Origin of the sequence: Anaeromicrobium sediminis (genome assembly GCF_002270055.1) — a bacterium.
Taxonomy (GTDB): Bacteria; Bacillota; Clostridia; order Peptostreptococcales; family Thermotaleaceae; genus Anaeromicrobium; species Anaeromicrobium sediminis.
In genome coordinates this window covers 1-112,017 of the sequence record NZ_NIBG01000013.1, presented here as the reverse complement: position 1 = coordinate 112,017, position 112,017 = coordinate 1, and the positions used below count along the sequence as shown (strand labels likewise).

The 112,017-nt window shown below is 30.9% G+C and carries 91 protein-coding genes, 1 tRNA gene, 1 rRNA gene, 1 pseudogene and 2 riboswitches; of the genes and pseudogenes, 66 read left to right on the top strand and 28 right to left on the bottom strand.

Annotated features, from left to right (window positions below):
* The first annotated feature begins 98 nt into the window (after positions 1-98).
* A 5S ribosomal RNA gene (rrf, locus tag CCE28_RS14455) occupies positions 99-215 on the top strand.
* A 113-nt stretch (positions 216-328) separates the two neighbouring features.
* On the opposite strand, the gene CCE28_RS14450 is transcribed toward rrf, so the two are convergent.
* On the bottom strand, positions 329-1,081 hold the full coding sequence (locus tag CCE28_RS14450; protein WP_095134438.1) for a hypothetical protein: 753 nt from the start codon (positions 1,079-1,081) through the stop codon (positions 329-331).
* Between the two features lie 407 nt (positions 1,082-1,488).
* Positions 1,489-1,650 (bottom strand): rubredoxin, encoded by a 162-nt coding sequence (gene rd / locus CCE28_RS14445; RefSeq protein ID WP_095134437.1) that lies wholly within the window; start codon positions 1,648-1,650, stop codon positions 1,489-1,491.
* 298 nt (positions 1,651-1,948) lie between these two features.
* Between rd and CCE28_RS14440 the strand changes: the two genes are divergently transcribed.
* The 4 genes from CCE28_RS14440 (at position 1,949) to CCE28_RS14425 (ending at position 6,221) form a co-directional block, all read left to right on the top strand.
* Positions 1,949-2,503 (top strand): chromate transporter, encoded by a 555-nt coding sequence (locus CCE28_RS14440; protein WP_095134436.1) that lies wholly within the window; start codon positions 1,949-1,951, stop codon positions 2,501-2,503.
* Entirely contained in the window at positions 2,484-3,008 is a 525-nt protein-coding gene (locus tag CCE28_RS14435) for a chromate transporter (RefSeq protein WP_242972989.1), read from the top strand. Before CCE28_RS14440 ends, CCE28_RS14435 begins: the two co-directional genes overlap by 20 nt.
* Before the next feature lie 12 nt (positions 3,009-3,020).
* Positions 3,021-4,433, top strand: a complete 1,413-nt coding sequence (locus tag CCE28_RS14430) for a glycosyl hydrolase family 18 protein (protein WP_095134434.1) — start codon at positions 3,021-3,023, stop codon at positions 4,431-4,433.
* Positions 4,434-4,562: 129 nt separating this feature from the next.
* A complete protein-coding gene (locus tag CCE28_RS14425; RefSeq protein ID WP_095134433.1) occupies positions 4,563-6,221 on the top strand; it encodes a M20/M25/M40 family metallo-hydrolase in 1,659 nt (552 codons plus the stop codon).
* A gap of 39 nt (positions 6,222-6,260) precedes the next feature.
* On the opposite strand, the gene CCE28_RS14420 is transcribed toward CCE28_RS14425, so the two are convergent.
* Positions 6,261-7,286 (bottom strand): ABC transporter ATP-binding protein, encoded by a 1,026-nt coding sequence (locus CCE28_RS14420; RefSeq protein ID WP_095134432.1) that lies wholly within the window; start codon positions 7,284-7,286, stop codon positions 6,261-6,263.
* Between the two features lie 153 nt (positions 7,287-7,439).
* Here CCE28_RS14420 and CCE28_RS14415 point away from each other — a divergent pair, with 153 nt between their 5' ends.
* The 10 genes from CCE28_RS14415 (at position 7,440) to CCE28_RS14370 (ending at position 21,382) form a co-directional block, all read left to right on the top strand.
* A complete protein-coding gene (locus tag CCE28_RS14415) occupies positions 7,440-8,051 on the top strand; it encodes a TetR/AcrR family transcriptional regulator (protein WP_176461840.1) in 612 nt (203 codons plus the stop codon).
* Between the two features lie 84 nt (positions 8,052-8,135).
* Positions 8,136-8,795: an ABC transporter ATP-binding protein gene (locus CCE28_RS14410; protein ID WP_095134445.1), complete on the top strand. Its 660-nt coding sequence runs from the start codon at positions 8,136-8,138 to the stop codon at positions 8,793-8,795.
* Positions 8,795-11,140: an ABC transporter permease gene (locus CCE28_RS14405; RefSeq protein WP_141228373.1), complete on the top strand. Its 2,346-nt coding sequence runs from the start codon at positions 8,795-8,797 to the stop codon at positions 11,138-11,140. Before CCE28_RS14410 ends, CCE28_RS14405 begins: the two co-directional genes overlap by 1 nt.
* A 10-nt stretch (positions 11,141-11,150) precedes the next feature.
* Positions 11,151-12,347, top strand: coding sequence for an efflux RND transporter periplasmic adaptor subunit (locus CCE28_RS14400; protein WP_095134429.1), 1,197 nt, complete (start codon positions 11,151-11,153; stop codon positions 12,345-12,347).
* Positions 12,348-12,528: 181 nt separating this feature from the next.
* Positions 12,529-13,770 (top strand): DUF2087 domain-containing protein, encoded by a 1,242-nt coding sequence (locus tag CCE28_RS22590; RefSeq protein WP_242972988.1) that lies wholly within the window; start codon positions 12,529-12,531, stop codon positions 13,768-13,770.
* Positions 13,771-13,880: 110 nt separating this feature from the next.
* A complete protein-coding gene (locus tag CCE28_RS14390; RefSeq protein WP_095134428.1) occupies positions 13,881-14,180 on the top strand; it encodes a hypothetical protein in 300 nt (99 codons plus the stop codon).
* Between the two features lie 602 nt (positions 14,181-14,782).
* The gene (gene treP / locus CCE28_RS14385; protein WP_095134427.1) at positions 14,783-16,201 is read left to right on the top strand and encodes a PTS system trehalose-specific EIIBC component; all 1,419 of its coding nucleotides are present in this window, start codon (positions 14,783-14,785) and stop codon (positions 16,199-16,201) included.
* A 98-nt stretch (positions 16,202-16,299) separates the two neighbouring features.
* Positions 16,300-17,964 (top strand): alpha,alpha-phosphotrehalase, encoded by a 1,665-nt coding sequence (gene treC, locus CCE28_RS14380; protein WP_095134426.1) that lies wholly within the window; start codon positions 16,300-16,302, stop codon positions 17,962-17,964.
* 34 nt (positions 17,965-17,998) lie between these two features.
* A complete protein-coding gene (gene treR, locus CCE28_RS14375; protein WP_176461839.1) occupies positions 17,999-18,709 on the top strand; it encodes a trehalose operon repressor in 711 nt (236 codons plus the stop codon).
* Between the two features lie 369 nt (positions 18,710-19,078).
* The gene (locus CCE28_RS14370; RefSeq protein WP_095134425.1) at positions 19,079-21,382 is read left to right on the top strand and encodes a DNA topoisomerase; all 2,304 of its coding nucleotides are present in this window, start codon (positions 19,079-19,081) and stop codon (positions 21,380-21,382) included.
* A 64-nt stretch (positions 21,383-21,446) separates the two neighbouring features.
* Positions 21,447-21,626, top strand: a riboswitch (cobalamin riboswitch).
* Positions 21,627-21,830: 204 nt separating this feature from the next.
* Here CCE28_RS14370 and CCE28_RS14365 read toward each other — a convergent pair.
* Positions 21,831-22,541 carry a CAP domain-containing protein gene (locus CCE28_RS14365; RefSeq protein WP_095134424.1) on the bottom strand — a complete coding sequence of 237 codons (711 nt, stop codon included), beginning with the start codon at positions 22,539-22,541 and terminating at the stop codon, positions 21,831-21,833.
* Between the two features lie 549 nt (positions 22,542-23,090).
* Between CCE28_RS14365 and CCE28_RS14360 the strand changes: the two genes are divergently transcribed.
* Both CCE28_RS14360 and CCE28_RS14355 read left to right on the top strand, forming a co-directional pair.
* Complete coding sequence (locus tag CCE28_RS14360) at positions 23,091-23,681, top strand: hypothetical protein (RefSeq protein WP_095134423.1); 591 nt, start codon at positions 23,091-23,093, stop codon at positions 23,679-23,681.
* A 3-nt stretch (positions 23,682-23,684) separates the two neighbouring features.
* Positions 23,685-24,614, top strand: a complete 930-nt coding sequence (locus CCE28_RS14355) for a hypothetical protein (protein ID WP_095134422.1) — start codon at positions 23,685-23,687, stop codon at positions 24,612-24,614.
* Positions 24,615-24,661: 47 nt separating this feature from the next.
* Here CCE28_RS14355 and feoB read toward each other — a convergent pair whose 3' ends face one another.
* Complete coding sequence (gene feoB / locus CCE28_RS14350) at positions 24,662-26,521, bottom strand: ferrous iron transport protein B (RefSeq protein ID WP_095134421.1); 1,860 nt, start codon at positions 26,519-26,521, stop codon at positions 24,662-24,664.
* A gap of 55 nt (positions 26,522-26,576) precedes the next feature.
* Positions 26,577-26,798 carry a FeoA family protein gene (locus CCE28_RS14345; RefSeq protein WP_095134420.1) on the bottom strand — a complete coding sequence of 74 codons (222 nt, stop codon included), beginning with the start codon at positions 26,796-26,798 and terminating at the stop codon, positions 26,577-26,579.
* Positions 26,799-27,405: 607 nt separating this feature from the next.
* Between CCE28_RS14345 and CCE28_RS14340 the strand changes: the two genes are divergently transcribed.
* Positions 27,406-29,478 carry a sigma 54-interacting transcriptional regulator gene (locus tag CCE28_RS14340; protein WP_242972987.1) on the top strand — a complete coding sequence of 691 codons (2,073 nt, stop codon included), beginning with the start codon at positions 27,406-27,408 and terminating at the stop codon, positions 29,476-29,478.
* A gap of 166 nt (positions 29,479-29,644) precedes the next feature.
* On the opposite strand, the gene CCE28_RS14335 is transcribed toward CCE28_RS14340, so the two are convergent.
* Positions 29,645-30,370 carry an HAD family hydrolase gene (locus CCE28_RS14335; protein WP_095134419.1) on the bottom strand — a complete coding sequence of 242 codons (726 nt, stop codon included), beginning with the start codon at positions 30,368-30,370 and terminating at the stop codon, positions 29,645-29,647.
* A 347-nt stretch (positions 30,371-30,717) separates the two neighbouring features.
* Between CCE28_RS14335 and CCE28_RS14330 the strand changes: the two genes are divergently transcribed.
* Complete coding sequence (locus CCE28_RS14330) at positions 30,718-32,796, top strand: ATP-binding protein (protein WP_095134418.1); 2,079 nt, start codon at positions 30,718-30,720, stop codon at positions 32,794-32,796.
* A 34-nt stretch (positions 32,797-32,830) separates the two neighbouring features.
* Here CCE28_RS14330 and CCE28_RS14325 read toward each other — a convergent pair whose 3' ends face one another.
* Positions 32,831-33,439 carry an NUDIX hydrolase gene (locus tag CCE28_RS14325; RefSeq protein ID WP_095134417.1) on the bottom strand — a complete coding sequence of 203 codons (609 nt, stop codon included), beginning with the start codon at positions 33,437-33,439 and terminating at the stop codon, positions 32,831-32,833.
* A 78-nt stretch (positions 33,440-33,517) separates the two neighbouring features.
* On the opposite strand from CCE28_RS14325, the gene CCE28_RS14320 reads away from it, so the two are divergent.
* Positions 33,518-33,760, top strand: a complete 243-nt coding sequence (locus CCE28_RS14320; RefSeq protein ID WP_095134416.1) for a hypothetical protein — start codon at positions 33,518-33,520, stop codon at positions 33,758-33,760.
* Positions 33,761-33,825: 65 nt separating this feature from the next.
* Here CCE28_RS14320 and CCE28_RS14315 read toward each other — a convergent pair whose 3' ends face one another.
* The 4 genes from CCE28_RS14315 to CCE28_RS14300 all read right to left on the bottom strand — a co-directional run bounded on the left by CCE28_RS14315 (position 33,826) and on the right by CCE28_RS14300 (position 38,419).
* Positions 33,826-34,953, bottom strand: coding sequence for a glycoside hydrolase family 3 N-terminal domain-containing protein (locus tag CCE28_RS14315; protein ID WP_095134415.1), 1,128 nt, complete (start codon positions 34,951-34,953; stop codon positions 33,826-33,828).
* A gap of 122 nt (positions 34,954-35,075) precedes the next feature.
* On the bottom strand, positions 35,076-35,435 hold the full coding sequence (locus CCE28_RS14310) for a hypothetical protein (RefSeq protein WP_095134414.1): 360 nt from the start codon (positions 35,433-35,435) through the stop codon (positions 35,076-35,078).
* A 16-nt stretch (positions 35,436-35,451) separates the two neighbouring features.
* Positions 35,452-36,624 carry a cation:proton antiporter gene (locus CCE28_RS14305; RefSeq protein WP_095134413.1) on the bottom strand — a complete coding sequence of 391 codons (1,173 nt, stop codon included), beginning with the start codon at positions 36,622-36,624 and terminating at the stop codon, positions 35,452-35,454.
* Positions 36,625-36,943: 319 nt separating this feature from the next.
* Positions 36,944-38,419, bottom strand: a complete 1,476-nt coding sequence (locus CCE28_RS14300; protein ID WP_095134412.1) for a Na+/H+ antiporter NhaC family protein — start codon at positions 38,417-38,419, stop codon at positions 36,944-36,946.
* Positions 38,420-38,815: 396 nt separating this feature from the next.
* Between CCE28_RS14300 and CCE28_RS14295 the strand changes: the two genes are divergently transcribed.
* On the top strand, positions 38,816-39,277 hold the full coding sequence (locus CCE28_RS14295; RefSeq protein ID WP_095134411.1) for a metal-dependent transcriptional regulator: 462 nt from the start codon (positions 38,816-38,818) through the stop codon (positions 39,275-39,277).
* 56 nt (positions 39,278-39,333) lie between these two features.
* On the opposite strand, the gene CCE28_RS22870 is transcribed toward CCE28_RS14295, so the two are convergent.
* The 4 genes from CCE28_RS22870 to CCE28_RS14275 form a co-directional block, all read right to left on the bottom strand.
* Positions 39,334-40,737, bottom strand: coding sequence for a nucleoside recognition domain-containing protein (locus CCE28_RS22870; protein ID WP_330396860.1), 1,404 nt, complete (start codon positions 40,735-40,737; stop codon positions 39,334-39,336).
* Complete coding sequence (locus CCE28_RS22865; protein WP_095134410.1) at positions 40,730-41,512, bottom strand: FeoB small GTPase domain-containing protein; 783 nt, start codon at positions 41,510-41,512, stop codon at positions 40,730-40,732. The genes CCE28_RS22870 and CCE28_RS22865 overlap by 8 nt, the downstream gene beginning before the upstream one ends.
* 16 nt (positions 41,513-41,528) lie before the next feature.
* The gene (locus CCE28_RS14280) at positions 41,529-41,768 is read right to left on the bottom strand and encodes a FeoA family protein (RefSeq protein WP_095134409.1); all 240 of its coding nucleotides are present in this window, start codon (positions 41,766-41,768) and stop codon (positions 41,529-41,531) included.
* Between the two features lie 166 nt (positions 41,769-41,934).
* Positions 41,935-42,906, bottom strand: coding sequence for a mechanosensitive ion channel family protein (locus tag CCE28_RS14275; protein WP_141228372.1), 972 nt, complete (start codon positions 42,904-42,906; stop codon positions 41,935-41,937).
* A gap of 235 nt (positions 42,907-43,141) precedes the next feature.
* Between CCE28_RS14275 and CCE28_RS14270 the strand changes: the two genes are divergently transcribed.
* Entirely contained in the window at positions 43,142-44,326 is a 1,185-nt protein-coding gene (locus tag CCE28_RS14270; RefSeq protein WP_095134407.1) for an ABC transporter substrate-binding protein, read from the top strand.
* 53 nt (positions 44,327-44,379) lie between these two features.
* Here the strand turns inward: CCE28_RS14270 and CCE28_RS14265 are convergent, their stop codons facing one another.
* Positions 44,380-46,305 carry a type I glutamate--ammonia ligase gene (locus CCE28_RS14265; RefSeq protein WP_095134406.1) on the bottom strand — a complete coding sequence of 642 codons (1,926 nt, stop codon included), beginning with the start codon at positions 46,303-46,305 and terminating at the stop codon, positions 44,380-44,382.
* A gap of 514 nt (positions 46,306-46,819) precedes the next feature.
* On the opposite strand from CCE28_RS14265, the gene gltB reads away from it, so the two are divergent.
* The gene (gene gltB / locus CCE28_RS14260) at positions 46,820-51,298 is read left to right on the top strand and encodes a glutamate synthase large subunit (protein ID WP_095134405.1); all 4,479 of its coding nucleotides are present in this window, start codon (positions 46,820-46,822) and stop codon (positions 51,296-51,298) included.
* A 20-nt stretch (positions 51,299-51,318) separates the two neighbouring features.
* Here the strand turns inward: gltB and ytvI are convergent, their stop codons facing one another.
* Positions 51,319-52,371: a sporulation integral membrane protein YtvI gene (ytvI, locus tag CCE28_RS14255; RefSeq protein WP_095134404.1), complete on the bottom strand. Its 1,053-nt coding sequence runs from the start codon at positions 52,369-52,371 to the stop codon at positions 51,319-51,321.
* A gap of 188 nt (positions 52,372-52,559) precedes the next feature.
* On the opposite strand from ytvI, the gene CCE28_RS14250 reads away from it, so the two are divergent.
* The 3 genes from CCE28_RS14250 to CCE28_RS14240 all read left to right on the top strand — a co-directional run bounded on the left by CCE28_RS14250 (position 52,560) and on the right by CCE28_RS14240 (position 57,157).
* A complete protein-coding gene (locus CCE28_RS14250) occupies positions 52,560-54,131 on the top strand; it encodes a Na+/H+ antiporter NhaC family protein (RefSeq protein WP_095134403.1) in 1,572 nt (523 codons plus the stop codon).
* A 251-nt stretch (positions 54,132-54,382) separates the two neighbouring features.
* Positions 54,383-54,919, top strand: coding sequence for a TDE2712 family protein (locus tag CCE28_RS14245; RefSeq protein ID WP_095134402.1), 537 nt, complete (start codon positions 54,383-54,385; stop codon positions 54,917-54,919).
* A 762-nt stretch (positions 54,920-55,681) separates the two neighbouring features.
* A complete protein-coding gene (locus CCE28_RS14240; protein WP_176461838.1) occupies positions 55,682-57,157 on the top strand; it encodes a sulfatase-like hydrolase/transferase in 1,476 nt (491 codons plus the stop codon).
* A gap of 40 nt (positions 57,158-57,197) precedes the next feature.
* Here CCE28_RS14240 and murI read toward each other — a convergent pair whose 3' ends face one another.
* Positions 57,198-58,022: a glutamate racemase gene (gene murI / locus CCE28_RS14235; RefSeq protein ID WP_095134400.1), complete on the bottom strand. Its 825-nt coding sequence runs from the start codon at positions 58,020-58,022 to the stop codon at positions 57,198-57,200.
* Between the two features lie 148 nt (positions 58,023-58,170).
* Complete coding sequence (locus CCE28_RS14230) at positions 58,171-59,493, bottom strand: [Fe-Fe] hydrogenase large subunit C-terminal domain-containing protein (protein WP_095134399.1); 1,323 nt, start codon at positions 59,491-59,493, stop codon at positions 58,171-58,173.
* A gap of 340 nt (positions 59,494-59,833) precedes the next feature.
* Between CCE28_RS14230 and pepF the strand changes: the two genes are divergently transcribed.
* Together pepF and CCE28_RS14220 are read left to right on the top strand one after the other, a co-directional pair.
* Complete coding sequence (gene pepF / locus CCE28_RS14225; RefSeq protein WP_095134398.1) at positions 59,834-61,642, top strand: oligoendopeptidase F; 1,809 nt, start codon at positions 59,834-59,836, stop codon at positions 61,640-61,642.
* 114 nt (positions 61,643-61,756) lie between these two features.
* Positions 61,757-62,434, top strand: a complete 678-nt coding sequence (locus CCE28_RS14220; RefSeq protein ID WP_141228371.1) for a YczE/YyaS/YitT family protein — start codon at positions 61,757-61,759, stop codon at positions 62,432-62,434.
* Positions 62,435-62,636: 202 nt separating this feature from the next.
* Here the strand turns inward: CCE28_RS14220 and CCE28_RS14215 are convergent, their stop codons facing one another.
* Together CCE28_RS14215 and CCE28_RS14210 are read right to left on the bottom strand one after the other, a co-directional pair.
* The gene (locus tag CCE28_RS14215; RefSeq protein ID WP_095134396.1) at positions 62,637-64,139 is read right to left on the bottom strand and encodes an acetyl-CoA hydrolase/transferase family protein; all 1,503 of its coding nucleotides are present in this window, start codon (positions 64,137-64,139) and stop codon (positions 62,637-62,639) included.
* 62 nt (positions 64,140-64,201) lie between these two features.
* Positions 64,202-65,434, bottom strand: a complete 1,233-nt coding sequence (locus tag CCE28_RS14210; RefSeq protein ID WP_095134395.1) for an aspartate-alanine antiporter-like transporter — start codon at positions 65,432-65,434, stop codon at positions 64,202-64,204.
* A 142-nt stretch (positions 65,435-65,576) separates the two neighbouring features.
* A riboswitch (cobalamin riboswitch) is annotated at positions 65,577-65,779 on the bottom strand.
* A 291-nt stretch (positions 65,780-66,070) separates the two neighbouring features.
* Here CCE28_RS14210 and CCE28_RS14205 point away from each other — a divergent pair.
* The 11 genes from CCE28_RS14205 (at position 66,071) to CCE28_RS14155 (ending at position 80,158) form a co-directional block, all read left to right on the top strand.
* Positions 66,071-66,502 (top strand): hypothetical protein, encoded by a 432-nt coding sequence (locus tag CCE28_RS14205; protein ID WP_095134394.1) that lies wholly within the window; start codon positions 66,071-66,073, stop codon positions 66,500-66,502.
* A gap of 98 nt (positions 66,503-66,600) precedes the next feature.
* A complete protein-coding gene (gene pepV, locus CCE28_RS14200; protein WP_095134393.1) occupies positions 66,601-67,965 on the top strand; it encodes a dipeptidase PepV in 1,365 nt (454 codons plus the stop codon).
* A 191-nt stretch (positions 67,966-68,156) separates the two neighbouring features.
* Positions 68,157-68,714, top strand: coding sequence for a TetR/AcrR family transcriptional regulator (locus CCE28_RS14195; RefSeq protein ID WP_095134392.1), 558 nt, complete (start codon positions 68,157-68,159; stop codon positions 68,712-68,714).
* A 328-nt stretch (positions 68,715-69,042) separates the two neighbouring features.
* A complete protein-coding gene (locus CCE28_RS14190; RefSeq protein ID WP_095134391.1) occupies positions 69,043-70,143 on the top strand; it encodes an efflux RND transporter periplasmic adaptor subunit in 1,101 nt (366 codons plus the stop codon).
* A gap of 12 nt (positions 70,144-70,155) precedes the next feature.
* The gene (locus CCE28_RS14185) at positions 70,156-73,227 is read left to right on the top strand and encodes an efflux RND transporter permease subunit (protein ID WP_176461837.1); all 3,072 of its coding nucleotides are present in this window, start codon (positions 70,156-70,158) and stop codon (positions 73,225-73,227) included.
* A 30-nt stretch (positions 73,228-73,257) separates the two neighbouring features.
* The gene (locus CCE28_RS14180) at positions 73,258-73,605 is read left to right on the top strand and encodes a hypothetical protein (protein WP_095134389.1); all 348 of its coding nucleotides are present in this window, start codon (positions 73,258-73,260) and stop codon (positions 73,603-73,605) included.
* Between the two features lie 267 nt (positions 73,606-73,872).
* Positions 73,873-74,568: a response regulator transcription factor gene (locus tag CCE28_RS14175; protein ID WP_095134388.1), complete on the top strand. Its 696-nt coding sequence runs from the start codon at positions 73,873-73,875 to the stop codon at positions 74,566-74,568.
* A gap of 18 nt (positions 74,569-74,586) precedes the next feature.
* Complete coding sequence (locus CCE28_RS14170; protein WP_095134387.1) at positions 74,587-76,431, top strand: sensor histidine kinase; 1,845 nt, start codon at positions 74,587-74,589, stop codon at positions 76,429-76,431.
* 75 nt (positions 76,432-76,506) lie between these two features.
* Complete coding sequence (locus CCE28_RS14165; RefSeq protein WP_095134386.1) at positions 76,507-77,913, top strand: YfcC family protein; 1,407 nt, start codon at positions 76,507-76,509, stop codon at positions 77,911-77,913.
* Between the two features lie 315 nt (positions 77,914-78,228).
* Positions 78,229-79,266 carry an MBL fold metallo-hydrolase gene (locus CCE28_RS14160; protein WP_242972986.1) on the top strand — a complete coding sequence of 346 codons (1,038 nt, stop codon included), beginning with the start codon at positions 78,229-78,231 and terminating at the stop codon, positions 79,264-79,266.
* 139 nt (positions 79,267-79,405) lie between these two features.
* Positions 79,406-80,158 carry an EFR1 family ferrodoxin gene (locus tag CCE28_RS14155; RefSeq protein ID WP_095134385.1) on the top strand — a complete coding sequence of 251 codons (753 nt, stop codon included), beginning with the start codon at positions 79,406-79,408 and terminating at the stop codon, positions 80,156-80,158.
* A 95-nt stretch (positions 80,159-80,253) separates the two neighbouring features.
* Here CCE28_RS14155 and CCE28_RS14150 read toward each other — a convergent pair whose 3' ends face one another.
* From CCE28_RS14150 to CCE28_RS14140, 3 genes are all read right to left on the bottom strand, one after another.
* A complete protein-coding gene (locus CCE28_RS14150) occupies positions 80,254-81,759 on the bottom strand; it encodes a glycoside hydrolase family 26 protein (protein WP_095134384.1) in 1,506 nt (501 codons plus the stop codon).
* A gap of 128 nt (positions 81,760-81,887) precedes the next feature.
* Positions 81,888-83,270 (bottom strand): glycosyl hydrolase family 18 protein, encoded by a 1,383-nt coding sequence (locus CCE28_RS14145; protein WP_095134383.1) that lies wholly within the window; start codon positions 83,268-83,270, stop codon positions 81,888-81,890.
* A gap of 224 nt (positions 83,271-83,494) precedes the next feature.
* Complete coding sequence (locus tag CCE28_RS14140) at positions 83,495-83,842, bottom strand: DUF2680 domain-containing protein (RefSeq protein ID WP_095134382.1); 348 nt, start codon at positions 83,840-83,842, stop codon at positions 83,495-83,497.
* 169 nt (positions 83,843-84,011) lie between these two features.
* Between CCE28_RS14140 and lgt the strand changes: the two genes are divergently transcribed.
* The 7 genes from lgt (at position 84,012) to CCE28_RS14105 (ending at position 89,954) form a co-directional block, all read left to right on the top strand.
* The gene (gene lgt, locus CCE28_RS14135) at positions 84,012-84,842 is read left to right on the top strand and encodes a prolipoprotein diacylglyceryl transferase (protein WP_242972985.1); all 831 of its coding nucleotides are present in this window, start codon (positions 84,012-84,014) and stop codon (positions 84,840-84,842) included.
* Positions 84,843-84,860: 18 nt separating this feature from the next.
* Positions 84,861-85,247 (top strand): NusG domain II-containing protein, encoded by a 387-nt coding sequence (locus CCE28_RS14130; protein ID WP_095134380.1) that lies wholly within the window; start codon positions 84,861-84,863, stop codon positions 85,245-85,247.
* Between the two features lie 11 nt (positions 85,248-85,258).
* Positions 85,259-85,522 (top strand): DUF2933 domain-containing protein, encoded by a 264-nt coding sequence (locus CCE28_RS14125; protein WP_242972984.1) that lies wholly within the window; start codon positions 85,259-85,261, stop codon positions 85,520-85,522.
* Positions 85,523-85,558: 36 nt separating this feature from the next.
* Positions 85,559-86,566 (top strand): endolytic transglycosylase MltG, encoded by a 1,008-nt coding sequence (mltG, locus tag CCE28_RS14120; protein ID WP_095134379.1) that lies wholly within the window; start codon positions 85,559-85,561, stop codon positions 86,564-86,566.
* A 310-nt stretch (positions 86,567-86,876) separates the two neighbouring features.
* On the top strand, positions 86,877-88,919 hold the full coding sequence (locus tag CCE28_RS14115; protein WP_095134378.1) for a spermine/spermidine synthase domain-containing protein: 2,043 nt from the start codon (positions 86,877-86,879) through the stop codon (positions 88,917-88,919).
* Positions 88,920-89,005: 86 nt separating this feature from the next.
* Entirely contained in the window at positions 89,006-89,176 is a 171-nt protein-coding gene (locus tag CCE28_RS14110; protein ID WP_095134377.1) for an aspartyl-phosphate phosphatase Spo0E family protein, read from the top strand.
* Between the two features lie 25 nt (positions 89,177-89,201).
* Positions 89,202-89,954 (top strand): peptidoglycan-binding domain-containing protein, encoded by a 753-nt coding sequence (locus CCE28_RS14105; protein WP_095134376.1) that lies wholly within the window; start codon positions 89,202-89,204, stop codon positions 89,952-89,954.
* Between the two features lie 149 nt (positions 89,955-90,103).
* Here CCE28_RS14105 and CCE28_RS14100 read toward each other — a convergent pair whose 3' ends face one another.
* Positions 90,104-90,529: a SoxR reducing system RseC family protein gene (locus CCE28_RS14100; RefSeq protein ID WP_095134375.1), complete on the bottom strand. Its 426-nt coding sequence runs from the start codon at positions 90,527-90,529 to the stop codon at positions 90,104-90,106.
* Positions 90,530-90,959: 430 nt separating this feature from the next.
* On the opposite strand from CCE28_RS14100, the gene CCE28_RS14095 reads away from it, so the two are divergent.
* The 5 genes from CCE28_RS14095 (at position 90,960) to CCE28_RS14080 (ending at position 95,388) form a co-directional block, all read left to right on the top strand.
* Positions 90,960-91,253, top strand: a complete 294-nt coding sequence (locus tag CCE28_RS14095) for a hypothetical protein (protein WP_095134374.1) — start codon at positions 90,960-90,962, stop codon at positions 91,251-91,253.
* A complete protein-coding gene (locus CCE28_RS14090; protein WP_176461836.1) occupies positions 91,253-91,483 on the top strand; it encodes a zinc ribbon domain-containing protein in 231 nt (76 codons plus the stop codon). The genes CCE28_RS14095 and CCE28_RS14090 overlap by 1 nt, the downstream gene beginning before the upstream one ends.
* 44 nt (positions 91,484-91,527) lie before the next feature.
* Positions 91,528-91,659, top strand: a complete 132-nt coding sequence (locus CCE28_RS22775; protein WP_278277563.1) for an LDCC motif putative metal-binding protein — start codon at positions 91,528-91,530, stop codon at positions 91,657-91,659.
* Between the two features lie 245 nt (positions 91,660-91,904).
* A complete protein-coding gene (locus CCE28_RS14085) occupies positions 91,905-92,366 on the top strand; it encodes a hypothetical protein (protein ID WP_095134372.1) in 462 nt (153 codons plus the stop codon).
* 328 nt (positions 92,367-92,694) lie between these two features.
* Entirely contained in the window at positions 92,695-95,388 is a 2,694-nt protein-coding gene (locus tag CCE28_RS14080; protein ID WP_095134371.1) for a heavy metal translocating P-type ATPase, read from the top strand.
* A gap of 187 nt (positions 95,389-95,575) precedes the next feature.
* Here CCE28_RS14080 and CCE28_RS14075 read toward each other — a convergent pair whose 3' ends face one another.
* A complete protein-coding gene (locus CCE28_RS14075; RefSeq protein ID WP_095134370.1) occupies positions 95,576-96,094 on the bottom strand; it encodes a hypothetical protein in 519 nt (172 codons plus the stop codon).
* 512 nt (positions 96,095-96,606) lie between these two features.
* On the opposite strand from CCE28_RS14075, the gene CCE28_RS14070 reads away from it, so the two are divergent.
* From CCE28_RS14070 to CCE28_RS14025, 10 genes are all read left to right on the top strand, one after another.
* Positions 96,607-97,158, top strand: a complete 552-nt coding sequence (locus CCE28_RS14070; protein WP_095134369.1) for a hypothetical protein — start codon at positions 96,607-96,609, stop codon at positions 97,156-97,158.
* A gap of 43 nt (positions 97,159-97,201) precedes the next feature.
* On the top strand, positions 97,202-98,206 hold the full coding sequence (locus CCE28_RS14065; RefSeq protein ID WP_176461835.1) for a cytochrome D1 domain-containing protein: 1,005 nt from the start codon (positions 97,202-97,204) through the stop codon (positions 98,204-98,206).
* A gap of 40 nt (positions 98,207-98,246) precedes the next feature.
* Complete coding sequence (locus CCE28_RS14060) at positions 98,247-98,921, top strand: TIGR01906 family membrane protein (protein ID WP_176461834.1); 675 nt, start codon at positions 98,247-98,249, stop codon at positions 98,919-98,921.
* A 197-nt stretch (positions 98,922-99,118) separates the two neighbouring features.
* Positions 99,119-100,810, top strand: coding sequence for a methyl-accepting chemotaxis protein (locus CCE28_RS14055; RefSeq protein ID WP_095134366.1), 1,692 nt, complete (start codon positions 99,119-99,121; stop codon positions 100,808-100,810).
* A gap of 78 nt (positions 100,811-100,888) precedes the next feature.
* Positions 100,889-102,310 (top strand): ATP-binding protein, encoded by a 1,422-nt coding sequence (locus tag CCE28_RS14050; protein WP_095134365.1) that lies wholly within the window; start codon positions 100,889-100,891, stop codon positions 102,308-102,310.
* Complete coding sequence (locus CCE28_RS14045; protein ID WP_095134364.1) at positions 102,303-103,652, top strand: sigma-54-dependent transcriptional regulator; 1,350 nt, start codon at positions 102,303-102,305, stop codon at positions 103,650-103,652. The genes CCE28_RS14050 and CCE28_RS14045 overlap by 8 nt, the downstream gene beginning before the upstream one ends.
* Positions 103,653-103,778: 126 nt before the next feature.
* Positions 103,779-103,958: an SHOCT domain-containing protein gene (locus CCE28_RS14040; RefSeq protein ID WP_095134363.1), complete on the top strand. Its 180-nt coding sequence runs from the start codon at positions 103,779-103,781 to the stop codon at positions 103,956-103,958.
* 13 nt (positions 103,959-103,971) lie between these two features.
* Positions 103,972-104,199, top strand: coding sequence for an SHOCT domain-containing protein (locus tag CCE28_RS14035; protein ID WP_095134362.1), 228 nt, complete (start codon positions 103,972-103,974; stop codon positions 104,197-104,199).
* A gap of 135 nt (positions 104,200-104,334) precedes the next feature.
* Positions 104,335-105,033 (top strand): response regulator transcription factor, encoded by a 699-nt coding sequence (locus CCE28_RS14030; protein WP_095134361.1) that lies wholly within the window; start codon positions 104,335-104,337, stop codon positions 105,031-105,033.
* Complete coding sequence (locus CCE28_RS14025) at positions 105,030-106,412, top strand: sensor histidine kinase (protein ID WP_095134360.1); 1,383 nt, start codon at positions 105,030-105,032, stop codon at positions 106,410-106,412. The genes CCE28_RS14030 and CCE28_RS14025 overlap by 4 nt, the downstream gene beginning before the upstream one ends.
* Positions 106,413-106,466: 54 nt before the next feature.
* Here the strand turns inward: CCE28_RS14025 and CCE28_RS14020 are convergent.
* Positions 106,467-106,543 (bottom strand) — tRNA-Pro (locus CCE28_RS14020).
* A 301-nt stretch (positions 106,544-106,844) separates the two neighbouring features.
* Here CCE28_RS14020 and CCE28_RS14015 point away from each other — a divergent pair.
* The 5 genes and pseudogenes from CCE28_RS14015 to CCE28_RS22770 all read left to right on the top strand — a co-directional run.
* Positions 106,845-107,282 carry an FHA domain-containing protein gene (locus tag CCE28_RS14015; RefSeq protein WP_095134359.1) on the top strand — a complete coding sequence of 146 codons (438 nt, stop codon included), beginning with the start codon at positions 106,845-106,847 and terminating at the stop codon, positions 107,280-107,282.
* 2 nt (positions 107,283-107,284) lie between these two features.
* Positions 107,285-108,517 (top strand): FtsW/RodA/SpoVE family cell cycle protein, encoded by a 1,233-nt coding sequence (locus CCE28_RS14010; protein WP_095134358.1) that lies wholly within the window; start codon positions 107,285-107,287, stop codon positions 108,515-108,517.
* Complete coding sequence (locus tag CCE28_RS14005; RefSeq protein WP_095134357.1) at positions 108,501-109,898, top strand: peptidoglycan D,D-transpeptidase FtsI family protein; 1,398 nt, start codon at positions 108,501-108,503, stop codon at positions 109,896-109,898. The genes CCE28_RS14010 and CCE28_RS14005 overlap by 17 nt, the downstream gene beginning before the upstream one ends.
* Positions 109,899-109,927: 29 nt before the next feature.
* On the top strand, positions 109,928-110,698 hold the full coding sequence (gene fabI, locus CCE28_RS14000) for an enoyl-ACP reductase FabI (protein WP_095134356.1): 771 nt from the start codon (positions 109,928-109,930) through the stop codon (positions 110,696-110,698).
* A 214-nt stretch (positions 110,699-110,912) separates the two neighbouring features.
* Positions 110,913-112,017: pseudogene (locus CCE28_RS22770) on the top strand (hypothetical protein); the annotation flags it as partial.

Below are 112,017 nucleotides of genomic sequence, written 5' to 3'. Positions count from 1 at the left end.
ATTTGTTACACATTGTTTAGTTCTTTAAGAAACTAAGAAACACGAGGTTTCTTAGTATTGAACAAAGACGAAATCGAAGATTTCTGTTGTTCAACACATCTAGCGATAATAGCAAGAGGGCTACACCTGTTCCCATACCGAACACAGAAGTTAAGTCTCTTAGCGCCGATGGTACTTGGTGGGCAACTGCCTGGGAGAGTAGGACGTTGCTAGTTTCAAGACAAAGGATTTTATCCTTTGTCTTTTTTATTATCTATTTATTTTTAGAATATCAGGAGCTATATGTTAACTAAAGTTTTTAAATCCTTTTAAATATTCATTGGGAGTATTAGTTCATTTTTATATATCCAGTTTCTGTATCTAATATAAAATGAGTTCCATCGAATTTATAAGTCATTGTATTCGTACCATAGCTTTTCTCCAGTGTAAATCCATCTATTTTATATTTATAGCTACTTAACCATGCATATATTTGATGAGTATAATGATCAAATTGATAATCACCTATTTTTAAAGAATAATAATCTAAAAAAAATAATCGATCTTTCAATATTCCTTTCCATGCTTGAATAAACTTCCCATCTTCTATATACCACAAACGAACTTCATGAATATCTATTCCTGTCCCTCCTGTAGTTGTTACTATTTCAAATATTTTTTTATATCCAACTTCTGGAGGATCCGCTATAGGGTTATACAAATTCCAACTTTCTACTTTCCAGTCTTGCTCTATTATTAAGTGGTATTTTTTATCTTGCTTTTTATCAAAGATAAAAAAGTCTCCTAGATGTACTCCTCCTTCAGTTTTTACAACTACTTCTAATTCAGAATCATTGTCTAAATTAACCAATTCATATGAAAGTCCGCCATAATAATATCTGTCCTTTTCTCCTTGCTCTTCTATCCAATTAATAATTTGTTCCTTAGAGATATCATCTTTATTATTTTTTATATTATTATGTTCTATAAGATTATTTATTTCATTATTCTTGTTATTAGCAAAACATTTAAGGGGAAATATTGATAACATAAATATTCCTAAAACAGTAGTAGCTATAAGTGTTCTCCATTTAATACTCATTATTTTTACGCACTTCCTTTTTATATAAGTGTTAATTCATTCTGTATTTAATACATTTAAACTTAATTCAAGTAGGGTTTGTACTACAGTCTAATGGTTAACTATCTGATAAATGTAGTATTAATTTTAGCTAAGGTTTGGTGTTATAAACTAGTTCGTAGTTTATAGCAAATAAGACTTATATATGAACTTGGTTTGTGATCATCTGCTTATAGATAACACATTGACTATACTATATATTCCTAATTTTTATTAATTTATATTATTATAATGCCATCATAGATAAGTAACTATACTATTTATAATACATACCTTTAATAATTTTAAGATATAAAAAAGATATAGAGTAAATAGTTATTTAAAACTATCTATCCTATATCTAAATTAATTTCTAGTTATTTTAAATTTTATTCAACTACTTCAAACATGTCTTTTCCCAATCCACAAACTGGACAAACCCAATCATCTGGAATATCTTCAAAAGGAGTGCCTGGAGCAATACCTCCATCTGGGTCTCCTACTTCTGGGTCATATATATATGCACAAGGTGAACATTCGTATTTTTTCATATTAAATTCCTCCTAAAATCTACATTTTCAATTTTATATTTTAAACTTCATTAAGTCGACTTAACTAATTTTTATCTATTAGATTAATACCCCTAAAGAAATTGATTAAACACAAGAAAAAATATTTGTTCTAATTCGAAAAAATTCAACAAACTATTTCGTTTAATCAGAACAACTTATATAATATATATGATAGGATTTACTTAAAGTGGGAAACTACATAATAAGAAAGTTCATGAGGTGGGATTGTTTTGAAAAGACATAAACTAGAGAAAAATACTGAGGAAGAGGGATAACTATGAACAATTTAATTAGAATGTTTCTCATATTCATTAAGATAGGAACATTTACTTTAGGTGGCGGATATGCTATGATTCCCCTTATGCAAGAGGAAATGGTAGAGAAGAATAAATGGATATCAGAAGAAGAATTTTTAGATATATTGGCCGTAGCTCAAAGTATACCTGGAGCTTTGGCTATTAATACATCCACATATATTGGATATAATTTATTTGGATTCATGGGAGCTATTGTAGGGTGCTTAGGCACCATATTGCCAGCCATTATAATTATGAGTACAGTATCCGTTTATTTTATAAAATTTGAAAATAATGAACTTATGAATACATTATTTAAAGGTATAAGACCAGCCGTAGTTGCTCTCATTTTATCAGGAGTAGTGAAACTATCTAAATCATTACCTAAAAGGGCAATATTTATATTATGGTCATTAGGTACAGTCATATGTATAGTCCTATTGAAGATTCATCCCATATGGATAATAATAGGATCGGCTCTTATGGGATATATGAAATTTAAGGGAGAAATAGATTATGATACTAAAGATAATTAATATATTCTTAACCTTTGTTAAGATAGGAGCATTTAGCTTTGGTGGAGGATTAGCCATGCTAACTTTCATACAAAAGGAAATAGTATATAAAAATGCATGGCTAACGGAGGAACAATTTGTAGATATAGTGGCAATTGCTCAAATGACACCAGGTCCTATTGCCATAAATAGTGCCACCTTTTGTGGATATAAAATTGCTGGTGTATGGGGAGCTTTAGCAGGAAGTGTAGGTGTTACTATTGTGTCTTTTACAATCATAACATTTTCAGCAAAATTTATTATAAAGAATAAGGACAAGCCATCTATGAAGGCCATATTTTTAGGACTTAGGCCTGCTGTGTTAGGTTTAATCATAAGTGCAGCTATTACAGTGGGAAAAACGGCCATTGTAGATGTGAAGGGAGTACTTATCTTTTTTCTAATATTATTTTTAGTACTGAAAGTAAAAATACATCCTATTATGGGGATTGTTTTATCGGCAGGTATGGGATTATTACTTTATTAAGGGGGAGATGACTTGAGTGGGAAATGGCTAGTAAGGGGAATTTTAATTTGTATGATAATAGGTGTTATTTTAGGTGGAATAGACTTTTTTGAAGAGATGAAAATTAAAAAGGTTGTCATTGATGGAAAGTTAATAAAAGAAGAGTTTATACTGGAAAATGATAATATATATGTGAATTTTGATTTTTTAAAAGTACATTTAGATAGAGAGATGAGAATGAATGAAAAAAGAACAAGAGCTTATTTTAAGCCTACTTATTCTTTTAAAAATGAAGAAATACAGAGCCTAATATATGAATCGGGTGTAGAACTCAATGTACATACATTGAATAGAGATGATAAGAACTATGTGCCCCTTTTAGATGTACAAAAGTTAATAGGAATAAAGGTTGTTCATGATAGAAACAAAGTATATATAAATCAGTATGATAAAAATGAACAGAAAAAGGAAAGAAAAAAAGAAATAAGCAAGGGTAAAATAACATTGTCCTGGGAATATGTGGGGAAGAAAAATCCTAATATAGAAAATGAAGATAAGATAGAAGGCCTTCAAATAGTATCTCCCACTTGGTTTAACATAGTAAATACACAAGGAATTGTAGTAAATAGTGGAGACTATAAATACATGAAGGATGCTAAGGAAAAAGGATATAATATATGGGGGTTAGTTACAAACAGCTTTAATCCAAGATTAACTAGGGCCATATTAAATGATGAACAAGTACAAGATAAGGTAATAGCTCAATTAATACTATTTAGTGAAATGTATGACTTAGATGGTATTAATATAGATTTTGAAAATATATTTTATGAAGATAGTGGTAAATTAACTAGTTTTGTTGAGAGACTTCGCCATTATACAGAAAAGGGTGGATTAATTCTATCTATGGATGTGACCGTTCCAGGGGGAAGTAAACAGTGGTCCCTAGTGTATAATAGGAAGGAACTGTCTAAACATTTGGATTATTTCATGCTAATGGCCTATGATGAACACTGGGCATCTAGTCCAAATAGTGGTTCTGTAGCATCTATTGGATGGGTAGAAAGGGGAATTAAGAGAAGCCTTAAGGTAATACCTAAAGAAAAACTAGTCCTAGGAATTCCCTTTTACATGAGAGTATGGACAGAGGAAAAACTAGGTAAAAAGATAAAGATATCTTCTAAGGCCATAACCATGAGTAAACTTGAGAATATAGTAGATTCCAGGGAATTAGAACCTGTGTGGAGTGAAGATGTGGCCCAGTATTATACAGAATATGTGGAAGGTAATAAGACATATAAAATATGGATAGAAGATAAGAAGTCTATAGAAGAAAAGGTAAACTTAGCTGAAAAGTATGACATAGCAGGTATTTGTGCCTGGAGGAAGGGCTTTGAAAAAAATGAAGTATGGGAAGTCTTTGAAGAGTATTTAAAAAATAATTAAGGTTACTATATATTTGTTCAAACCAAAGAAGGGAATTATTCTCTTCTTTTTTTGTGTTAAATCCTAGGTCACAATAATTGAAACATAATAAAGTGTACAACTTAATAAGATTAATTAGGAGGGGTTGTCATGTATATGAATTGTTTTGAGGAAGTAAAAAATATAACTAAGGATCTAGTATCCACACCTAGTATTGTAAGGTCACTAGGTGGAGAGACAAATTGTGCCAGGAAAATCTATGAATATTATACAGAATTAGATTATTTCAAGAAGTATCCAGATAGAGTGAAGATGCTTAAAACTGTAGATGATTTTGTGGATAGACATAGTACATACGCTTATGTGAAAGGAACAAAGGGAAATTCAAATAGAACTATCATACTTTTAGGTCATATAGATACAGTAGGAGTAGATGATTTTGGACATATAAAGGAATATGCCTTTTCACCAGACAAATTACCTGAATTACTTATGAATATGGATATAAGTGAAGAAGTGAGAGAGGATATATTATCTGGTGAATATATGTTTGGTCGTGGGGCTCTAGATATGAAATCAGGCGTGGCAGGTCATATGCATTTAATTAAATATTTTTCAGAGCATCCAGAGGAGCTTAACGGGAATATTATAGCCTATGCAGAATGTGATGAGGAAGATGGCTCCCATGGTGTACTAACAGGTCTTAAGGAATTCAAAATGTTAAAAGAAAAGGAAGGTTTTGAATATATAGCATGTATAAATGCAGATTATTCAACGGGATACAATATAGGTGATGTTAATAGATATGTGTATTTTGGAAGTATAGGAAAGCTATTACCGTCCTTTTATGTGGTAGGTAAGGAAGCACACGTTGGTCAAGCATATAGTGCCCTTGATCCAAACTTAATTGTGGCTGAACTTACAAGACTAATAGAATTAAATACGGATCTTTGTGATGAAGCACAAGGAGAGATTACAATTCCCCCCATGTCCCTTAAGCAGTCAGATTTTAAGGAAGGGTATACGGTACAAACGGCTCTGGCAGCTTATGCTTACTATAATTTCTTTACTCACTCCATGTCTCCTGCTGATGTAATAAAGGTATGTAGGGAAAAGGCAGTAGAGGCCTTTGATAATGTGATTAAATACACAAATGAATCCTATAAAAAATACTGTCATATGAGTAATATTGAGTATAGAGAGTTGCCCTGGAAGACTAGGGTTAAAACATGGGAAGAGTTTTATGATGAATTAGAAAAAGACCATGGAGAAAAGTTTAGAAAGCACATATTTGATTTTGCAAAAGAGTTAAATGAAAAGGAACCAACCCTAGATTTGAGAATTTTTAGTGTGAAAGTAATAGAAGAAGCCTGGAAGTGGAGTAGTGATAAGTCCCCTTCCATAATTGTATTCTTTGGATCTGTATTTTCTGCTAGGATTGAAATGACTGGAAAGACAGAAAAGGAAAGAGAGCTTTTAGACTCAGTAAATAACTCTATTAAAAAAGTGCAAGAACATTGTGAAAATCCTATTAAGGTTAGAATGTTCTATCCATACATTTCAGACTCTAGTTTCATGGCACTAAGTGATGATGTGGAAACTATTGAGACCCTAGGAAAGAACATGCCTTCCTGGAAAACTAAATATTTCTATGATGTAAATGAAGTATTGGAAATTAATGTACCTGTTGTTAATATAGGAACATTCGGAAAGGATGGGCACATGATAACAGAAAGGGTTCACATGAAATATACTTTTGAAAATGTACCGAATATGACATATTCAACCATATGTGAGTTATTAAAATAATTTCCTAGTAAGTAAAAAAAGGAGAGATTAAATCTCTCCTTAAACTGTATCTGGCATATAACCTTTGAATTGAGCATTATATAATTTTGTGTATATGTGATTATTTTTCATTAATGTATCATGAGTTCCTTCTTCTTCAATACCCTTTGGTGTTAATACTACTATGTTATCTGCATTTTTAATAGTAGATAATCTATGGGCCACTACTATGGTAGTTCTACCTTTAGATAATTTTTCAAGGGAAGCTTGAATGATTGCTTCACTTTCATTATCTAGGGCAGATGTGGCTTCATCTAGTATTAGTATTGGAGGATTTTTCAAGAATACTCTAGCTATGGAGATTCTTTGCTTTTGCCCCCCAGATAGTTTAACTCCACGTTCTCCCACGTAAGTATCATACTGATTAGGTAAGGACATGATAAAATCATGGATGTTAGCACTTTTAGCAGCTGCTATAATATCTTCTTCTTTAGCGTCACCTTTACAATATAAAATATTGTCCCTAATAGTACCTGAGAATAGGAATATATCCTGCTGTACCATACCAATGTTTTGTCTTAGAGATTTTAAGGTTATATCATTTAAGTTCTTATGATCTATAGTTATATCTCCATGGTTTATTTCATAGAAATGAGGAAGTAAGTGACAGAGTGTAGTTTTACCTCCACCAGAAGGCCCTACTAAAGCCAGTGTTTCACCACTTTTTATTTTTAAGGAAATATTAGATAAAACTTTTTCTTTATCAGAATAATTAAAACTAACATTTTTAAAGGCAATATCTCCAGATACATTTTCTAAATCTTTAGCATATTTAGAGTCTTCCCTTTCAGGTTTTATATCCATAATCTCTACGAATCTTTCAAATCCAGCCATACCAGCTTGATACTGTTCAATAAAGTTAGTAAGTTTTTTAATTGGTTGAATAAAGTAGACTATATAAAGTAAATAGGCCACTAAATCAGGCATGCCAATTTCTCCAGTACTTACAAAATATCCTCCTGCCCCTAATACTATTAGATTTAATATATCTGTAAATAAATTTACTCCTGATACGAATTCGGCCATATATTTGTATGCATAGTTCCTAGCATACTATAGAAAATAAAGTCAATACGATTTATTGAAAATTTTGCAAAAATTATTGACAAAATAACTTCTTGGGAATATACTATGACCACAAGGTCATATGACTTGATGGTCATAAGTGGGAGGTATAAAATGCCAAAGAGCACTTTCTTTAATATAGAAGAGGAAAAGAGAAATAGAATAGAAAAGGCTGCCTTTAATGAATTTTACAAAAATAAATTTAATGAAGCTAGCATAAACAATATAGTTAAGGAAGCTAAAATATCAAAGGGTAGCTTTTATCAATATTTTGAAGATAAATACGACATATATAAGCATATTATGGACATAATTTCCCAGGAAAAGATAAAATATTTGATGCCTGTTATGGAGAAAAGTAATGAGCTAGATTTTTTCATTTTCCTTAAAAGATTGTATATAAGGGGATGTGAGTTTGCAGTTAATAATCCTATTTACTATAAAGTTGCCTATGATTTTTTAAAGGACCCAGAATTAATGGAACGTATATATAAAGAATATAAAGGTATGAGCAATGATTTTATGTTCAAATTTTTACGGCAGGGTATTGAAAATGGAAGCATAAGAGAGGATATAGATTTGGAATTGATATCCTGCATGATAAGTGGCTTAAATGAATCCCTTAGCCAATATATCATAAATAATGTGGAGTTGGATAATGTGGAAAAGCTAGAGTACTTATCAGATGTATTAATAGATTTTCTTAAAAATGGAATAGGTAAATAGGAGTTATATGTAGTTTATAAGGGGGTGCCCGATTTGGATGAAAGAAGAATAATAGAAGTTTCAAATTTACACAAACAATATGAAATGGGAGAAATAAAGGTAGATGCCCTAAAAGAAGCTAATTTCCATGTGAATGAAGGGGAATTTGTAGTTATATTGGGGCCTAGTGGATCTGGAAAAAGTACTCTTTTAAATATAATTGGAGGAATGGATAAACCTACTAAGGGAGAGATAAAAGTTAGTGGAAAGGAAATAACTTCCTATAATCATAAGGAGTTAACCCTATATAGGAAGGACGAAATAGGATTTGTCTTTCAATTTTATAATTTGTTGGCTAATTTAACAGCTAAGGAGAATGTGGAACTAGCCACAGAAATATGTGAAAATCCCCTAGATATAGATGAAATTCTAGACGGTGTAGGCTTGAGTGAGAGAAAGGGTCATTTTCCATCTCAACTAAGTGGAGGAGAACAGCAAAGGGTGGCCATAGCAAGAGCCGTTGCTAAGAATCCAACCATACTTCTTTGTGATGAGCCAACAGGAGCTCTAGACTATAAGACGGGAATTAGTATATTAGATCTTTTAAAGAAGATAAATAGAGAATATAAAAAGACCATAATAGTAATAACCCATAACTCTGCCATTAGTAAAATAGCCCATAGGGTAGTGAAGATGAGAAGTGGCAAGATTACAGATGTGATAGTTAATGAAAATCCAGATTCTGTAGAAGGGATTGAGTGGTAATGAAAAAACTAGACTTGAGATTATTTCGATTCATGAAGGAAATGAAAGGCCAAGTAATTGCCACTTGTTGTGTTATTTTAGTAGGAATAATTTTATATACAGCATTAAATTCCACAGCCATAAATCTTAGCAATACTTTGAATGAATATTATGAGGAAACAAACTTTCCCCACATGTTTGTGGATATAGTGAAGATTCCAGAAAACAAAATAAAAGATCTAGAAAAGATTAATGGTATAGACAAAATTGAGGGACGGATAATAAAGGAAGTACCACTTAAAGTTGAAAGAAATGAGAAGAATGCCAACATAAGGCTAGTTACCATAGATGAAAATAAAAGCTTAAACAAAGTATATTTAACAGAGGGTAGATTTATAGAAGCTGAAAGGGAAGTTATAGTATTAGACAAATTTGCTAAGGATAGAAATATAAAATTAGGAGATGATCTAAAGGTTCAGCTTGGTGGTAAGGGTTATACCTTAAAAGTAAGTGGTATAGCCTATAGTCCAGAATATATATATTTAATGGAAAATGAGCAGAGTTTGCTACCACCTGAAGGTAAATTTGGAGTAGTCTTTTGTAAAGAGGATTTTCTGCAAAACAGTATTGGATATAATAATCAATACAATAGTTTACTAATAAAGATAAAAGATGAAAAGGATATGGATATAATCAAGGATATTTTAGAAGATAAATTAGACAAATTTGGTCTTAAAAGAATAACAGAGAGAAAAAATCAGCTTAGCCATAAGATGGTATCTGATGAAATAAAACAATTGAAAAAGACTTCTAATACGGTACCTGTAATATTCTTAGGAATATCAGCTTTAATAATAAGTGTAATAATCGGTAGAATGGTGGCACAAGATAGGATGACCATAGGAATACTAAAAAGTATGGGATTTTCAAATTATGATGTATTAATCCACTATACAAAGTACGCTTTTATTATAGGGGCAGTGGCATCCATTATAGGTTCTGTGGCAGGGTTAATGTTGGCAGGGGCTCTCACTAACATGTATACAGCCTATTTTAATTTACCACTACTCACATCTAATGTTTATTATAGATATATAGTATTAGGATTTTTCCTAACTAGTGGGGTAACTATAGGGGCTGGACTTATGGGAGCAAGAAAGGCTATAAAAATCCTGCCATCAGAAGCCATGAGACCAGAGGCTCCAAAGGTTGGAAAGAGAATCTTGCTAGAAAGGGTAACCTTATTTTGGAGTAAATTAAGTTTCTCATGGAAGGTAGTTGTAAGGAATATATTTAGAAATAAAAAGAGATTTCTTACAGTGACTATGGGAGTAGCTATAACCTATATGGTAACCTTATTTCCTTTTTATCAGTTGAGTTTATTTAATAGTATGTTTGTTGATCATTATGGTGGATTTCAAAGGATGGATTACAATATAAATTTTACAGAGCCACTGAATAAGAGGGCCATAGTAGATTTAAATAATATTATAGAAGCAGATATTATAGAGGGAAAAATAGAATATCCCTTTGAAATAGAAAATGGATGGAAATCTAAAGTAGTAAATATTATTGGAGTAAAATATAATACTAAATTTTATAACTTTGAGACTTTAGAACAGGTAAAAACTCATTTACCTAGGGATGGAATAGTTTTATCGGAAAACTTAGCTTCATACTTAAATGTAAGTATAGGTGACAAGGTACTGGTTAAGAATTTTATACCTTATAAGGACGATGTGGAAATAGAGGTAAGACAAATAATTAAACAGGGATTAGGTATAAATGCTTATATGGACATAAGTGAAATGGAACGTATCCTAGTAGATAAAAATATGGTTACAGGAGCCTATGTAAAAACTGATGTACCCATAAAGGAAGAAATAGAAGATGGTAAGAAAGTCAACTCTGTAGAATCGATTCAAGACTTGATAGATACCACAAAGAAGTTTATGAAATTAACCTTATCATCAGTGGGGACACTAGTAGTGTTTGCCGGAATACTAGGTTTTGGAATAATATACAATGCGACCATAATGAACATATCTGAGAGGACCAGGGAGTTTTCAACCCTACAAATACTAGGATTTACCAAGACTGATATATTTAAAATGATATTAAAAGAAACTATCATAATGACTATCCTGGGGATAACAATAGGCATTCCCCTTGGCATAAAAATGGTAGAGGGTGTAGTCGCATCTTTTAATACGGAATTGTATACTATGAATCCTTATGTGAGTGGAAAGATACATCTTATAACCATGGGAACAACCATTATATTTATAGTCATTTCACTGATATTTACCTTGAAGAAAATCAATAAATTAGATTTGATGGAAGCGTTGAAAACTAGAGTTTCCTAGGAGGGGAATTATGATGAAGATAAGTAAAAAGCTAATTATAGGTATTGTAGCAATTGGTATAATGGGAAGCATATTTTTAACAATGAATAAAGAAGTAGATGTAAAAGTATCTAAGGTGAATAAAGGGAATGTGGTTAAATATATTGAAGAGACGGGAACAATAAAGGCTCTAGAACAAGAAAACATATATTCTAAAATAAGTGGAACCCTATCAAAGATCTATGTGAAAGAGGGGAACCTAATAGATGAAAGTCTTTTACTAGCCCAAATAGATACGAAAGATAATAGTTTGACTATGAAGGGGATTAATGAAAAAATAAATTTATTAAAATCCCAATATGGAACTAATAAGAAACAAGCAGAGCTTACAGTAGATAAAAATAAGGCCAACTATGACGAGGCCAAAAGAAAATTAGATTCTACTAAGAAATTATATGAACAAAGGGTTGTATCCCTAGACGAATATAAGAGAGCACTAAATGAATATACCATAGCAGAAAATCTTTTAGAGAGCAGTAAAGAAGAGTTAAAAAAGTATATTTCCCAGGAAGTAACTAATTCCTATGAAAGTCAAATAAATGAGTTGAAATATGAACTTGAAAAACTCAAAAATAAAGAGAGTGATGGGACTATATATGCAGATAAAAGTGGAAAAATACTAGATGTACTAGTAAAGGAAAATCAATATGTAACAGAGGGCACTATCCTGTTTGAGATGGGAAATACGGATAAATACTATATGGAAGTAGATGTATTAGCAGAAGATGTGATTAAATTAAAAACTGGTGGAGAAGTTTTAATAGAGGATGAAGATTTAGGTGTAGATTTTGATGGTACCATAAGTAAAATCTATCCAAAGGCCTTTACGAAAGTATCTGATTTAGGAATAGATCAAAAAAGGGTGAAGATGGAGATTGATATTAATGGGGATACATCAAAATTAATGGCTGATTATGAAGTTGATATAAAATTAATAGAAGATATGAAAGAAGATGTACTTGTCCTATCTAAGAATAGCGTCTTTAAATATAAGGATAGTGATTATGTATTTGTAGTTGAAAATAATAAGGCGAAATTAAGGGAAGTAGAATTAGGTTTAAAGGGTGAAGATAATATAGAAATTGTAAAGGGATTAAAAGATGGAGATGTGGTCATACTATCTCCTGGTGATGAAATAAAAGAGGATATAAAAGTAAATGTGGAATAAAAATAAGAGCATAGTTTATGCTCTTATTTTTATAATTTAAATCAAAAGCAAACAAAATGAGATGGTGTTTGTAAAAATAAAAACAAAATTGCATATTGATTTATAAAAAAGAATAATATATAATAAAAACACAAACAAATAATAATAATGTTTACAAATTCGCAAACAACGAGGTGGAAACATGGATAAAATAAATAAAAAGGCTAGAAAAGAAGAAGCTGCTAGAGCTTATGTAAAGAATATATTAGAAAGACCAGTAGGCGTATATGCTATTAAGAATATGGAGAATGGGAAAATATTCATAGATAGCAGTAATGATATTCTCTCTAAGACAAACAGTGCAAAGATGCAACTTAGAAGTGGAAGTCACATGAATAAGGAACTACAAAGGGAATATAAAGAATTTGGAGAAGATAAATTTACATTTGAAATAATAGAAGAGATTAAAAGAACAAAAGAAGAAAAGAACTATTTTGAAATAAATGATGATTTTCTCAATGCTCAAATAGAATTACAAAAAAGAGCAAAGAATCTAGAGGAAGAATTATTAGAAAAATTACAACCCTATGGAGATAGAGGATATCATAAAAAAAAAGTTAGAAAGACAGTAAAAGAAGAAACTCATGTTGAAACTATGGAAGAGGATATTAATCAAGATGAAAACTTTTATTCTATCAAGGATGTATCAGAGCTTTTTTGGAAGGCATCCACAAATGAGTTAAAGGATGGATATGTGAAAAGAGATGGAAAATATATATGTTTAGTCTGCGGGAAATTCTTTCATGAAGATGTTATATATCCTAAAGGAAATGTATTTTATAATGCTAAAAAGGCCACTAAAGAACATATTAAGGATGCTCATAATTCCATGTTTCATGTGTTAATAAATATGGATAAAAAATATACGGGATTATCTGAAATACAGTCTAAATTGTTAGAGGATTTCTATATGGGAAGTGATGATGAAGAAGTTTCTAAGAATGAAGGTATTGCCAAATCTACTGTAAGAAACCATAGGTTTAGATTAAAGGAAAAACAGAAACAAGCTAAAGTATTATTAACTATAATGAATATGGTTGAAGAAAGACAGAAAGAAGAAGAAATCATAATGCCTATCCACAAAGGGGCTAAAATGCTAGACGAAAGATATGCCATTACGAAGGAACATGAGAGTCAGGTATTAGGAAAATTTCTAAATAAGGATGGGACTTTAAAAGTCCTTCCTAGAAAAGAAAAAGACAAGATTGTAATACTTTTTCATATGGCAAGTCAGTTTAAGTGTAATACTAAATATAATGAAATGGAAGTAAACAACATTATTAAATGTGTATACGATGATTATGTGACTGTAAGAAGATATTTAATAGAATATGGATTTTTACAAAGAAATAATAAGGGAAGCATATATTGGGTTAATATATAATTTTATTAAAAGAGGCATTTTTTTATGTCTCTTTTTTGTATAAAATTTTTTATTTTATGTAACAAGGTACCCTTTGTATAAATAAACTAGTATTGGAAGGAGGTTTTTTTATGTATTATGATGACTATTATTACGAAACGGAATACGACAATTATAATCCTTATGAAGCAGATTACATGAATTATGATAATTTAGACTACCCTGAGGAGATGGACTATCACAGAGATCCATACCATAAAGGAAAAAGGTATTTATACAGGGTGACTCTCAGAAATGGATATAAATTCCAATTTGATTTTATTGCTTTAGAAAGGGGATATTATAAGGGGTACATGAAATATTCTAAGAAGAAGTGGAAACCAGTTAAGATAAAAAAAGAGAGAGTAGTGAGAATGACAAGAGTTAAATAGGCGTAAATAAAATATAAAATAAATTAATTGGAATATTACTCCTAAAGCAGGAACCTGCATAGGAGTATTTTTTTGTTTTAAATAAAAATTGGTATATCTATAGATTAACCATGTCCAATCTAAATGTATATGAACTTACTTCGGTCATATAAATAAAAACGTTTAGAAGGTAAGTCACTATTAGACTATAGAGTGTGAATAGTATATTCACAGTAGAAGGTTCACAATTGTTTACACCAGAAGATGTTCTGATGTTCCATCTTATAAAAATTTTTCATTCATATTCCCTTGTAAGTAGCTAGAGTTGATTGAGCTTGAAAGTGGTATGTCTATATATAATTAGTAATTTTAGGGAACTTTAAATAGAATAAAGGATCTGATATTAATGGAGAGTAGTATTTAACTGGCTTCCAAGAAAAAATAAAAAAGTTTAAAAATTATGTCGAAAAAAGTTGACATACTTGTATAGACAAGTTATAATTTAATACATAAGGAACATGTACGTACAAGTGTTGAGGGTTAGAAAAAATATATTGATGCAATTAATGATTATAAGGAAGAAAATTTAGTACCTATGAAAAGGATAAAGGAGGTAATCTTAAGTGAGTAAATTTTCTAATGAAGCAAAAGAATTATTAGAATTTATTGGCGGAAAGGAAAACGTTGCCGCTGTTTCCCACTGTGTTACACGTATGAGATTCGTTTTAAATGACGATGCTAAGGCAGATGTGGATAAGATAAAAAATATAAAGAGTGTTAAAGGAACTTTCACACAAGCAGGACAGTTCCAAGTTATTATAGGAAATGAAGTATCAACATTTTATAATGAATTTGTGAAAATATCAGGTGTTGATGGAGTAAGTAAGGATGAAGCTAAGAAAAGTGCAAGACAAAATATGAGTTTACTTCAAAGAATGATTTCACACTTAGGTGAAATATTTGCACCACTTATTCCGGCTATCGTAGTTGGGGGTCTTATATTAGGATTTAGAAATGTTATTGGTGATATTAAGTTATTACAAGATGGAACCAAGGCATTAACGGAAGTTTCTCAATTTTGGGCTGGAGTTCACCATTTCTTATGGTTAATTGGTGAAGCCATATTCTTCTTCTTACCAGTTGGAATTACCTGGTCCATATCAAAGAAGATGGGAACTACTCAAATATTAGGTATCGTATTAGGGCTTACACTAGTTTCACCTCAATTGCTTAATGCTTATGCAGTAGCAGGTGGGGCAGAAGCACCAGTTTGGGATTTTGGATTTACACAAATTAAGATGATAGGTTACCAAGCACAAGTTATTCCAGCAATACTTGCAGGGTTTACTTTAGCTAACTTAGAAATCAGATTAAAGAAAATAGTACCAGGATATATTTCAATGATACTTGTACCATTTTTATCATTAGTACCGACAGTTTTACTAGCACACACAGTACTTGGCCCTATTGGTTGGAAAATAGGTTCAGTAATATCTAGTGTTGTATATGCAGGATTAACTTCTGCTTTTGGATGGTTATTTGCAGCAGTATTTGGATTTGGATATGCACCTCTTGTAATTACAGGATTACATCATATGACTACAGCAATAGACTTACAATTAATTAGTGAAATTGGTGGAACTAATTTATGGCCAATGATTGCTTTATCAAATATAGCACAAGGTTCTGCCGTATGGGCCATGGTTTATTTAAACAAAAATGATGAAGAAGAAAAACAAGTTTCTATCCCAGCTGCTATATCTTGCTATTTAGGAGTAACTGAGCCAGCTATGTTTGGTATAAACTTAAAGTATGTATATCCATTCTTAGCAGCTATGATAGGTTCAGCAATTGCAGGAGTAATATCAGTAGGTGGTGGAGTATTGGCAAATTCTGTTGGAGTTGGTGGTATACCAGGTATCCTATCAATACAACCACAGCACATGTTCACATTCTTCCTAGCTATGGTTGCAGCAGTTGGAATACCATTTGGATTAACAGTATTCTTTAACAAAAAGAATATTACATTTACTAAAAAATAAATTGACTTCATATATAAGTGAAGAGGGGGAGAGTGATTTCTCCCTTTTCCTATTTGTAGATAAAATAATTTCAATTTGAAACAAGGGAGTTGAGTAATATGAAAGATTTCAAAAAAAGTGTAGTTTATCAGATATACCCTAAGTCTTTTAATGATTCTAATAAAGATGGATTTGGAGATTTAAAGGGAGTTACACAGAGGCTGGACTATTTAAAGGAACTAGGAGTAGATTATATTTGGTTAACTCCTTTTTATATATCACCACAAAGGGATAACGGATATGATGTGGCGGACTACAAAAACATAGATCCACGATTTGGTACTATGGAAGACTTTGAAGAAATGGTTAGGGAAGCTAAGAGTCGCGGCATAGACGTAATGCTTGATATGGTATTTAATCATACATCTACAGAACACGAATGGTTTAAGAAGGCCATGGATGGGGATGAAAAGTATAAAAACTATTATATTTTTAAAAAGGCAAAAGGGGATAAAGAACCTACTAATTGGGAATCTAAATTTGGTGGTTCAGCATGGCAGTATGTAGAAAAATTCGATGAATATTATCTACATTTATTTGATGTAACTCAAGCAGATTTAGATTGGAAAAATGAAGAAGTCAAAAAAGAAGTATTTGATATAGTAAACTTCTGGATTGAAAAGGGAGTTAAAGGATTTAGATTAGATGTTATAAACCTAATATCAAAGCCTGACGTATATGAAGATGATCATATAGGTGATGGTAGAAGATTTTATACAGATGGACCTAATATTCATGAATACTTAAAAGAATTAAACATAGAAACCTTTGGTAAGCATGATGATATTATTACTGTAGGAGAAATGTCATCTACAACTATAGATAATTGTATAAAATATTCTAATCAAAAGGAAGAAGAATTATCTATGGTCTTTAATTTCCACCACTTAAAGGTTGATTATGAAAATGGAGATAAGTGGACTTTAATGGACTTTGATTTTCTAAAGTTAAAAGACTTATTATCCACATGGCAGGTGGAAATGGAAAAAGGGGGCGGGTGGAATGCTCTCTTTTGGTGTAATCATGACCAACCAAGAATTGTAAGTAGATTTGGTGATGATGGAGTATATCATAAAGAATCGGCTAAAATGCTAGGAACTACAATTCACATGATGAGGGGAACTCCTTATATTTACCAAGGGGAAGAAATAGGAATGACTAATCCTAAATTTGATGAAATACACAAATATAAAGATGTAGAATCTTTAAATATGTTTAATATTAAAAGTGAAGAAGGTATGGATGAAAAATATATAATGGACATTATAAAATCTAAATCAAGGGATAACTCTAGGACACCTATGCAATGGAATGATAAAGAACATGGTGGATTTACTGAAGGAGAACCTTGGATAAGTGTGGCATCTAATTATAAAAAAATTAATGTGGAAAAAGAATTAGAAAATAAAAACTCCATATTTAATCATTATAAGAAACTAGTGGGGTTGAGGAAAGAGTATGATGTGATAGCCTATGGAAATTATGAATTAATATTAGATGATCATAAAGAAATATTTGCGTACATGAGAAACTATAATAATGAAAAACTATTAGTAATAAATAATTTTTATGGAGAAGATACGGAATTTAGTTTGCCGGAGGGGTTAAATCTTAGTGAATATGAAAGTAAGATACTAATTTCTAATTATGAAGATTCTAATGAGAAGTTTGAAAAGATTAATCTTAGACCCTATGAGTCCATTGTGTATTACCTTGTTAAATAAGAACCTAAATGCTAAAATATATTAGGTGATGATTATGAATAGTAAGTATTTGAAAATATATAATTTAATTAAAACAAAAATAGAAAATGGTGAGTTAAAGCCAAATACAAAACTTTCTTCAGAAAATGAGTTGGTTAAGGAATACAATGTATCTAGAGAAACCATAAGAAAGACATTAAATTTGCTGGTACAAAATGGATATATTCAAAAGATGCGTGGAAAAGGGTCCTTTGTTTTAGACATTAACAAATTTGATTTTCCTGTTTCAGGTCTAATAAGTTTTAAAGAGTTGGCAGAAAAAATGGGAACTAGGTCAGAAACTATTGTTAATGAGTTAGAATTAATGGAGGCAGATGACTTTTTAGTAAAGCATTTAGAGGTACAAGAAGATGATCTAGTATGGAAAGTAATAAGAACTAGAAAAATAGGAAATGAAAAAATAATCCTTGATAAAGATTTTTTTAATAAAATATTTGTACCTTCACTGACTAAAGAAATATGTGAAGACTCCATATATGAGTATATTGAAAATACGTTAAATCTTGAAATTGGCTTTGCTAAAAAAGAAATTACTATAGAGCCTTCTAGTGAAGAAGATGAAGAACACTTAGATTTAGGAAAATATGACATGGTAGTAGTGGTAAAGAACTATGTGTATTTAAGTGATACAAGCTTATTTCAATACACAGAGTCAAGACATAGACCAGATAAGTTTAGATTTGTGGATTTTGCAAGAAGAAGATAAACAGAAGCTGTCAGTAAAAAATGCTGACAGTTTTTCTTTTAGAATTTTTAGTAATTTATAGATTTTGCAAAATAAGTAGGCATAGTTTATAATATAATATGAAAGATTAATATTAAAAAAACAAGAAAATTATTATAGTATCGAGCATAATACTTGCTCGATATTTTTACTTGCTAGGAAATTGTATATTTTCGAGATTGTGGGTAAGTAAAAATATTAAGGGGGTGTGGGGGAAGAATTCCCCTGCTTCTTTAAAGTACGGTGTTCAGATTGCGAGAGCAATCGTCGAAGGGAACCATAGGGTTCCATAACGAATCATACGGAGTATGACTTTTTTATTCAAAATAATAGTGTAGGTGAATTGTTAATATGAGTAAATCCTTATTTATAACGGAAAAACCTAGTGTTGCAATGGAGTTTGCTAAGGTATTAAATATGAAAGCAGCCAAGAGGAATGGGTATCTAGAATCTGATGAAGCTGTTATAACATGGTGTGTAGGTCATCTAGTGAACATGAGCTATCCGGAAAAATATGATCCTAAGTTAAAAAAGTGGGTATTAAAAGACCTTCCATTTTTACCTGAGGAGTATAAATATGAAGTAATACCAAATGTTAAAAAACAATTTGATATTGTAAAAGCTCAGATGAAACGAAAAGATATATCTACCATATATGTATGTACCGACTCGGGGAGAGAAGGAGAATATATATATAGATTAGTAGATGAAAAGGTTGGAGTAAAAAATAAAGTTAAGAAAAGAGTTTGGATAGATTCCCAAACAGAGGATGAAATTAGAAGAGGTGTAAAAGAGGCAAAGCCTTTAGATGAATATAATAGATTATCCGATTCAGCTTATTTAAGGGCAAAAGAAGATTACTTAATAGGTATAAATTTTTCAAGATTATTAACTCTTAGCTATGGCAGAAGTATTAGTAGTCGTTTAGGTGAAAAATATACAGTTATTGCAGTAGGCCGAGTTATGACATGTGTACTTGGAATGGTAGTTAAAAGGGAGAGGGAAATTAAAGCATTTGTAAAAACTCCCTATTATAAAATAAATTCTTCTTTTAAGTTTAATGACTCTTTAGAGTATGATGGTGAATGGAAGGCCGTTGAAGGTTCTAATTATTATATGTCTAAATTACTTTTTAAAGACATTGGATTTAGAGATAAACAAAAGGCAGAAGAGTTTATAGAAGAATTGAAAGAAGATAACGATGAACTAATTGGAACTATATTGTCTGCCACAAGAAAAAAGGAGAGAAAAAATCCTCCTTTATTATATAACTTAGCAGAGATTCAAAATGAATGTTCAAAGAAGTTTAAATTAAGTCCAGATGAAACTTTAAAGGTAGTACAGAGTTTATACGAAAAAAAGATGCTAACATATCCAAGAACCGATGCCAGGGTTTTATCAACAGCTGTAGCAAAGGAAATTGGAAAAAATATAAAAGGACTTTTAAATATTAAAAAAGCATGTAATTTAGATGAAAAGGATCAAGAAATTAATGATTTTGTTCAAAAGATAGTAGATGAAGGTAAATATAAGGGGCTATCTAAGACCAAGTATGTAAATGATAAATCAATTACTGATCACTATGCTATCATACCTACAGGCCAAGGCCTAGGGAATTTTAATAAACTGTCTGCAAATGATAAAAAGATATTTTTATTAGTTGTAAGACGTTTCCTAGCCATATTTTATCCACCAGCAGTATTTAGTAAATTATCTATAACTACAAAGATAAAAGAAGAGAGCTTTTTTACGTCTTCTAAGGTATGTGTAGATGAGGGATATTTACCAATACTAAATGGAGATAAGAAAAATGAAAACTCCAAGGTAGATAATATGGAAACATTAAAGAAACTAAAAAAAGGACAAGTAGTTAAAATTACTGATTTTAATATTAAAGAATCAGAAACTACACCACCTAAAAGATATAACTCAGGTTCTATGATCCTTGCTATGGAAAATGCAGGTAAACTTATAGAAGATGAAGAATTAAGAGAACAAATAAAGAGTCAAGGTATAGGAACAAGTGCCACAAGATCTGGTATATTAGAAAAATTACAATTGATTAAGTATATTAATCTTAATAAAAAGACACAAATATTAACTCCTACAGAAAAAGGAGAACTAATATATGATGTTATTATTAGATCTATACCATCCCTACTTAAACCAGAATTAACGGCTAGCTGGGAAAAAGGACTAACTATGGTGGCTAATGGTGAGATAGAAACTGATAAGTATATGGAGAAGCTTGAAAATTATATTAAGAAAAATACATCTAAAGTAATTGGAGTAAATAATAATTATGGAAGTAATTTTAGTAATCCAGTAATATCTACTAATAAAAGGGGAAAGAAGAATTCATTTGGTTCTTGTATTGCCTGTGAAAATGGAGACGTTTTAGAAAATACCAAAGCCTTTTATTGCAGTAATTGGAAAAATGGATGTAAGTTTACTATCTGGAAGAGTACTCTTGATATGTATAAACAAAAAGTTACACCAGATATGATTAAAGAACTTCTTGAAAAAGGAACTATAGAAGACCTAGATATTGTTTTACCTCAAACAGAAGAAAAATGTAAAGCATCTCTCACACTTAGAAAAGATAAAAGTGGTGCATTAGATCTTAAAAATGTAACACGTATTGGGGAAAAATAATGAAGTTCTAAAAAGATTGACTGGCTATTCATTATATGATAGAATATTAATCAAGAAAAGTTAATATTTTCAAAGCTTTTTAGGTACTACTATGTAGTTTAATAGGGAAGTTCGGTGTGAGTCCGACACAGCCCCCGCTACTGTAAAATGACCATGATTGTTTGAATATGCCACTGTGTATATGGGAAGGCCAAACAGTCCTAATGTCATAAGTCAGGAGACCTGCCTAATGATGTGTTTTGTACTACCTTCGGTGGGAAGGCGGGCATAAGTGGTAAGTTCTATTTGAATGGTATCTTATTAGCCCTGTCTTTTTAGACAGGGCTTTTTTAATCCAATTAAGTAGAAGTCTAGTTTTTTAAGTTTTTCCTCAAAAAATTTAAAAATCTTAAGTTTTTCCTCAAAAATTTTTTTCAGCTCCTCAATAGAAGGGGCTATTTTTTTTGCCTTATTTTTGAATAAATATTTCTGTAATCATTTTTCCACCTTTAGGCATTTCCTTTATTCCTATTCCCACATGGGTATAATACTTATTTAATATGCTTTCCTTATGTTCTTTAGATTCCATAAGGGCCTCATGGGTCTTTTTTACACTAGTATTATAACCAATATTTTCTCCAGCAGTTATGTACTTTATATTGAATTTATTTAACATATTAAAGGGACTTCCGTAAGTGGGAGAATAATGACTAAAGTAGTTATTATCGATCATGTCTTGGGATTTTAATCGAGCAACTTTAATTGAATTTTTATCTACTTTTAATGGGGTCAGTCCACGCTTTATTCTTTCACCATTTATATAACGCAGCATTTCATCTTCATTAGGAGTGGCTTTATAAGATTCTTGATCTAATACGGTATTTTCTATATGTGCCTCTGCACTAGATTTATCTATTATACCTAAATTATATTTATCAAGTTCTACTAAGTAATAATCTTTAGTCTCACCTACAACATTATATATATTGTCTTTGCTAGGTGTATTTAAAAAAGAAAGGGATAAATTTTTCTTTAAATCAGATTCTTTTACTATTTTTACCTTTTCTATCTTTCCCTTATTAAATATGGAAGAAGTCATGGGTTTTAACTGAGCCTTTTCCTTAGTATTACATGATATAAGAAGGGAAAGTGAAATTAGAATTAAAAAAAATTTACGCATAGTCTTCACCTCACATATATTTTTACCATTAGACTGTTAAAAAATTAAAATTTTTTCTATTTATAAAATAGGGATAAACTATTTCCAAACTAAAGGTATGTGAACTTACTTAGATCAGATAAATAAAAAATATTTTATTTTTTAGTATAAAAATATTATATATGGCTACAATATTAACACAGGATAATATTGTTTAAAAGTTCTTAAGGACTTTTAAATACACCTTATTCCCACCCACAACTCATCATAGGAAAGGGGCAGCCAAAGCTGTCCCTTTCTTATGTGGAAAAATAAAGTAGAAAATAATAAAAAGTTCCTAACTAATAATTTAGTTAGGAATTTTTGTTACACATAAAAAATAAATAATCGAATTATGGAGGATTTTGAAATAAAATGTCAAATTAGATAAGGGGAAGTTTAAAAAAATATGTAGTGGGTAAATCATATATAGAAATTAAATATTTGTAGATAAGAAAGTTAATATATTTACAAATTAGCAATAAATTGCTAAAATGTGAATATCATACGATTTTTAAAAAGGAGTAGATTATGGAACCAAAAAGCAAAGTTATAAGCATATTAATAATATTTCTCTTTATAAATGTGGGAGGAGTATTAGGCATAGTTCTGAGTCAATCACTCTTTGTTAATGGCTCTAATCCTCAAGAAGAAATTGTAGAAATAGTAGAAGATGTAGAAGAAGTTAAAGTAGAAGAAAAAATCCAAGAAGAAGTAGTAGTTATAAGTGAAGAAGACGTAATAAAAGATAGAGAAAGGACCACTGTGGAAGGTGCTTTTGAAAACTGGAAGAATATAATTGAATATGTTAATAGTAAGAGTATATCCTTTGATGATGGAGCAAAATATATAGGTAAAATAGCGTCAGATAGATATATGAGTTTTCTTCCTGATGGTTATACAATCCTTAGATTAAACCATATTAAAAAGAATCCTAAAAAGGGAATGTTAAAAGAAGTAAAGTATGAAAATATAAACTATAGGAATGAAAAGGTAGCCTATGTAAATGTGATAGAAGGATACGATAGCTTAAACTATGCCTATGTATTGAAATTTGTAAAGGAAGATGGTTGGAATTTTGCAGGGCAAATAGATCTTAAGGAACTTAATATTAAGGAGTAGTTAATGAAAAGAATTGGAATAACCATATTAATACTTATCATCCTAACTTCCAATGCCTTTGCCTATGGAAATAAAGGTACTATTAATATTGAAATTAAAGATGATAAAATACATGTTATGAAAGATGAAAATAATAAAATGGAAAAGATAATAAGCGAAGATATAGATTTAGATAGATTATATATTCCTATAGAGATTAAACGAGGAGAAAATGCAAAGTTTAGAATAACCTTTAATAAAAGTATAGATCCTCAAAACTTATACTTCCATAAGGAAGATATAGTAAACAATCCAAATTTTTATGTGGATATAAAACCAGATGAAGGTATAATCCTGATAGAAGGTTATGAGCTTAAAAAAAACTATAATTTATTAATTGAGTATGAAGAATATTTTAAGAATAAGTTAAATGAAGAATTAGTAGGGAAAAAGGCCAATATATTAGAACTTATTAAATATTATGAAGAAAAGAAATTTGAAGATTTTATAAATAAATCCAATAATATGGAATTAAATAATGACCAAGATGATGAGAGCCTAAAATTAAAATATATAGTAGAATATTACAATGGTAGGGTCTCTTATGAAATGAGAGATTACGAAAAAGCCATTGAGAATTTTAAAACTGGTGACATTATTGAGAACAGAAATATTTACTACAATACAATTGCCAATAAGGAATTAGGTAATATGGACAAGGCTCTAGTATATTTTAAGAAAGCGCTTAATGAAAATGACAAGAATGGAATTTACATATGGGCTAAAAAAGAGATTGAAAATCTTCCTGAAATATACAAAGAGAAATTGAGTGAAAAGGAAATTCATAAAAAACCTATTGAAAAAAATAAATTCTCATATAGAGGTTTCCTAATGATGAATTCAGGTATATTCATATTATTTTTAGTCCTTTATCACAATATAAAAAAAAGTTAATAAAAAAATTGTTGAAAAAAGCTGTGTCTAAGACACAGCTTTAAATTTTATAACATTATTTGAGCCAGTAAGCCTCCTGTTAAGAATGAAATTACGAAACTTCCAATCCATATAAGGGCCGATTCTGACATACTTCTTTCCTTGAAAACGACCATTATGGCAGCAATACAAGGTACAAACAAAGTAATGGTTACTAAAGAAATCACCGTTTGAAGTGGAGTTAATAAGCCAGCTTCTGATAGTGTATTAAGTCCAGCAGCTCCAAAGTCTCTACGTATAATTCCCATTATGAATGTTTGAGCAGTTTCCTTTGGTAACTTTAAGACCCCTTCGGTTATAGGAGCAACTGAATTCGTAATAACTTCCAAAGCTCCTGTGTATTGAAGAACTGTTATAATAATAGCTCCAAGAACAAATAATGGACCTGCCTCTAATAAGAACTGTTTAGACTTAATATATGTCTTTCTCAATACGTTTTGTAATATGGGGAATCTAATAGGTGGCAAATCTATTAAAAGATCTGTAGATTCACCAGGCATAATTTTGTTTAAAATTGTACCTGTAATTACAAAGACTCCTAAGATAGTCATACTGTATAGCATAACCATCTTTCCACCAAGGGGAGCTATAAGGCCTACAATAACTCCAAGTTGTGCAGAACATGGAATTGCAAGACCTAAAAGCATTGTGGCAATAAATCTTTCACGCTTTGAACCTAATAACCTTGTAGTAATAGTGGCCATTGTAACACAGCCAAAACCTAAAATCATAGGAATAATAGCCCTACCATTTAAACCTAAACTAGTTAAAACCCTATCTGTTAAAGCAGCAATTCTAGGTAAATAGCCGGAGTCTTCCATAATAGATAATATAAAATAAAAACCAACAACTAATGGTAATAAAAGTCCTAGTAGATATATGGGAGCCATAGTTAAAATACCAAATTCTCCAATTAATAATAGGCCCATAAAGCTAGTTTCTGATACAAAATTACCCATTAAATTCATTATAAAGTTATAGTAATACTCTCCCATTATAACTTCTTCTGTAATACCAACTATAGTTTGTGCAACAAATACACCTATTAACTGATACGTAATATATAAGGATAAACATAAAATAGGAATACCTGTAAGAGGTCTTAACATATATCTACCAAGCTTAGTTCTAAAGGAAGCTCCTTCATTAGTCTCAGATACTGTGTCCTTAACTAAATTATCAACCCTTTCACGTCTAATCTTATATATATGTTCCCTATAATTATATTTGTTTTCTAGGTTATTTCTACTACAGACATTTTCGTCCTCTTCTAATACTAATAAAGCTTCTGATTTAACACTTACCTTATCTATAACTTCATCTAAAAGATTATCTATACCTTTTATTTTGTTTCCAGTACAGGCTTTATGTAGAGATGTTTTTATAATATGAATACCTTGTTTTTTAGTGGCCGTAGTAGGAATTACTGGCACACCTAATTCTTTAGATAATTTATCTACATCTATACTCAATCCATTTCTTTCTACCTCATCCATCATATTTAGGGCAATTATCATTGGAATTCCCATATCTATAATTTGCTGTGTGAGGAATAGATCCCTTTCTAAGTGAACTGCATCAACCACATTTAGTATCATATCTGCATTTAATATAACATCCCTTGCAACACGTTCTTCATCATTAAAGGATGAAACACCATAAACCCCTGGCGTATCCATAACATAAAGGTCATTATATTTTCCACTACTGATATCTACTGTAGTTCCAGGAAAATTCGAAACATCTACATAGATACCTGTTAAAGCGTTGAAAAACACAGATTTACCTACGTTTGGATTTCCTACAAGTACAAGTTTTTTTCCATCATAGGGTATATCTAGACTAATTATATTATGACATGAACTCATTATTAACCTCCTTATTATATAAGCAAAATGACATTAAAAATTAATAAACTATAGATTAAACTATAGTTTTAATAGAAATTTTTTTTGCTAAATTTCTTCCAATAGCAATCTCTTGCATACGATTTTGTAATATTACAGGACCTGCTGGCAACTTTTCAGAACACAAAAGCTTTACACCTTTGTAGATACCAAGTCTTATGGCTTGAGCTCTAATAGATGCATCGGGGATATTTATGATTTCAACTATCTGTCCTTTATTGGCATAATCTAAATTCATTAAAAACCCTCCTTAATATGTAATAATTATTATTATCATAATATTTGTAGAAGAAGTGAAAATAATCCATATTTAACTATATTCTATAATAGTGCAAAAAATGAGAATGAAAGTCAACATAAAAGCTAAAAATATCCTACTGTTTTTGTCGGATATTTTTAGCCCTATAAATTAAGTACAATATTTAATTTAATAAGGAACATAATAGTTTAAGCTCCTATTTATTTGTTTGTAGACTATGACCCTATTAGAATTTTGTTTAAAGGCTTTATCTAAGGAAATGAAGGAAAATACCATATTGAATACCAGAAAAGTGAGAATTATTTTCTTATGCATTTCAAAACCCTCCTTATATTATTATATTTATTAAATTTCTAATATTATTTTTTTCCATATACAAAAAAATATTAAATTAAAATATAGAAGTATTTACAATTAAAAGAACCTAAGGAAAACAATTATAAATTTCCTGAATAATATAATAATTTTTTTAAAACAACTATAAAATTCTTGAAAATTGTGAAAAGATAAACGTAAAACAAAAGAAAGATAGATTATGATATAATTAAATAATCTTAATGTTTTTTGAAATTAGGGAGGCAAGCCAGTGAAAGTAAAGGATTATATAGATAGAGGGATTTGTTTAAGAGAACAAAATCTAAATGAAAATGTAATAAATATCTTTAAAGGAAGCGAAGAAGAATTTATTACAGTAACAGATAAAGAAAAGAAAGTGTTAGGTGTAATATTAAAAAATACCATATATGATATGTTAACAGATAATACACTTTCATTTGGCAGAATTGAAGATTGTATAATTTCTGATTTTAAAACTATTCAGGAAGATGACCCAGTAGAGAAAGTAATAAAGTATCTGAAAAAACCCATAATAGTGGTAGACATGGAGAAAAAATATAAGGGGAAAATAAATACAAAGAAGATTACAGAAGACTATCTAAGAACTCAACAATATTTAACTAATGAGTTTAATGCCATAATAGATTCTACCTATAATGGTATATTGGCCATAAATAGAGATCAAGAAATTGTAGTTTGCAATGATTCGGCAGAAAATATATTAGGATTAGAGGGACAAAAAAATATAGGAAGAAATATACAAGAAGTACTACAAGAGTGCAGATTAGTAAAGGTTTTGGAAAGTGGAAAAGGGGCACTAGGTAGGGAAAAGGTTCTTAATAATAGGAATTTGAGTATAAATACTACTCCTGTTGTTAAAGACGGTGAAATTGTAGGTGCTGTTGCAATTTTCCAAGATATAAGTAATTTAAGAAAGGTCAAAAAGGCCTTAGAAGCAGAAAAGAATGCAACAGAAGTCCTTAGGAATATTATAAATAATGCCTATGATGGCATTGTGGTAGTAAATAAAGATGGTTATATTACAATGATGAATGAACCCTATGCCCAATTCTTAGGAGTGGAGAGAAAAAAGGTAATAGGCAAACATGTTACAGAGGTAATAGAAGGTACTAGAGTCCATTTAGTGGCAAAAACGGGTAAAGAGGAATTTGGCCAAATTCAAAAGATTAGAGATAAGAATGTGGTAGTCATGAGAACTCCCATACTAAAAAAATCAAAGGTAATAGGAGCCATAGGGAAAATTCTCTTTAAAGATTTAAATGAGATAAATGTATTGGCTAGTAAGATTAGTCAAATAGAAAAGGAATTGAAATATTATAAGAATGCATTAAAGGAAGTTAGTGAGACAAAATATAGTTTTGATAATATTGTAGGTAAAAGTAATAAGCTCACAGAAACTAAATATCTAGCTCAAAAGGCTTGTCATACGAGCTCTAATGTATTAATAAGGGGAGAAAGTGGTACGGGGAAGGAATTATTTGCCCATGCCATCCATGGATCTAGTAAGAGGAACATGGGACCTTTCATTAAAGTAAATTGTGCTGCCATACCAGATGAACTTTTAGAGTCTGAGTTATTTGGATATGAGGAAGGGGCATTTACTGGAGCTAAAAAGGGTGGTAAAATAGGTAAATTTGAATTAGCCAATGGAGGAAGTATATTTTTAGATGAAATAGGGGATATGCCACAAAGTATGCAAGCTAAACTTCTTAGGGTTCTTCAAGAAAAGGAAGTAGAAAGAGTGGGAGGCACTAAGAGTATTAAATTAGATGTAAGAATTATAGCTGCAACTAATAGGGATCTAGAAGAAATGGTGAAAAATAACCAATTTAGAGAAGATTTATATTATAGATTGAATGTTATGAGTATAAATGTTCCTGCTTTAAGGGATAGAATTGAAGATTTAGATCATTTGGTTGAATATCTATTGTTTAAATTATCAAAGAGGGTAGGAAACTATGTGTCTGGAATTTCTAAGGAAGCCATAAAATGGTTAAAAACTTATTCTTGGCCAGGAAATGTGAGAGAATTAGAAAATGTGTTAGAAAGGGCAATAAACCTAGTTGATTATGGTAAAAAGATTGAAATAGAAAATTTACCAATGCATATTACCAATATGGATAGGGGCTTAAGTACAATGAAAGAGGATAAACCCCTTAGAAAGATTTTAGATGAAGCCGAGAAGGAAGCCATACTAAAATGTCTAAAAAAAGTAGGTGGAAATAGGACTAAAGCAGCTAAAATCCTGGATATAAGTAGATCTAGCCTTTATGAAAAATTATGGAGATATGGAATAAATTAACAAAAATATATATAACAGAAGGAATTATACTTTAAATGTAGAATTTCTTTATCATAAGAAGAGAATTCCTCTTTTTAAGTCCGAATTGCAAAATTGGGCCATAAATTGGCCCAAATTTTTTTGTTTAATAAAAGTGACGGCTATAAATTTATAGCCGTCACTTTTATTAAAATGTAGTTATAGATGGATTGATTTCATATATAACGTCTTTTCTCTCTACAATTAATTTTATTTTCTCACATAAGTCCTTATCTGACTTAATCTTTGTCAATAATTCCTTTGTTGGATTTATGGCTATGGGATTACCAACCATTTTAAACATAGAGTAATCTCCATTAGTATCTCCATAGGAATAACTTCTAGATAAATCTATGTCATATTTTTTAGTGAAATCTAAAATTGCATTCTTTTTATTATCTGCATCCCACATTTGATTGATTTCACCTGTGAAATTACCATTATCATCAACTATATAGTTTGTGCCCCTATAATCTGTGGCATAATACTTTTGAGCCATTTTGGAAACTAAATATTCAGGACTTCCTGATATAAATATTACTTTATGACCTTGCTTCCTATGCCAATCAATACGAGACCTAGTATATCTATATACCCTATCTCCCTTTAATTTTATTACCTGATTAGATATAAACTCCATATGCTCTTGATTTAATCCTTTCATGGAATTTAAGTATATATTGGCGATTTCTAGTAGGTAATCGTCATAATTTCCTTGTCTCTTATCCCAGTTAGAATAAGTTTCCTTAGCATGAGTGTGCCATAGGGAAGCATCTATTACTTCATATTTTAACAGTTTTTTAAAGTGTTCTACCATTAAAGAATCTCTATACAATGTGCCATCTATATCTAAAAAAGCTCCAATATTCATAATATCCCTCCTTTTTTGTTTTAACCTTTTAATAAGCGTGAAATCATATTAAAAACTATAAGAACTTATTTAGTATAATTTCATAATATGCTATAGGGCTTAAATTTAACACAATTTTTTAATAACTATATTAGGAATTAAATTATAAAAAAATATAACGAAAAATAAGATTAAAATTATTACAATAATAAATGAAAGTTTGAAATAAGTCAATAAGAAATAACTATAAAACTTAGGAATTGTAATAATCAACCCTGCACTATTATTTTACACAATAATACAAATTTGAATAAAAATGTAAAATATTATAAAATAAAGGAAGATGATATAAATGGCAAGGACGTGAATTGATGAAAAAATTAAGTTCTAAAATTGTACTAGCCATAGTGCCTGCTATGATATTACTTTTCTTTTTTTCTTTGGTTACAATAATTAAAAGTACAAAGGCTATGGATTATCAAATAAACAAAGAACTAAAGTATTTGACAACAGGTACCCAGTCTGAATTTAATAATATACTCAGCATAAATGAAACAATAGTAGATTCTTTGGCTAACGTGGCTTTAACAGAGTTTGAAGTTGAAAAATTTAATAAGGAAGAAGCTTATTTAGATGGATATACGAAGTTTTTAGATGAATATGTAAAAAATATGATTACAAATGATCTAAGGACAAAAGGGGTATATTTTACTGTAAATCCTAAATTGAAAAATCGCATATATGAAGTATGGTATGTGGATAAAAATTCTAATGGGATATTTAAAAAACAAGAAGAATCTAGTGATTATATATTGGGTTTTAGAGAAGATAATAAAGAAATGGCCTGGTATTATGATGCCTTAAAATCTAAAGATGGAGTGTGGATAGATCTTTATAAAAGTAATTCATCAAAGAAGGAAACTATCTCTTACACAAGGGCAGTGTATAAGGACAACCTATTAATTGGAGTAGCTGGTGTAGACATTGAATTAGATCAAATGAAGCAAGTCATTGAATGTAGAGAGTGTTTTAAAAATACATATGCTTTAATAATAGATGAAAATAATAAAATAATAATGGGTAATGAAAGTGTTGTATCTGTAGATACACCTAGATTAAAGGAGTGGATCATATCAAATTTAGAATATGTTCATGAAGAACATGGGATACCATCTAATTATAAAATAAAAAATAATTATATTAAAGTAACTAACTCTAAGCTTAAAAATGGATGGAACCTTGTATGCGTAATAAATAAATATGATTTAGTAAAATCGGTTAATGATTTAAATAAGCTTATTTTCATATTTGCAATAATTTGTAGTATATTTATGTTTATATCTTGTAAATCTATAGCAAAAGAAGTTACTATCCCTATAGATAATGCTATTAAAGAATTAAAGCATATGGAAACGGGAAATTTTGATAGAACCATACCGATAGAGTTAATTGAGAGAAATGATGATTTAGGTACCTTCATAAGATCTGTAAATTCCATGCAAAATATTATAAAAGACCTAATAGAACAATTAAATGTTAGAAGTTTACCTGCTGAGGTTGAAATACATAGAAATGAGTTAGCATATGTTCTGGATGATATTATAAAAAGTGCTAAGGATGAAGCACGGAATAAGGATACCTTAGTAGAGAAGATGGAGAGTGAAAAAACTAAAAATGAATTTTTTGCAAACTTATCCCATGAGCTGAAAACTCCACTTAACATAATATTTTCATCCATACAATTATTAGATAGCTATGATGAGAGAATAATTAAGCCTTCTGCTAAAAAGCACTTAAGGAATATTAGACAAAATGCTTATAGGCTTTTAAAGATAATAAATAATATTATAGATATAAGCATATTAGAAGCCAATGCTATGGATTTGAATTTAAGAAATGAAAATTTAGTAGAAGTCATAGAAAATATAACCTTGTCTACAGCAAACTATGCGGAAGAAAAAAATAAAAGCATAGTATTTGATACTAATGTGGAAGAAAAAATAATGGCTGTAGATTCAGATAAAATAGAAAGAATAATATTAAATCTATTATCTAATGCCATTAAATTTACAAACGAAGGAGATAATATATTCGTAGATATTAAGGATGAGGAAGATCAAGTAATGATTACGGTGAAAGATACTGGAGTAGGAATTGAGAAGAGTAAGAAAGAAAAAATATTTAACAGATTTACAAAGGCAGATACTTCCTTAAATAGAAACGCAGAGGGAAGTGGAATTGGCCTTTCCTTAGTAAAATCTTTGGTAGAATTACATGAAGGTAGTATAGGTGTAGAAAGCGAATATGGACGGGGAACTAAATTCATCATAATACTACCATTTAACCAAATTGAAGAAACTTCTGAGGGTAAGGACATAATAATTAAAGATGATAAAATAGACAAATTAAGTATAGAGTTTTCTGATATATATTCATATAATAAGAGATAAGCTAAAAAAACGGTTACTTAAAGTAACCGTTTTTTTATTTAATTATATCTACAAAATTCTTAATAATTTTAGCTGTGATTCCCCAGATTATGTGATCTTTATACTTATAAAAGTAAACGGGATATGTGCCCATTCTCCACTTATAGTCCTTTCCTCCAGGAACTAGATCATGGGGGAATTTTTCGTCCGTATAAACTTTTATATGGGTGTTATAGGTATCTGGCGTATTATCTAAAAAAAACTTCAGGGGAACACTGAATATATTAGATACTTCATCTTTGCTATAAGAAATATCTTTTATATTCTTATTGATTTTACCCAAAAACGGATAAATAGTTAAGTTATAAGGAAGAACTAATGTATCTACTTCTCCTATTAAATCCATAGAATCTATGGGGATGTTTAACTCTTCCATTGTTTCACGAAGAGCACATTCCTTATAAGATTCGTTTTTCTCAACCTTACCACCAGGGAAACATATTTCATTGGGCTGTACTTTTAAGTTGCTAGACCTTACTTCAAAGAGGACATGTAGTTCATTATCCACTTGAATAAGGGGGATTAAAACAGCAAATTCCCTATGAATCCCCTCTATTTTAGAGGGTCTATTTTTAATTGTATTAATTATTTGTTTTAAATCCATATTGTCACCTTCTTTATGTATAAAAATGTCCTGTTCATGTTAATAATATCATAAAAAGTGTATATAGGAGGAAAAAATATGGACAATTTAAGTGTGCTTAGTATACATGTGGATCATCGCACAGATTCAGTACCAAGGGTACAAGAAATTCTAACTGAAAATGGAGATATGATTGTAGGGAGATTTGGTATCCATGATCCTAAAGAGGTAAACCACGGGTTAATCACCCTAAATCTGAGGGCAAATATGAACAGAATAAATACCATGATGGATGAATTAAATGGTTTAGAGGGTATTAAAACTAATCATATGAACATTTAACATGAAAAAGGAAGTAACTAAATATTTAGTTACTTCCTTATTGTTTCCAAAGAAAAAATTTTTACTTACAATCTAATTTTTTCTGTTATAATCCTATAAACAGATTGGTTTAATCGTTCTTCTGATATAATTCCCGTTTCTATGGCTTCTTTTATGGATTTCAAAGCTAAATTTTGTTTATTAAGGGTATGGCATACTAAGAAAATATCCATACCACCATTAAAGGACCTTACAATGGCCTTTTTATAGGCTTCATCATTAGAGGCATATCCTTTCATTTCCGTATCATCTGTTATGGCTATTCCATTAAAGTTAAGCTCATTTCTTAGGAGGTCATTAACTATTATGTTAGACTGGCTAGCTGGCAAATTACTAGGGTCTATTTTAGGAAGACTTATGTGACCAACCATTATTACATTTAATCCCTCAGATATTAGATTAGTAAATGGAAGAATATCCTTTTCTAATAATTCCTCTTTCGTATAATATATGTAAGGTAAATTTTTATGAGAATCTACTATGGTGTTTCCGTGTCCTGGAAAGTGCTTTCCTACAGGAATTATACCTTCATCCCTTAACCCTCTATAAAAGGCTTCTCCATGCTTAGAAACAGTAGAAGCAGAGCTACCAAAGGTTCTATTATATAATAAGGTGTTTTTTTTAGTATTAACCATATCTAAAACTGGCGCAAAATCCATATTAATTCCCACTTCTCTTAGGGTAGAGCCTATTTCTGATCCAGTCCTATGAGTTTCATTTGTGTTGTCCATAATCCCTAATTGTCTATGGGATTTAAAAGTAGTATTAGGAATTCTAGCGACGGATCCTCCTTCTTCATCTATAGAGAAAAAGAGGGGGAGAGCACTAGGATTAGCTTTCTTTAATATATTAATACTTTCCTTCAATTGAGTAGTATTGTCCACATTTCTTTGAAAAAATATAATACCACCTATATGATGATTTTCTATAAATGATAATATTTCAGCACTAGGAGATAAACCATCATATCCAAATATAAACAACTGACCTATTTTTTCATCTAGAGTCATACTATTTAATATTTCCAAGTTAGGGTCTATTTCAATATATTCCTTTTCTTCTTGCTTATTCTGTGAGGGGATTTTATTCTCAGTTTTAGGAGTGCAACTAATTAGTATGATGCTAACTACTAATAAAAATATTATTCTTCTCATGATAAATCTCCTTTCGCTAGATTAATATATTATGTATATATAAATACAAAACAATAGACTAGCAGTAATAGTGTACCACTAGTCCATTGTTTTAACAATGTAAATTAATTTTCCTTGTAATTTTACTCATTTGTCTCTTTGAGAGTAGTCTTAGATCCTTGACAATATAAAACGGGAACCACAAACATAAATCCAACACCAGGTTGATGTATTTGGTCAAGTAAATTACCCACTTCTTTAACTGCCTTATCAAGAGTCTCCTTTTCCTTAATAACACTAATTATAGTTTTATTATAAGGTTTGTGTCCATCGATTAACTTTCTTATACTAGAAAAGATGGGAACATCGATTTGATGTTCTAATAATACCTTTCCCATGCCCACACTATCTATTGTGGTAGCACCAACTCCCAGGTCATAAAAAATATTATGAACCTTGTCTAACTTACTTACATCATTAAGGATTAAAAAAAGTGCATACATGGTGATCACCCCTTTTTCATATGTTAGCTTCTTTAGCTTTAATTATAGCATTTTTTGTGGCTAATGGTCCTATAATTTCTGTAATTATTGTGGTAGCCAATAAAATAGTTATTACTAAAGAACCCAAAGGAGAACCATCAAACTCCCTACTAACAACTATTGCTAATCCTACCGCAACTCCCACTTGTGATAATAAACCATAGCCAATATATTTTTTTACCACATTAGAGGCGTTAGATAATATACCTCCAAGGCAAGCACCGCCTATTTTACCTACCATTCTAAATACTAAATAAGCTACTCCTAAGTATCCTATACTAGGTATTAAAGATAGATTGAGTCTTGCACCTGCAAGGGTGAAGAATATTGCTACTATTGGAGGGGCAAAGTCTTCAATAGACTCAAAAGCACGTCTACTATTAGCAGTAATATTAGTTAGCATAATACCTAAAGACATACAAGATAGTAATGGTGATAAATGATACTTAGTTGCAATACCAACCATTAATAAAAGAGAGCCTACAATGAATGGTAATAACTCTGTACTTCTTTTAGATATTTTAATAAGTAATGCTAAAACTATTCCTAAAATTCCACCAACTAATACGGAAAGGAAAATCTCCATTAGTGGATTTACTAAGACTTTATATAGAGTTAATGATTCGTGGTTAATAAATACCTTTGCTATAGATGATGCAATGGCGTAGATCATAAGACATATAGCATCATCAATGGCTACCACACCTAAAAGGGTACTAGTAAGTGGACCCTTGGCATTGTATTCTTTAAGAACCATTACTGTGGCAGCAGGTGCTGTAGCAGATGAAACAGCTCCTAAAATTAAAGCTACAGATATGTCTTTTGTTATGAAGTATGTTACACTTCCTACTAATAGGAATGCACCAAAGGCTTCACAAAATGCTATTACAAAAATTGATTTTCCCAGTTGTTTTATTACGGATAAGTTAAGTTCACTACCTATGTTGAAGGCTATAATTCCTAGAGCAAAATCACTTATGAAAGATAATTTATCTATTACTTCTGCGGTTACAATGTTAAAACCAGAAGTACCAAGTAAAAGTCCAGCAATAATATAGCCTGCTACAGCGGGAACTTTAAACCTATTCATTAGTTTACCAAATAAAATTCCAAAAATAATTGCCAAACCAGATACAATAAATAAGTTCATAATACATGCCTCCCTTTGTTAATCAGACTTAAAAGAACAAATACTATACTACTCCTCTTACTTACATATGTAAAACGGCGTTTTTGTTAATAGAAACATAAAAGAAACTAATTAAATTTAAATTTCTAAAATTTCTCCAGTAATCTTATCCAATCTCATTATTTCGCCGTCTTACGACCTTAAGCATAATATTGAGTAAAAAAAATAAAAAAAAATTTCTACATATTGAAATGAAAAGGTTTTCATTAGATAAGTGTATGGATTTATACTTATGTAAAATAAAAAGAAGCATTAGGAATTCCTAATGCTTCTTAAATAATTAGTTTGCTTTTTTCATAGTATCTTTTTCAGCGTATTTCTTTAATCTAACTTTTGGCTCCGATGGTAATCCAAATAATGGAACAAGTCTGTCTAATCCTGTTAAAGTTAAAACTAACATTGAAATTACAGCTACCATAGCCATGAAGTTGTATCTAATAATATCCATTGCAACAAATTGATGTAATGGATAAACTGCAGATGCAATACCTACATAGAATCCAATGTATACGTGCCATGGAATTAATTGAGATCCAAATACACCTAATGCGTCTCCAAATGTTGCATTTCTAAGTCTTAATTTGTACATATCTTCTTCACTAGCTTCAACGTTATCGTCTGTTAAAGACTTTATGATAGGTCCAATAGTTACTATTTGAGCCATTTCATCTGCTAAAGCTGCATTTCCTAAAATAGATAGTACACCATTTGCAAACATAAGTTGTCTTACACTTCTTACAGATTTTGAGATTAAGTTAGATAATGGTTGGAATGCCTTAATTCTAGCCATTATACCACCAAAGGCAGCTACCCACATCATCATAACAATTACCCAGCTACCAGCACCTTCAAAACCAGCATACATTAAATCTAAGAATTCAGATACATTTCCTAAAGTTCCAGCCATTAAACCGAATACTAAAGAAGAGATAATTCCAAGTCCTAGACAAGCAAGAGTTGGTAAACCTTTGATTGCGACTACTAAAACTAATAGTAGTGGAATTATCATGTAAGTTGGAACTCCATCTTGTACTTGGTTAAGTAGAGTTACTGCAGAAGCTCTCTTTTCTGCTAGTACTTCCCATACTTCCTGTGGAATTTCCTTGATTGCATCAGCTGCATTAGCTGTAGTATCAGGTAAGCCCATAGCTACACTAGTACCAAATATTAAAGCTCCAGCTACCACTAAACATAATAATGACCACACACCTTGATGCTTGATTCTATGGATAACTTCTACACGTTGGATACCAGAACTTACAACTGTAGTATCAGAAATAAGTCCAATGTTATCACCAAAACAAGCTCCACCAGCGATAGAAGCTACAGTAAGTAAAACGTTTCCATCAACTATATGGTTTAACCATAAGAATATTGGAGCACATGCTGCGAAGGTTCCCCATGAAGTACCTGTAGCAACGGATAATATAGAAGTTACTATAAAACCAGTTACTGCTACTGTTTTTGCAGTCATACCTAAACCTAATGCAAGGTTTATGATAGAAGCACCCACACCCGTTGCCATAAATGCTTCAGCCATTGCATAAGCTGCCATTAGAATAAAGAATACCAATTGCATTTCCTTAACATTTTCAACTGCACAGTCAACTATTTCTTCGAATTTCAATCTTTCAGTAATTACTGCTATTAGGGCTGCATACACTGTAGACAAAGGTGCCGCAAGTAATGCATCCATACCAGAAATCATTAGTCCAGCCATAACAAAGACTGGCGAAATTTTCAATAATGCCATCATTTAAAAAAGTCCCCCTTGAAAAAAAATTTTTCTTTAAAAATTTTAAAAAAATGTTTAAGTTTGTTAAAAAATGTCTAAACTTGTTAAAAAGGTGTGTTTAAAAAGATGAAATATGTCGACTGGTATCCTTCACCATCCCATTATAGCATGTTTTACTAAAATTTAAAATATTTAATTGACTTATGTGCATGGACTTATTTTAATATTGTTACTAAAATCACAAAATATTCATATACGAGCTACAAACTTTCTCAAGACATAACTTTAGCCCTGTAAAGTACTTTGGTTAAGGCTTTTGTATTATTAGAAATATTGTGGAACTATTAAAGAAACTGACAAAACTATAATAAGTTACATGGGAATTTGCATATACATATAGGGAGGGGAGGGAGACAAATGTTATCACCCAGTTTAGAAGATTATTTGGAAGAAATATACAATTTATCTAAAGCTAATAATCTAATTAGAGTTAGAGATATAGGAAATAGATTAAATGTTTCTTCTCCATCCGTAGTAAAAGCTCTAATAAAACTTAATAATGAAGGCTATGTGGAATATAAAAAATATCATGAAATTTTATTAACAAAAGAAGGAGAGAGATTAGGAGAATTATTAGTTAGGAGAAATAAAATATTACAAGAGTTTTTAAAAGTTATAAATAGTGATTGTAATAAGGAAAAGGAAGCAGAAGCAATGGAACACTACTTATCATCTCCTACCATTAAGGCCATAGAGAAGTTTGTAGAATTTATGAAAAAGGAGAAAGATATAACTGAAAAATTCAAAAAATATTGTGATAGTATAGATGAATTTCATTGGAGTGAAGAAATAGATAAAAATGCTGAGATAAAAGAATAATATAAAAGTAAAAGTTCAGTCATTATGACTGAACTTTTACTTTTATATAAGTTAACTTAGAATAAAATATGAGCAACTTGAGTTACGATGAAACAAGTTATTATAGCTATAGTGGTAGGAATTAGGGTTGCAACCATAGTCCATTTCACACTACCGCATTCCTTTTTCATAGTCCAAAGGGTAGTGCCGCAGGGGAAATGGAGTAGAGAAAATAGCATAACATTTAAAGCCGTAAGTGTAGTCCAGCCATTAGCTCTAAACAAATCTCCCATGGCCTGTAAGCTATCTAATTCTAACATGGCTCCTTCTGACATGTAACTCATAATAAGTATGGGAAGTACTATTTCATTGGCAGGAAGACCTAAAATAAATGCCATTAATATGAAACCGTCTAAGCCTATTAATCTTGCAAAGGGATCTAAGTTTGATGCAAATAGGGCAAGAATACTTTGATCACCCACATTAATATTGGCTAAAATCCAAGTTACAAGGCCTGCTGGTATGGCCACAACTATGGCCCTTGATAAAACAAAGATAGTTCTATCTATGAGGGATGTATATATTATGTGGCCTATTTTAGGCTTTCTGTAAGATGGTAATTCTAAGGTAAATGAAGAAGGAACTCCCTTTAGCATAGTTTTAGACAAGCCCCAAGATACTAACAAGGTAATGAGAATTCCAATCACAACTAAGAATGCTACAAAGAATGATGCAAATAGAGAACTATAAGTACTTGATACTACGGCACCTATGAATATGCTGGAAATCATAATGAGTGTAGGAAATCTGCCGTTACATGGAACAAAGTTATTTGTTATCATTGCTATTAGCCTTTCACGAGGTGAGTCTATTATTCTACAAGCTATTATACCTGCCGCATTACAACCAAATCCCATAGTCATGGTAAGGGCCTGCTTTCCATGGGCACCAGCCTTTTTAAAGAGGCGATCTAGGTTAAATGCAACTCGAGGTAAATATCCTAAATCTTCTAATAAAGTGAAACAAGGGAAGAAGATAGCCATTGGTGGCAACATTACAGAAACAACCCAAGCTAGAGTTCTATATACACCTAATACTAAAATTCCATGGAGCCAATTTGGAGCATTAAGATACATAAATACATTTGTAATTTTATCTTCTATAAAGAAAAACATATCAGCAAGGATAGAAGAAGGTACGTTAGCGCCTGCTATAGTAATCCAAAATATTAGGCCCAATAGGATGAACATTATGGGATAACCAGTGAATTTAGAAGTAAATAAATTATCTAATCGTGTATCTAGCATATATTGTTTAGATGAATTTTTAGAGACTGTTACCTCTGATATTTCTTCTGCTTTGTGATAGATACTTTTTACCATGTCATCACGAAGGTCTTCCTTGTCTAAGTCTAAATCATTTTGAAGACATTCAAAAATTTTACATGGGTTACTACAATTTTTACACTTGAAATTATCCACTACAGCTTACCTCCTTATAATTTTCACAATGTAATAATAAAAAGTTCATAATGGAATCTAATATTTTTTTATCTCCTTCAAGGACTTTCAAAGAAACCCACCGTGGATTTAACAAATTACCTACTACCATTTGGACTTCTGGTAATATTTCACATATGGCATCTTCCACTTCCTTGGTATAGATAACAGAAACAGGGGTAGATTTTAGGGTACCATTACATAAGGCAAATATTGCTTCTTTTAAATCTTCTAATCCTTCATCCTTTAAGGCAGTGGTCGGCACTACAGGAATTCCTAGGGATTTTTCCAGTGCTTCTATATCTATTGTAATTCCTTTTCTAAAGGCTTCATCCATTAAATTTAAGCATAATATTACATTGTCAGTAAGCTCATTAATTTGTAAGGCTAAGTTAAGATTTCTTTCTAAACAGGTGGCATCTGCCACTATTACAGTTACATGGGGTTTTCCAAAACATATGAAATCCCTTGCTATTTCTTCTTCTGCTGAATTAGACATTAATGAGTATGTTCCTGGTAAATCTACAAGGGTAAAGTTAGTGTTTTTATGAGAATAAATTCCTCTAGCATTAGATACGGTTTTTCCTGGCCAGTTGCCTGTATGTTGGTTAAGTCCAGTTAAAGCGTTAAAAACTGTACTTTTACCCACATTAGGATTGCCAGCCAGAGCTATTATGAAGCCATCATTATTAGAAAAATGTATATTAAATTGATCTTCTAACAAATTACGACCAGTAGACTCTCGAGTAAGGCCCATTATTAGCACTCCTTTCTTAAATCAAATTTACCAATATTTGTGATGATTCTTCTTTTCTAAGGGCTATAGTAGCACCTCGGATGTTATATGCTATGGGATCTCCTAAAGGACTTTTTCTAATAACTTCCACATAGGAACCGGGAATAAGTCCTAAATCAAGCATTCTTCTTCTTGTAAGACCCACACATAATAAGGATACTACCTTGCACTTATCTCCAACTTTTAAATTAGAAAGTTTCACTTCATTATTATCCATAGGATTCCTCCTTTAAAATGCATAATATTAGATGAGGCTAACATATTAGCCTTATCTAATGTTATAGTATGGGGAAAATTAAAATAAGGTTACAGTTTTTACTAATTAAATATGTATAATTAATAAAAACTATAACCTTATGAAAGAAGAATAAGGTATTAATACCTTAAATATTAGTTTTATCGTATGAATATAATCTAGGATAAGCTATTCTAACTCCATTGTCATTAAAGACTTTTAGTATATGCTCATAACTTCTATTTCGCATGGACCATTGTTCTTCAGCATGTACTACGCCCATGACTAAGTACTTAGCACCTCCTATAGTACCATCTAATGAAACTATGCCATATAAATGAAATTCACAATAGGCAATATTCCCAACTTTGTATAATTTATCATCATAGGTTTCGTTTAAATATGTACAGGCATCCTTTAAAAGGTTAGATACCTTTTCTTGATTTTCTTCAAAGGGAACTACTATTTTTAATATGACTCTAGCCTGTTCCTTATAATAATTTTTTAAAGTTTTAATTTCTCCATTAGGTATGTATATTTTCTTCAAGTAAAAATCTCTTATGGCAGTAGTTCTAAGACCAATATCTTCCACAGTTCCTATATATAGATCATTTATATTAACCACATCTCCTATGGTCATTTGTTTTTCAAATAATATAAAAAAACCATTTATAACATCTTTTATAAGGTTTTGAGCTCCTAAACCAGCAATGACTGTTATTATTCCCGCACTAGTTAATATGGTAGATTTCTGAATAATTCCAAATTCACTTAAAATATTTAAGATGGCAAGGGAGAGGATAAAGTAGGCAGCTAAAGAATCTACAATACTCTTAACGGTCTTTTCTTTTTGCTCATTAAAATTAGTTATTTTTATTATTTTTTCAGTTAAAAACATGACTAATTTTAATAATAAAAAAGAAACTGCCAGTATTATGAGAGAATTTATAAATGGCTTAATATCTGTAGTTGTATATAGTTCTTTTATAAGCTTTGAAACTTCCATATGGGTACCTTCCTTATTTAGGTATGTTCTAAAAATAACTCTCATATTGCACTTGTTACTTGAATACTTTTCTACGTTGACAAGTAGCATACATATTCCTAATATGCTCGCCACTTGACGCCTTGAAAAAAGTTCAACTTCCTTCGTGAAATATGGAATTTATTTTTTTCTCATCCCTTAGTAAAAAACCTAGTTCTTAAATATTATGTTGTGCAACATGGTGAAATCATATTCAGTAGATTCATAGGAGACTTTTTAGAGGGATATTTAATAATAAATGTGCATAGATATTGAATAGAATATGGCAAATGTGATAAAAACATAAAAATCAAGAAAGAGAGGGTGTGCTATGTACAAGTTTGGGAAAAAGATAGGAATATTATTAATTGCAGTATTAATTCTAGGAACTTTTTTATCAGGATGTGTACAAAAGCAAGAAACAGTTAAGGAAGATGGAGATGGAGGAGAAGATGTAATAAAAATAGGTGTGTTTGAACCATTAACAGGGCCTAATGCAGCTGGTGGAGCCATTGAGTTAGAGGGAGTAAAGTTGGCTAATAAAATGTATCCAGAGGTATTGGGTAAAAAAGTAGAGTTAGTAATTGTAGACAATAAATCTGATAAGGTTGAGGCTGCCAATGCAGCTGCAAGACTTATTGAAAAGGAAAAGGTTAGTGCTATTATAGGAAGTTGGGGAAGTTCCCTATCTATGGCTGCAGGAGATGCAGTAAAAACATCCCAAGTTCCAGCAATAGGGGCATCTTGTACTAATCCACTAGTAACTAAGAGTAATGATTATTATTTTAGAGTTTGCTTTATAGATCCTTTCCAAGGAACTGTTATGGCAAATTATGCTTATAACAATTTAGGGGCTAAGAAGGCTGCCATAATTCAAGAGATTTCGTCCGACTACTCTGTAGGATTGTCAAAATTCTTTACGGATGCTTTTAAAGAGTTAACAGGTGATGAAAATGCTATTGTAGGTAGTGCTAGTTACAATACGGGGGATCAGGACTTTACAGCTCAGTTAAATGTAATTAAGGAATTAAAACCTGATGTGGTATTTGCTCCAGGTAACTTTATAGAAAGTGCACTTATTGTTAAGCAGGCTAAACAACAAGGAATAGATATTCCTCTGTTAGGTGGAGATACTTGGGAGACACCAGAATTTATTGAAATTGGTGGAGATGCAGTAGAAGGTATTGTAATGTCTACTTTCTTTACCTCTGAGAAACCTATAACTCCCATGTCTGATGAGTTTTTAAAGGCCTATAGGGAAGAATATAAAAAGGAACCTGCATCTGTTACAGCTCTAGGATTTGATGCTTATATAATGTTGTTAGATGCCATAAAAAGGACTAATTCCTCAGAACCAAAGGACATAAGGGATGCTTTAGCTCAGACTAAAGAATTTCAAGGGGCAGCTGGTGTCATTACTTTAGATAATAATGGAGATGCTGTTAAGAGTGCTGTTATAAAAGTTGTTGAAGATGGAAAATTCAAGTATTTAGATACGGTAGAACCAATTAAATAGATTAATAATGAATAAAGGATGCCTTAAGGCATCCTTTATTCATTATATTCTATTTAAAATAAGTTTCTCTTATATAATGAGTATAATTCTTTCAATTCATCTACTTTACTTCTCATTTCTATTTGCAATTCCGATGCCGTATCGAAATCATTTTTATCTATAGAATCTCTTAGTTTAGTAAATAGACATTTTTTATTTAATCTATCCTTCATTAAAGAATATCTTAAATAATTAATTTGTTCCCAATTAACTAAATCCAAGTCTGTAGCATATTCTCCGTTATGGACTTTTTGACATTTTCTTACAAAGTTCACATTATTAGGAACAATTCTATTATATAATTCTGTAGCCCACTGACTCAAAATGGCTTCTTTATATGAATTTAAAATGGCCTCACTAAATACTCCACCAGATAAAAGAACTTCCTTCTTATCTATACTACTATCAAATCCTTGTATATTTTCCCAAACTGTTTTAGGAGGAATTCCGAACAAACCATTTCTTTCTTCTTCTGTATAATCGTCAAATACATCCTTTTCACTTCTATATGCGCGTCCTTTTTCAAGATAAAAACCTTCAGCCTCAGCTGGTTTTGAAAGTTCCTTTAATAATTCATCACAAGTTTTATCATTCTCTAGAGCACATTTAATACCATCTAACATGGATTGATACATGGAAGCTAAAACTAAGTATATATTACTAGTTGGATTTGGTGAACGTAGCTCAAATCTAGTAGCTAGAGGATTAGTCATATCCCTAATTAAACCAATTAATATAGTTCTATTACGTGATGGAACGTCTGGTGCATATCCTAATGATGATACTATACATATAGGAGCCTCAAATCCTGGTTTTAATCTATTTAAAGCATCATTAGTAGCTGTTACAAAAGGATTTATTACTTCATAATTCTTAAGAATACCCATTAAAGCTCCATATCCTACTGGACTCATAAAGTCAGAAGTCATATCCTTTGGTGAGAATAGGTTCTTTCTAGAACCGTCCTTTAATTTAAGAGCAACTCCCACGTGTGTATGCTCACCACTTCCAGCTACACCTTCAACAGGTTTTGCCATGAATGTAACATCTAAGTTATTGTACATAAATACGTCTTTAATAATGTCCCTGGATAAAAGTTCGTTATCAGCAGCTTGAACAGCTGATGAATATTTCCAGTCTATTTCTAGCTGTTCCATAATGTGAGAGAATCTACCGTCTCCGGTAAGTTGAGCCTTAACTCCACCTACTTCTTTATGTCCCATCTCTGCCACTAGTCCATAGTGATCTAAGAATAATAAAGATTGTTCCATGGCAGTACGAACAGGTCCAATGGTACGCTTCCAATATTGTTCCTTTAAAACTTGAGATGTGGATAGTTGCTCTACGCTAGTTCTGTCATCAGGAGTTTTAACCCAAAACTCTAATTCTGTAGCAGCTGTAAATACTATTTTTTCTATATCTTCAAAGGAAGATACACCTATATTTTCTAAGGCATATGGATGATCTTTTAATAATTCAAGTAATGTTGATTTAAAATGTTCTATGGATCTCTCTAGTATAGAACGAGAATCTACTCTCTTTTTGTCGTGAACTAGAAAAGATGGAATTCTAAGAGTACCTACAGGTAAATTTGTATCTGCATCCATGTGACTAAAATTATAATCTACAAACCAATTAACATTTAAATCTGGAATAATATCTACTTGTGCATTGTTTAATGTGGCAATTTCAGGTAGCACAACACTAGAACCGTCCGTTTGAACACCATTTACTAGGAAGTTATCTAAATCCTCTAAAAATGCAACTGTAGGAATTTTTTCATCAGTAGCATTTCCACCTAGATCAATACCCATTAAAGATACGAACTTTATCTGTGGATTGGCCTTTAATAATGTGGAGATCTGCTCCTTTGAATGGTCCTTTGGTTCTATTAAGAATAATAGCTTATTAACGTTTGAAGTAATTGAATCTTTTGTCATAATATCACCTCTTCTATTTATTTTTATATTACATGAGAAATGGTAAGTTCCTCGTGTTTGAATATTAATAGAGTTACCCTGTAGAGTTTATAAGATACATATTAATATATTATTAAGAAAATTTCTAATTGTGAATGATTATCATTATATTATGATCTGATTATTAATTTTAAACGTGAACAATAATAGTTAAAATTAAAAATTTGTTCATGTATTTAATTAACTATATAGCGAACATTATAACATGATGTAGGAATAATGTAAATAGCATTAAAAAAGCAAGTGGGGAACTTATGAACTGCAAAAAATGAAAAAGGAAATCGTTATCACGTATTTTTGGAAAAAAAAATATTTTTCTTTTTAGAAAAAAAAGCCAAAAAAATGGCAAGAAAGCTACCAAAAATAAGAGTTGATAAAAATTAAGAGAAGTGATATAATCTCTCACTATACAATCTAATTGTCAGAAAAATGAATTATTTAAAAATAAAAATTTCAAAAAGGGGGAGAGGAAAAAATGCGAAGAGCTGAATTGCCAGATAAGCAAGGCTTATATAATCCACATATGGAAAAAGATAGTTGTGGAGTAGGATTTATAGCCAACTTAAAGGGAGATAAAAGCTATAAAATATTGGAAGATTCCTTGGAATTATTAAAGAACTTAAAACATAGGGGTGCTGTAGGTGCAGATGAAAGGACTGGAGATGGTTCAGGAATAATGCTTCAAATCCCCCATGAATTCTTAATAGAAGAAACAAAAAAGATTGGGATAGAATTACCAGAGGAAGGGAAATATGCAGTAGGTATGGTATTTTTGCCACGACAACCTAATGCAAAGCTATTTTGTGAGGGAGTATATGAAAGAGTTATAAGGGATGAAGGGCAAGGATTTATTGGATGGAGAGAAGTACCTATTAATGAAAACATATGTGGAGAATTAGCAGTTGCCACTAGACCTTGTATAATGCAGATTTTTATTAAAAGTAAGGAATTATCAAAAGATGAATTTAATAAGAAATTATTGATAATAAGGAAGCGTGTAAGAAAAATAATATTAGATTCTAAGAAAAATTATATGGAAAATTTTTACACATGTAGTTTATCTACTAGGACCATAGTTTATAAGGGGCAAATTTTAGGATATAAACTAGATGAATTTTATTTAGATTTAAAAGATAAGAGAATGAAAACAGGCATGGCCATAGTTCATGAGAGATATAGCACTAACACTTTCCCTTCCTGGAAGTTAGCTCAACCCTTTAGATATTTGGCCCATAATGGTGAGATAAATACTATTAGAGGGAACATAAACCATATGAACGCTAGGGAAGGTGTATTAAAATCAAAAACCTTTGGAGAAGAAATAGAAAAGATTTTTCCAATAATAGAAGGTGGTGGTAGTGATTCTGCTGCCTTGGACAATGCACTGGAATTTTTTATTGCTAATAACTACCCTATTGAAGATGTGATGATGATGTTAATACCAGAAGCATGGCAAAATGATAAAACTATGGACTTTGGAAAAAGGGGTTTTTATGAATATTTTGCAAGATTAATGGAAGGTTGGGATGGGCCTGCTACCATATCCTTTACAGATGGTAGAAAAATAGGAATTATATTAGATAAAAATGGACTAAGACCAGCCAGGTATATAATAACAAAAGACAATCGCATAATTATGGCATCAGAAGTGGGAGCTATAAAAGTATTTGACGAAAATGTAGAAAGAAAAGGAAGGATTGAACCGGGTAAGATATTACTATTGGATACTACTGAGGGGAGAGTCATACCTGATGAGGAAATAAAATATAAGGCAGTGAGAAATTGGTCCTATAGTAAATGGGTAAATGAAAATAGGGTAAACCTACATGAAATTAATAAACCCTATGAAATAAAGAAAATGCGTATAGAAACATTATTGTTAAAACAAAATATATTCGGTTATACGAAGGAGGAAATGGATAAGGTAATAAAATATATGATTGAAAATGGTCGGGAACCTATAGGAAGCATGGCTATAGATATTCCATTAGCTGTATTGTCTAAAAGACATCAATTATTATTTGATTATTTTAAACAGTCCTTTGCCCAGGTAACAAATCCTCCAATAGATCCTATAAGAGAAAAGAACGTAATGTCATTGACCCAGTTTATAGGAAATCATGGGATTTATGTGGATGAAATAGAGATAGATAAGAACTATAAGTATATTTATTTGAAGGAACCAGTATTAGACAATAAATGTATGGAAGATATAAGACATTTAAATGATGATAATTTTAGATCTATAACTATTCCTATAACTTTTGAAATAGATAAACCAAATGGATTAAAAGAGGCCTTAGACCATCTACGGAAAAGAGCAGAAGAAAGTGTTATGGAAGGATACAATATTATCATATTAAGCGATAGATCCATAGGGAGATTTAATGGTCCTATTCCTAGTTTATTAGCATTAGGAGCAGTGCACCATCATTTACTTAAAAAGAAGCTAAGAACGTCTACAGACATAATTATGGAAGTGGGAGATGCTAGGAATGTAATGCATATGGCCCTATTAATAGGATATGGAGCTAAAGCTATTAATCCATATATGGTATATGATACCATAAGAAATTTAGTTGAAAATAGCAGTGAAATTAATAAGGTAGGTAATCTAGAGGAAGGATTTAAAAATTACATTAATGCCATATCAAAGGGATTACTAAAGATATTATCAAGGGTTGGTATATCTACATTACAAAGTTATAATGGAGCTCAGATATTCCAGTGTGTAGGTATTAGTGAAAATGTAGTAGACGAATATTTTACTAATACACCATGGGTCTTATCAGGCATAGGCCTAGATAAAATAGGAGAGGATGTAATAAAGAGACATACCAAATCCTATGAAAAGTTTGGAAAGGATTATGAGGAGTTAGAAATAGGAGGGGAATTATCCTATTCTTCAGAGGGTGAATATCATATGATCACTCCCCTAATGGTAAAAAGGTTGAGAAGAGCCTGTATAGATAATGATTACTACACATATAAAGGATATGCTAAAGAAGTTAATGAGGAAAATGAAAAAATTGGAGCTATTCGTTCTTTATTTAAGTTTAAAGAAAGTAATGCCATTTCTATTAATGAAGTTGAAAGTGTAGATGAGATAGTGAAAAGATTTACCGTATCAGGTATGTCCTTTGGATCTTTGAGCAAAAGAGCCCATGAGACTATAGCAGCAGCCATGAATAAAATAGGAGGTACTAGTAATTGTGGAGAAGGTGGAGAAGAACAGGATAGGTATCATACTAATTTAAGAAGTGCTGTTAAACAAGTGGCAACGGCTAGGTTTGGAGTAACAGCCAACTATCTTTCTAATTGTAATGAAATTCAAATTAAAATGGCACAGGGGGCAAAGCCTGGAGAAGGAGGCCATCTTCCTGCAAATAAGGTAACTTCTCATGTGGCCAAGGTACGTAATTGCATAGGTGGAATTGATTTAATATCTCCTCCGCCCCATCATGATATATATTCCATAGAGGACTTAGCCCAATTAATATTTGATTTGAAGAATGTAAATACAAAAGCACGTATAGGAGTAAAATTAGTATCTCAAATAGGAATAGGTACTGTGGCGGCAGGTGTTGCTAAAGCCTTTTCAGATGTAATAATGATAAGTGGAGGAGATGGGGGAACGGGAGCTTCACCTATAAGTTCTATGAAATATGTGGGCCTTCCATGGGAGTTAGGACTGGCAGAAGCTCAACAGACGTTACTATTAAATGATTTAAGGAGTAGAGTAGTTCTTCAAGTGGATGGAAAGATTAGAACTGGAAGGGATATAGTAATAGCTACCCTTCTAGGAGCAGAGGAATATGGATTTGGAACTACTTGTCTTATAGCCATGGGATGTATAATGTGCAGACAATGTCATTTAAACAAATGTCCAGTGGGAATTGCCACCCAAGACGAAGGATTGGCACATAAATTTAAAGGGAAAGAAAAGCATATAATTAATTATTTAAAATTTGTAGCTCAAGAGATTAGGGAGATAATGGCTCAGTTAGGATTTAAAAAATTAGATAATATGATTGGGCGAGTGGATTTATTAGAAATAAAAAATGTTCACATGGATAAAATAAAGAATTTAGATTTAACACCAATACTATATAAGCCGGAACTTCCTTCTAGGATTGTAGGAAAGAATATAATAAAACAAAAACACAAGATATATGAAGTTTTAGATAGAAGGATAATAGAATTATCAAAGGATGCCATAGAAGATGGTAAAAAGGTTGAAGGTGAATTTAATATTAAGAATACGGATAGGGCTGTAGGAACTATGCTAAGTGGTGTTATCGCAAAAAAATATGGAGATGATGGACTAAAAGAGGATACTATTAAAATTATGTTTAAAGGGTCAGCAGGTCAAAGTTTTGGAGCATTTGGTATGAAGGGAATTACTTTCATATTAGAAGGAGATTCTAATGATTATGTGGCAAAGGGATTATGTGGTGCAAAAGTTATTATTAAACCTCCAAGGAAATGTAGATTTACTCCAGAGGATAATATGATTGCAGGTAATACCATATTATATGGAGCCACATCAGGTCAGGTGTTTATAAACGGTATAGTAGGTCAAAGATTTGCTGTTAGAAATAGTGGAGCTACAGCTGTAGTTGAAGGAGTAGGCAATCATGCTTGTGAGTATATGACTGGAGGAGTAGTGGTTGTATTAGGTCCTATAGGTAAGAATTTTGGTGCTGGTATGAGTGGTGGTATAGCTTACATTTTAGATGAAAAGAATCAGGTGAAAGATAAGTATAATGATGAAATAGTACAGGTTAAAAATTTAAATAATAGGGATAAGGATAAATTAAAAGAGCTAATAAAATGTCACCATGATTATACAAAGAGTCCTAAGGCAAAGTGTATTATAGATAATTGGGAAACTTATGTAGAAAAATTTAAGAAGGTAGTATCTCCAGTATACGAAAAACTAATAGAAGAATAAAACACCAAATAGGAAGTAATTTAATTACTTCCTATTTTATATAAGTTCACAAAAAGTACAGCAATGATAGGGCCTAGAATTAAGCCTATTATACCTAATAACTTAAGGCCTATGTACATACTTATTAAAGTAACTAAAGGGTATATACCCATTTGATTACCTAAAATTTTGGGTTCTAAGAATTGTCTTACTAAAACTATAAAGAAATATAGACAAAGGATGCCGACACCTATTTTTGTATTTCCCATTAAAAAATAATATGTGGATAAGGGTATATAAACACTACCTACTCCTAATATGGGTAGAAGGTCTACTAAGGATGCTAAAAAGGCTATTAAAATAAAGTAATCTATTCCTATGAAAAATAGGCCTATAAAACTTTCTAAGAAGGTAACAGTGATTAATATGAGTTGAGTTTTTACATAACCGATAAAGGCATAGATCAAAGAATTTTTCAACTGAAGACCTTTTACTTTGTAATTATTATTAATCTTTTTTAAGAAAAAATCTTCTAGTCTTTCTTTATCCTTACTAATGAAAAAAGTTGATATGATGGTTACTAGCAAAAATAGTATGAAATTAGGAATTTTAGATATTATTCCTAAAAATGAAGAAATGGCTTTAGTGATTACTACTGATAAGTTTTTAATTATAATGTATAATCCATTATTGATAGATTGAGAAACGTTAGGAGGCAATTTGGCATAAATGCTATGAATCCTTGTATTAAAATTTATAATGTGATATTGCACATTTTCAGCATAAAGGGGTAGATTAACAGATAATTTATTAAGTTCCATTACGATTATACTTCCTATTAACAAAATAATAGTAAAAGTTCCGATTAAAAAAATAAACAATATAATAAAAACTGATAAACTTCGGGGTAGTTTTAAATAATTAGACAAAAAATTTACAATTGGCTCTATGAAATAGGATAGGACAAGGGCAAAGGCAAAGGGCAAAATACATGAAATGAGTGTGGTGGAAAAAAAGTAGAAAATTGCGCCTATTACAAGGGCTAAAAGTATTTTAACTGTAGAAGTAAAGACTTTATTGTTAAAGTATTCCATATTATTCCCTCCATTTGAAGATAGATAAATATATGTAATTATATGTAGACATTCATAAAAATAATACAAACGATTAAATCTATACAGGCAATTTAACTATGATATAATATGAATTAGAAGATTCAGAAAATACAAAATATTAAGAAAGGGGGGAGTTTATACTAAAAATATCACAGGGGGGTTATCTTATGGAAGGTGGATTTGGTATATTGACTTTAGTGCCACCATTGGTAGCTATAGTATTATGCTTCTTAACCAAAAGAGTATTAGTATCTTTATTTATGGGAATTTTAGCAGGAGGAATTATCATACAAGGGGGAAATCCTTTTGCAGGAATTGAGTATTCCTTAGATGCAATTGTTGGTTCCATAACTGATGATTGGAATGCAAGATTATTATTATTTAACTTACTTATGGGTTCAGGGGTAGCGTTTATTTGGAAACTTGGAGGTAGCAAGGCCTTAACTAAATGGGCTAAAGAAAGAATTAAATCTAGAAAGGCAGCAGGTGTAGGCGCATGGGCACTTGGGGTTATAGTATTTTTTAATGATTATGTAAATGCTGCTATGGTTGGTGGAGTATTTAGAGATATATGTGATGAAAATAGAATCTCCTCAGAGAGATTATCTTACATACTAGATTCAACGGCAGCACCAGTAGCTACACTATTTTTATCTGACTGGATTGCTTTTCAAATATCTATGGTGCAATCAGGTTTAGATGCTGCTAGTATAGATGGTGTATCAGCTTTTTCAGTTTATCTTGGAAGTATACCTTATAATATCTATTGTATATTATCTGTAGTATTTGTTCTCATGTTAATATTAACAGGAAAAGATTATGGTCCTATGCTTAAAGCAGAACATAGAACCATGTCAACGGGCAAAGTAGTTAGAGATGGTGGAGCTCCTATGATGGATGTAAGTTATGAATTAGGAGAACCTAAAGAAAATCCTAAAGCAACACTTAGCACTTTCTTTGTGCCGCTAATAGCTTTAGTTGGCGTTACTTTATTTGGATTCTGGTGGACTGGAAGACCAGGAGAAAATTTAATGGAGATATTAGGGAACACAGATGCTGCTAAAGCTCTTCTATGGGGTGCTTTTGCCATGACCTTAAGTGGTATATTCATGTCTCTTAGCAGTAAACTTATGGACTTAAAGGAAACTATGGATACTTTCCTAGATGGTTTTAAGTTAATGTTATTAGCTTGTGGTATATTAGTTCTTGCTTGGTCTTTAGGATCTGTAACTGGAGATATGAAGTTAGCGGATTATATAATCACATTAATAGGTGGAAATATGCCTGTATGGTTATTGCCAATAGTTATATTTATCTTTGGTATGTTAATTTCTTTTGCAACAGGAACTTCTTGGGGAACTATGACCATATTAACTCCTATAGCAATACCTCTTGCATATAAGATGACTGGAGATATGGCAATTGTTTCTGCTATGGCAGGGGTAGTATTCTCAGGTGCTATATTTGGTGATCACTGTTCACCGATTTCAGATACCACTGTGCTTGCGTCCATATTCTCAGGGGCAGATCATATAGACCATGTTACAACTCAGATACCTTATGCTATAACAGTAGCAGCCGTATCAATAGGAATGTACTTATTATATGGATTAGTTGGAGTAGGACCTGTCATATTATTACCACTTGGTATAGTTATTCTATACTTTGTAATGAACATGTTATCTAACCATTCGAGTAAAAAGTATGGTATTGACTCAATAACTAAGAAAGCTTTATAGATAAATTGAGGAGTAGCCTTAGGTTGCTCCTTTTTTAATTATAGGAAATTGCAATATATACTGTAAAATTACAATTAATATGAATGCTAAGAAAAATAGTGAATAAATACAATGATATTATGGAAAAAGTATATAATAATCAAAAAATTCAACGATAATCGCGATTAAATTTTCTTATCCTTAGAACTTACTATAAATTTATAGTATAATTAGTGAGGAAAGTATTTAACATATACGAGGGGGAAAAAAGTATGGTTAAAAGAATAGTTAAAAAAATGGACATAATTGAGGGTATGGACTACTTTTGGCAATCAACAAGTGAAAAGGAAAAGGTGGGAGAAAAGTACATAATTAATCTTGCTAACTTTGACGAAATGAAACTTATTTATGACGAAGAGTTTGATGAAGAGTCAGTAAGAAAAGTATTAAGTGCTATTTCTAACAGAGAAATGTTGTCTGGTAATAAAAAGACTATGAGATTTTGGAATAACAACATGTGGATGTTAGAAGACTTAGAATATACTAAGATGATGATACAACCACTAAAGGTATTAAACTTAGACGACATATTAGAAAGATTAAATGAAAATGCACAAAGTGACTTAGAAGAAATAGAAGTAATATTCACTCCAGCTCATATAGATGAATATTATGTTAAGGGCAACAAGCTTGTAATTAACTTCTTTAGAGTTAAACCAGACCTATATGAAGAAGGAAAAGTTACTATAGGAGAGACGGATTTAAAAGAGTTTATATATGAAAAATTATTAGAAGTTGTGAAAGCGTAGATTATATCTACGCTTTTTTGTTTTCATATCTCTTTATAGGGAAAAGGTTATTTCTCAATAAATTATTGCATATATATGATTAGACATTCTAATTGAATATATTTAATAGAATTAATAGCTTTTCTTCAAAAACTTTTAAATAAAATGGGTGATGTTATGTTAAAGCAAAAAGAGTATGGAAATATTTTTTTTGGCAGCAAATTTCAATACTTCTTAATATTATTATCTTCTATTTTTCTCGGTATAATTTCTGAATATATTTTTAGAGGTAGTATATACAAGACCTTCATATGGTTATTTTCTAACCCTATTTCACTTTTTTTGAATATATTTATAGTTTCTTTACTAATACTTTTATTCACTTCAATATTGAATAATTATCGTATAGGTATTTCCATTGTGACAACCTTAATAATACTTTTCTCTGTAATAAATCGTATAAAAATTAACTTTAGAGGAATACCCCTTATTCCTAATGATTTTTATTTGAATGATGAACTATTTACAATCTTAAATGTGGTGTTAACTCCCAAAATAATTAAATTAATGATTGTATCTCTCATAAGTGTATCTTTTATAATATTTCTAATTATAAACCTTCCAAAATTGAAACTGAGAATGAAAGAAAGATTCATATCATCTATCATTTCTATAGTTCTACTATTTAGCCTTATAAATGTTAATTTTGTGAAAGGCATTTCTTTAGATAGTGAAAACATTAATTGTGAAGAAGACGGTTTTATCCTCTCTTTTGTATCAAATATGAATAATAAACCAATAAAGGGATCATTAGAATATATAGTGAGCAATATGAAAAATTTAAAAGATGATAAGAAAAATTATTCTGTTAACAAAGGCATCAAGCCTAATATAATTGTTATTATGAGTGAAGCCTTTTGGGATCCTAGTGTAATGAAAGGAATAGAGTTTAGTACATCACCTACGGCAAATATAAGCAAATTAAAAGAAACTAGTATATATGGCCATTTAGAATCTCCAACCTTTGGTGGTGGTACTGCAAATAGTGAATTCGAACTACTTACAGGTAATTCTATTCATTATTTTAAGCCTGGCTATATGGTTTATCCCAACGAAATAAAGGCACCTATAATGGCTTTACCTAGTATATTAAAGAGTCAAGGTTATAATTGTAAGGCTATACATACTTTTAAAGGGTGGTATTGGAATAGACGAGAAGTCTATAAACATATGGGATTTGACGAATACAGAAGCGAAGAATATCTTATTGATCCGATAAAGAAGGGATTTTTTATTTCGGATGAATATCTTACGGATACAATTATTAAAGAGTTAGAAGTGTCAGAGAACCCTCTTTTCGTTTTTGCAGTAACTATGCAAAACCACGGTCCATTTAATGATAATAGATATAAAGATCATAATAAAGATATTAAAGTATCTGCTAATGTTAGTGCTGAATCATTACAAATATTGCAAACATATGCTCAAGGTGCCTATGATGCAGATAAGGCATTGGGAAAATTAACAGATTATTGTAGTAAGCTTTCAAAACCCACAATAGTATTATTTTTTGGAGATCATTTACCATTCCTAGGACAAAATTATAAAGTTTACAATGAAGCGGCCTATCTTTCAAAAGATAATCTTAACCATGAAAATGATATTAAATTGAGCTCTGTACCATTCATATTGTGGTCAAATTATAAAACCACTTCCCAGGACTTAGGTTTATTGAATACATCATTTATGGGTTCATATTTATTAGATTATGCTGAATTAGATATGCCTAATTACTTTAAGTTTTTACAAGAATTCTCAAAGGAAATCCCTGTAATAAATAGGAAGTATGCCATAGATATGGAAAAAAATATTATTAATTCAGATAATGAAAAATATATAGCATATAACAATGATTACCTATTAGTTCAACAAAATATGTTTTATGAGGATAGAGTCTTTGAGGATAAGTATAGAAATTGGATAGTGAATGAAAATCCAAATTATAATTCAAATTTAAACAAAATATCTATTAAAGAAGTAATAATTCAAGGAAACCAAGCAATAATTAAGGGCAACAATTTTTATCCAAATTCCTTATTATTTATTAATAACAATTCTCATAAATATAAATATGTAAACAAAAATGAAATTCACCTGAAAAAAAATATCTTAAAAGGTGGTTCTAATATTCAGATTAAACTAGTTGATTCTAAAAAGAATCTATTAACTGAGTCAAATTCTTATATTTACAAAAACTAATATATTATAAATAAAAGTAGGATTAATTTTAATCCTACTTTTATTTATGATCAAGTTCGTCTAAATCGAAATTTTTAAAATCTATTTTAACATTAGCTTCACCAAATATGGAATTTATCATATTTATGAAGTTCTCAGACAAGTCACTGGCATAGAATGTATTTTCATAACTTGGATTGTCTGCTAGTAAATTTTCCTCTATTAAGGTTTCCTTTACACTCTTTATTATTTCAAAGGATGGATTTACTATCTTTAAATTAGGATAAATCTTTTTTATAGTTTTTCTTACTAGGGGATAGTGAGTACATCCTAATACTAGGGTGTCTATCCTATTGCCTTTTATAAAGTCATCTAAATAATACTTCACTGATAATTCCATTATGTCGTTATCAATTATGCCCTCTTCAATAAGTGGAACGAATATGGGACAAGATTTATCATATAAGCTTAATTTATGATTATATTTGTGAATAGATTCTATGTATGTCTTTTCACGGGTAGTTACCTTTGTGGCTATTATACCTATATTGTTATCTTCACCGCTTGTTTCAGCCACCTTTTGAGCAGCAGGCTCTATTATACCTATAAAAGGAATATGTGGATATAACTCCTGTAAGTAATCTAGACAAGTGGATGTAATAGTATTACAAGCTATTACTATCATCTTAACATCATTACTTATTAAGAAATCAACTATTTGCTTAGTAAAGTGTTTTATTGTGGTCTTTGCCTTAGAACCATAGGGAGTTCTTGCTGTATCTCCAAAATATATTAACCTCTCATTTGGAAGTTCTCTTAGTATGTGGGGAATTGCTGTAAGTCCTCCTACACCAGAATCAAAGACTCCTATAGGACGATTATTCATATTATTACCTCCAATTATTATCACTTAAAAAAAATACATATATTTAATAGTAACCTATGAAGATTTATTTATCAACATATTGTTAAATAATCTTATTAAATAATAATAGGCCAATAAAGTTAGTATATAAACTTAATTGACCTACATATTATTCATATCTTGTATTTTTAAATTCTTCATCTTCTGTCACATTATTTTCATCATTTAGGACCATATGGTGCTTTTGTAAGAAACAATTTACTTTATCTCTAAATAAAACCATACAATCATCTAAATCAGAATAACCTAATACTATATCTTCTGCCAATGCACGACAAGAAGGGGAGCCACAGGCACCACAATCTAAATTAGGCAAAAGTTCGTGAATCATATCTATTTGCTCCATTTTTTTCATGGCTTTTAATATATTATCATCTAGTTTTCTAACATTTTCAGGAACGATTTCTTTACTGTACAAGAACTCATCCACCGTTTGTTTTAATTTAATTTCCTTTTGTACATCATATTCATTAGAAATTTTTCTAATTTTATTTCTAGCAATAAAAGGATTCTCCACAGTTAAAGGTCCACCAACACAACCATTTACACAGGCTAAACATTCTACAAAATCAATGTCCTTTAAATTTTCATTTTCTATGGAATCTAGTACTTCGATCACATGATCTATACCATCTACACAAAGGTAGTTTTCAATATTTAAAGAGAAAGTCTCTCCACCAGATCGAGCCCAGCCAATGGCCTTACCAGAATCGTAAAATTCAGGAATGTCATCAGAAACTTCATCTAATTTTTTCTTTATAAGAGGATAGATACTTTCTATGGAGATAACGTTATTAACATTAGACTGTAGAAGCCCTAGCGGATTTTTTACAGCACTAACCTTTGCGGGACATGGACTAATAAAAAATACACCTATATCTTCATCAGAAAGGCCCGTTTCTTCTTTAGCCTTTTGTCGAGCCAATTTTGCAGCCACCTCCATAGGTGACTCTATAGGTATAAGGTTGTCAATTAAGCTAGGAAATCTTATTCTTATAAGTCTTACAATGGCCGGACATGATGATGAAATCAAAGGCGTTGTAGTGGCATTTTTAATGTATTCCCTTGTAAAATTAGAGACCACATCTGCACCTCTAGATACTTCGTATACATGATCAAAACCTATTAATTTTAAAGCACCAAGTATTTGGCCAGGAGTGACTTTGCTATCGAATTGGGCCAGTAAAGTTGGAGCTGGAAGTGCTATTTTATACTTGTAATTATGAATACAAGATATGGGATCAGAAATACTTTTTTTGGCGTGTTGTGGACAAATTCTAATACATTCTCCACAGTCAATACATCTGTTTTTTATGATTTTAGCTTTTCCTTCTTTAACCCTTATTGCTTCTGTAGGACATCTTTTTATACAGTTAGTACAACCAATGCATTCATCCTTATCCAATATAACTGAATGTGTGTGTATATCCATTAACACCCCTCCTTACAAAAGCTGTATAAAATAATTATACTATAAAAGTATATTATCTACACAAAAGTTTATTATTTAACGAAAACAGGTAAAATAATGTGTGGTAATCATAAGACTTTTGGATATATATCATAATAAATAGGATAAATAATTATAATAGATTATATACATATAATTTCCTTAAGTTGTTGATAAATTTAATTACCTATAATAAATTTTAAATATACAATTCATTGTTTAAATTTTATTACATATATTGCAAGTTGTAATATTACATATTTTGTCAACAGTTTGGGAGTATATATATACAATTTATTCACAATAAGAGGAGGGGTATAAATTGAAATCAAATAATGAAAATGCTATTCCAAAAAGGAGTGAAATTGAAGACAAATATAAGTGGAATTTAGAAAAGATGTATTCTAGTAAAGATGAATGGGAAAAGGACATAGAAACTATAAGAGAAAAGGCTAATGAGATAACACAGTATGCAGAAAAGTTGGGAGAAAGTGCAGATTCCTTATATACAGTACTCAATTTAGATGATGAAATATCTAGAAAATTAGAGAATGTATTTGTATACGCAAGGATGAAGAAGGATGAAGACAATAGGGTAACTGAATATCAAGCCATGAGTGATAAGGCCCAATCTGTAGTGGTGGAGGTGCAAAGTAAATTATCATTTATAACTCCAGAATTAACTCAAATTCCAGAAGAAACTGTTCATAAATATATGAAAGAAGATGAAAGGCTTTCTGTATATGGTTTTTTCTTTGATGAGTTGTTTAGGCAAAAGAAACATATCTTATCTAAGAATGAAGAAAATCTATTGGCGCAAATGGGAGAAATATCATCTGCTCCTAAGAGCATATTTTCCATGATAAATAATGCTGATATTAAGTTTGGGACCATAATAGGCGAAGAAGGTAAAGAAGTAGAGGTCACTCAGGGCCGATATACAACCCTACTAAAGAGTACTGATAGGAGAGTTAGGAAAGATGCCTTTGAAGCCTTATACAAGTCTTATGAAGCCCAAAAGAATACTATTGCATCAACTCTAGGTTATAGTGTTAAGAAGGATGTTTTTTATGCTAAAGCTAGAAAATACAAGTCCGCATTAGATGCATCCTTAAGTAGTGACAATATACCCCTATCCGTTTATGATAATTTAATAGACACGGTAGAATCACACCTGCCAAGTATGTATAAGTATATGGAACTTAGAAAGGCAGCCCTTAAGGTAGATGAACTTCATATGTATGATCTATATACTCCTATAGTAAAGGAAATGAAAGCTAAAATACCATTTGAAGAGGGAAAAGAATTAGTTAAAGATGGTCTAGCTCCTTTGGGAAAAGAGTATATGGATATATTGCAAAAGGGTTTTGATGAAGGCTGGATAGATGTATATGAAAATGAAGGCAAGACTAGTGGGGCCTATTCCTTTGGTAGTTATGAAAGTGCACCCTATGTACTTTTAAACTATCAAAACACTATAAATGATGTATTCACATTAGCTCATGAGATGGGTCATTCTCTACATTCCTACTATACAAGAAGTACTCAACCATATACCTATGGAAGTTATAAAATATTCGTAGCTGAGGTGGCATCCACAGTGAATGAATCCCTTTTAATGAACCATTTACTTAAAACTACTACTGATAAAGAAAAAAGAAAGTATCTTTTAAATCACTACTTAGAGCAGTTTAGGGGAACTATCTATAGACAAACCATGTTTGCTAAGTTTGAGAAGATGACTCACGAAATGGTGGAAAAGGGTCAGGCCTTAACCACTGATACATTATGTGACATGTATAGACACTTAAATAAAAAATATTTTGGAGATAACATAGTTATAGATGATTTAATTAAGATGGAATGGGCAAGAATACCTCATTTTTATAATGCCTTTTATGTATATAAGTATGCCACAGGTTTTTCGGCTGCCATATCTTTATCTAATCAAATATTAAATGATGGTCAAGGTGCCGTTGACAAGTATATTAATTTCTTAAAGAGTGGTGGTAGTGATTATCCAATTAACCAGCTTAAAAAGGCTGGAGTAGATATGACTAAGACAGAACCAATAGACAGCGCTCTTAAGACCTTTGGAAAATTAGTAGATGAAATGGAGCAATTAATTTAAAAAATTTACAGAAATCTCAAATTTAGTTTAAAGCTAAATTTGAGATTTTTATCTATTGGAAAATGTAATTAGATATGTTATGGTATAGGAAAAGAAGAGAAAAAAGAGGAATTAATGATGCGAATAAATAGGGAAATGATGTTAGAAGATATGAAGAAATTACCGAGTCTATTTATAGGGTTCTTTTTATGTGCCTATGGGATTGCTCAAATGAAGGGTGCAAACATAGGTATGAACAGTTGGGGAACTCTTAACTTAGGCCTAGTTAATAAATTTGCCGTTGAATTCGGTAGAGTAACCCAGATCATAGGAATACTTGTAATACTATTTTCACTAACTTTAAAAATATATCCAGGTATGGGAACTATACTAAATATGTATTTTATAGGAATGTTTATAGACATGATAGATAAAGTACATATAATTTGGAGGCCAGAAACTTATCCATTAAAAGTTGTGAGCTTATTCTTGGGGCTTTTAATATTTAATTATGGTGTATATTTTTATATTAGACAAGAATTAGGAGCAGGACCAAGGGATGGCCTTATGGTAGGGCTTATAAAAATAACAGGGCTTAGTGCCACCTATATAAGACCAGCAATTGAGCTTACCGTATTAGTTGTAGGATATTTACTAGGAGGAATAGTAGGAATAGGTACTGTTATAGTTACACTTTGTGGAGGATATATACTTAATAAAATATTTGTATTCAATGGATTTGATCCGAAAAAAACTAATCAAAGAAAGATATATGACTATTTTATAGAAACACAGGAAATGGTGAAAAATTAATTTATGTGGAACTATTTTAGCTCCATAAATGAAAAAATTCTGACAGTGAAGTAAGTAGGACTTAATATAGTGTGTATATAATAATGTGGGGTTTCTATTCTATATTAAGTGAATAACCCATGTTGTTATGTTCAACACTGTCAAAATTTTTTCATTTATGGAGCTTTATAGATATAGGAATGAATATGGTTAGTATTTCATATTAATCCACATGCATAGTGTTAGTATTAATAAATCTAGTATGCCAACTTAGGGCTTTATCTAATGTGTGTGGAGTATGCTTAGACTTATTTTTTAAAGCGTGATTATAGTAATCCCTAAGTAGTGGTCTAAAGTCTGGATGAGAACAATTTTCTATTATGCACTTGGCACGTTCTTTAGGACTAAGACCCCTAAGGTCTGCTACACCTTGTTCTGTTATTATAACCATAACATCGTGTTCTGTATGGTCATGATGAGATACCATAGGCACTACTGAAGATATGGCACCATTTTTAGCCACAGATGGAGTGGTGAATATGGATAAATATGCATTTCTAGTGAAATCCCCTGAACCACCTATCCCGTTCATCATTTTTGAACCCATAATATGAGTAGAGTTAACATTTCCATAGATATCCACTTCTATGGCTGTATTCAAGGCTATTATGCCCAACCTCCTAATAATCTCTGGATGATTACTTATTTCTTGTGGTCGTAAAATGATTTTTTCTTTATAATATTTTATATTTTCCTTAAATCGCTCTAAACCTTCACTAGATGGTGTTATGGATGTTCCTGATGCAAATAAAACTTTACCGCTATCTAATAAATCTAGCATGGAATCCTGTATAACTTCCGTATAGCATACTAGATTCCTAAAGCTGGAATTATTTAACCCTGCTAAAACGGCATTTGCCACACTACCTACTCCTGATTGAAGAGGAAGTAATTCATTTGTTAATCTTCCTGATTCCACTTCCTTTTCTAAAAATTCAATAAGGTTATGAGAAATTTTTTCAGATATAGGATCTATAGGGGCCAGTGGCCTTACATTATCTTTTATATCAGTAACTACTATGGCAGCTATTTTATCAATTTCACAAGGGATAGAATAAGTTCCTATTCTATCATTAGGCATCATTATTGGAATGGCCCTTGTAAAGGGTGGCTTTTTAGGCATATATATATCGGCCATACCTTCTAGTTCTAGAGGTTGACTAGTATTTATTTCCACAATAATCTTATCGGCCATTTGTATATAAGTTGGAGAAGTTCCTACAGAAGTAGAAGGAATTATATGGCCTTCTTCTGTTATGGCAACAGCTTCTATAATTGCCACATTAATTTTTCCTAAGAATCCTAGCTTAGTATAATGGGGAACGTGACTTAGGTGCATATCTAAGTATTCACAATTACCATTATTTGTAGAGTTTCTTAAACTCTCGTTAGTTTGGTAAGGAAGTCTTTTATTTAATAAATTATTTTTTGCCAATATACCATCTAATTCTTCACCTACAGAGGCACCCGTATACAAATTGATTTTAATATTTTCACCCGTTTCTTTTACTAAGTCTGCCAATGCCATAGGTACTGCTTTAGGATATCCAGAAGGAGTAAAACCACTTGTGGCCACATTCATTCCGTCTTTAATTAACATAGCAGCTTCCTTAGGGGAACAGACCCTATCTAGTAAATCTTTATTTCTAATTCTATCTAAACACATAACATATCCTCCTAAAATTTTAATATTGTAGAATCAATAGGTCGTTTCAATTAAGGTCTATTTTATATAACAGTTCTTTGTAATAAAATGGTGAATATTATCATTCCAAATAGAGCAAAGGGATAACTGGCCCCATAGCCTGTTGCCACATAATCACTATCAGATGAATCGATAGCTGCCCCAAGTCCAGGCGTACTTGTCATTCCTCCGCATATTGCACCTGATAGCATAATCCAATTTATTTTAAGGACATATCGTCCTATTAAGAATCCAATAAGAACTGCAAACAAAGAACATAAAAGGGCAACAAATAGTAAGATAAATCCCTCACCCCTAATATTAGTTAAAGTAGAATAACCATATCTAAGGCCTACAATAGATAAAAATATGGATAGGGTTAGATCTCTTATGGCACTTAGAATTTTAGTGTCCATTCTAAAATTCATGAAACCTATTTTTCCTATATGGCCTAGTAGTAGGGCAGAGACTAATACTCCACCTGTAGAGCCTAAACTAAAATAATTGATTGCAGGTCCTAAATAAATTTTTATTTGTCCTATAAAAAAACCTACTATACATACAAATAAAAAGGGCAGTATTTCAAAATTAAGATTGTCTAAATCTATCTTTTCTTTTTCATTATCCATTTCACGTATGAAAGAAATTTTCTCCTTTTCAACGTCAATTTTAAATATTATAGGTAAAAGCTGCATAGAGAATATAACTACTATTACTCCAGGAATATAGCCAACTGCATATCCAAGGCCTACCATGGATTCTGTACCTTTTCCTAAAGCTGAAACGGATTCAAGGGCGGCAGCTAATCCAGGAGAGCTTGTTAATGCACCCACATAAACACCAGATAATGCAAAAATATTTATATTTTTATTTAAAAGAGAAACAATATAACAGCTAAGGGCTCCTGTAAGGGTAATTAGGAAACCTAGTAGCATAAATTTAAAACCATATTTTTTTACTACCTTACCTATATCTGTGGAAGCTAAAAGACCTACAGATGCAATGAAGCAGATTAGGGTAAATAAAAATAATTCCTTTGGAACTAATCCATTTGAAAGTATTTTTTGTGCATAAGCAGGCATTGATGAATCATTAGTATATGGAATTACATATTTCTTGTAAGTAAACCATCCAATAAAGAGTCCTGTGAACAATCCACCTGAATTGCCTAGTTTGATTCTCTTGTATTGAAATTTACCTATAATTAGACCCGATATGACAGACATAAATATTAGTACAAATGGATCCGTGACGAATTTTACGTAATCAAAATTCATAAAAACATATCCTCCTTAATAAAATGAAATAAAAAAATCTCCCTTATCACAAGAGAGATTAGTTACAAATAGGTAGTGAAAATAGGCATGGCTATTTTACATAAGACCTTATCATAACACCTCCTCATCCTCGTGAGTAATTACGGCGTTTATCTTTATGGCAGGTCTCCTGACTTAAGATCATCATAAACCTATACCTTCCCATTTTTAAATAAAAACAGTGGTATAACATAGGTTTACTCCCTATTACAGTGGCGGGACCGTGTTGGATTTTCACCAAACTTCCCTTTTAAATTTTTAGCCTGTAATTAAAAGACTAAAAATACCATAAAGTTCCGTATAGAATTGTTTAAAGTGATTGTATAACAAGAAATATGAAAATGTCAACAAAGATTCAATATTTGTAATATTCTTTCTTATGGCACGAAAGTTGTCTTTTTGTGCTAAATTCTTGTAAGTGAGTAATTAGAAGTTATAAGAGGTGTTTTCATAAAAAGTAAAAACTTAAAAAGTTAGATAATTATCAAACATAAAGTGGAACATTAATTATAATATTTCATTTTTTATGTAGATTAAGTGTTCCATAGATAGGGCTTGTATCATATATATGTATTAACCAGTAAGGAGTGTGTTTGCATGTATTATGATTTTTCAGTGGATACAAGTGACAGAAAGAATTATTTTTATTTATATAAAGAGGATTCTATTAGAAAAGGCATATACTTAGGTCCCATAATTGGACAAGGGTATATGGGAGAAATATATGTGGAGTTTCATAAAGTTAAAGTTAAGGATAAAGTTAATGAAGAACTTTATTATTTAACATTAGATTGTTCAGATAAACTCATAAGTAAATATTTATTTATTAGTTCAGAGGTAAATGATGTATTTAATATAGGTCATAAAGTTAAAGTTAATCTTAAAGTTAATGATGAAGTTGAAATATACCTTTATTCTCATGATGGACTTAAAGTAAATGAGCATGTAGTTAAAGTTAAATTTAAAGTTCAACATGAAGATGAAAAGTTTTCATTAAAGTATAACTTTTGCCCTAATGCCCACAAGTAGGTTGAATAAGCCTTATGTGGGTATTATTTTGCTTAAAAGAGGAAAAATAAGAAAAAATTAGAATATAGAAAGTAACTATATAAAACAGAGGTGAAAGTATGAGACTAGAGGAAAGAATTACTGATCTTAAAGAGGACATAATTAAAAGTACCCAAGAAATAATTAGGATTAAAAGTGTAAAGGCAGAACCAGACGGGGACATGCCCTTTGGTAAAGGGGTAAATGATTGTTTAAATTATGCCCTTAGTTTATGTGAGAGTTTTGGATTTAAAACTAAGAATGTGGACAACTATGCAGGTTATGGGGAAATTGGTGAAGGTAGTGAAATGATAGGAATACTAGTTCACTTAGATGTGGTACCAGAAGGAGATAACTGGACATATCCTCCATATGAGGCTAAAATTCATGATGATAAAATCTATGGACGTGGAACTATAGATGACAAGGGGCCTGCCATAAGTGCCATATATGCCATGAAAGCCATTAAAGATAGTGGTATTCCACTGAATAAGAGAATTAGAATAATATTTGGTACAGATGAAGAAAGTGGATGGGAAGGAATTAACTATTATCTAGAAAGGGAAGAAGTTCCTACTATGGCTTTTACACCTGATGCAGATTTCCCTGCTATCCATGGAGAAAAGGGCATATTAATGTTTGATTTAGTTAAGAAAATAAATAGGGAATGTAGAGTGACCAAAATAAAGGGTGGTAATAGACCTAACATGGTTCCTGATTATGCTGAAGCTCACGTTAAGGATTTAGACTTAAATTTAGTATATGAATATGGAAAAAATAATAATATCAAAATAGATGCAGGAAAAGAAGGAGATACTACTATAGTTAAATTCTATGGAGTATCAGCCCATGGAAGTTTACCAGAGAGTGGTGACAATGCCATATCAAAATTAATGGTATTTTTAGATACTTTAGATATGAATGATGAAGTAGGCCAATTCATTAATTTCTATAAGGACAAAATTGGTATGGAATACTATGGCCAATCTATAGGCTGTGGATTTGAAGATAAGGAATCAGGAAAATTAATATTTAATGTGGGAGTAATAGATTTTAGTGATGATGAAATTAAAGTATCTGTAAATGTTAGATATCCAGTTACATATGAAAAGGATGCCATATATGATGGTATGAAATCTGTTACTAATACATATGACATAGATATAGTTGAGACTGATTATATGGCACCTATATACATGCCAAAGGATCATGCACTAATAGAGAGATTGATGAAGGTATATAGAGAAGAAACAGGAGACAATAGGGAGCCAATAACTATAGGTGGAGGAACCTACGCTAGAAGTATGGAAAATGCAGTAGCATTTGGACCATTATTTCCTGGGCAAGTAGAGCTTGCTCATCAAAAGGATGAATATATAGGTATAGATCATTTGATGAAAATGACTGTCATATATACAAAGGCTTTAGCAGAATTATTAAAATAAACTTATATGTGTTAAATTAAAATAAAGTTGGGAAATATACGTATAACGATAGGTTGTTATACGTATATTTTTATAAATAATAGTGGGAATCTATTAAATTAGGAATAAGGGCTAGACAATATAATTGTAATTGACAAAAATAAAAAGAATGGATAAAATGAAAGAGCGATTAGCATAAGAGGTGAAATAATTTGGATAAAAAAGAAATGATTATGGAAGCAGCTTTAAGGTTATTTAATGAATTTGGATTCCATGGAACACCAACTTCAAAAATTGCAAAAGAAGCTGGAGTTTCCAATGGAACACTGTTTAACTATTTTAGTACGAAAGAAGAGTTAATTAATACCCTTTATTTAGAGCATATAACTGGATGTAGAGACTGTGTTTTTAAAGAACTTAATAAAGATTTATCAGTTAAAGAAACTATGAAATATCTGTGGGCTAATGCAATTAGATGGCACCTTAAGCGTCCAGAGATGTTTAAGTTTATGGAACAATTTGCTCACTCACCATATATTAATAATATTGGCAAAGAGAAAAAAGAAGAGCTTTTTAGATTTGCACATGGTTTGGTAGATAAGGGAATTAGTCATGGGATGTTTCGATATAAGAATACAAAGTTAATATGCTGTTGCATGGAAGGTGCACTAAGCCATACTACTAGATATTTGTTGGAAAATGAGAATGAAGATATGGATGATGTTATAGAAGAAAGTTTTAATATGTTGTGGCAAGGTATTGGCCTTTAGGAATTATAGGAGTAAAATCAATAAATAGAGTTAGTGAAGGGATAATAATTTTTTGTTTTGTGGTGACTGATTAGTCAATCATAAATTGTTTTTTTATAGAAATTATAATTTAAATAAATGGAAGGAGGAATATATAATGTAAACAGATTGAATGTATTTTATAAAACATTGGATAGTAATTACCACAGAAGTATAGTCAATACATAAAATTAAATGATGACTATTATTTTTTTAAATACATAATGACTGATTAGTCAATCATTATGTGTATATTCTAATTTTGTGATTATGTAATTTTTAAATATATGAATAAAGAGAGGGTGGAATAATGATAAAAAAATTCTTAGCAATTTTTATGGTTAGTAGTATGTTGTTATCATTGTCAGCATGCGCAAAGGCAGATGGAATAAAACCAGAAGAAAAAGTAAGAGCTGTGAAAGTACAAAAGATTGAGGAAACAAAGAACTCTGTTTCCCTTAGTTATATTGGAACGGTAGATTCTAAAAGCATTATAGATTACAGCTTTAAGACAGGTGGAAAGCTTGCTAAAGTTTATGTGGAAGAAGGAGATAAGGTAAAAAAGGGAGATATATTAGCATCATTAGACATGGAAGATATCAATCTTCAATTAGATGCTGCAAAAGCAAATTTAGTATCGGCAGAAGAAAATGTAAAAAAAGCTGAAGATGCTATGAAGTATAACGAAGATCAGTTCAGAAGAATGGAAAAATTATATGAAGCAAGTAGTTTATCAAAATCCCAATATGAGCAAATAAAACTACAAAGGGACACTTCAGTAGCCACATACAAGCAAGCCAAATCCCAATATGATGCTACAAAAGTTAATTATGAAAATACTCTTCTTAATCTTGATGGGTCAACCATCTATGCAAAAGAAGATGGAATTGTTGTAGATATCCCCCATGAAGAAGGAGAAAGAATTGCACCTCCTGCCATGTCCTATGTGACAATTGTTCAAGTAAGGAGTATGGAACAAATCATTAATGTAGGAATAGCCCAAAAGGATTTAAATAAAATCAATACAGGTATAAAAGCTACTATTGATATAGATGGAGAAATGGCAAATGGAGTCATTACAAATATTGATGAAGCGCCAAATCAAGCAACGAGAACATACAACGGAGAAGTATATGTTAAAGATAAAAATTATAGGTTAGGATCTATCGCCAAGGTATCTTTCCATGTGGGAGAAGAGAATGGAGTTTGGATTCCTATGCAGTCCATATTTTCAAATGGAGAAGATTATGTATATGTTGTAAAGGAAGATAGAGCTTTCAAGAGAACTGTTACACTCCTAAAAAATAACGAAGATAAAGTAATGATAAAAGGAGTAAAACCAGGAGAACTATTAGCTATAAGTGGAATGAAAAACTTAAATGATGGTTCAAAGGTAAATATTGTAGAATAGGGGGAATTGTCATTGAATAAATTAATAAAGCAACTCATAAAAGAAAGGACAGTTACCCTATTCTTAGCAGTGATTATTGCATTTTTAGGGTCATATGCTTACTATGTATTGCCAAGACAAGAAAGTCCTGATGTATCCTTTCCAGCAGCTATGATCATTACTCCTTACCCAGGGGCATCACCTAAAGATGTGAAGGATTTAGTAACTAGTAAAATAGAAGATGAATTAGCAGAACTTGACGGAATAGATGAAATTCAGGGAATATCAAACCAGGGATTATCTATTATTGTACCAATGTTTACCGCAAACACAGATTATGATAAAGCCATGCAGGATGTAAGAAATGCAGTAGCAGATGCAGAATCAGAACTGCCTAATGGAGCCTTTGTTAATGAAATCAATACGGATATTGTTTCCACAGCAGGTATTATCATCAGTCTTTCAGGAGAAAATTATTCCTATGAACAGTTAGCATCCTTTGGAGAATTATTTAAAGATGGATTAACAGGAATTGATGGTATTACAAAATTCGAAATCGAAGGGGAAGTAGATAAGGAAGTAAAGGTAGATATAGATGTGGGAAAGCTTAATCAATTAGGCTTATCCATAGAAGATGTAAATAATATTATTCAATCACAAAATATAGAAATTCCATCTGGAAAAATAGAGTATAAGTCTGGAGAGATTACGGTTAAGACTCCTGGAATATACGGAAACATAGAAGATATAAAGAATACAATCATATTCGTGGCAAGGGATACGGGAGTTGTAACGAGATTATCTGATATTGCAAATGTTTATATGGATCTTGAAGATGGTGTAGAAAAATACAAGCAAAAGGGATTAAATACAGTACTTTTAACAGGATATTTTGAAAAGGGCAAAAATGTCGTTATCATAGGAAAAGATGTACGTGTGGCCCTAGACAAAGTAAAAGGACAGTTACCTGAAGATTTAATTGTTGAGGAAATTATCTATCAACCAGATGACGTGGCAAAATCTGTTAATGATTTCATGATTAATTTAGTAGAAGGTATTGTACTTGTTGTAATTGTTGTATTTTTAGGAATGGGTCTTAGGAATGCACTAGTTGTATCTACAGCTATTCCCTTATCTATACTCATGACCTTTGGAGTAATGTATTTAATGAAAATATATATACATCAAATGTCTCTAACGGCATTGATTGTTGCTCTAGGTATATTAGTAGATAATGCCATAGTTATTAGTGATACTATACAAGTAAAGATAGATGAAGGGGAAAGTAGACTAGATGCAGCCTATAATGGTACTGCCGTATCATCTATTCCTATTTTTACGGCAACACTTACTACCATTGCAGCATTTTCACCGTTACTAGGTATGCCTGGAGCTGCTGGTAAGTTTTTAGGATCTATTCCTAGAGTGTTGATTATATCCATTATTGCAGCTTATATTGTATCCATGTTCATCACACCGGCTATGTCAGCAATTGCCTTTAGACCAAGTAAAAAGAAAAGTGATAAAGAGGGGACCCTAAGATTATTTTTCAAAAATACATTAAAGACTGGATTAAAATGGAAAAAAAGTACAATTGCAGTAACATTTTTAGCCTTAATTTTAGTTATGAATGTATTAATGCCTCAATTACCATCAGAGTTCTTCCCTTATGCGGATAAGGACATTTTATATATAGAAATGAATACGGAAATAGGTGGAAGCATAGATGCTACAGAAAAATTAACAGATGAAGTAGTAGAATTGTTATCTAAGGAACCGGAAATTACAAATTATACAGTTTCCGTTGGAAATGGTCTACCAAAATACTATATAACAGTACCAGTGGCAACTCCTTCTCAAGATTACGGGCAGATGCTTTGTAAATTTGATCTAGGAGATAAAAAGAATAGAAGATTTGAAGATAAAGTTGTATTTCTGAATTATATTCAAAATAAATTAGATGCAAATATTTCTGGAGGGAAATGTAGTGCTAAACTTCTTGCAAATGCCAAACCAGCAGAGGCAAAGGTCATATTGAGACTTTCCAGTGATAATTTAGATAGATTAAGAGAAGTAGCTAATTTATTAAAAGATGAAATAGGAAAAATACCGGGAACCACAAATGTTCGTCATGACATGAAAGATAAGACCTATGAGTTAAATGTGGATGTGGACGAAGATATAGCAAGTAACTTAGGCATATCAAAATACGATATACAAAAACAAATTAATGTTGCATTATATGGAAGTACCTCTTCCGTATTTAGAAGAGATGGTAATGAGTACAACATTAAAGTAAAAGGTGATATTCATAGTGTGGAGGAGCTTGAAAATTTAGGCATAAAATCTTCCATGACTAATAATAAAATACCACTAAAACAGTTTGCTAAGGTTACTTATAGCAAAAAAGATGATACAATAAAAACCTTTAACAGAGAGCAAACGGTGGAATTACTGGCAAATGAACTGCCAGGATATAGTCCAGCAACTATAGAAGACATTATAGAATTTGAACTTCTACCAACACTAGACACATCAGGAGTTAAGATTGATTTTGCAGGTGAGCGTGAAGATATTAGCGAAAACTTTGGAATTGTAGGATTGCTAGCTGTATTTGCCATGTTCATTATATATGTAATATTAGTTATTCAATTTAAATCATTTATGCAGCCTCTAGTTATAATGATTACCATACCATTATCCCTAATAGGCTCAGTAACAGGATTATTTATCTTCAACAAGCCTCTGTCATTAACGGCCTTTTTAGGAATCATAGCATTGATTGGGCTAGTTGTTAAAAACGGTATATTGTTAATAGAATATATTAATGATGCTAGAAAAAGAGGAGATAGTATTGATGATGCGTGTATAGATGCAGTAGGAAAGAGATTTAATGCCATCATCCTTAGTGCAACAACTACAGTAATAGGTCTTGTACCTTTAGCCTTATCAGGAAGTGGGTTATTTGGACCTATGGCCATATCCCTTATGTTTGGTCTTATGGCATCTACATTCTTAACCATGATTGTCATACCTGTTGTATATAGCTTGGTTGAAGGATTCATGGAAAAAATGAAAAATAGAAGAAAAGCTGTAGCACAATAGTGATTATTAAAATGTATGGGAGGCCTTCTTATGGGAATGAGAACTGAAATAGAAAAATCAATTAAACTTCAACAGCAGATACAACAAAATAAAAAAGATCGATTAAAAGATTACTTTGATAAAAATATGGAAGACCAATATATAGCCTATGTAAAAGAACATATTATGCATACGATCATTACTGCTGACAAATTAAGAAAATATAGTGTGACAGTAATTCCTTTTCCAAGTATAGGGCTATACTTTGATATAGGTACGGAAAAAATTGTGCGAATAATTAAATCTACAAAGCATTACTTTGAAGGGAATGAGATAGAAATTGATATTATAGATAAGTTTCCAAATCCTAAGCATGTGGAATATAAAGTTATTCTATAATTTCTTTTAAATAGCAACTGTAAAGAGAAAAGTAGAGAAGAAATTATTAATGAAAATGTAAGCTCAAGAGAAATAGGCGCGTAGCAATTATAAAGCTATACGCCTATTTTTATGCATAATAATATATATTAATTTAGTAATAGGTATTTTAATTATCTTGGACAAATATGAATGAATTTTGTATGATAGATTTATAGTGAAGAAGTTCAAATGAAGAAGAATTAGGAGATAAGTTAAATACAGAAAACAATTAAGGAGATATCAATTATGGGTAAAATAATGATTGTTGACGATGAAAAAGATATCATTTATATGATTAAAGACTTTACAAAGATTTATGATATTCAAGTTGTTGAAGCTTTTAGCGGCGAGGAAGCGCTAGAAAAATTTGATGATACAATTAGTCTGTTAATAATTGATATTAATATGGATGGAATGACAGGAATAGAACTGTGTAAAAAGATTAGAGAATCCAGCAATGTGCCTATTATGTTCTTAACTTGTAAAAATTCTCAAAGTGATATAATACTTGGATTTGGAGTTGGAGCAGACGACTATATAACAAAGCCCTTTGATCCAATTGAGTTAATAGTTAGGGCAAAAGCCAATATTAGAAGGTATATGGATTATAATAAAACGAAAGCTGAGATAAATGATGATATTATTTCTTTTAATGATATAAAAGTGTTAAGAAATAGTTATAAGGTTTTAAAAAATGATGTGGATACAAATCTTACAGCAAAGGAATTTAAACTACTATTATATCTTATTGAAAATGCACATCTAGTTTTAAGTCATAACCAACTACTAGACAACGTTTGGAATGACAATTATTATGACAAAAATGTAGTTACTACAACTATAAAAAGACTTAGGAAGAAAATTGAAGACTATCCAGATAACCCCTTATATATAAAGACTGTATGGGGAGTAGGGTATGTTTTTGAAGCAAAACTAAAATAAAATGGTAGAGTGATAAGAATGTTGAAGATAATTAAAATTAGAACAAAGATTACCACTACATTATTATTGGTAGGTATTGTGACGGCTCTTTTTATTAGTGTTGCCAGTTTAATTGTATTATTAGATACCACTTCCAAACAAGCAGGGGAAATTGGTTTGGAATCTGCCAAATATAATGCCAAGATCATCGAATCTTGGATAAATGAAAGGTCGGCTATACTAAAGAATACATCTGCTCAGATTTCAAGCTTAGAAGAGTTTGACGAAGAAAAAATTCGAAAAATACTCTACACTTCCAGCAAGGCTTATGAAAGTTTTTATAGTATATTTATAGGGTTTGAAAACAATAAATTGATAGATGCAATGGGTTGGGAACCGCCCCACAACTATCATGTTTCACTTAGGCCCTGGTATCAATTGGCTATTGAAAGAGATACTTTAGTAAGTACACCCATTTATTTGGATAAAAACAAGAATCAATTGGTCACTTCAATAGCTAGTCATTTAAGTGTACAAAATACCAAAGGGGTAATTGCAGCAAACATCCCAATAGATGAAATTATAAATCAAATTGGCGACATAAGTTATGGAAATACAGGATATGCCATATTAGTTGATGAAAAAGGTCATGTCCTAGCTAGTCCAAACAAGGACTATGTTATGAAATCTATTAGTACACTATTTAATAATGTTAGTAATGACACATTAGAAAGTATTAATAAGAATAGCTCTGGAATTGAAACAATAATATTTGAAGGAAAAGAACAATTTCTTGCCCATTCTCAGATAAAACCCTACAACTGGAAAATTATATTGACTGCACCAAAATCAGAATTCCATAGGCCTATTAGAGATATGCTCACATATTTTTTAATAGTACTTTTTATATGTATAACTATAATAATTATAACGGGATTCATGGTTGGAAAGTCCATATCAAAACCAATAGAATCACTCATTAAATCCATATCCCTTTTGGCCAATGGAAACCTATCCAATGAAATAAATATTGAAACTAATGATGAAATTGCTATTTTAAGTACTGAACTGGATAAAATGAGAACTAATTTAAACAAAATATTTCAAAGTATGAGATATGAAAGCAATTTGTTGGCAATGAATACAAAAAAACTATCTGTTCACCTTGAAGAAACTTACAATAGTACTTTAGACTTTATTTCTTTATTATCCCACGACTTAAAAACCCCAATAACCTTAATTAAAGGCTATGTAAAGGGACTAAAGCTTGGAATTATTGAAGAAGAAAATAAAAAAGCTGAATATCTTGATAGAATACATTCAAGAGCTGAGCAAATAGAAAATATAACTTCCGACATCTTAGATTCGGCCTATGAAGTAAACAAGTCACTTATTTTAGGTAAAAGCTCTGTATATGCGAAGGATTTTGCTAATGAACTATTAAAAAATGCTAAAAATTATATTGAAAACTCCAATAGAAAATTTAAAGGGAAAATACATATACAGGATACTTCCACAAGAATAAATGTAGATATAATAAAAATTAATAGGGTATGGGATAATTTAATATCAAATGCTATAAAATATTCTATACCAGGTACTGAGATTAATATATCAATAATAGAACACGGAAACTTCATCAATTTTATCGTTAAAGATAATGGAATCGGAATTAAAAAAGAAGAATTTGAAAAAATTTTTAACATGTTCTATAGGGTGAATGAAAATAGAAGTACAAAGGGCTATGGCCTAGGTCTTTTTATATCTAGAGCCATCATTGAAGCCCATAAGGGCAAAATATTTTTAGCCTCTGAATACGAAAAAGGTACAACTATAAACTTTAAAATACCTATTTGTCATAAAAATGACACAATTAAACTATAATTGTGTCATTTTTATTTTGTATCATTAATATACAAGAATATTCTGAAAAATAAATATAATAAGGAGGTTTTTTTCATGGTTGATTCAAAAGCTAAAAAAGAAGGTAAATTTAAATTTCCCCATGCATTTGTACTTCTCTTTGCAATTATAGTTTTCGTTGGCATCCTAACTTATATAGTTCCTGCAGGAGAATATAACAGAATTGAAGTAAATGGTAGAAAAGTTGTAGATCCTACAAGCTTCCATTACATTGATAATACCCCAGTAGGAATTTTCGACGTTTTTATGGCAATTCCAAAGGGAATTCAATCCGGGTCATTTTTAATAATTATGATATTAATCATAGGTGGTGCAATAAAATTATTTGATGGAACAGGAGCCATAAGAGCTGCAATTTTAAAACTAACGGATACTATAGGTGAGGAAAAGGATTCATGGGTATTAGCTTCAATTATGGTCTTCTTTGCATTCCTTGGAGGTTTTCCTGGCATGCTGGAAGCTGCCATTCCATTTGCTCCCCTTTGCATAGGCATAGCCCTTACACTAGGCTATGATGCCTTAGTAGGTATATGTATTTCATTAGTTCCAATTGCCATTGGTTGGACAGCGGGTCCTTCAAACCCATGGACTGTAGGTATTGGTCAAAGCGTAGCAGAACTTCCAATGTTTTCAGGATTTGGTTATAGGTTAGTCGTACTTGGAGTACTTTTAACGGCTTCAATAGCATTTGTATTGAGATATGCAAAAAAAATAAAAAGTGACCCTACCAAGAGTATTGTATATGGTATGGATACAAAGCACTTAATAGAAAATAACCATGAAAAAGTAGAATTTACTTCAAGACATAAATTAATACTACTTACTTTTATTGGTACAATTATTTTCATAGTAGTGGGTGCACTGAAATGGAAATGGGGAATTCCTCAAATGTGTGCTACCTATATAATAGGAGCCATAATAGGAGGTAAATTTGCTGGATACAATAGTGATAAGATAGCTGATGAACTCTTAGAAGGTGGAAAAGCAATATTTATTGGAGCTATGGCTGTAGGTGTAGCCAGAGGTATAAATGTGGTTATGACAGACGGACATATTGCAGATACTATTGTTTACGGAATATCATCTCTATTAAAGGGAATGCCTCCTGCTATAACGGCTGTTGGTATGTTTGCAGTTCAAACTTTGATTAACTTCTTTATTCCTTCAGGTAGTGGGCAGGCCATGGTAACTTTACCAATACTTATTCCAGTAGCTGATATAATACATTTAAATAGACAGATAGCTATATTGGCTTTTCAATTTGGTGATGGATTATCAAACCTTTGTTACCCAACTGTAGGAGGTTTAGTTGCTTTCCTAATCTATTCTAAAATATCTTTTAACAAGTGGTTTAAATTTATTTTTCCTTTTATGATTATGGTATGGGCGTTGGCCATATTACTACTAATAGGAGCTGCACTTATAAACTTTGGACCATTTTAAGTAGTTGAAATTTGTTTCATGATTTTATTTTACAAGAAGAATATGAATAAATAAGAAGATGTATAATGGAGAACTTACTCTATCTTGCATCTTCTTTTTACTGGAAATATTAATTTTTATTGACACAACAAAAAAGAATTGATAACATAATAGAGTGACTAGTCGGTTTGGGTGACAACCAATTATAAAAGGAGAAGCAAAACAAACATGTCAATAAAAATAAGAAGTAATTATAAAAGGAGAAATAAAATAAAGATGTTATTAATAATTATGTCTTCAATACTTATACTAATTTTAACTATGGGAGTATTATTCATGGAATTTTCTCCTCAATTTGGAGGAAAACTTACGGAAAAAGACTACGAGAGGATTAAGAAATCCAAAAACTTTCAAAAGGGTAAATTCAAAAACATTGAAGATACTCATTCTATGACAAGTACTGATTTAAGGTGGATTATTGAGTATTTTACTAGTAAAGACACAACCCCTAACTTTTCTGTTCCAGTTGAAAACAGTAATTTAGTTTCTTACAATGAAGATCAGGGAGATAATGTTAAAGTTATATGGTTTGGACACTCTGCTTTATTACTTGAAATTAACAATAAAAAAATATTTTTAGATCCAATGCTAAGTGAAGTGCCAGCGCCACATCCTATGTTAGGATCAAAAAGATTTAGTACTAATCTTCCAATGGGAATAGATGAAATTCCAGAATTAGATGCTGTAGTAATATCTCATGACCATTATGACCATTTAGATTATGTGTCTATCAAGAAGTTGAAAGATAAGGTGAAAATGTTTTATGTACCACTTGGTATTGGTGCACACTTGAAATCCTGGGGAGTAGAAGAGACAAAAATTGTGGAGTTAGATTGGTGGCAAGAAGCAAAATTTGAGGAATTAACTTTTATTTCTACTCCATCACGCCATTTTTCAGGAAGGGGATTGTTTAATAGAGATAGTACCCTATGGTCTTCTTGGGTTATAAAAGGGAAAGACGTAAATATTTTCTTTAGTGGTGATTCTGGATATAGTGAAAGTTTTAAAGAAATCGGTGAAAAATTTGGTCCCTTTGATTTAACTATGATTGAATGTGGACAGTATCATGAAGCGTGGTCAAAAATTCATATGATGCCTGAAGAAACTGTAAAGGCTCACATTGATCTAAAAGGGAAATTATTATTACCAATACATTGGGGAGCTTTTAAATTATCATTGCACCCTTGGGACGAACCTGTTGAAAGATTACTTAAAGAGGCAAATTCTTTGAATGTTAGTGTGACTACTCCTAAAATTGGAGAAACTGTAATTTTGGGAAAATCAGTACCTTCCTCAGAATGGTGGAAAAAGTAAAATGTAGTTTCAAGCATTGATTAATATTTTAGCGTGATTCTATGAACAATTTGGAAATACATTAAAATAAGGGAGAATCTAAAAAAGACTATTAAAATAATAAAAAGCCTAGAAAATCTGTAGTTAGTGGAGGGAAAAAATGAAAATATTCTATTTAACTTCAACAGGCAATAATTTGGCTATAGGAAAAGAACTTGGTGGTGAACTGTATTCAATCCCTAAAATATTAAAGAAAGGAAATCTTGAATTTGAAGACGATCAGATTGGAATAATCTTTCCTTGCTATTATTTAGGGACACCAAGAATGGTTCAAGAATTTCTTCAGAAAGCAACATTAAAATCAGAGTATATTTTTGGAATAATGTCATATGGCAATAAGGCAGCAGGGGGATTAAATCATTTTAAGAAGATAGCTAATGAATATGGAGTTAGGTTATCATATCTAAATAGCATTCTCATGGTGGATAATTATCTGAAGCTGTTTGATATGGAAAAACAAAAACTCAATGAACCTAAGAAAAAGATTGATGAAAACCTTGCAAAAATAGTTGAGGATATTAATTCAAGAAAAAAATTCATTAAGAATACAGGATTTCTGACTAATACATTAACAGATGTTGCTCAGATCGTATATAAGAGAACTCATGGTAAAACGGATAAAAACTTCACTGTTGAGGATAGTTGTAATGGGTGTAAAATGTGTGAAAAAGTATGTCCAGTTGAAAATATTAAGGTTAAAAACAAGCCTGTGTTTTTACATCATTGTGAGGAATGTTTTGCATGTACCCATCACTGTCCTCAAAATGCAATAAGAGTTAAAGGTGAGAAGAGTAGAGAAAGATTTATTAATGAAAATGTCAAGTTGAGCGAAATAATTAATGCAAATAATTAGCACATCTTGATTAAGTTAATTTTACAAGAACAATAAATAAGATGCATAATGAAGAGTTTACTTCATTATGCATCTTATTTTAAATACAAGTAAAATTATTTGTAATCCTTTAACCCATCTTTAAAAAGGTGAATGATATTTTCATTTTGATCTAGTCTGTAAATTCTAGCTGGGTTCATATTACTATCCCAATCAATTCCATTCCACCATATGGCTATTTTTATATTTTTAAATTCTTTAATACTACTAAACATTTCATTAATCCATTCTTCCTTGTTACCACCTACCGAATTTGACCCAAATTCTGTAATCATAAAAGGTTTCTTGAAATGCTTCATATAGTCATTATAAATAGGTATATAAATCTCATTAAAACCTCGCCACTTTTCACCCCTATAATATGTGCCCGTATTGTATCCTGTAAGTCCTACTATATCCACATACTCATCTCCTGGGTAATAATTCAAATAATGATTCCATTTAAAACCTGGAAAGGAAATATCATGGGGGTTCCATACCCAAAGAACATTATCTACTCCATTAGACTGGAAAATTCTATAGACATATTTCCATACTTCTTTAAATATATCTGGATCTTTAGAATAATAGTAACTAGAATAGGAACACCAATCTCCATTCATTTCATTATTTAAGCGAAACATTATAGGGTGTTTAAATGATTTTATATCTTTTGCATAGGAATTTAAAAAAATATCATATTTTCCCTTTAATATATCGTACATTACACTAGAATTATCTGTACCATCTAAATGCATTGTTTGAAGGGTTAATACTACATGTCGATTATTATTATGTGCATTTACCATTTCTTCCATGGGAAAACCACCACTAGAAAAGCATTGATATTTAACTAAAAATTTAAATGAATAATTGAGTTTTTTCTCAAGGGCATTTAGAAAATCAAAGTCCTTTGGGGCTGTATTTTCATAAATGCCCCATTTGAGGCCGTTATTTTCTAGAAAGTACTCTTTGAAAAATGAAATGGCTTCTTCATTTAAAATTTTATTTTTATTTTTAAATGATATATTTGTGCTAGCATTATTCATGTGTTCATTTTTATCTGAGATCTTAAAACTCCTTATAATATTCATATAGTCACGGCTAGTTTTAAAGGGTTTTGAAGATTTAATAAAAATTGTATAAACTTCATATTTGTTATTTATAATTTCTGCACTTACATAATAGTTTTTATCATTTTGTACTTTAGTAAGTTTACTACGTTTCCACTTTAATAAATGAGTTCTTTTACCATTTACATAAGTAGTTTTTTCAAGTTCTTTTATATGATCTTTATTGTTTTTTAGAAATTTATTACTATAGTTCATATAAGCAAGAGGTGAAGAAACAGTATTTTTAAAGTTATCATAATATATTTCTATTTCCACATCTTCATTAGCAATAATAGTTTTTATATGTCCAAAGGAGTTATGAATGTCCATATCATCAGGGTATTTTAAAGTATAACCTTCCTTTGGATTTGTATATTTAACATATTTATTAGTATAGTATATGAAGCTAAATATAGCTAAAATAGATAGTATGAATAGGCATAAAATAAAAAATACTCTTCTAAAATTCAAAAGTCATCCCGCCTTTACTGGATATGTGCTTATTTAAAGTTATGCTCATTTTCATATATTAATGTTATATGGACATTATTCTATTCTAATAAAATTAAAGTAGGACAGGGAAATTCCCCTCTCCTACTTTAGTTATCTATTAAAATAGTTCTACTTTCTTCATGCCATTTAATATTGTAATTAAATCCTTCAAATACATATTTTAGAGGAATATAAGTCCTTCCCCCTTTTATAATAGCCTTTGTATCCATTTTTAGTGTTTCATTATTTATCTTAATATACTCCTCGCCTAGAGGGATTTCAATAGTTGTATCACCATTTTGAGCAGTTACAATATAATCTTTTTCATTAAAAGAAATTTGTGCATCTATCATTTCAAGAGGTTTTCTTATAGGCATTAAGGTTCTATTATTTTCGTCAATGAATGGCATTCCCCTATTTTCATCTTTTTTAAATGTTAATTCATGGCCATTAATAACAAAATATATTTTTTTGTGGAATTCATCATTAGACATGGAAGAGACTTCATCTATAGTATCATTTATTGCCTTTAAAAGACTCAGATCATCAGTAGTATCTTCGTTAATATCAAAAATCATAATACCAGATGCATTTTTAAGGGCAAGTCTAGTTTTTTCTTTTATTGTATTTATACCGTTATAATAAGAATCTAGAGAATCTCCCTTTGCATAATCTCTATAGGCATTTGCTCTATCTTCTTTTACTAGATCCCTATATTGCTTCCAACTAGGTCTAGCATAAAAGGGAACTCCTATTACTATTCTTTCTCTTGGGATACCTCTATTTATCCAATAGCTTATGGAAGTACCAGCAAACCAAAAAGGACTGTGTTGGTCATTGTTAGCATCATAAGCCATTATATTTATCCAATCAATTTCTTTTAAACATTTATCTGTGATAGCCTTTGATACAGCAGGGCCTTCTGTTTTAGACCAGGCACCATTAAGTGCGGCCGTTAAGTATTTGTCTTTTTCTTTTAACTTTTTCCCTAATTCTAATATTAGACTTTCGTAATTTTGAGAAGACTCTCCTAAAGCTGGATATTCCCAGTCAATTTCCACTCCATCCAGGTCATATTCATCTACAAATTTTATTATATTATCTATAAATCTTTCTCTAGTTTCACTGGATGCAGCCATCTTTTCAAAGGTAGGATCAAGGGGAATATTTTTATAAGACCATCCTCCAACAGCTATTAAAATTTCCACATTGTTTTTATGGCTTTTTTCTACTAATTCCTTTAGTTTTTCCGGTTTTTCAATTCCTACTAGAGAACCATCTTCATTTGGAATTAAAAAGGCATATATTATGTGAGTTAACTTATCAAATTGAACATTTTCATCAATAGGGCATTCAAATATTTCAGAATAATAACCTACCACTTTAAAATTTTTACTATCTTTAGGAAAAGCATAGCTTTCACTAAAAGATAGAGATAAAATACAGGTAAATAGGAGTATAAATAGGAAAAATCTTTTAAATCTAATCATTTATTAGTCACCTCCAGATTGTGTTAGTACAGTAGATGTGTTGTCATAAACTCCAATAAACATATCCTTATAAATTTTAACACACTCTTAAGTTTTTTACATATATTTCCTTTTGACTGTGATTGTAGAACCTATTTTAGAATATTAAAATCTAATTTAGTTTCATAAAAAAACAATATAAATATAAAATAGCTATGGAATAATTCCATAGCTATTTTATAAAACTATTGATTTTGTAAATTATAATTATTCATCATACCAGGACCAAATCCACCTCTAAATCCTGTTCTATTGCCATACCCTCCATGACAACCGCCAAAGCCCATGCCAGGTGTATTAAATCCATTTTCATTATGCCATTTTTCCATGTAATCTAAGTGTTCGTTCCAAGCTTCTGCTTGATCCTTAGTTAAATATCCATCTTGGGCGGATTGGTTAACTTGCTCCTTTCTCCATTTAAGCATATCTTTGTACCACTCAGGGGTTTCATTTGTCTCTGCAGCAAAAGCCATTGAAGCAAAAGTAAGAGTAAGTAGTGAAGCAATGACAATCATAGTTAAAATCTTTTTCATAAAAATTCCTCCTTTAACATGTATTTGTTATTTAAAATTATTATAAAAAATGATTATGGAGGAATTATGAAGATAAAAGTATTTTATTTCCATGTCAAGAAAATAAATTTATATAAAGTGATTGGCAGTAAACTTGCATAAATAGATTTGTATGAAAGGAGGGGCAATTTTGAAAGAAATTTTTATTGTTGGACATTTTAGTATTTATTTCTTTGGTATAACAATAGCTCTAGGAATACTTACTGGATTATGGATTATGATGAGAGAAGGAAAGAGAAAAGGTTTAGATAATAATAAGCTCCTTGATTTAGGAACTTATTCAATTATGGCTTCCTTAATAGGTGCAAGATTGTACTATGTTATAGCATTTAACTTTGATTATTATTTAAAAAATCCAAAGGCAGTATTTTTCGTGCGAGAAGGTGGTTTATCCATACAGGGAGGATTAATTGGAGGCATATTATTTGCCCTATGGTATACAAAGAAAAACAATATATCCTTTTGGCGTGCTGCTGATGCCTTTGCTCCAGGAATTATTATTGGGCAAGCTATTGGAAGGATAGGTTGTGATGTATTTGGAATTCCCATGAAAAGTATATATCCATGGGGAATAAAAATAAATGGTCAAATACTACATCCAGCCCAATTATATGAATTATTTTTAGACCTAATCCTATTTACGTATCTATGGAGAAAAAGAGATAAAATCACATATAATGGACAGTTATTTATAGAGTATATTATTGGATTTTCACTTATAAGAGGGATTGTAGAATTCTTTAGATCAAATCCTATTGTGGTTGAGCCTTTTACTATAGCTCATATTACTAGCCTTATTATTATAATTGTGGCAATTTTTATAAGTAGAATTATAAAGAATAAGGAACAAATAGATGAGAAATATGTATCAAATAACACAGTAACTGTGTCAAATGGCGAATATCTATTTACATTAATAATAGGAATTGTGGGGGCAGGGATCTATTATTATATACATTAGTCTATAAGGAGGAAATAAATGACTATAGGCGATAAAGTATTAATTATTTCAATACTCATTTTGAGTATTGTAGGGATTGTATCTTTACCAGTCCTAGGATCTAATAGTAATGAAAAATATGTAGTCATTAAGATTGAGGATAAAATAATAAAGAAAATATCTATTGAAAAAAGTGGGCCAGGTAAGATTTATGATTTTCAATTTAATAATAATACAGGACACATAGAGGTGAAGGATGGAAGTGTTAGAATGTTGAAAATGGATAAGGCTATATGTCCTAAAAGCATATGTTCACAAACAGGTTGGATTAATAAGGAATATGAAAGTATTGTTTGCCTACCAAATAAAATCATGGTAACTTTTCAGAGTAATTCTGAAGAAGAGTTAGATATAATAACATATTAGGAGGAGATTAAATGGTTAATTTAAACAAGAATAATAAAGAGTGTAATGGTAATAATGATGTAGAGAAAAAAGGAATGATGAAACATGGGGCAATGATGATGTTATGCTGCTTATTGCCAATTCTTGTCATAGCAGGCCTACCCTTATTCGGTATAAAAGGAGGTATATTATCATCCCTTGCATTTTTATTATGTCCATTGCTTCATATAGGCATGATGTTTATGATGATGAAATCAGGAAAAAAAGGATCTTGCCATGGAGGACAAAAAAAATAATAGCTAATTTTAGGATGAATTGACTGGAGATGTAATATGAAGAAAAAAATATTTATAGGGATCTTGATTATATGTTGTATAATTTCTTTTAGTATATATAAAATCTATAATTTTACTATTAATGAAAAGGAAACTGTCATTTATATTAAAGAAGGTTCAAGCTTGTGGGAGGTATCTAGAAATCTAAAGGAAAATAATATTATTTCCTCAGATAAGTATTTTGTCCTATATGCAAAATTAAAAGGTTTTGAGAAAAAGATAAAGACGGGTAAATACTCTTTGCCTGGAAAAATTAAATTACAAGAACTTTTAGAGATACTTGAAAAACCAAGTGTTGAATATGTTGTTATGACATTTCCAGAGGGGTATAATCTGTATCAAATTGCATTTAAATTAGAGAAAAATAATCTAGTGAATAAAGAAAAATTTATTAATGCAGGTTTAGACATATTAAATAAAAATACAATGGTTATGGAAAGAGAATATGTATTTTATCAGTTAGAAGGATATTTGTTTCCAGATACTTATCATATTCCTATAGGATCTAGTGAAGAAGATATTATAAACACTATGTTTAATAAGCTTCAAGACGTATTTTCTCAAGAGCATCGTATGCGTGCAGAAGAATTAGGCCTTACCATTAATGAGATTATTACAATAGCTTCTTTAATTGAAAAGGAAGCAGCTAATGATAAAGAGCGAAAGGCCATAGGAGGAGTAATATATAATCGACTTAAAATAGGAATGCCCCTTCAAATAGATGCATCAGTTATATATGGAAATATGAAAGGTACTGGTAATATAAGTAGAGTAACATATGATGATCTCAAAGTTGAATCTAAGTATAATACCTATTTATTTAAAGGACTTCCACCTGGTCCCATAGCTTCACCAGGCAAAGCTTCTATAGAAGCTGCCCTTTATCCAGAAGATAATGATTATCTATATTATGTCTTAGGAGAAAATGGTCACGTATTTAGTAAAACCTATAAGGAACACTTACAAAATGTAAATAAATATATAAAGAATAAAACTTCCAAGTAAAATTACTTGGGAGTTTTATTCTTTATATATTTATTTAGCTGTAGGAAATCATAATAGGATTGTGCCATTTGCCACAGCATATCCTATGATAAATTTATAATCCTATAGAAACCAATTAAAATAGTATGCTTTAATGTTGGCATGAAATGTGCTTATATATTTTATGGGATTATATTATATGGCAAAACACAGATTAGAAGTGTTATTACTAATAAAAATGAAAGTGCTATAGTTTAAGGTTTTGCTTTTATAAAAAACTTGATTATAAGCCTAATTTAAAATATGAGATTTAAAAATAAGGAGGACAAAAATGTCACATTCCAAAACACAAAATAAAATTGAATGTAGTAATAGAGTATACTTATATTTAGCCATGTTTTTAATAGGATTTTCATTATTTTTGTATGAAATACTATTAACTAGATTATTTTCTGTTATTCTAAGCGTAAATCTAGTATTTTTAGTAGTATCATTTGCTATTTTAGGGAGCGGTATTGGTGGCATATATACGTATAAAATCCTAAAGGCAAATAAGAAAATAATACCAGAACATTTATTGAAAAAATATTCTGTTTGGATACCCATAAGTATTTTATTATCTATTGGTGCCATGTATTATCTTCCATTTATGAAAATTAGTATATTATATGCACTTATAGGTGCCATTTCCTTTGTAATGGGAGGGATTGTCATCTCAAGTATGTTTAAAGAAAATGAAAAGAATAGTAATAAACTATATTTTATGGATTTAGTAGGGTCATCCTTAGGGAGTTTGGCAGTGATACCCTTAATGAATCAATTTGGATTTATGAGAAGTGTTGTGGTGGTATGTATTATGTCTTTAATTGCATCAATCCTAATTTATGTTCATTGCAAGGAGTATAAAAAGATGCTTATTTTAGGATTGTGTAGCCTATTGTTAGGAGCAGGTTTCATGGAAGCTAATATAATAAAGCAAATGGAAAAGCCCTTTAATGCATATTATTTAAGCCCAAACACTCTAATCAGTTATTTAAAGGATAGTAAGGAAAAGCCAAAAGATATTCCCTTTACAAAATGGGATGCCATTTCAAGGACAGATGTTATTGAGACCACTAATGAAAATGAAAAAATCATTGTTACAGATGGTGGAGCATCAGCTCCTATTATTAAATTTGATGGAAATATAAAATCTATAGAGCACCTTAAAAAGAAAGTAAATTATATCCCCTTCGCATTTGGAAATAACCATAATACCCTGGTAATTGGCTCTGGGGGAGGAAAGGATGTTTTGTTTGCTCTATTAGGTGAAAGTGAGAATATAGATGCAGTGGAGATTAATACTTCAACTATTGAAGCTGTAAATAGTTTTAGGGATTTTAGTGGAGACATTTATAATAGACCTGAAGTAAATGTATATAATCAAGATGGTAGGAATTTTATTGAAAATAGTAACAAGAAATATGACAATATATACCTTTCCATGGTAATGACAAATGCTATAGAAAATACTATGTATTCATTATCAGAGAATTATATATATACCTATGAAGCAGTTGAAAAATATTTTGGCAATCTAAATGAAAATGGAAAGCTAAGTTTTATGATGCATAATAATCTAGACCTATTAAGGGTCGTAAATACAGGAATAGAAGTGTTATTACATAAGGGGGTGAGACAAGAAAATGTTACAGATTATTTTATTATTGTAAATGGGATGGACAAACGACATAAAAATAATCATAAAAGCAATGTTAAAATGCCCCTGGTTATTTTTAAATCAACTCCTTTTACAGAAGAAGAAATAAATATTGTTAGGGAAACTGCAAAAGTTCAAAATAGAGAGGTCATTCATTATCCAGGTGGTGAGAATGAATTATATAAGCTACTAAAGGATAAAAAAATAACCTATGAAGAATTGTTAAATAAAATCAACTTTAATGTTAAATCTATTAAAGATGATAGTCCATTCTTTTACAACTATACAAAAACTTTACCTGCCCAGATTCAATATGTTTTTTGGGGAATACTATTTATTTGGTTTCTAATAAGAATAAAATATGCAAATAGAAAAGAGCATAAGGAACCGGTTAAATACTTTATGGGTTTAGGAATAGCTTATATGTTAGTAGAGATTCCAACTATTCAAAAGATGATATTGTATTTTGGAAACCCATCCTTAGCATTTAGTGTTATGTTATTTAGTATTTTAGTAAGTAGTGGTATTGGAAGTGTTTTGAGTGGTCATAAAAAGATAAAAAACTTTACAGACAAATCTCCAATGTATCTCCTACTAACTGGAATTGCAATTGTTATTATACAACTAAATCTGAGTAACATAATGAGTATGACAAGTGATTTGGATTTAATTTAACAATTTATATGGGTGCAATCATATACCTGTTATTGTATATGATAAATCCATTAGGAAAGAAGGCCTCAGGATAAAGGAGTGAAGAAATGGGGGAAAAGGTACTGAATTATAACCTTCTTAAACAAATCAATGCTCTTAGAAAACAACTGGAAGATAGATTAATATTAAACAATAGGATAGTAGATGAAAAAACAATAAAGTTAAGTGAAGGATTAGATATATTGATTGTAAAGTATTATAGAGAAAAGAATTATTAACAAGTGAAAATATGAGGAGGAACAAATGATTAATAAAAAAATAATTGCTGGGATTATAAGTTTAAGTTTATTGATACAACCTATTATAGGAATGAGTGCCTATGCACACTCTACTAATAATACAACCCAGATACTGAAAAAAGGAGCAAGGGGTCAATCTGTTGTAACAATTCAAAACAAATTGAGAGAATTAGGCTATTTTAATGGTAAAGCAACAGGATACTTTGGGAATATAACAAAGACGTCAGTTCAGAAGTTTCAAAGGGAGAACAATCTTTCGGCTGATGGAGTTGTAGGGGCAGCAACATTAAATTTGCTAAATAGTAAAAAAAATAAATCTATTCAAGTATCACGAGGAGCAAGTCGTTCACCAGTTTCTGAATGGACTTGGTTTGGAAAAATAAAAGATATTATACCTCGAGGGACTGTTGTTAAAGTTACAGATGTTCAAACAGGTAAACAGTTTAATATAAAAAGAACTTATGGAACTAACCATGCAGATTCAGAAACATTAACAAAGGAGGATACGGCAATTATGAAGTCACTATACAATAATCAGTGGTCATGGAAAAGGAGACCTATTGTTGTAGAAGTTGCTGGTCTGAAAATTCCAGGGTCAATGGCAGGTATGCCCCATGGTTCAGATTTTATAAATGGCAATAATATGGATGGACATTTTGATGTTCATTTCTTACTAAGTAAGACCCATAAAAGTAATAGGGTTGAGCCTAAACATCAAAATGCCGTTAGAATTGCTAGAGAATTTTTAAATAAATAATGAAAGAATAGTACAAGGATTGAAAAATCTATAAAAATAGTTGATTAGAACTTTATTAAAAAATTGAGGGTATGCAGAATTCGAAATTTAAAAGATGATTCTGCAATACCCTTAATTTTTTTGATTATAGTTTACTTTATATGGAACATTTAAAGTATTTTAGTCATTTTATATTGTATTTTTCCTTTAGAGTTATAATTTCGATCAAATATTCTAACTATGCCATAGGATAATCCTAGAAAAAGTACTCCTAATAACAAACTAAAGAGATCTGAAGGAAAAGTCATATTAAATAGGCCATGGATATAATAACCTGATACGGCGCCTATGATTAGCATGAAAAGGGGTAATATATATACTAAAAAACCTGCTTTCATTATAGTTTTTGTTTCTATTTCAACCTTTATGAATTGACTAGATTTTGCATTTAAAGTATTTTTCACATCTATATACATGCCTGTCTTGCTGCATCCTCCGCCACAACTGCTACATTTTTCTCCACAAGCACTTGTCCTCATTACTTCAATTTTAGCAAATTCATTATTTGTGCTTACAACTCTACCTATTGTTTCCATAAAAATCACTCCTTCCTATTTAAGTTTATACGCAATAATGATGCCAGTCCATATAAAAAAATAAAATTCTATTATTAAAGTTGGCATTATTTTTGCATTAAATACAGAATGATTACAAATACAAACTCTTTAAGGGAGAGGATACACTATGGATAAGTTTAAACATATTGTTGTTGCATCAGCCATTTTCTTTATAACTATAGGCGTAAGTGTAAGTATTTACAATATATATAAGTTATTATAAACAAAATTTAAGTATGAAGGGAGCTGTGTATATAATGATAATCTATAAAATACTGTATATTATCCTATTTGGATTTATAGTATATCGTATGTTTAAAGGTGGAGGATGCTGTGGAGGCCATAGCAATAATAGAAAAAATAATTAAGCGTGTGTGAAAAGACACAAATGAGGAAGGGAAGCCACGTGATGAAAAAAATAATGGCAGGAATATTAATTCTCGTTCTTTTACTACTTATGTTTTTTCAAAATAACAAACATCACTTTATATATGGAGGTAGCACATGTGGAACAGGTGTAGATGGACTGAAATTGTTAGGAATTTATATGGCCATAGCACTCCTAGTTTTAACAATATTATGGATAAATAAGCGTAAGAGAGCACATGAAAGTTGCTGTTTTTGCAAAGCTAAACTAGAGGAAAAATGGAAAACATGTCCTTATTGTGGTTCTGAATTAGAAAGGGATGGGAAGAAACCATGATGCTTGCCATATTAATCATATCTGTCATAGTCATATGTATTTTTGTGAAGGGTGAGGATTCATGCTCATGTAATGTGAATTCAAACCTAAGTAGCTGTAATAGTTGTGGTTTTATATTAAAGGAAGAGTATAATTACTGTCCAAATTGTAAGGAAAAATTAAAAAGAAAGTGTGAGAAATGTGGACAAATGATAGATGTAAATTGGAGAGCATGTCCATATTGTGAATAGCTGTAACTATAACTGATAATGAAAATTTAAAGGAGGAGCACAAAATGAAAAAGTGGTTTGAAGATTATATAAAAAAAATAAGTGATGCAAATAAGAAGAACTTTGGATCAGAAAGATTAGAATGCTGTGATGTAAATAAAAAAAGTAATGGTTCTAAATCCACAAAGTCTAAATAGTTATTTGAGAATATGATGATTTTATTATGTCAGGTGAATAAATAGGAGCGCCTGACATTTTTATTAGCCCATGTAGTTTCCATAGGATTTTAATGAAATGCTACAGGAACTGTAGTATTTCCTACATTATTTTCACAAATATACAAAGTGAAAGGTATATTATTCAACAAGTTTTTATTTTTTCCTTTGGCATAAATATTGCGAAGTAAATATATAGTATAAAAATTATTAGGAGGAATTTAATTATGAAAAGAAAAAGTGTAATACTTTTAATGTCAGGAATTTTAATTATAGGAGGGGCAACAGGTTTTGGTTACGCTGCCACTAAAGATAATAAAGGTGAGGAAATGAGTAAATTTAATATGGAAAGGAAACTATGGAAAAACGAAGAAAAATTAGAAAGCAATAAGAATGACAAATATTACGAAGGTATGATTGAGATTATGTCAGAAAATGGATATGGAAATATGGCAGATTATATGAGTGATAATGATTACAAATCCATGGATGAATTTATGAATAACATGACAGATAAAGACTATGACAATATGATTAATATTATGAGAAGTGGTGGTTATGAGGACATGGCAAGAATGATGGAAAGTATAGATAAGGATACTATGATACAAATGCATAATTCTATGGGTGGAGCTGAAGGTTGTCATTCAGATTCTTCTAATAGGAATAGTATGTATAGATTTAAATAGTATAAAAGGCTCTTGAATGTATTAATTAAAGTTTTCTACAAACTATAATTAATACATTCAAGAGTTTTTGTTTACATAAATATGAGAATGAATGGATATATAAAAATGGAGATGATGTACCGGGTATGGGTATGAAATTCATGAAACTTGAAAAACAAATGGAATGACTAGAATTGATATAAGTTTTGTAATCTGCATGTGAGTTGGTTTGGAGTGTGATGGGAAATAAAACTAAAAGAAAAATAAAAAATACACTTTACACATACCCCTATGGGGTATATACTTTATATAAAGATATGAAACAGACATACAAGAGAGGAGTGTAAATATGGGGAGAAAAAAAGAAACCCTTAATATATTAGGAATGACATGTGCAGCTTGTGTAAAGGCAGTTGAAAGAAGTGTCAACAAAGTAGAAGGAGTTACTAAAGTAAATGTTAACATTGCTACAGAGAAACTTGATGTAGAATTTGATGAAACAAAAACTAGCATTGAAGATATTAAAAAAGCAATTACTAATGCTGGGTATGGTGCAGAGGGAGAGATCAATCTCAGAGAAGTTTCTATACCCATATCAGGTATGACTTGTGCATCCTGTGCAGCAAATGTAGAAAAATCTATTAAAAAACTTGAAGGAGCACAGGATGTAAGTGTTAATTTTGCTACAGAAAAGGCCACTGTAGTGTATGATGCAAATGCAACTAGAATCTCAGAAATAAAACAGGCAATAGAAAAGGCAGGTTATAAGCCCTTAGAAATTGAAGCAGGAAAACAAGTAGATGAGGAAAAAGAGAGAAGAGTTAAAGAGATGAAAACTCTTTGGAAAAAGTTTATAGTATCTGCAGTGTTTACTATACCCCTTTTATATATTGCCATGGGCCATATGCTTGGTTTATATTTACCGACTATAATTGATCCATCAGTTAATCCTTTAAACTTTGCAATAATACAGCTGTTATTAACAATACCTGTTCTTATGGCAGGGAATAAGTTTTACACTGTAGGATTTAAATCTTTAATAAGAAGAAATCCTAATATGGATTCCCTTATTGCAATAGGAACTAGTGCAGCCATTTTATATGGATTATTTGCAGTTAAGGAAATAGCAGCAGGGAAAATGGAATTTGCTCAAGATTTATATTTTGAAACGGCAGGAGTTATTATTACATTGATTCTACTAGGGAAATATTTAGAATCTGTTTCTAAGGGGAAAACTTCTGAAGCTATTAAAAAACTTATGGGATTAGCGCCAAAAACTGCTACTGTCATTCAAAATGATAAGGAAATAGTTATTCCAATAGAAGAAGTGGAAGTAGGAGATATTATACTTGTGAAACCTGGTGAAAAAATACCTGTAGATGGAGTTGTAATAGAGGGGAACACTTCTGTAGATGAATCCATGTTAACGGGAGAAAGTATGCCTGTAGAAAAAGAACCTGGATCCAGTGTTACGGGTGCAAGTATTAACAAAAATGGTTTGATAAAATTCAAGGCAACTAAAGTAGGAAAAGATACTGCTTTAGCGCAGATTATTAAATTAGTAGAAGATGCTCAAGGATCAAAGGCGCCAATTGCTAAGTTGGCAGATATTATTTCTGGTTATTTTGTCCCAATAGTAATAGGAATTGCAATTATAGCTGGATTGGGATGGTTTATTTCAGGAGAATCTGGAATATTTTCCTTAACAATTTTCATTTCCGTTTTAGTTATAGCTTGTCCATGTGCTCTAGGTTTGGCTACACCTACTGCAATAATGGTTGGAACAGGAAAAGGTGCTGAATATGGAGTACTGATTAAAGGTGGAGCACCTTTAGAAACGGCCCATAAAATAAAGACAATTGTTTTTGACAAGACAGGTACTATTACAGAGGGAAAACCAAAGGTAACAGATGTAATAACTACTAATGGATATGAAAAAGATGAAATATTACAATTAGCTGCTAGTGCAGAAAAGGGATCAGAACATCCTCTAGGAGAAGCAATTGTTAAGGGCGCAGAAGAAAAGGGATTAAATTTTTCAAAAGTAGATAAATTTAGTGCCATACCAGGACACGGAATAGAAGTTACCTTAGATGAAAAAAATATACTTCTTGGAAATAAAAAACTAATGAATGAGAGAAATATAGAAATAACATTACAGGAAGAATCAGATAGATTAGCAAGTGAAGGTAAAACCCCTATGTTTATGGCAATAGACAATAAGCTAGCAGGAATAATTGCTGTGGCAGATGTAACCAAGGAAAATAGCGTCTTTGCTATTAAAAAATTACATGAGATGGGCATAAAAGTCGCAATGATTACGGGAGATAATAAAAGAACTGCAGAAGCAATTGCAAAGCAGGTTGGAATTGATATTGTACTTGCAGAGGTTTTACCAGAGGATAAAGCAAATGAAGTTAAGAAACTGCAGGAAACAGGAAATATTGTTGCCATGGTTGGAGATGGTATTAATGATGCTCCAGCATTAGCTCAAGCAGATGTGGGTATTGCCATAGGATCTGGAACAGATGTGGCCATGGAGTCGGCAGATATTGTTCTCATGAAGAGTGATCTTTTAGATGTGGTTACGGCAATACAACTAAGTAAAAATACAATAAAAAATATTAAGCAAAATTTATTCTGGGCATTCGCCTATAATTCAGCAGGGATACCTTTAGCTGCTGGACTGTTCTATATATTTGGAGGACCAAAGCTTAACCCTATGTTTGCAGCGGCAGCAATGTCATTTAGTTCCGTATCTGTACTTTTAAATGCACTTAGGTTAAAAGGTTTTAAGCCAATAATTAAAAATAACTTTAAGGAGGAAATATTTATGAAAAAGGAAATATTAATTGAAGGAATGAGTTGTGGTCACTGTGTTGGACACGTTACCAAAGCTTTAAAAGCAGTTAGCGGAGTTACAGATGTAGATGTAAATTTAACAGAGAAAAAAGCAGTAGTTCAATTATCAAATGAAGTACAAGATGAAGAGTTAAAAGGAGCAATAGAGGATGCAGGTTACGAGGTTGTAAGTGTAAAGTAATGAAATATATGACTTTATAGCTATATATTAGATTCTTTAAATAATACTTTAATATTTAAAAATAAGACCGATAAGTCTACAAATGACTTATAACGGTCTTTTTTATTTAGGCCGTGTTAAAGTATAGTGTCGTTATTAGACAATAAAAAGAGAGGTGTCTAATAATCAAGACCCCTCTTTTCTATGTTTATTTACTTTCATTAATATAAACACTAATCGTGTTTGCATAATTAACTATCCTATATTGTTTTCCATCCGCAACACCCATTACACCAGTTTGAGGTATTACTTTTGTATCGGTGTTATTCCAAGCCTTTTCTGCTTCTGTTGGGAAAATTTCATTCAATATATCCCAATAAACATAAGAAGTATTTTTCTGATAATCTTCGATAGAGATTTCAATATTGTAATCATCTGAAAGCACCCAATCTCCTGTACGTATGACTATTTTTGATTTAGTTCCTGATGGATAACTTGCAATTCCACAAGTGGCAATATTGTCAACAAGAGCCTTTTCTACTCCTTCACCATTAGCAATGATCTTATCTAATATAGGATTTCCTGTTAGCTCTTTATCGGCTATAGATTCTTCTTTAACTTCTTCATTAGAAGTCTCAGGAGTAATTAATACAGCATTCCCTTCTGCATAAGCTAAACCTCCTAGAACAAATACACATACCAAAGTTAACAATAATATCTTCTTCATTTGTTGATCCTCCTTTTTATTCAATTAATCTTCATATTATACTGTGTAGCTTGCGGGTTATAAAAATATGTAAGAAAAATACCAAAGCAATCTCATTATAACAAAAAACTATGCTATGCAAAACAACACAGTTCTTTAACACAGCCTTTATTTACTAAAGAGACATGTTTTATATAACACAAACTATGTGTCATTTGACACAGTATAAAAAGGATAAGTGGGCAAATATGCTGGTAAATAGACATTCATACAGTTGGCATGCTAATTGCTGTACTAGTATATAGATTTTAAATAAACATAGGAGGTGTTACATTATGGGATGCTGTGGAGGCGGAAACCGTAATAATAGTAGTTTTCCTGTACCAATGCCAATAGTTATATTAGGAATAATAGGTTTAGTATCCTTTTATTTACTAAGATAAATATTATAGGTTATCTTTTTAGATAGCCTTATTCATTTATGATTCAATTGTGAAGAAAAGCCATTTTAAGAAGAGGAGAAGTATAATTTTATGAAAAAAATATTGATTATAATACTAGTGTTAATAGTCTCTGCAACACTAATATTTTCATTTAATAAATATTCAAATACACAAAAGTTAAGTGAAGAGATAGTAGAAGAAAATAATATTGTTGAAAATGTAGATGATGAATCTTATGAAGATGAAGATAAAATAAATGAAGAATTTATAAGGGTAGATAGCCAAGGAAGTGTAGATGTGGCAGCATACTTTCATAATCTTTCAGAAGATAATGAAGAATATTTGATTTTTGAGCTTATGTTTAATACACACTCCGTTGAATTAGATAATATAGATTTTGCTGATTTATCCAATGTTAAAAATAACAATGGATTCACTGTGGATGAAGGTATTATATGGGAAAAGGAAAATGGGAGTGGTCACCATATTTCTGGCTATTTAAAAGTACCTAAAAAATACAAAGAAAAGAATATGGTTGATGAATCTACAAGTTCTATTGAGTTAGAAATAAAGGGATTAGATGAGATACAATCAAGAAAGTTTATTTGGGATGAAGAAGCGTTGCAATCTTTGAGTAAATAAAATACTTTGCATATTAGAAAATATGATAGGAAGTGAACAAACTATGAAAAATAAAAAAGTTGGAGTATTTATCATTTTCATTGCAATTATAGGAATAGCTATAGGAATAAATTATACAAAAAATAATTTAAATAGTAACTTTATAGCATATATTCCAAATGCGGCAGATGGAACCATATCCGTTATAGATGTTAAAAGAAGTGAATTAGTAGATAACATTAAAGTAGGAGAAAGGGTTTCTGATGGTATAGGAACTACACCTGATGGGAAAAAGTTATACACTGGAGGAGCAGAAGATGGAAAGGTTTTTGTGTATGATATTAAAACAAAAAATCTCATAAAAACAATAGATACGGGTAAAAACGTACATGGAATTGATATAACTCCAGATGGTAAGTATGTATATATTGCCAGTGGTGCGTTACAAGTAGATGATGAATTTGATTATATACAAATAATAGATACGAAGAAAGATGAAATAATTAAAACTATAAAATCAAATGGAAAAAGCCCTGCACACATAGATTTTAGCAAAGATAGTAAATTTGCCTTTATTTCAAATGTCATGTCAAATAATGTGTCCATTATGGATGTGGAGAAAAGTGAGATTGTTGGAAATGTAAAAGTGGGACTTATGCCAAATGAATTAGAACCTTCTCCAGATGATAAAATTTTATATGTAGCTAATGTTCAAGATGGTTCATTGTCTATAGTAGATGTGGAAAAGAAGAAAGAAATAGACAGAATAGAAGTAAGTCCAGGAACCCATGGGGTAGCAGTTTCAAATGATGGAAAATATATTTGGACCACCAATAGATTTTCAAAAAGTGTAACAGTAATAGATATAGATGAGAAAAAAGTCATTAAAACAATAACAATAAAAGGAGAACCAAACCATGTGTCCATTGTACCAAAGGGAAGATATGCATATGTTACTAGTTTAAAGTCTAATAACTTAACGGTAATAGATATAAATACTTATGAAATTATAGATGAAATAAAATTAGGAAAAGATCCCCATGAGATAGATTTTATTAATATAAAATAAGTTTTGATGTAACAACAAAATGAAGAATGGGGAGTATAAGGTGAAAAGGAATAAACATAATGCTACTTTAATATGGAGTATGTTAATTATAATATGTTTACCAATAGTTATTTTACTAACGGTAGTTCAGATAAATGCATTTAATGAAGAATTTTATATGACAGAATATAAAAAGTATAATATTTCTTCTGTTACAGGAATGGAATTTCAAGATTTAAATAGAGTTACAACAAAACTTATTAATTATATTAATGATGATGAAGATAATCTAAAAATTTACGCAAAAATACAAGGAGAGAAACGGGAGGTTTTTGGTCAAAGAGAAAAACAACATATGGTTGATGTTAAAAAATTATTTCAAAAGGGATTTTCAGTGAGAAATTTTAGTCTATCAATGGTTATATTGGCTCTCTCTATGTTAAGTGTTACTCAAAAGGATATGTATAAAAGCATATTTTATTCTAGTCTTTTAGCATTGATAGTCACAGTTTCACTGATTATACTCATTAAAATAGATTTTTATAAATATTTCACTTATTTTCATGAAGTTTTTTTTAATAATGACCTATGGCTTTTAGACCCTCGCACAGACGTATTAATCAATATGTTACCTTTAGAGTTTTTTATTGATATAACCTCAAAAATAGGGAGTTGGTTTTTAGCAATACAAATTATAATGTTTACATTATCTTTAACTATATTAAAAAAGGATTAGAGGTTAAAGGGTTATTATTTAAAATAGAAATCTAATACATGATAAGTTATAAAACTTAGGAAGCTTGAGGAAAAATACCTATGGTAATTATGTTGAGTGAATTGGTGAAATCTTCATAATTTCTTCATAATCTATTTTTATAATGGGATGTATGTAAAAAATTCTATTCAGGGGAATTATGGGGGGGATTTGGTTTTATGAAGATAAGAAATAAATTATTTTTAGCATTCGCAATAATGATATTATTGACAGCCATATTAGGGGCTATGGGATTAAATGAGCTAAATAAGGTTAACAAAAATATGGAGTCCATGTATTATGATCAAGTCAATGGTGTAAACTTCATAAAAGAAGCTCAATATTATATAGGTTTAGTTCAAAGAACTGAAAAAAATATACTAATATCTTCTAGTGTTGAGGAAAAGAAAGAACATTTCATGCATTTAGAAGAAATGTATTCACAAGGGATTATTGAAAATCTAAATCAATTTAAGAAAATATCAGATCATGGAACAGAAGATGGAATTGATGTTCTCATAGATAAAGTGAATATGTTAAAGAATATACAAATAAATGCAATCAATAAAAATATAGAGGGAAATGAAGAAGAGGCATTAGCTTTAGGAAAGGAAAGCATGAAAATATCTAATGATATTGAAAAGCTTGTAGATAAAATTGTACAGCATAAATTAGAAGAGGGGAAACATCATTATGATAAGAGCATGGAGAGCTATCATAAAGCATTTAAACTAGTAGTAATCTCTATTATTGTAGCAATAATTATAGGCATACTATTGGCTAAAACAATTTCATTATCTATAGTAAAACCATTACATAATGCTGTTGAATTTGCAAAAGGTGTTTCAGAAGGAGATCTAACAAATAAAATTCAGTCTAAATCAAAGGATGAAATTGGTATATTAATAGGAGCACTAAACAATACTGGAGAAAAATTAAAAAATATAGTATCTCAAATTAAATTTATATCTAGTAGCGTGGAACAGGGGAGTGAGCAGCTAACGTGTGCCCTAGATGAATCTAATAAGGGGACTAATGAAATAGGTCATAAGATCAGTGACATTTCCCATAGTACTCAAGAAGTATTAATATCTGTGGAAAACATTGATACAAATATTAATGAGGTTGCTCATAGTGCCACTGAAATATTAGATTTTACTAATTTGGCAATGGAGGATTCTATTATTTTAAAAAACTCAGCTGAGAAGGGGAGAGAATCTGTAGACATTGTGGCAGTTACAATTTCTGATGTTGAAAAAACAACAAAAGAAGTAAAAGATGCTATAGAGGAACTTAATGATTTATCTAAAAAAATTGGAGAAATCACAGAACTGATAAAAAACATTGCAAGTCAGACAAATATGCTGGCTTTAAATGCAAATATTGAGGCTGCAAAAGCAGGAGAACATGGAAGGGGATTTACTATTGTAGCTGAAGAAGTTAGAAACCTTGCAGAGGAAAGTGCTCAAGCTGCCAAAAGCATAGACAAAATGATTTCGGAAGTACAGAATAAAACTCATAGGGTAGTAAATAATATATTAGTAACAGAAGATAAAGCTTCAAAAGCCACATTAGTAGCAAAAGATACAGCTGGTAATATTAAAATCATTATGGAGAGAATAGAGAATTTAGTTGAAAAAATAGAAGAAATATCTAAGGAATCTTCAAAACAGGCTAATGCAACTGGAATAATGACAAAAACAACAAGAAAAGTAGTGGATATTGCTCAGGAGGTGGCTTTATCTACGGAAAATATGAATGGAAATATGCAGGAACAAGTTGCAATAACAGAAGAAATAGGAGTAACATCAGAACAATTATATGAAATGACAGAAGCCTTAAATAGGATGATTGAATTTTTTAAAGTATAAAACTAAAATCCCATGAAATAAATTTCATGGGATTTTATAATCACTAAGATAATTATAAATATGAAAGAGAGATAAATCATGAGAAATGAAGAAAAGATTCAGGATATATTATTTATAAGTATGACTATTATAACTATTACACTACTTCATTATTTTACTACAGATACAAAATGGGATATACATGATTTTTATAGAAGGTTGTATTATATTCCTATCATTGTTGCTGCTTTTAAATTTAGATTAAAGGGGGGCCTATTGGCTTCAATTTTCATTTCTATACTATATGCTCCCCATTTAATGATATATTTCGGAAAAATTAATATAGAGGTCTTGAATCAAATTTTCGAAATTATGATGTTTATAGTTATAGGTGCAATTACAGGATTTTTAGTTAAATCTGATTTTAATAAGAAAAAAATGTTAGAAGTACAAATTAAAAAATTAACTGATCTTGAAAATTATACTCAAAATATATTAGATAGTATAACAAATATTTTTATAGCTGTAGATAAGGATTTTAAAATACAATCCATTAACAAAGAAGGGAAAAAACTATTTAATCTAAATGAAAGATACTTGGGAAAAGACTTAAGGTCTCTATTTGTAGAGTATGATAAAGTGGAGAGAATATTAATAAATGTATTGAATGATAAGAAAAAAGACTTGAATATGGAAACAGAATGTCACTCTATAGAAGGAAAGCATATTTATGTAAAATTATTTGCATATCCATTACGAAGCATTACAGATAAAGTAGAAGGCGTTGTTATTGTACTTGAAGATATATCTGAAATAAGAAATCTAGAAAGACAAGTGAGGAGAGCTGAAAAGTTATCAGCCTTAGGTGAACTTGCATCTGGCATTGCCCATGAGATACGAAATCCTTTAGGAATAATAAAGACCATATCACAAACCATACATGAGGATACGGAGGATGAAGAGTTAGAAGAAGGTCTTGAGATTATAATTCATGAAGTGGACAGGGCAAATACGGTGATTAAAAGTATGTTGGATTTTGCAAAACCTAATATACATGAGAGAAAGATTCAGAGTATAGATAGGTTACTTGAGAATATCCTTTTGATTACCCAACAATATGCACAAAAGCATAGTGTGAAAATAAATTATAAATCTAGAGATGATGTAAACTTATTTGTGGATGCGGAGGCATTAAAGCAGGCTTTTGTAAATATAATTTTTAATGCTGTACAAGCTATGCCAGATGGTGGGAATATTCATATTGATTTATTAAAAGAAAAGGATTGGTTGAAAATTTCCTTTGAAGACAGTGGAATAGGTATATCTAAAGAAAAAATTGAAAAAATATTTGAACCCTTTTATACAACAAAAGACATTGGAACGGGCCTTGGTTTGTCCATAACCCATAGGATTATAGAAGAACACAAGGGATATATTGCAGTAGATAGTGTAGTAGGTAAAGGAACAAAAATAGATGTATTTCTTCCTATTACTATTGAAGGAGGAGAGAAACATGCATAAGAAGATATTAATTGCAGATGATGAAAAGAACATGATATGGGCAATGAAAAAAGCCTTAAAGAATGAAGAATACAAAATTATTACTGCATCTAATGGAGTAGAGGCAATAGAAAAAGTGAAAACAAATGAACCTGATCTTGTATTATTAGATTTAAGAATGCCTAAAAAGGACGGAATGGAAGCACTGAAAGAGATAAAGGAATTTAATACTAATGTACCTGTAATAATGATTACAGCCCATGGAACAATGGAATCTGCAATAGAGGCAATGAAAATAGGAGCCCTAGACTATATATCAAAACCCTTTGATGTGGAAGAGTTGAAACTACAAATAAGAAAAGCATTAGATATTGGTCATATGAAAGAACAGATAGAATTTCTAACAGAAGAATTAAAGGATAAGACTGGAAAATTAATCATAGGAAATAGTGATAAAATGAAGGAAGTACTAGCAATTGTAAATCGTGTTGCTAAAAGTCCTGCAACGATTTTAATAACTGGTGAAAGTGGAACGGGAAAAGAATTGATTGCAAATGCTATACATTATAATAGTGAGAGAAAAAATAAACCATATATAAAAGTAAATTGTGGAGCAATTCCCGAAAGCTTATTAGAAAGTGAATTGTTTGGACATGAAAAGGGAGCTTTTACAGGGGCCACAAATAGAAAACCAGGAAGGTTTGAAAGGGCAGATGCTGGAACCATATTTCTTGATGAGGTAGGTGAATTAAGCCCTGCTACACAAGTAAAACTTTTAAGGATTCTTCAAGAAAAAGAAATAGAGCGTGTAGGGGGAACTGAATTAATTAAAGTGGATGTTAGAGTTGTTTCTGCAACCAATAGGGATTTGAAGAAAATGGTAGAAGAAGGAGACTTTAGAGAAGACTTGTACTATAGATTAAATGTTATACCTATAGAACTGCCAGCTTTAAGGGAAAGAAAAGAAGATATTCCTCAATTAATAGATTATTTTATACAAAGATATTGTAAAGAAATGAGAAGAGATAAAATAAACATAAGTGATGATGCCTTAGAAATGTTGGTTAATTATAACTGGAAGGGAAATATTAGAGAGCTTGAAAATGTTATTGAAAGACTTGTCATATTATCTCAAGGAAATACAATTTATAGAGATGATTTGCCAAGGGAAATACTATTACAAAATAAAGAGACTTGTGAATTTATATTGCCGAAAGAGGGTATTAATCTAGAAGAGGTAGAGAAAGGGTTAATACAACAGGCATTAGATAAAATGAATTATAATCAGACAAAGGCAGCACAATTATTAGGTATTACAAGGCATACCCTTATATATAGGATGGAAAAATACAATATGAAATAGTTAGTGTTATTATTCACAATCATATTCATAAACCTATTATTTATAACAAAATTTTATTATCTACATAATTCCTACACATTTCTTTACTATAATTACATTAAAAGAAGAAAAGTGAGGGATAAATTTATGATGTTATTATGGATACCAATCATAATTTTTCTAATTATACATTTTTCTAAAGATAACCATAAGTCAATATATGGTTCTGGTAAAAGAAGTCCTTTAGAAATTTTAGATGAAAAGTTTATAAGTGGTGAACTAACAGAAGAAGAATATAAGCGTAAGAAAGATATATTAAGAAGTTAGGAGGTTTATGGATATGTGTGGATTTGGATTTGGTTATGGAGCATGGTGGCCATGGATGATTATACGCATGGGGCTAGGTATAGCAGTGGTTGTAGGCCTTTGTATATGGACTGCTAAAATTATGAGAAATAATAGTTATAACAGAAATGATGCCCTACAAACATTAGATTTAAAGTTTGTAAATGGTGAAATTAGTGAAGATGAATATATTCAAAAGAAAAAAGTCATAAGAGGGAAATAGCTAGAGAATTATTCTCTAGCTATGTTTTTATAATCTATAGGAAATTATAGCTATGTAGAAGAAGCTTATTTATAATAATAATTACTTATGACAAAATATAAATAAGAGGAAGTGTGTTTAAAGAGGTGTTTAATAATGGATAAAAAACGAATATTGGTGGTTGAGGATGAACAAAAAATTTTAGATGTAGTAAAGGCCTATTTAAAAAAGGAAGGGTATGAGGTTCTTGTTGCTACAAATGGAGAAAGGGCTTTAGAAATTTTTGAGGAAGAGATTATACATCTAGTTGTTTTAGATTTAATGTTGCCAAAGACTTCGGGAGAAGAGGTATGCAGTAAAATTAGAACTACTTCAGATATACCTATTATTATGCTTACGGCAAAAAATGAGGAAGATGAAAAAATCCAAGGATTGGCTATTGGAGCAGATGATTATTTGACAAAACCTTTCAGTCCTAGAGAGTTAGTAGGAAGGGTAAGAGCTCTTATGAGAAGGGCATACAGAGAAAATAGTCCCTTAGCAGATTATTTGACTTTTAATGATGGAGATTTGGAAGTTAACATAAAGAGATTTGAGGTAAAGAAAAAGGGCAAATTAGTTAATTTAACTCCTAATGAGTTTAAACTCCTAAATGTGTTTTTATCAAATCCAGGGCAAGTTTTTACAAGAGATCAGCTCCTAAGAAAGGCTTTTGGTCTAGAATATGATGGATTTGATAGGATAATTGATACTCACATAAAAAATATTCGTCATAAAATAGAAGACAATAAAAAGAAACCAACCTATATTCAAACAGTATATGGGGTAGGTTATAAATTTGGAGATAAAAAATGAAAACATCCTTAGGAAAGAGATTTGCCCTTAGTTTTTTACTTACAGTATCTATTTCTATTTTGATTACAAGTATTATTTCTAATTATATGATAGATAAAAAGTTTGACAAATACCTATTAGAGGAGCACGAAAAAAAGATTGATAAGGTGAAAAGTTTAGTAGAAGAATTGTATAATCCTAAGAATCCCTTTAAAAAAATACATGATAGTCAAATTCAAAGGTACGCAGTTTTGGAGGATTTATATATACAGATTAATGATACCTATGGAAATGTGGTCTTTTCATCTGGCCAAAGTCATCTTGTTCATAAAAAAATGATGGGTTCTATGATGAAACATATGATGAATAGACAGTCCAATTCAACATTGACCTCCTATAAGGAAGAGAGTTTTCCCATAATGAAAAATGGAGAGAATATAGGGACAATTATAATTGGCTATTTTGGTACATCAAATCTCAATGAAAGGGACATTGGATTTAAAAATACATTGAATCAATCCTTTTTAATTTCTGTTATAATCACATTCATATTTGGATTTATCATAAGTTTAATCATGTCAAAAGAATTGACAAGACCATTAGGGAAAATTACAAGAATAGCCAATGAAATGAGAAATGGAAACCTAAAAATACGTTCGGAAGTGAATAGCAATGCTAGAGAAATTGATGAGCTTTCAAAATCAATAAATTATTTGGCTCAAACTCTACAGGACCAAGAAAAACTTAGAAAGAGATTAACATCGGATATGGCTCATGAAATTCGAACGCCCCTTACAACATTGCAAACCCATGTGGAAGCTCTTATGGATGGAATATGGGAACCAACACCAGAAAGACTCCAAAGTTGTCATGAGGAAATATTACGCTTAAAAAAGCTAGTAAATCACTTACAAGATCTGGCTCGATTAGAACAAGGTAACTTGAATTTAAATAAAACTCATTTTAGTCTATCCAATACACTTGAAAAAGTAATTGACACTTTTAAACCTCAATACGCAAAGAAGAACTTAAAAATCATTATGAACATATTACCTAAGGTAGAAGTGTTTATGGATGAGGATAAGATAAAACAAATACTATTTAATATACTTTCAAATTCTTATAAATATTCTAATGATGATGGAGTGATAGAAATTGGATTAAAGAAGGATGAAAAGGAAATTATCATATGGATAAAGGATGAAGGAATAGGTATTTCAAATGAGCATTTACCTTATATATTTGAAAGATTTTATAGGGGAGAAGCGTCAAGAAGTAGAGAAACAGGAGGAGCGGGAATTGGACTAACTATTACAAAAACATTAGTTGAAGCCCATGGAGGAAAGATAGAAGTGGAGAGTGAGATTGGAAAAGGTACTACGTTTATAATTAAATTTTAAAATACGAGAAAATTTAAATAAAAAAAACTTAGCATATTATGCTAAGTTTTTTAATGGTCGGGGTGGCAGGATTTGAACCCGCGGCCCCCTGGTCCCAAACCAGATGCGCTACCAAACTGCGCTACACCCCGTCGACAAATATAGTTTACCATTATCTAGGGAAAAAAGCATGTTATAATTTTGACTATTTTTAAGTGGAAAATAAAAAAAACTCTTAAATACTAGTAAATACTCCTTATTTTGGATTATAATAAGAAAATAAGGAATTGTTGAAATGTTCTATAAAATAGGACTAGGTAATAAAAGTTAATAGAATTAATATTTTTTTAATAATTATAGTGTATAGTATTTAATAGGAATTATATGGATAAACTCTAATATGCTTTGGGAATCTAGCTAATAAATGGTAAAATAGATATGGAGGTATGATACATGTATAATTTTTTTTCAACAATAATTAAATATGCATTTATTTTAATAATATATCTATTTATATTTAATATTATGAAAATGATTTATTTAGATATTCAAAATATGACAGGACTAATTGGAAATTGTCCATATTTAAAGCTTATAAATAGGAAGGACACCTTGCCCTTTAAAATAAAGGAAGTATATCCTTTAGATAAAACCATGTCCATAGGAAGAAAAAATGATAACCATATAACCATAAAAGATCCAACCATATCAAACTATCAAGCTAAAATAGTTTTAAATGAGGATTATTTTTTAATAAAAGACGAAAATAGTGCAAATGGAACTTTTATTAATGGAGAAAAAATAATAGATACGGTTATGTTACAAAATGGAGATAGAATAAAAATGGGTCAGGTAGAATTTTTATACGTGGATACCGTTAAAGAGGTGTAATGATGTTTAATGATTTCTTTTTTAAAAAGATGCCTCAAAATCTAATAGTTTTAATAAATTTGCTGGCAATATTTTTGCTTTATATGTATCAGAACGTCTTTGATCCAGGGACCCTTTTGTGGGGAGGCTTGTTTATTGTAACCATATATGTGGCCAATCTTTCTTTATCTAAATTATCTCCAAATGGAGACAATTATATATTTCTAATAGTAAGTATGTTATCTAGTATAGGTGTAATAATGATTTATAGATTAAACCCTAAATATGGTTTAAAGCAAGTGGCTTGGTTTGCCATTGGGATAATTTTTTATTTCATAACTTATGTGGCTGTTAAGAGGATCAAGAATTGGCAAAACTGGACTAAACATTATATTATAATATCAGTTGGCCTATTTATTCTAACTTTAGTTTTAGGAGATAAAATAAAAGGTGCCACTAACTGGATTAAAATAGGACCAATTGGATTGCAACCATCAGAGTTAATTAAGATATTATTTGTATTTTATTTGGCTTCTTACTATTCTAATAAAAAAATGAATTTTTATGTGTTCTTAGGCTCCATATATGTGTTCATACTATTTTTATTTATTCAAAGAGATTTAGGAGCAGCCATGATATTTTACTTTACCTTTTTTATGATTCTATACATTAATGAAGAGGATAGAAAGCAAATATATGTTCAAATTATATTGGCAACCGTAATAGCCATATTAAGTTATATATTTGTATATCATGTAAGAGTAAGGGTAATAGCTTGGTTAGATCCATGGAAATATATAGAAAAAGAAGGTTATCAAATAACTCAATCCTTGTTTGCCATAGCTTCAGGAGGGTTCTTTGGTACGGGATTAGGTCTTGGATATCCTAAACTAATACCTGAAGTACATACGGATTTCATATTTTCAGCCATATGTGAAGAATTGGGTATATTTGGTGGAATTGCAGTAATAATGTTGTTTTTAATATTAATATATAGGGGCTTTAAAATAGCACTTAATCAGCATAATAAATTTTTTAAGATAGTCTCCATTGGAATGACAGTTATATTAGGATTTCAAGCATTTATAATAATAGGTGGAGTTACAAAGTTTATTCCTCTTACGGGAGTTACTCTTCCTTTTGTAAGTTACGGTGGAAGTTCACTAGTTTCTAGCTTTTTACTAGTAGGAATACTTCAAGTAGCTTCTGAGGAAATAGATACATATCAGGAGGAGAAAGATGAACATCATATCTAAGAGAATTATAAAAGTACTATTGCTCTTTTGTATTATGTATCTGGGATTAATACTACATTTAAGTTATATTGAAGCATTTAAAGTGGATGAAATAATTAATAATCCTTATAATAAGAGACTGTGGATTAAAGAGGATAATATTTTAAGAGGAAAAATTTTAGATAGAAATAAAGTAATATTGGCAGATAATTATGAGAATGTAGATAAAACAAGGAAGTATCCCTTTGGAAATATGTATTCTCACATAATAGGGTACTCTTTCAAAGAATATGGAAAGTCAGGTCTTGAAAAATCCTTTAATAAAGTATTATTGGGATTTGATAAATCTCCCATTGAAAAGGTAAGAGATACTATAATTGGGAGAAATAATAAAGGAAATAATTTGATTCTAACTATAGACCATGAAATTCAATCTTATATGGAAAAAAGAATGAAAGGTAAAAAGGGCGCTGTAGTTGCTATGAATCCTAAAACAGGCGAAATCTATGGATTAGTTAGTAAGCCAGACTTTAACCCTAATGAAATAGTGGAAAATTGGAAGGCTATAGCTAACAATGAGAATAGCCCATTACTCAATAGAGCAACGCAAGGTCTTTATACACCAGGGTCTGTATTTAAGCTAGTAACTGGAACTAGTGCCCTTAACTATGACCTTGAACCAAAGTATTTTTGTGAGGGTCAAACTACTATTGATGGATTTATATTAAAAGACTATAAAAATATAGCCCATAAAGAAGTTGACATGAGGAAGGCTTTGACTTATTCTTGTAACGTAGCCTTTGCTCAAATGGGATTAGACTTAGGTTATGATAAAATAAAAAAGACGGCTGAAAAGTATATGTTTAATAAAGATATACATTTTGACATAGCCACTAAGAATTCAGTTTTTCCAATAGATAGACAAATGTCAAAGGTGGATTTAGGATCCCTATCTATCGGCCAAGGAAAACTTTTAGTCACCCCAATAAACATGGCTATGGTAACTTCTGCCATAGGAAATGATGGGGATATAATGAGACCCTATTTAGTAAAAGAGATTACAGATAGTAAAAATAGAATAATAGAACTTACTCAGCCTAAACGATTAGCAAATGCTACTAATGGATATAATGCAAAGGAATTGACCAATATGATGATGGATGTGGTTCAATTTGGAACTGGGAAGAAAGCCAAAATAAGTGGTGTTAAAGTGGCTGGTAAAACAGGGACAGCCCAGACAAATTCCAAGTCCCATGATTGGTTTGTAGGTTTTGCACCAGCAGATAATCCAAAGGTTACAGTTGTAGTAGTTTTGGAGAATGAGGGAAAAGGTGGGGGTGTATCAGCAGCTCCTATCGCAAGAGACATATTAAAAAATGCATTAAATGTATTGAATGAATAGATAAAATTATGAATAAAGGAGAGATATTTATGAGTGGATTATTAAAAGGTAAAAATATCTTAATAATGGGAGTTGCAAACAAAAGAAGTATTGCATGGGGTATAGCACAAGAGCTTCATAAACATGGAGCAAACTTAGCATTTACATATGTAGGAGAAAGAAGTCTGACAAATTTAGAAAAATTACTTAGCGATGATATGAAAGATGCTAAGGTTTATGAATGTGATGTTACTAATGATGAGAATGTGGCAGAAGTATTTGGAAAATTAAAGGAAGATGTAGGAGTGTTACATGGATTAGTTCATGCTATTGCTCACTCTAAAAAGGAAGAATTAGCTGGAAACTTCTATGATACATCAAGGGATGGATTTAAATTAGCAAATGATATTAGTGCTTATTCATTTGTATTAGTAACTAAACATGCCCAAGAAATTATGACTGAGGGTGGATCAATTCTTACATTAACTTACTTAGGAGCTGAAAGAGCTATTCCTAACTACAATGTTATGGGAGTTGCTAAAGCAGCCTTAGAGGCATCTACAAGATACTTAGCTAAAGATCTTGGAGAAAGGGAAATTAGAGTTAATGCTATATCAGCAGGTCCTATTAAGACATTAGCAGCTAGAGGAGTTAAAGACTTTAACGACCTATTAAAGCAAGCAGAGGACAAGATTCCAAGAGGAAGAACAGTTGACCCTAAAGAAGTTGGAGGAACAGCAGTATTCCTATGTAGTGATCTAAGTACAGGAGTAACAGGAGAAGTTATTCACGTTGATGCTGGATTTAGCATGGTAGGATAATAAATATAGAATCCTTGAGAGTAAATTTACTCTCAAGGATTTTTTTATTTTTGAAATATATAGATAAACCATGTCAAATCTAAATGTATGTGAACTTACTTCGGTCATATAAATAAGTAGCTTGGCACTACTTTTATAAAAACTCATATTATGATAATAGAAAAACTTATTATTAGACACAATGTTGTTTTAAATATAAAGGAGATTGCTATTTATGATGGAACAACCTTATTGGACTAGAATTAGTGTTAGTTTTGGTAGACCAGTTGGCCCCCCTGGACCAGAAGGACCTCAAGGGCAAAAAGGAGATAAGGGAGATACAGGGGCAACAGGATCTCAAGGACCAAAAGGAGATAAGGGAGATACAGGGGCAACAGGATCTCAAGGACCAAAAGGAGATAAGGGAGATACAGGGGCAACAGGATCTCAAGGACCAAAAGGAGATAAGGGAGATACAGGGGCAACAGGATCTCAAGGACCAAAAGGAGATAAGGGAGATACAGGGGCAACAGGATCTCAAGGACCAAAAGGAGATAAGGGAGATACAGGGGCAACAGGATCTCAAGGACCAAAAGGAGATAAGGGAGATACAGGGGCAACAGGATCTCAAGGACCAAAAGGAGATAAGGGAGATACAGGGGCAACAGGATCTCAAGGACCAAAAGGAGATAAGGGAGATACAGGGGCAACAGGATCTCAAGGACCAAAAGGAGATAAGGGAGATACAGGGGCAACAGGATCTCAAGGACCAAAAGGAGATAAGGGAGATACAGGGGCAACAGGATCTCAAGGACCAAAAGGAGATAAGGGAGATACAGGGGCAACAGGATCTCAAGGACCAAAAGGAGATAAGGGAGATACAGGGGCAACAGGATCTCAAGGACCAAAAGGAGATAAGGGAGATACAGGAGCAGGATCCCAAGGATCAAAAGGAGATAAAGGGGACAAAGGAACAACAGGACCCCAAGGACCAAAAGGAGATACAGGAGACACAGGACCAGAAGGACCTCAAGGGCCACAAGGAAATGCAGGGGACACAGGACCAGAAGGACCACAAGGGCCAAAAGGAGACACAGGGCCAGAAGGACCTCAAGGGCCACAAGGTCCTCAAAGTGTACAAAATCTTGTAAATGGAACCAATTCTGGTTCATTAAGAGGTATTAACTGCCAAGACATAATGGGAATAAATGCAGTAGCATTAGGAACAAATACAGAAGCAAGTGGAGACTCTTCCCATGCTGAAGGCAAGGAAGTAGATATAAGTGGTACTTTGACTCCTACAACAGCTAGTGGTGAAGGTGCTCATGCGGAAGGTGGAG

What these genes read in the sequence shown, in the direction of transcription:
- CCE28_RS14450 (WP_095134438.1), bottom strand. Translation starts at nt 1,081, where the DNA reads ATGAGTATTAAATGGAGAACACTTATAGCTACTACTGTTTTAGGAATA.
- rd (WP_095134437.1), bottom strand. Translation starts at nt 1,650, where the DNA reads ATGAAAAAATACGAATGTTCACCTTGTGCATATATATATGACCCAGAA.
- CCE28_RS14440 (WP_095134436.1), top strand. Translation starts at nt 1,949, where the DNA reads ATGAACAATTTAATTAGAATGTTTCTCATATTCATTAAGATAGGAACA.
- CCE28_RS14435 (WP_242972989.1), top strand. Translation starts at nt 2,484, where the DNA reads ATGATACTAAAGATAATTAATATATTCTTAACCTTTGTTAAGATAGGA.
- CCE28_RS14425 (WP_095134433.1), top strand. Translation starts at nt 4,563, where the DNA reads ATGTATATGAATTGTTTTGAGGAAGTAAAAAATATAACTAAGGATCTA.
- CCE28_RS14420 (WP_095134432.1), bottom strand. Translation starts at nt 7,286, where the DNA reads ATGGCCGAATTCGTATCAGGAGTAAATTTATTTACAGATATATTAAAT.
- CCE28_RS14415 (WP_176461840.1), top strand. Translation starts at nt 7,440, where the DNA reads ATGCCAAAGAGCACTTTCTTTAATATAGAAGAGGAAAAGAGAAATAGA.
- CCE28_RS14410 (WP_095134445.1), top strand. Translation starts at nt 8,136, where the DNA reads ATGGGAGAAATAAAGGTAGATGCCCTAAAAGAAGCTAATTTCCATGTG.
- CCE28_RS14405 (WP_141228373.1), top strand. Translation starts at nt 8,795, where the DNA reads ATGAAAAAACTAGACTTGAGATTATTTCGATTCATGAAGGAAATGAAA.
- CCE28_RS14400 (WP_095134429.1), top strand. Translation starts at nt 11,151, where the DNA reads ATGATGAAGATAAGTAAAAAGCTAATTATAGGTATTGTAGCAATTGGT.
- CCE28_RS22590 (WP_242972988.1), top strand. Translation starts at nt 12,529, where the DNA reads ATGGATAAAATAAATAAAAAGGCTAGAAAAGAAGAAGCTGCTAGAGCT.
- CCE28_RS14390 (WP_095134428.1), top strand. Translation starts at nt 13,881, where the DNA reads ATGTATTATGATGACTATTATTACGAAACGGAATACGACAATTATAAT.
- treC (WP_095134426.1), top strand. Translation starts at nt 16,300, where the DNA reads ATGAAAGATTTCAAAAAAAGTGTAGTTTATCAGATATACCCTAAGTCT.
- treR (WP_176461839.1), top strand. Translation starts at nt 17,999, where the DNA reads ATGAATAGTAAGTATTTGAAAATATATAATTTAATTAAAACAAAAATA.
- CCE28_RS14370 (WP_095134425.1), top strand. Translation starts at nt 19,079, where the DNA reads ATGAGTAAATCCTTATTTATAACGGAAAAACCTAGTGTTGCAATGGAG.
- CCE28_RS14365 (WP_095134424.1), bottom strand. Translation starts at nt 22,541, where the DNA reads ATGCGTAAATTTTTTTTAATTCTAATTTCACTTTCCCTTCTTATATCA.
- CCE28_RS14360 (WP_095134423.1), top strand. Translation starts at nt 23,091, where the DNA reads ATGGAACCAAAAAGCAAAGTTATAAGCATATTAATAATATTTCTCTTT.
- CCE28_RS14355 (WP_095134422.1), top strand. Translation starts at nt 23,685, where the DNA reads ATGAAAAGAATTGGAATAACCATATTAATACTTATCATCCTAACTTCC.
- feoB (WP_095134421.1), bottom strand. Translation starts at nt 26,521, where the DNA reads ATGAGTTCATGTCATAATATAATTAGTCTAGATATACCCTATGATGGA.
- CCE28_RS14345 (WP_095134420.1), bottom strand. Translation starts at nt 26,798, where the DNA reads ATGAATTTAGATTATGCCAATAAAGGACAGATAGTTGAAATCATAAAT.
- CCE28_RS14330 (WP_095134418.1), top strand. Translation starts at nt 30,718, where the DNA reads ATGAAAAAATTAAGTTCTAAAATTGTACTAGCCATAGTGCCTGCTATG.
- CCE28_RS14325 (WP_095134417.1), bottom strand. Translation starts at nt 33,439, where the DNA reads ATGGATTTAAAACAAATAATTAATACAATTAAAAATAGACCCTCTAAA.
- CCE28_RS14320 (WP_095134416.1), top strand. Translation starts at nt 33,518, where the DNA reads ATGGACAATTTAAGTGTGCTTAGTATACATGTGGATCATCGCACAGAT.
- CCE28_RS14315 (WP_095134415.1), bottom strand. Translation starts at nt 34,953, where the DNA reads ATGAGAAGAATAATATTTTTATTAGTAGTTAGCATCATACTAATTAGT.
- CCE28_RS14310 (WP_095134414.1), bottom strand. Translation starts at nt 35,435, where the DNA reads ATGTATGCACTTTTTTTAATCCTTAATGATGTAAGTAAGTTAGACAAG.
- CCE28_RS14305 (WP_095134413.1), bottom strand. Translation starts at nt 36,624, where the DNA reads ATGAACTTATTTATTGTATCTGGTTTGGCAATTATTTTTGGAATTTTA.
- CCE28_RS14300 (WP_095134412.1), bottom strand. Translation starts at nt 38,419, where the DNA reads ATGATGGCATTATTGAAAATTTCGCCAGTCTTTGTTATGGCTGGACTA.
- CCE28_RS14295 (WP_095134411.1), top strand. Translation starts at nt 38,816, where the DNA reads ATGTTATCACCCAGTTTAGAAGATTATTTGGAAGAAATATACAATTTA.
- CCE28_RS22865 (WP_095134410.1), bottom strand. Translation starts at nt 41,512, where the DNA reads ATGGGCCTTACTCGAGAGTCTACTGGTCGTAATTTGTTAGAAGATCAA.
- CCE28_RS14280 (WP_095134409.1), bottom strand. Translation starts at nt 41,768, where the DNA reads ATGGATAATAATGAAGTGAAACTTTCTAATTTAAAAGTTGGAGATAAG.
- CCE28_RS14270 (WP_095134407.1), top strand. Translation starts at nt 43,142, where the DNA reads ATGTACAAGTTTGGGAAAAAGATAGGAATATTATTAATTGCAGTATTA.
- CCE28_RS14265 (WP_095134406.1), bottom strand. Translation starts at nt 46,305, where the DNA reads ATGACAAAAGATTCAATTACTTCAAACGTTAATAAGCTATTATTCTTA.
- gltB (WP_095134405.1), top strand. Translation starts at nt 46,820, where the DNA reads ATGCGAAGAGCTGAATTGCCAGATAAGCAAGGCTTATATAATCCACAT.
- ytvI (WP_095134404.1), bottom strand. Translation starts at nt 52,371, where the DNA reads ATGGAATACTTTAACAATAAAGTCTTTACTTCTACAGTTAAAATACTT.
- CCE28_RS14250 (WP_095134403.1), top strand. Translation starts at nt 52,560, where the DNA reads ATGGAAGGTGGATTTGGTATATTGACTTTAGTGCCACCATTGGTAGCT.
- CCE28_RS14245 (WP_095134402.1), top strand. Translation starts at nt 54,383, where the DNA reads ATGGTTAAAAGAATAGTTAAAAAAATGGACATAATTGAGGGTATGGAC.
- CCE28_RS14240 (WP_176461838.1), top strand. Translation starts at nt 55,682, where the DNA reads ATGAATAATAAACCAATAAAGGGATCATTAGAATATATAGTGAGCAAT.
- murI (WP_095134400.1), bottom strand. Translation starts at nt 58,022, where the DNA reads ATGAATAATCGTCCTATAGGAGTCTTTGATTCTGGTGTAGGAGGACTT.
- CCE28_RS14230 (WP_095134399.1), bottom strand. Translation starts at nt 59,493, where the DNA reads ATGGATATACACACACATTCAGTTATATTGGATAAGGATGAATGCATT.
- CCE28_RS14220 (WP_141228371.1), top strand. Translation starts at nt 61,757, where the DNA reads ATGATGCGAATAAATAGGGAAATGATGTTAGAAGATATGAAGAAATTA.
- CCE28_RS14215 (WP_095134396.1), bottom strand. Translation starts at nt 64,139, where the DNA reads ATGTGTTTAGATAGAATTAGAAATAAAGATTTACTAGATAGGGTCTGT.
- CCE28_RS14210 (WP_095134395.1), bottom strand. Translation starts at nt 65,434, where the DNA reads ATGAATTTTGATTACGTAAAATTCGTCACGGATCCATTTGTACTAATA.
- CCE28_RS14205 (WP_095134394.1), top strand. Translation starts at nt 66,071, where the DNA reads ATGTATTATGATTTTTCAGTGGATACAAGTGACAGAAAGAATTATTTT.
- pepV (WP_095134393.1), top strand. Translation starts at nt 66,601, where the DNA reads ATGAGACTAGAGGAAAGAATTACTGATCTTAAAGAGGACATAATTAAA.
- CCE28_RS14190 (WP_095134391.1), top strand. Translation starts at nt 69,043, where the DNA reads ATGATAAAAAAATTCTTAGCAATTTTTATGGTTAGTAGTATGTTGTTA.
- CCE28_RS14180 (WP_095134389.1), top strand. Translation starts at nt 73,258, where the DNA reads ATGGGAATGAGAACTGAAATAGAAAAATCAATTAAACTTCAACAGCAG.
- CCE28_RS14175 (WP_095134388.1), top strand. Translation starts at nt 73,873, where the DNA reads ATGGGTAAAATAATGATTGTTGACGATGAAAAAGATATCATTTATATG.
- CCE28_RS14170 (WP_095134387.1), top strand. Translation starts at nt 74,587, where the DNA reads ATGTTGAAGATAATTAAAATTAGAACAAAGATTACCACTACATTATTA.
- CCE28_RS14165 (WP_095134386.1), top strand. Translation starts at nt 76,507, where the DNA reads ATGGTTGATTCAAAAGCTAAAAAAGAAGGTAAATTTAAATTTCCCCAT.
- CCE28_RS14160 (WP_242972986.1), top strand. Translation starts at nt 78,229, where the DNA reads ATGGAATTTTCTCCTCAATTTGGAGGAAAACTTACGGAAAAAGACTAC.
- CCE28_RS14155 (WP_095134385.1), top strand. Translation starts at nt 79,406, where the DNA reads ATGAAAATATTCTATTTAACTTCAACAGGCAATAATTTGGCTATAGGA.
- CCE28_RS14145 (WP_095134383.1), bottom strand. Translation starts at nt 83,270, where the DNA reads ATGATTAGATTTAAAAGATTTTTCCTATTTATACTCCTATTTACCTGT.
- CCE28_RS14140 (WP_095134382.1), bottom strand. Translation starts at nt 83,842, where the DNA reads ATGAAAAAGATTTTAACTATGATTGTCATTGCTTCACTACTTACTCTT.
- CCE28_RS14130 (WP_095134380.1), top strand. Translation starts at nt 84,861, where the DNA reads ATGACTATAGGCGATAAAGTATTAATTATTTCAATACTCATTTTGAGT.
- CCE28_RS14125 (WP_242972984.1), top strand. Translation starts at nt 85,259, where the DNA reads ATGGTTAATTTAAACAAGAATAATAAAGAGTGTAATGGTAATAATGAT.
- mltG (WP_095134379.1), top strand. Translation starts at nt 85,559, where the DNA reads ATGAAGAAAAAAATATTTATAGGGATCTTGATTATATGTTGTATAATT.
- CCE28_RS14115 (WP_095134378.1), top strand. Translation starts at nt 86,877, where the DNA reads ATGTCACATTCCAAAACACAAAATAAAATTGAATGTAGTAATAGAGTA.
- CCE28_RS14110 (WP_095134377.1), top strand. Translation starts at nt 89,006, where the DNA reads ATGGGGGAAAAGGTACTGAATTATAACCTTCTTAAACAAATCAATGCT.
- CCE28_RS14105 (WP_095134376.1), top strand. Translation starts at nt 89,202, where the DNA reads ATGATTAATAAAAAAATAATTGCTGGGATTATAAGTTTAAGTTTATTG.
- CCE28_RS14100 (WP_095134375.1), bottom strand. Translation starts at nt 90,529, where the DNA reads ATGGAAACAATAGGTAGAGTTGTAAGCACAAATAATGAATTTGCTAAA.
- CCE28_RS14095 (WP_095134374.1), top strand. Translation starts at nt 90,960, where the DNA reads ATGAAAAAAATAATGGCAGGAATATTAATTCTCGTTCTTTTACTACTT.
- CCE28_RS14090 (WP_176461836.1), top strand. Translation starts at nt 91,253, where the DNA reads ATGCTTGCCATATTAATCATATCTGTCATAGTCATATGTATTTTTGTG.
- CCE28_RS22775 (WP_278277563.1), top strand. Translation starts at nt 91,528, where the DNA reads ATGAAAAAGTGGTTTGAAGATTATATAAAAAAAATAAGTGATGCAAAT.
- CCE28_RS14085 (WP_095134372.1), top strand. Translation starts at nt 91,905, where the DNA reads ATGAAAAGAAAAAGTGTAATACTTTTAATGTCAGGAATTTTAATTATA.
- CCE28_RS14080 (WP_095134371.1), top strand. Translation starts at nt 92,695, where the DNA reads ATGGGGAGAAAAAAAGAAACCCTTAATATATTAGGAATGACATGTGCA.
- CCE28_RS14075 (WP_095134370.1), bottom strand. Translation starts at nt 96,094, where the DNA reads ATGAAGAAGATATTATTGTTAACTTTGGTATGTGTATTTGTTCTAGGA.
- CCE28_RS14070 (WP_095134369.1), top strand. Translation starts at nt 96,607, where the DNA reads ATGAAAAAAATATTGATTATAATACTAGTGTTAATAGTCTCTGCAACA.
- CCE28_RS14065 (WP_176461835.1), top strand. Translation starts at nt 97,202, where the DNA reads ATGAAAAATAAAAAAGTTGGAGTATTTATCATTTTCATTGCAATTATA.
- CCE28_RS14055 (WP_095134366.1), top strand. Translation starts at nt 99,119, where the DNA reads ATGAAGATAAGAAATAAATTATTTTTAGCATTCGCAATAATGATATTA.
- CCE28_RS14050 (WP_095134365.1), top strand. Translation starts at nt 100,889, where the DNA reads ATGAGAAATGAAGAAAAGATTCAGGATATATTATTTATAAGTATGACT.
- CCE28_RS14045 (WP_095134364.1), top strand. Translation starts at nt 102,303, where the DNA reads ATGCATAAGAAGATATTAATTGCAGATGATGAAAAGAACATGATATGG.
- CCE28_RS14040 (WP_095134363.1), top strand. Translation starts at nt 103,779, where the DNA reads ATGATGTTATTATGGATACCAATCATAATTTTTCTAATTATACATTTT.
- CCE28_RS14035 (WP_095134362.1), top strand. Translation starts at nt 103,972, where the DNA reads ATGTGTGGATTTGGATTTGGTTATGGAGCATGGTGGCCATGGATGATT.
- CCE28_RS14030 (WP_095134361.1), top strand. Translation starts at nt 104,335, where the DNA reads ATGGATAAAAAACGAATATTGGTGGTTGAGGATGAACAAAAAATTTTA.
- CCE28_RS14025 (WP_095134360.1), top strand. Translation starts at nt 105,030, where the DNA reads ATGAAAACATCCTTAGGAAAGAGATTTGCCCTTAGTTTTTTACTTACA.
- CCE28_RS14015 (WP_095134359.1), top strand. Translation starts at nt 106,845, where the DNA reads ATGTATAATTTTTTTTCAACAATAATTAAATATGCATTTATTTTAATA.
- CCE28_RS14010 (WP_095134358.1), top strand. Translation starts at nt 107,285, where the DNA reads ATGTTTAATGATTTCTTTTTTAAAAAGATGCCTCAAAATCTAATAGTT.
- CCE28_RS14005 (WP_095134357.1), top strand. Translation starts at nt 108,501, where the DNA reads ATGAACATCATATCTAAGAGAATTATAAAAGTACTATTGCTCTTTTGT.
- fabI (WP_095134356.1), top strand. Translation starts at nt 109,928, where the DNA reads ATGAGTGGATTATTAAAAGGTAAAAATATCTTAATAATGGGAGTTGCA.